The following is a 110,568-nucleotide window of genomic DNA, read 5'->3' as shown; positions in this document are numbered from 1 at the left end:
GCTTTTTGTTTCCCCCCAAATCTAAAGACCTATTTTTTTTACTCTTTTTTTCTTGCCTTAGCCTTCAGATTCTTGCCCTGCACCGTTGGCTCCCGCTCGCTTCCCAATCGGGTTGCAATCCTACCCGACTCCTCCTACCTTTCCAAATACTTTAGCAATTATTTTTAGAATAAATTTTCGATACTGAACCTATCTCTTTATTAAAATACCTTAGGATATAAAAATTAGCGGCTTTGTAGAAAAGCGTTGAAACGCTTAGAAAAAATACCAAATAGTGCTTATTGCAATTTTACTCTCCTTATACAGCTTTAATATAATGCAATTTATGAATGAAAAGTTCCTGACTTTTATACTAGACTACCTACAGTAGTTTATTAAAAAAGTAAACTTTTCTACATTAGGTACCAACAGCTCTATCCATATGCGTGTAACCTCCATCTACAAATAAATGCTGTCCGGTTATATGCGAAGCTCTGTCGGATGCCAGAAAAAGCACAGCATCGGCTATCTCTTCAGATGTGGTAAACCGTTTTCCAAAAGGGATACGCCTAGTTATTTCTTGTAATTTCTCTTGTGGATTGGGAAAGGTATTTATCCACGACTCATACAAAGGAGTCCAGACTTCTGCTGGAATTACTTCATTAACCCGTATACCGTCTTCAAGTAAACTCACCGCCCATTCGCGGGTAAGAGCCTGAATCCCTCCTTTGGATGCTGCATAACCAGAGGTGCCTCCCTGACCAGTATTAGCCACTTTAGAACCAATATTGATAATAGTGCCTTTGGTGGCTTTCAAATGCAGTAAAGCATAATGAGCCATGGTATAATAATGAAACAAATTCTTCTGAATGGACTTCATAAATTCAGCAGGGGATTTATCTAATCCCACGCCATCGTTAACACCGGCATTATTTACTAAGCAGTCTATTTTGCCAAATTTGCTAATGGTTTGCTCAACTACCCTTTTACATGCATCCTCTGCTGTTAAATCAGCTTGAATAAAAAATGTTTGCGCTCCGGTAGCATTCAACTCAGCCTCTAAACTTCTGCCTTTTTCTTCATCTCTGCCTACCATAACAGGTATGGCTCCTTCTGACAGAAATGCTTTTACAATGGCTTCCCCAATGCCACTTGAACCGCCGGTTACAATGATTACTTTATGTGTTAAATGTAAATTCATAGATTCAGATCAGCGATTTTTTTGTTGAAAGAGTAAACTTATTTTAACCGATAAAAATCCACTGCATTCAGTCCTAATATACGGGCTTGTTCATTCGTAGACAGATCAGATACGTAATCTTCTACAATTTGCATAACTTCCTCATAATTTGCTGCCAAGGTACATACTGGCCAATCTGACCCTACCATCAGCCGGTTAGTTCCAAATGCATCTAAGGCTACTTCCAGATAAGGAATAAAATCTTCCGGAGCCCAATTATACCAGTCGGCCTCTGTAACCAAGCCAGAAAGTTTACAATATACATTATCATAGGTAGCCAGTGCATGCAGGTGGCTAGACCAAGGCTCTAGTAAATTATCTTTTATATAAGGCTTAGCCAGATGATCCAGTACAAACCGCTGATTTGGATTTTTCTTGACGAACTGAACCGCTACCGGTAAGTGCTTAGGGTGAATTAAAATGTCGTAGGCTAGGTTATATTTTTCCAGAAGCTTGATTCCATTGAGAAAGGTTGGCCGCAGCATAAACTGGTCATCCGGCTCAGACTGTACGACATGCCGGACGCCTACCAGTCTTCCACTGCTGGCAAACACCGCTAATCTGTCGTCTACTTGAATAGATTGCAAATCTACCCAGCCAACAACTCCTTTAACAAACGGATGTGCTTCCGCTTCGCTTAATAAAAACCGGGTTTCGTCTTCTGACTGGGCTGCTTGTATAGCTACACATCCATGATAATTGGCTTTTTCAAGTTCAGGCAATAAATCTTGGGGTAAAAAATTCCGCCTGATCATAGACATATCTTCTGTAATCCAGGTAAAATCTTGAGGCGAGTAATGCCAGAAATGTTGATGTGCGTCAATCTTCATGTGATAACTGGTTTTTCGGTGATACTACGAATGGTGATCTAAGTTTGATAGCAGTTGATGCTGAATGTATCTTCTTAGACTCCCATAACTTGTTAGGCTTTATAAGCAATATTTACAAATAGGTTGCACAATTAGCTGTTCATTTGAAAAATAAGATCCATTGCTGCCCAATGTTCATGGGGCTTTGCTTCCGGAGCCTTTTCCTGAAAAGTAGCCATTAGCTCTTCCCATTCTTTGTTTTTTGGATGCAGGTGAATATACTTATCAAAATCTGTATCCGGGTTAAACGCATCTGTCGTAGTCATAAGCATAAATAGCCGTCTGCCTACTATCCATATCTGAATATTATCCACTCCTACTTGTTTGAACGAAGCTACTACTTCAGGCCATATATGGTTATGGTAGTGGTGGTATTGGGCTATCAGTTTAGGATCATCCTTCAGCAGGATAGTTTTGGCTAGTTGTTTCATGACTCTGCGCCACTATACGCTTTAGCTACTTGTTTGGAAGAGCCCAGGCCATCAATACCCAATTCTACTACATCGCCAGGCTTTAGATAGATGGGAGGATTAAATCCCAAGCCAACACCTGCCGGTGTGCCTGTAGAAATAACATCTCCAGGAAGTAAAGACATAAACTGGCTCAGGTAGCTTACCAGGAAAGGTATATTAAATATCAGGTTGGAAGAGTTGCCATCCTGCAGCATTTTTCCATTCAATTTCAGCCACAAACGCAAATTATGCGGATCAACAATCTCCTCTTTTGTTGCCAGAAAAGGCCCAAGTGGGGCAAAGGTATCGCAGCTTTTGCCTTTTACCCATTGGCCGCCCCGCTCCAGTTGAAACTCCCGCTCACTGTAATCATTATGCAACACATATCCCGCTACATAGTCCATGGCTTGGGCTTCGCTTATGTAAGAAGCTTTTTTGCCAATTACTACAGCTAATTCTACTTCCCAATCGGTTTTTTTGCTGTTTTTAGGAATAACTAAATCATCATTTGGCCCACATAACGAAGAAGTGGCTTTAAAAAATACAATAGGTTCAGTAGGTGTAGCCATTTTACTTTCTGCTGCATGATCTTTATAATTCAACCCAATACAGATAATTTTGCTTGGACGGGCAATGGCAGGGCCCAGGCGGACATCGTCTTTTACAGTGGGGGCAGTATTTGCATTGGTTATAGACCAGGCTTGTAAACGGCTAAGTCCGTCAGTAGCAAAAAAATTTTCGGTATAGTCTTCCCCAAAAGCACTTGCATCAATTTTACGTCCATCAGCTAAAAGAAGGCCGGGTTTTTCCTGCCCAGGTGCACCGAAACGGAATAGTTTCATAAAGTTTAGGCGTATAAGTTTAATTTATGGTTATGTTCGGGGCTCAATATTGTAAATAATTCATGCAAAAGAAAGATGGAATAGTTAAATTTTGATTTATTTGTGAGCTATATACAAAAACACGTTTAAATCTAAGCTTTACACCTGCCTTATGAAAGCATACAACTTGCGCAATGGTATTCTCATTGAAAATAATCAAGCCTATTTTTTACTTCCGCAAACAGATTGGGATAGTTTTATTAACAGAGATGACTTATATGATGCTGTCTCAGCAAGTATCCAATCTGCCAAACCAGTCCCTGATGCAAGTAGCTATCTGCAAAAAGAATTACTGCCTCCTATCGGCAATCAGGAAGTTTGGGCTTCAGGAGTAACGTATTTGCGAAGCAAAATTGCCCGACAGGAAGAATCAGAAGAGGCTGGCGGAGGCGATTTTTATGACCGGGTATATAGCGCCGACCGGCCAGAATTATTCTTTAAAGCTACCCCAAACAGAGTAGTAGGGTCCGGACAAGGGGTAAATATCCGCAAAGATTCTACCTGGAATGTGCCTGAACCAGAATTAGCGTTAGTTATTACGTCAAATGGCAAAATTGTAGGGTATACCGTTGGCAACGATATGAGTTCCAGAAGTATTGAAGGCGAAAACCCATTGTATTTGCCGCAAGCTAAAACTTATGACAAGAGCTGTGGTTTGGGACCCTGCGTATATATTACTCAACAGCCGATTTCCAGGGATAGTAAAATAGAGATGATTATTCAGAGAAACGACAAAAGGGTATTTAATGGAGAGATTACCTTGCAAAGCCTGAAACGCAAAGAAGAAGAACTGGTAGGCTACCTATACAAGGAATGTTCTTTTCCGCAAGGAAGCATTTTGCTGACAGGTACTGGCATTGTACCAGACAATGATTTTACCTTGCAAAGTGGCGACATAATTCGTATTACCATTGAACATATTGGTACGTTGGTAAATACTGTGAATTAATCTATAATACCAGATCCAGAGGTGCCAGATTTAGAAACAACAGTGAATATAGTTGATATAGACTGGTTTCTCAGTAAAGATCCGCCTGAGGGTTCTGTATTATTCAGAGGGAAAAATGGAGGGCTTATTACAGCTTTCTCTTATGGACAAAGCTTTGCAAAGGGAGAAACAGCTGTTGTTTATATAACTTCTCTGAATGCTTCTTTATCTTGGGAAGTCCATTTTTCGGAAAACAGAACGAAGAAAAAAGAACTGTTTCATAGTAAAGATTGGGAATATGAAGGATATGGGCAAATAAAATCAATTAACCCAGTAGTGATTGACTTTGGAGATATTGACTTAGAAACAGGATACTGGACAAACGATATACGAATTATAGGAGAATATATTTATTGGAAAATTGAACGTCTCAGTATTATCAAAAAAATTTAATAAAGAATAACTCGATCAAATTTGAGTGAAGGGCAAGGTTTATGAAAACAAATTACCTATGGTAGTATAGTCGTACCATTAGGCTACTCGTACTTTCCTTAGTAAAACTAAAACAACAAATTCCACTTAACTACCATGACATTAACCGGACAACACATTATAGGAAACTCTTTTTCTAACCAGGGTACACAAACATTTACCGGCATTAACCCTGCAACCAATAATAAATTAGAAACTACATTTTATGAAGCTACACAGGCCGAAGTAGACCAAGCCGTACAACTGGCAGCTAAAGCCTTCTTTGCCTACCGCAAAACCAGCCCAGAACAAAAAGCTACTTTTCTGGAAAGAATAGCTGAAGAAATTATGGCTTTAGGTGATCTCTTAATTAAACAGTGCATGGCAGAAACCGCTTTGCCGGAAGCCCGCCTAACCGGCGAAAGAGGCCGGACAACTACCCAGTTAAAATTATTTGCTACCGTACTTCGCGAAGGCTCCTGGCTAGATGCCCGCATAGATACAGCCCTCCCCGACCGCCAGCCTTTGCCCCGGCCAGATATCCGGCAAATACATATTCCGTTGGGTGTAGTGGGCATTTTTGGAGCTAGTAATTTTCCTTTTGCTTTCTCAGTAGCAGGCGGTGACACTGCTTCTGCTTTGGCTGCAGGATGTACAGTAGTAGTCAAAGGACACCCGGCGCATCCGGGTACGTCTGAAATGGTAGGCCGGGCTATTCAAAAAGCTGCACAAGATACAGGTATGCCAGAAGGAGTCTTTTCTATGCTACATGGTACTTCACATGAAGTAGGTATGGCTATGGTAAATCATCCGCTGGTAAAAGCTATCGGATTCACCGGATCATACAGAGGGGGAAAAGCATTATTCGATGCGGCTGCCAAACGCGAAGAACCCATTCCAGTATATGCAGAAATGGGCAGCACTAATCCAGTGTTCGTTTTACCCCAAGCCTTAAAAGAAAGAAGTGCAACCATAGCGGATGGGCTTAGCAAATCGGTTACGTTAGGTGTAGGGCAATTCTGCACCAATCCGGGGTTAGTAGTTACCTTGCAATCCGAAGCTACCAAAGCTTTTATAACAAAAACAGGGGAATATTTAAGAGCAACAGCCCCAGCTACCATGCTTACGCCTGTTATGAGCCAATCGTTTAACAAAGGAATAGCCCATTTAAAATCGGTTGCCGGTGTGGAAGTTGTAGCAGAAGTGGAAGGCAAACCGGCAAGCAATGCCGCCGGAGCTGTATTGTTACAATCTACTGGCAAAGCTTTGCAGCAAAATCCGCAACTAGCAGAAGAGGTATTCGGCCCCTCTACCGTGTATATTACCTGCGATACTAAAGAGGAAATACTGGAAACAGCCAGAAATCTGAAAGGACATTTAACGGCCACGTTGCATGCTACGCCACAGGATTTGGAAGAATATAAGGAGTTAATAGACATTCTGGAAAATAAAGTAGGCCGCTTGTTAATTAATGGGTACCCAACAGGAGTAGAGGTAGGCTATGCCATGGTACATGGTGGACCTTATCCGGCTACTACCGATTCCCGGTCTACTTCTGTAGGAACGGCTGCCATCAAACGATTTGCCCGGCCTGTATGCTACCAGGACTTTCCGGCAGTATTATTACCGGATGCCTTAAAAAATGAAAATCCTTTAAATATTTGGCGGCTGGTAAATGGAGCATGGAGCAAAGAATCCATTGCATAAGCCGGCTACGGAGTAGTAATTTATACTGGCTTGATATAATAAGTATAGTCACTTCTATTTTACTACTTCAGCAATAAAATTGAGTGTATTTGTCCTGATTTGGGTGGCTAGATTAAATGCTTTTTGCATGCACAAGATGCAGTGCATGTAGGTATCCAACAGATAAATCAGTATTTGACAGGCCGCAATTTGGCATGGGTATAAATTATACAAGAGTTGCTAGCAAAACTATTAATGTGGGAACCTGAGGAGTGCATTCGACCAGAGGCAAGCTCCAAAGATAGTGGGAAGCCAGAGGTAGAAATTTCAAACAAATACGTACGTAATAGTTGTTACATGGAGAGTAAATTAAACACACCACTTTCCTTAGTTAAAAGAGTATGAGAAGTATAAAGAAAATTCATAAAGCAGCTTATGCACCCATTGCTGACTTGATTACGTATTCACCGCTGCCTTCCCGGTCCTTGCAGCAAATTGACCCTTTTCTGTTTTTAAACCATCACGGGCCACAGCACTACAAACCGCGTAATAATGGCCTGCCTTTTGGCCCGCATCCACATAGAGGAATGGAAACAGTAACATTTATTCTGGATGGAGACATTATGCATAAAGATTCTGCCGGGCATGAGAGTGTAATAACAGCCGGAGGCGTACAATATATGACAGCAGGTAGAGGATTAATACATGCAGAAGTCTCTTCGCCAGCTTTCAAAGAAAAAGGGGGCGGTATGGAAATATTGCAACTCTGGCTAAACCTGCCTTCCAGGCTAAAGATGACCGAACCTAACTACATAGGCTTGCAAAAAGAAGCTATACCAACTATTACAACTGATAACGGAAACGTGCAAATCAACCTGATTTCCGGAGAATGGGAGGGAAAAAGTGGGGCTTTTACCTCACAAATTGGTGTGCATTTAAACACCATATACTTTAAACCGGGAGGCAGGCTTACTTTTACAGTGCCAGTGAGCCACAATATTTTCTTTTATGTAATTCGGGGCAAACTCCTGGTGAACGGGCAAACCATAGAAGCTTTACATCTTACGGAGTTCAATAATGATGATGAACTTATGCAACTGGAAGCACAATCAGAAAGTATTGTATTATTTGGTCATGCCGAACCTTTAAATGAACCTGTAGTGGCCCAGGGGCCTTTTGTTATGAATACTGAAGAAGAAATTCACCAGGCGTATGAAGATTACCGGCGTGGAAAATTCGGTTCATGGACAAATTAACTTGTTTTTAAAAAGAGATGCTTTTCAAGAAAAAAGACATCTTTTCTTAAAAACACCTCCAAAATTTTACTATTTACTGAACATTTTAATGAAAAAATAATAAAAATACTGGTATTTTTTAGATGTTTTGCAAAAGCCTTGTATAATTTACAAGGCTTTTCTATTTTTGATTACCCTTGTAAACGTATGCAGAATAAGATAAGCCACTGTTTATTTGGAACCATATAAAATTTTGCTTTTTTAAACTTCACGCCTTAAAATAGTTACGAGTGGTTTTTGTGGATAAGCTTGCATCTGCCTCTTTTACTTTTATAGTACATGTCATTTTTCTACATCCTATACATTCACAATTCGCCAAAGGTTTACGATCTATAGAGTTATTGACCGAGAAGGCAAAAAATTGGCATTTCACAAAAAATATATAGTTTTACCAAAAAATTATTAAAAATTTTAAGTCATTTGCTTGTAATTCATATAAAATTTGTAGCTTTAACCCTGATTTTAACCCCTTATTATAAAAATTACAAAATATGGCAGTACTTCGATTTAAGGCTTTGGAACTTGCACAGAGCAGGCCTTCAATACCAGTAACCCCTCCCTCTAACAAAGTATCCGATTATTACGGAATGAATGTTTTCGGTGTAGACGCCATGCGTTCTACCCTAAGCTCAGATGTTTTCAAGAAAGTAACTAACGCCATTGAGCAAGGCGATAAAATTGATGAGGATGTAGCGGATGCAGTAGCTGCAGCCATGAAAAGCTGGGCTCTTTCCAAAGGCGCAACCCATTATACCCACTGGTTTCAGCCGCTAACCGGTGCTACCGCAGAAAAACATGATGCATTCTTTGATCTGATGCCTAATGGAAAAGCTTTAGAGAAATTCAAGGGAACTGCTCTAGTACAACAAGAACCTGATGCTTCTTCCTTCCCTAGTGGCGGTATCCGGAATACATTCGAAGCCAGAGGCTATACTGCCTGGGACCCCTCCTCTCCTGCTTTCGTTCTGGAAAGTCCATCAGGCTGTACATTATGTATTCCTACTATATTTGTTTCCTATACAGGAGAAGCACTGGATTATAAAGCTCCATTATTAAAAGCTCTCTCTTTGGTAGATAAAGCAGCCACGGCTGTATGCGATTATTTTGATAAAAGTGTAACCAAAGTCATCGCTACTTTGGGTGCTGAGCAGGAATATTTCCTGGTAGACAGAGCCCTGTATGCTGCCCGCCCTGATCTGGTTATGACAGGACGTACTGTATTTGGCCATTCTCCGGCAAAAGGACAGCAGCTGGAAGACCACTATTTTGGTTCTATTCCACAGCGGGTGCTTACCTTTATGCTCGACTTCGAAACAGAAGCCTTAAAATTAGGTATTCCTATCCGTACACGCCACAACGAAGTAGCTCCCAGCCAGTTCGAGTGTGCGCCTACATTCGAAGAGGTGAATCTGGCTGTAGACCACAACCTGCTGCTGATGGATCTGATGGAAAAAGTAGCTGAACGGCATAACTTTAAAGTACTTTTCCACGAAAAGCCCTTCGCTAGTATCAATGGTAGCGGAAAACATAACAACTGGTCCTTAGGTACAAACACAGGAAAAAACCTGCTTTCTCCTAGTTCTAAACCTAAAGAGAATCTGCAGTTCCTGACCTTCTTTATCAATATTATCAAAGCTGTACACGATAATGCTGATCTACTACGGGCCAGTATTGCTTCTGCCGGAAATGAGCACCGCCTGGGTGCTAACGAAGCGCCGCCAGCTATTATGTCGGTATTTATTGGCTCACAGCTGACTAGCGTACTGGATGAACTGGAGAAAAATGCTACAATCAAGATTGATAAAGGCGACAACATGTACATGAAGCTGGGTATCGACAAAATACCACCTATCTTACTTGATAACACTGACCGTAACCGTACCTCTCCTTTTGCCTTTACTGGTAATAAGTTTGAGTTCCGTGCTGTAGGTGGAGCAGCCAACAGCTCTTCCAGCATGATTGTACTAAACACCATCGTAGCTAATCAATTATTCCAGTTCCGCAAAGAGGTAGATGTGTTAATAGACAAAGGGGAGAAAAAAGAGGTAGCTATTGTAAATGTCCTGCGCAGATACATTAAAGACTCTAAAAACATCTTATTTGAAGGAAATGGCTATTCTGAAGAGTGGGTACAGGAAGCTGCCAAGAGAGGCTTATCCAATATGAAATCTACTCCTGAAGCACTAGGTGTGTATGTATCTAAGAAAAGTGTAGAACTATTTGAAAAACATGGCATATTCTCTCACCGCGAACTGGATGCACGTTACGAAATTATGCTGGAAAACTATATCAAGAAAATCCAGATTGAATCTCGTGTGATGGGCGACCTGGTGCTGAACCATGTTATTCCAACAGCCATTAAGTATCAAAGTGTACTGGTGAAAAACCTGGAAGGTTTAAGGGGCGTGGGTATAGAAGCAAAGCACACCAAAAACACCATAGATGCGATCAAGAAAATTTCTGAGTATGTAGATACGTTGCTGGCTTCTGTAGAAGACATGACCGAAACCCGTAAAAAAGCCAACAACACAGAAAATATCCAGAAACGTGCTACCATTTATGGCAATGAAGTAAAAGGCTATTTCGACCGGATTCGTTATGCAGTAGACAAACTAGAACTACTGGTAGATGATGAAGATTGGCCTTTAGTTAAATACAGAGAGTTGCTGATGGTTAGATAAAAATATCTGCTATACGTAATAAGAGGAGTTGAAAAACAACTATTCCTATCAGAAAGGAGTAGTTGTTTTTGGCTCCTTTTTTATTTTTAACACTTTTATGAGAAATACGTAACAGTTTTTATAGATTTACTTTTTACAATAAACCTACTACTTGTTATGTCTGAACAAAATCCGGGCTTGGATCCCAAGGAAATTCAAAAAGTAAAGGATGCATGCCGAAAAGAGAACAAACCGTACATTTTAAATGAAAATGAACCTCAGGGTGAGGAGTTTGCCCATTTTTTGTTTGTAGGAGATTATGAAGGCAAGGAAGTAATTTATGATGCCGTGTTATATACGCTTCGCCTGCACCACAGCAGTGTACTATACGAAGCAGCAGAAGACAAAACAGCCCAGCAATTCCCCAACTATAAACGATGGGATTTTGAAGAAGATGCCAATGGAGAACTCCTCCTCCCGGAAGACCTGGATGAAGAAGCAGAAAACTTTAAGGCAGAAGTAATGGCAGAATTAGAAGATACCGATGCCATAAAAGTACAGGAACATGTAAACGTAGATCCGGATTTCGATTATGGTGTTGCGCTGGAAGCCTGCCTGAATATAGAAGAAGTTACAGAAGATGTAATCAAGAAATTTGTCAATGACTTTAATTCAAATAAATTAGTCCTGGATAATACACTTTATTCATTCAAACACGAAGATGAAGAGGAGGATTGAGCGTACTAAAGCTTTAGGCAAAATCGTTACTAAAAGTAGTATATAACGCTATTAGCTGTAGTGCTTCAAGAATAATTATATACTTAACCCTGTTCTACGTTTAATTCAACCCAGAATCCTTACTTCCTCAAATGATTAATTCTGAACGAATGTGTACTAACTTTTGTAACAACCCTACAGCTTTTATTAATTTTCAAAATCTTTTAACTTCCTCGCGACAAATAGAGTTTATACTTCATGTGCCTTTATTCTCTACATGTAGAGCATAAGGATATATGATAAGTCTGTTTGGTGTGCATTGTTTTGTTAAATTTATTTTATTCATTATCTTATTATGTCCAATAAAGTCCGGTTTATAGATACTCAAAAGTCTGAATTTTTTGCAACTGTTAAAAAACGTGTAGATACCTATTTCAAAGAAAATAATCTCTCTAAAAATGCAAACGCTGCAATGTGGGGAAAAGCTATCTTCTTTCTGGGAGGTACAGTAATCCTATACAGTTTAATTATTTCTAATATATTCAGTCCGGGAGTTATGCTTATCCTGGCTATCCTATTAGGAATGTTTGCAGCTTTTTCAGCTTTCAATATCGGCCACGATGCTATTCATGGTGCCTTTACTTCTAATCCCAAGACAAATAAATTACTTGGACATACCTTTGATATTCTTGGAGCTAATGCCTATGTATGGAGTATTACTCATAATGTGGTGCATCATACTTTTACTAACATTCCAGGACATGATGAAGATATAGAAGTAGCACCAGGGTTGATACGCCTTTCACCCGAGGATAAAATAAATAAGATTCAGCAGTATCAGCATTTATATGCTTTTCTATTGTACGGCCTTGCTTCTATTTCATGGGTATTCAGAAAAGACTACAAAAAGTTCTTTCAGAAAAAAATTGGCAACTATGATAACAGCAAGCATCCTAAGAAAGAAATATTTAACCTGTTTTTCTATAAAGCTGTATACTATACCTTATTCATTATCATCCCTTTAGTTGTACTGGATATTACCTGGTGGCAATTTCTGATCGGTTTTGTAGCTATGCATCTGGCAGAAGGCTTAGTACTTGGCCTAGTTTTTCAACTGGCTCATGTGGTAGAAGGTACCGATTTTCCTATGCCTAATGAAAGTGGCAATATAGAAGAAGCCTGGGCCATACACCAGATGCGGACTACAGCTAATTTTGCCCGTAAAAGCAGTTTAGCTAATTTTCTTTGCGGAGGATTAAACTTTCAGATAGAGCATCATTTGTTCCCACGTGTTTGCCATATTCATTACCGGACTATATCGGATATTGTTAAAGCGACTGCAGAGGAATTTAATTTACCATATATTGAAAATGAAACCTTTGGTGGAGCACTTGTTTCCCATTACAAGATGCTAAAGAAGTTTGGTAAAGAGGCTATTGAACAAACATCTGCTAACAAAAATGTAGCTACTGCTTAGATAGGTTTACGATACTTACGTTAAAAAAGGATAGGCGTTGCCTATCCTTTTTTAATAAATAGCATTAGATTACAAGCAAGGTTATCGGGCAATCTCTCTTGATTTCTTATGAAAGTATATATCCGCCGCAAGTATTTTTTATCAGATGTACCTTCTGCTTCCGGCGTAGAAGTAATAGACAAGTCCATTTATATTATAGGTGACGACTCTTCCTGGCTATATGTATTGAATGAACAAGCACAGCTATTAAACAAGATTGCCTTATTCAACTCGCCAGCTACACTAAAGGGAAGAATAGCTAAACAAAATAAACCAGACTTTGAAGCATTAACCTGTATAGAAGTAGATGGAAAGAAAAGGTTGCTGGCGGTAGGTTCGGGTTCTAAAAGTCCAGAAAGAGACAACGGATATTTACTAGATTTATCAACCAATACCGTTCTGCATCTTCCTTTAACAGGTATGTACAACCAGCTTAGGGAGTTGCCAGAAGTAGTAAGCACAGGTAAGCTAAATATAGAGGGAATAGCTGCTAATCCAGAACATATTGTATTCATTCAGCGGGGAAACATTACCGGAAAAAATGTACTCATCAGTTATCCTGCTGAAGGTTTATATGAATACCTGCTGCAGAAGTCAGCTTATTTGCCGGCTCCAGTTATTCAATCATTTGCTCTACCCAGGTTAACAGGCGTACAGGCTGGTTTCTCAGGTATAACGTTTATTCCCGGTACATCTACCTTATTTTTTACAGCCTCTGTAGAAAACACCTTAAATGAAATTGATGACGGAGAGATTGCAGGAAGTTATATTGGTTTGATAGATCTGAGCAACCATACCTTAAAAAGCAGCTTAGTGGAGTATGAAGGTGCCACCTACCTTGGTAAAATAGAATCAATTGCCGTTCTTGGGCAGGTAAATTCCGGGCAAATAGATGTAGTAGCCGTAACAGATAGTGACCAGGGCGGCTCTGAATTGCTATTCTTACAGATTGACTTGTAATTTTTACTTGAGTGAGTACATAACTGGCTTTTGCCGGTCGTGTAACAGCAAGATGCCACTTACACAGAGTTCTTTTAGTATTTTACCTGCCCTGCCCTCCGAGATATTAATAAGCTTGGCATATTTTTTTGCTGTTACATATTCATTAGTCCGCAGGAAAGTAAGCAAAGCTTTTACGTGCCTGGAATGCAATAGCTGCACATTTTGAATGCTATCTTCTATATGTAACAAGTTGAGCATGCCTTTGCCAGCCGGTACACTCTTATCTTTTGCCCGGACATAGGCTGTTTGTTTTCCTAGCGCTTCTTTCACAAAATGCGGCTTATGCTTGCTTTCTTCAATTGAGATAAGCAATACTTTTTTAGATGCCACAGAAATAGTTTGATAACTAAGTTCAATAGGTGGGTCGCACAGAAACTGGGCTGCCTGCTCTATTTTCTGCATTTCCTGCAATTCGGAAGATATACCAGTAATATTACCATTATCGGATACTCCCACAAGCAGGGTACCTCCTTTGGTATTAGTAAAAGCCACCAGCGTTTTAGCAATTCTAGCGGCACTTTCAATGGTACTCTTAAATTCTACTGTGGTATTTTCCCCTTGTGCTATCAGTTGTTCAAGCATACACACGTTGTGCAAATTTGAAAATCAGTCAGTGGCTACGTATTTGAATGAATACAGCTACGTAAATATCCTTTCAAATCTGCACAACATGGAGCAAATTATTTACAAAGGTATTTGTTCAAACCGAATGCTGCCTTCTCCTTTAAACGATTGGCGAGGCTTTAAGTTTAAAGTCTGAAACAACTGTTTATCGGCATCTATTTCCGGATTAGGCGTAGTTAACAGCTTGTCGCCGGCAAATATAGAGTTGGCTCCAGCCAGAAAGCATAAGGCTTGTTCTTCGGTATTCATCCGTACTCTGCCTGCTGATAAGCGTACCATCGCTTTGGGCATCAGGATACGGGCAGTAGCAATCATCCGCACCATTTCCCATACCGATACTCTTTCCTGCTCTTCTAAAGGTGTGCCTTCTACAGGAACCAGGGCATTTACTGGTACAGATTCCGGGTGTTCCGGCAGATTTACTAAGGTATGCAGCATTCCTATTCTATCTTCTACACCTTCGCCCAATCCGATAATGCCTCCTGAGCATACAGAAATTCCACTTTTCCGAACATGATCGATTGTTTCCAGGCGGTCATTATAAGTCCGGGTAGTGATTATTTTATCATAATGCTCTTCACTGGTGTCCAGGTTATGATTATAGGCATACAGGCCGGCATCTTTTAATTTCACGGCTTGTTCTTCGGTAAGCATACCCAAGGTGCAGCATACTTCCATACCCATCTGGTTTACACCTTTTACCATATCCAGTACCCGGTCAAAATCTTTGTTATCTCTTACCTCACGCCAGGCAGCACCCATGCAAAAACGGGTACTTCCCGATTCCTTCGCCCGGAGAGCTGCCGCTAAGACCTCTTCCGTAGGCAATAGCTTGTGTGCTTTTACCTGCGTATGATAACGAGCTGCTTGTGGACAATAGGCACAATCTTCGGGGCACCCGCCTGTTTTTACAGAAAGCAAGGTACATACCTGCACTTCCTGTGGATCGTGGTGCTGTCTGTGAACGGTGGCAGCTTTATAGATTAGGTCTAAAACCGGTAAATGATATAGTTCAGCTATTTCTTCTCTGGTCCAATTGTTTCTGATTTCCATAACCCATTTTGTATTGAATGCTCAAAATATTTAATGGCTAAATTGATGAAAAATTATCAATTTAGCCATTAAGGCAACTACATTAAAAATTATATTATTTAAAAACTACGTCAAAAGGCAATCTGGCTTGAATACCTTCCCATCGTTGTATTTTCTGGAATGACTTTACATAAGGAGCCATGGCACCAAACTGGCTTTCTAACAATTTAGCTTCTGCTTCATCATTCATACCTGTGAATAATTCTTCCAGAAAAGTTTTCTGTGCCGGATAATACCGAACCCGGTAATCTTTGTCAATTTTAGCTGATTTTGCCGCAATTTTTATGGCGTCGTCCAGACCGCCTAAAATATCAACTAATCCGTTTTCTTTAGCCTCTAATCCTGACCATACCCGTCCGGAAGCAATTTTACGAAGTTGTTCTACAGGCATATCGCGGCCCTGAGCTGCTTTGGTAGTAAATATGTCGTATCCTCTCTCTACACTCGTCTGAATAACTTTCCGCTCAAACTCCGAAACCGGATGGGTTGGATATCCCAGGTCAGCGTATGGACTCGTTTCAGCATTGTCTGTGGTAATGCCTAGCTTATTTTTTAGAAAGTTTTCTACATTAAACAATACCGCAAAAATACCAATGGAACCAGTAATAGTATTGGGGTTAGCTACTATGGTGTCGCAGCCCATCGCCATATAATAGCCTCCGGAAGCGGCCAGGTCAGACATAGAAGCAATTACTGGCTTTACCTTCCTGGTTTCTATTACTTCACGCCACATAACATCAGAAGCTAAGGCACTTCCACCAGGTGAATTTATTCGTAATACTACCGCTTTTACTTTTTTATCCAGGCGGACCTTTCTCAGTTCTTCGGCAATATCTTCAGAGCCTATTACCTCATCCTGATTTTTACCAGACTGAATATCACCGGAGGCAACAATAACAGCAATACGGTTATCTGCACTACCTAAGGTCAACTTCTTTTCTGCTTTGGAATACCGCGACAGTCCAATAAAATTAATTTTTTTATCTTCTTCTATCTTCAATTTACGGCGGATGCCAGAGGCTACCTGATCGTAATAAGCCACGTGGGTAATTAGCTTGTATTTTAAGGCATCTTCGGGTTCACGTATCAGCAGCGAATCTTCTATCTTTTTTAACTCTGACACTGGGATATTTCTGGTTTTGGAAATATTCTGCAAGGAGAAATTATTAATAGAATTCAGATAAGACATGGTTTGCTCCCGGCTGGGTTCGCTCATTTTCTCAAGCAGGAAAGGTTCAACTGCACTTTTATATTCGCCTACTTTAAATACTTCTGGCTTAATTTCCAGTTTATCCAACGTTCCTTTCAAAAAAAGCATTTCTGCACTAATGCCATTAAACTCCAGGCCACCTACCGGATGTACATAAATACTGTCGGCTACTGATGCCAGGTAATATCCTTTCTCTGTATAATACTCTCCGAACGCCACAATGAATTTTCCTGACTCTTTAAAATCTAGCAGGGCATTACGAATTTCTTCAATGGTTGCATAGCCACCACTCATGGACATATCCATTTCCAGGAAAATTCCTTTAATGTTATCGTCTAACTTAGCATTGGCTATGGCTTCACGTAGCTGGATCAGGCCTATGTTATTTTGCTGCCCAAAAGGAAGATTCAGTTCACTCAGCGGATCATTTTTGCTGCGTTCAACAATAGGTTTGTCGAATTTTAGTTTGAGTACAGAATTAGCCTCCACTTTTACCGGATCGCCGGAAGAAGCTGCAGAACCGATTCCTATAAAAATAACCAGCATCAGCAGCATAAAGAAGAACAAACCTACGATGGTGGCTAAAACAAATTTAAAGAATTGTAGCATGGATTAATATAATAATAAGAATGAATATTTACGTATAAAATATAGCAAATGTATATAAACAGTTGTATAAATTTGAGTACTTATACATGAATGGCAAATTTAGCATACCTGCTGCTCGGCACAAACTTAGGTAACAAACACCAGAACCTGCTTGAAGTAATGGTACATCTTTCTGAACAGGCAGGCCGGATTATAAAAACATCTTCTATTTATGAAACTATGCCCTGGGGGGTTACCGACCAGCCTGCTTACTGGAACCAGGTTTTGCTTCTTCAAACAACTCTGCTTCCGCAAGAATTGTTACAGGTAATTAATTCAATTGAAAAAGAGCTTGGGCGGGAAAGAAGAATCCGGTGGGAAGCCCGCATAATTGATATTGATATACTGTATTTTAATGATCAAATTATTGAAACAGAAACATTAAGTATTCCACATCCCAGAATTGCCAGCCGCAGATTTACACTTGTTCCGCTGGCAGAAATAGCCCCGCAGTTTGTACATCCGGTGCTTGGCAAAACTAATCAGGAATTATTAGAGCATTGTTCCGATAAGCTGGCTGTTAGTCCAATAGAAGACAATTAATCTTCTCCCTCTACCGGCACATTGTCTATACTTTCTCCTTCAAACAAAGTTTCTGCTTCATAGGCTTCTATTCCTCTTTCATTCAAATACCTGGCAAAAGCCGATTTATAACCATGCGTTACATATACCCGTTGTGCTCCGGTGGCATCAATGGCTGAAGTTAAGCCATTCCAGTCGGCATGGTCAGATAAGACAAAGCCGCGGTCCAAAGCTTTACGCCGCTTGGCTCCCCGTAACGTCATCCAGCCGGAAGCGGCAGCAGTGGCATATGGCTGGAATTTTTTGAGCCAGGGAGTCGCTAGGGCTGACGGAGGAGCTATAACTATTCCACCCCTGTATTCATCTTTAGCCAGCTCTCTATTGACACGAATGGTTGCAGGAATGTGTAGGCCATCTTTTTTTAGTGCTTCATTAGTATTCCAGATGGCCCCGTGCACAAATATTTTTCCTAGTTCGTGATTCAGGTTACATAAAATACGCTGTGCTTTACCTAAAGAATAGGCAAATACCACACTTACTTTATCCTGATTCTGATTATCTTCCCACCATTGGTTAATTTCATTCATTATCTGAGGCTGAGGTTTCCACTGATAAACAGGCAACCCAAAAGTTGATTCGGTAATAAAGGTATGGCATTTTACTGGCTCAAAAGGTTGGCTAATAAAGTCTGGTTCTGTTTTATAGTCGCCGGATGCAACCCATACTTCCCCTTCATATTCCAGCCTGATCTGGGCAGAGCCCACAATATGCCCTGCCGGGTGCAAGGTTACTTTTACGCCATGTATGTATATGGGCTCATTATAGGCTATGGTTTCCAGGTTAATATCTTCACCCAACCGTAATCTGAGCACATGTGCAGAAGTATGGTGTGCCAGGTAATAGTTGCTGCCTCTGCGGGCATGGTCGCCATGGGCGTGAGTGAGAATTGCTTTATTTACTGGTTGCCAGGGATCAATATATATATCGGCTTGCTGACAATAGATTCCTTTGGGTGTAAACTCAAGTAAATTTTTGCGGGCCATACATCTAAGTTAGTAGTAAGAGTCAAGTTTCTCTCTGCTACACTGTATACTCCGAAAAGGATGATTCTGTTTAAACTAAAAAGGCTTTCAACTGAGTTGAAAGCCTTTTTAGTTTAATGAGTCAGCTAACTTATTTGCTGATTGCCTCTTCTATAGAAGTACAGTAGCGTATATCGAATTTCTCAAATATAAAATCCGGATTATCTCTGGCAATTTTTTTTCTACCGGTAATCACACTCTGCTCAAACAATTTATCATTAGGCAATAGCTTTCTGTGCGATGCAAGGCCAACCTTATACATTTCTTCTTTCCAGATCAGATGATACCACTCCATAGAAGGCTGATGAAAAATAGTCATTTTCCGTTTATCGAAAATAAACTTAGTAATCTTTTCTTTTTTTATCAGCTCACCAATTTTAGAGAATGTTTCTTTAAAATCGGTAATAGGAATATAAGAGGTATTAACTGTACAAATAGCAATTCTTGAAGCTGGGATGAAGGAAATGGAGGCGTATTTAGTGGTCAGATACTCTTTGGACTGGAGTGTTGTTAACGTAACTTCGTTTAGCATATCAGTATACTTTTATTGATTAATAAACTGTTTGATAGGCTTAATACTGTAGCCAGTACACTATGTTTTCCACAGAAAACTACCCGGAACAAAGTGTATGTAGCGAATAAAACAAGTATGTTATAAATCCCCTATTTCAGGAGAGAAATGATCTATTTCTCCATAGCTGCACCGGGCTTAAAGCTGAATGGAGTGCTAGAGTTATGTTACCTGCAGAAAAAATATTTCAAAATTTCAGCCACTAGAAAGAGGTATAAGCAAATTTTATTAGAATAGCTACCGGTTATAGTTTTCTTCTTATCTAAGATACTGTTGGAATATGTAATACTATATTACACAAGAGATAAATACAACCATTACCAACGTATTGTAGAGCAAAAAAGCAGGCAGCAACCTTTTTAGATTGCTGCCTGCTTTTTGAAAAAACTGGTGTTGTGTTACTTCTTCCCAGCCACAAATTGAGCGGTCACTTCTGTTACACGTTTGCCCTGAAAACGGGCAGCGGCCTTCGCAGTTTCATCTGGGTTAAGTTCGCCATTATTGCTGGTAAACGAAGCCCCATACGGATTTCCCGATTGAAACATAATAGGATCAGCATAACTGGGCGCAACAATAATAGACCCCCAATGGTAAAATACGTTGTTCATGGCAGTAATAGTGGTTTCCTGCCCACCATGCTGAGTGGCCGTTGTAGCAAACGACGAAGCTATTTTATTTATTAATTTACCTTGCCCCCATAAGGGACCAGTCATGTCCATAAACTGCTTTACCTGGGCAGCAGGTAATCCGTAACGGGTAGGTGATCCTATAATTATAGCATCTGCCCATTCCAGATCTTCCAGGGTAGCCTCGTTAATATTTTGTGTTTCTTTCCGGTGTGCTGCCCACCCTTTGTTGGAATTAATAGCTTCTTCCGGAGCTAATTCTTTTACTTTTCTGAAACGGACTTCGGCGCCTGCGTTTTTAGCTCCTTCTTCTACAGCTTTGGCTAGTTCGTAAGTGGTACCGGTAGCACTGTAATAAATAATTGCAACTTTAACTGCCATAATAGGTATACATTTAAGTGTTTGTTATATCTTTTCCCAAATTTGAGAATCTATTATATGTATATACATACAACAGAGTGCTTTTGTTATACTTTTTTAGCTGATATATTCGTGGGCATAAAAAAGCTACCTATAACAGCTATTAATTTCCGGCGTCGGCCACCTGTTCAAATGATTTACACTAGGTAAAGGATTTATTTCTTCCGGTAATCAGCATTTATAACCTAACTTACTCTATGCAGTTATTGAATATTTCGTTTGAATTGCCTTTTAAGGAACCTGTTCTTGTATTTACACTTGTACTGCTTATCATTCTCTTTGCCCCGTTACTGGCCAGTAAATTACGCCTACCGGGGATTATAGGCCTTATATTATCAGGGATACTTATTGGCCCCAACGGGTTTCACTTATTAAATAGAGATATCAGCATTGTTTTATTTGGCACGGTTGGCTTACTATACATTATGTTTATTGCCGGTCTGGAGATAGACATGAATGACTTTAAAAAGAACCGGAATAAAAGCATCATTTTTGGGGTGTTATCTTTCCTGGTTTCTCAGATTTTTGGGTTTGTTGCCGGATATTATTTTCTGAAGTTCAGCATACCCGCTTCAATTTTATTTGGAAGCATGCTGGGTTCGCACACCTTGCTAGCATATCCCATAGCCAGCAAACTGGGTATTACTAAAAGCCGTTCGGCTACCATTACAGTGGGCGGCACTATTGTAGCTGACCTGCTCTCTTTGCTTGTCCTGGCAGTTATTGCAGACTCTGCCCGTGGACAGCTCAATTCTGCTTTCTGGATCAGGTTAGTTGTTTCTATGGCTATTTATGTGTTTGTAATAGTATGGGGATTGCCGCGGCTGGGAAAGTGGTTTTTCCGGAATGTGCAAAGTGAAGGAGTATCTCAATATATTTTCGTATTAGCTGCCGTGTTTGCTACAGCGTTTTTAGCTGAAGTAGCCGGACTTGAGCCCATCATTGGGGCTTTTTTAGCAGGACTGGTTCTCAACAGACTTATTCCTCACAGCTCTCCCCTGATGAACCGGATAGAATTTGTAGGAAATGCACTTTTTATACCGTTTTTCCTTATTTCAGTGGGGATGCTGGTTGATCTGAGAGTATTGGTAAATGGACTAGAAGCCTGGATAGTAGCCATTACGATGATCATTATTGCCAATGCAGGCAAATGGCTGGCAGCATTTTTTACCCAAAAGTTATTTAACTACTCTGTAGCCGAACGGAATGTAATTTTTGGGTTAAGCAATGCCAGAGCCGCAGCAACCCTTACTGCCGTATTGATAGGCTATGATTTAGGTATTTTGAATGAAAATGTATTGAATGGAACAATACTTATGATCCTGGTAACATGTGTGGTCAGTTCACTGGTGGTGGAAAAAGCCGGCAGAAAGTTAGCTATTATTGAAAGCCAGCAAATGCCCGACCTGAGCAGTTCGCCTAACCGGATTCTAGTGCCTATTTCCAACCCGGCAACCATTGAGCATTTGATAGATTTTGCCATTCTGATTAAAGAACCTCATTCGCATGAGCCAATTTATCCTCTGGCCGTAGTAAAAGATGCCGAAGACACTGATGCACAGCTGATGGCAAGCAACAAAATGCTGCAAAAAGCTATTTTACATGCCTCAGCTACAGAAAATGCCGTACAATTAGTGTCCCGGATAGATATTAACATTGCCAGTGGAATTTTACGTGCCATGCGTGAGCTCATGATTACAGAAGTAGTGATCGGCTGGAATGGCAAAGTAACGGCCCGAGAGCGAATGTTTGGCAGTATATTGGATAATCTACTGGAGGAAAGTCACCAGATGATTATGGTATGTAAAATACTGCATCCGCTCAACACTATGGAACGGTTGATAGTTGCCGTAGCCCCTAATGCTGAAAAAGAAAAAGGATTTTTTGGCTGGGTAAATAATATCAGAGTTATCGCCCGGCAGATTGGCACCAAAGTACAATTCTATTCGACCGTTAAAACAGCCGGAGCTTTGCAATCCGTTTTAAATGCCTCTAAACCAACGATTGAAGCTAGTTTTAAAACATTTGATGATTGGGAACACTTCTCTGATCTGGGAAAAGAAATTACAACGAGTGATCTGTTTATGGTAGTGAGTGCCCGGCAGGAAACAGTTTCCTATACGACTGTACTGGATAGAATTCCTAAGAAACTGGCCAGGGATTTTGATGATATCAGTTTTGTTATTGTTTATCCGCAACAAAGTGTTTCCACCAATCTAAATACAGCAATGCCCATAACTGTAGATAGTACTAAAGAAGAAGATTCAGATTCTTCCATCTACAAATAATTACTTCTGCACCATAATTTTCCGGATGATGGTACGGTTGTTCAGCCTGATATGTAATACATACATTCCATTAACCAGGTCTGAAACGTCTAACGTAAGTTGAGCATCGGGTGTATACACCCGTCTTGTTACTTGTCTTCCCAGTATATCAAAAACCTGTATTTGCGAAACTCCAGGAAACTCCCAGGATATTCTGTCACTGGCAGGGTTAGGATAGAGCACAAAAGCTTTGGCTAGTTGCTCCTCTTCTTGCTCATCAATACCTACTGTAGTCACCTGCCCAAATACCGGACGAATCATGGCACTACCTTGCACTGTGGTATTCTGTATCCATTCATCGGCTGTATTATAGAACAACTGGCTACCTGAATCGGTGTTTTTATCCAGGCCCACAGCCAATATATCATTTGTATTCTGCTGCCACCCTACATAAAAAGTGTCCGATACGATAATTGCCGGCAACAACTTGTATTCTATAAATTTATTCAATGTATCAGCAAATCGTACAGGTTCACTTTTTTCATATAATACAGAACTTTGTAAGTTATCCAGCTGGCTCCATACCCGGAGTACAAATGTTTGTCCCCGCTGATTAGTCTCCAGTTGGGTAAAATAGATGCGCACCGCCGAAATAGTATCAGGCGTATTTACATAAAACTTACTGGCTACCCGTCCTTGCCTTTGCCTTACGCCTACGCCATATTCTGCCGTGCCATCATCATAGGCATAATAATCTTTTAACACAGTAATTCCCGAGATGGTATCATTCCGCCGTAAGTCAATTGGGGGAATGGCCGTGGCATCGTCTCCAGCATTGATCTGGAAAGTATATTGGAGCCTTAAGGAATCTCCTGAAAAACGGCTGATAAGGTCAGCAGGTATAGGAGCTGCAATTTCCTGCGTTTGACGGGACTCTACCGGAATATCGGCCACTGGTCTGGAAAATATATAGGGCGCCTCATTGCCTAGCAAGTTTCGGACAGAAAAGGTATAAGGAGCAAATATACCTCTGAACTGCAAGTTATAAATAGATGTACGCATTTCTGGCACTAATAGACCTGCAGGATTAGCCCGGTACTGTACTAGGGGCATGGCTGTATACGTGTTCAGTAGTGAACTTAATGGATTGGTAAGGGCCACATCCCGCACATAGATATCATTGGCATTTCTGCCCCGGTTTAGGTACACATAATCTATATGCCAGGTATCGTAAGCCCCCGATGGGCGGCCAAAAGCCCTGAAACGGAACTGGAACCCACTATGAAAATACCCAGGAGATGCTACCCCAACTATCTCTTGTTGAAAACTGACTGTAGTTATTCCTTTAAAACTGCGTACTACCTGCCATACACTATTTACGTCTTTAAACTCCAGTACCAGTGAATCTGTGGCATCCGGAACTTCTCCCAATCCGGTGGCTTGCCAGAAAAAGCTTAAAAATACGCCTGCATTCTCCAGCCCGGCCAAGTTGATGGACTTTGAAGTAAGAGTATCAGCGGAAATCTGGGCAAGCCGTTGATCAAAATTATAAGGTCTGCCCAGAAAGTTTAGTCCATCTAGCGTAGCTACTCCTTTGCTGGGTGGGTTTACTGCATAGTTAGTATTTACTACCGCACCACCTTTACTATGCCATAGATTTATATCCGGAAAACTTCCATTCGCAGCATAGGTAGAAAAATCATCAAAAAAGGGCAAGCCGATGGTATCTGCTTGTACTCTGGCATTTCGAAGGGAAGCACTTGCTTTTTGGGTAACCGGATGTTGAAGGGGAAATACTTCCAACTGCGCAAAGGCAGGGAAGCATATACTTACCCAGCAACAAATAAAAAGTATACTTTTGCTAAGAATTACCTTCATAGGAACAGAAATAGCGCAAGCTTTCTGTCTTGCGCTATCTGGTACATATACGTTAGGGTACTGGTACGTAGTCATGAGGAGGAATTACGGAGAGATAACGAAAAAAACACTATTTCCTTATCCGCTACATCTTTTCATTTGCAGATCAACCTAATTAGCGGGCGGAGTACCGGAAGTCTCCAGCCATATATCCATTACTTCGCCTTCACGGATGGTATTGCCTTGCACCGCTGCCGGATTCTGCCTTACTACTTTACTATCTGGCGCAGGTTCGGTACCAGGAGGCAATATGCTACCAATTACCAGGTTTGATCCTTCAATAATTAATTTTGCTTCTTCATAGGTTTTACCTACCACATCCGGAATCTGGAAATCTGTGTTACCCCGGCCATCAGCAACGGTTAAGTCAATGGTAGAGCCTTTTGGAATACGGTCACCAACTTTTATTTCTTTGCCTTTAAATTCTTGTTTTAATACTAAGTTTTGAGCAAGATGTGGGACATATTTAATTTTTCCTACTTGTAACTCATAACTCTGCAACAACATCTCGGCACTTTTCAGCGAAATATCCACCACTTTGGGCATTTCCACATTCGGCGGATTATTGGTGGTAACAGTGATATAGATTTTGCGGTTCTCTTTCACCTTCTCCCCTGACTTGGGATATTGCGTAAGCACAATAGATGGCGGCTTATTCAGCAAAAAGGTAGAATCGTTAATTTCATACCGCAGATCATGATCTTCCAGAAAAGCTTCTACATCTGCCACCTTCATCCCGGTAAGATCAGGTACGGTAATAGATTCCAGATGATTGGTAGTATTAGGCAGGTACACGAAAAAGAATCCTAATACAATAATGGCTAGTATGCTAAGCATAATACCCACATGTATCAGTACATCTTTAAAAGAATTTGTTTTAATATAAATCATTTTAGATTGACGAATGATTAGTAATTAATGATTAGTAAAAATAACGATTGCTGACAAACAATTAATATAACGACCACACAATGATTAATTAATCACTGGTCATTACGCGTTATCCATTACTTAAAGCTCTTTTCTTCATACCAAAATCCAGAATCGCATCTATGAAATGATACGGCTTATAGCCATTTAATGCAGTCTGGTGGAAGATACAAGTTGCTGGTGTCATACCAGGTAAAGAGTTTACTTCGATAATAATAGTCTCTGCCCGGTTATTCTCATAAATCCGCACAAAAGCATCTATACGGGCATACCCTTCTACCTGCAATATTTGTGCAGCTTTCTTTAAGGTTTCCCGTACCTGCGCCGAGATAATTTTACTAGCTTCTTTATCTTTAGCGTACCGGGCCGGAGTAATGTTCTGTCCTTCGCCTGCCAGGAATTTTTCTTCCAGAGACAGTACTTCGCCTACAGCTAAGGTTTCGGAAGGCTCAAATACTTCATACACCAGATTTCCTTGGTCATCCAGTTTGGTAAGCAAACCACCGGTAACTTCCAGAAAATGCTTAGCTCCATTGGCAGTGATTAAATCTTCGATCAGGAAGTAACTCTTTTGCGGGAACTCTTCATTCCGCTTAAGGGAAAGCACTTGTACCGGACCAGATAGGAACTCTGGTGTTTCGCGGAACATCATCTGTGCAAAAGCAATTAACTCTTGCCGGTTCTTAATCTTCTTTACAGCTGAACTACACCCATCATCGGCAGGCTTGGCAATAATCGGATAATTAAATTCCGATTCAATTTTTTTAATCAGCCCTTCTTGATTTGCCTGCCATTCATTTTTATAAACTAAGGTATGGTTAGCTACTGAAATGCCATGCTGACGAAGCAAACGGTTGGTTTCGTATTTGTTAATAGTAATGCGTGAGCTTTCTACACCAGATCCATTGTAGGGAAGTCCTACTCTTTCCAGTTCGGTTTGTACAGCACCGTCTTCTCCTGGTCTTCCGTGCAAAGCAATAAATACGACATCAACCATCTCTGCTAATTCTTCATACCCGATAGCTTGCGGATACTCAATGGCATTGCCTACATATTTGCTGGTAATCCCTTTGGCTTCTGCTACAATGCGTTTAATTACCGGATGCTTCTCATTCGGTGCATGCACTTTCTCCCGGATATCATCAGCATTATCTTTCAGCATAATATTGATAGGCATCACATATAACTCATGTTGCTGCTCATTACCAGTGAGGAAAACAGGAATTGGTTGGTATTTAACAGAAGAACTTAGCTTTTCATAGATGTTGCGGCCGCTTTCTACGGAGATATGTCTTTCTGATGAAAAACCTCCCATAATCACAGCTGCCCGGATCTTTTCGGTAGAAGCAGTTTGCAGGGCCAGTATGTTGGCATCTAAGGCATCTAAACTTTTTTGTAAGCGGATATTGGCTTTCCCGGTTTTAATCCGTTCAGCAATAGATGTACGGATAATATAGGTTAAGAACTGGGATGGATTTAAGCCTATTTCTGCTGCCTGATGGAAGAAGAAAGAAGAAGGAAGCATACCAGATGTGGTATTTGGATCGTTCAAAAATACTTCTCCCAGGCTATTAACGAAGCCATCTATCCGGGCATATACATTAAACTGCAATTGCTCAAACAAACGGCAGCATTCTGTTCTGATTTTTTCAATATGTGCATCGGGAATGTTGATAGGGGTTACCTTGCGGCTCATACCTGGCAGGTATTTGGAACGGTAATCAAACAGGTCGGTACCTTTAATGATCTCGGTAGGCGGCAGAGCAATAGGTTTGCCATTTTCATCCTGCACCACAATACACGAAAACTCTTTGCCGGGGATAAACGATTCCAGCAACACAGACTCTTCGCCATTTACGTTCATCAATACTGTTTTCTCAGCCTTGGTCGTATTCAGGTAATTGAATAGATCTTCCGGGTGATAGATTAACTGGTCATTGGCATATATTGGCAGACCAATACCTTCCCGGATATCTGCCAATGTAGTGATAAATTTCACTTTTTGTGTTTCCGAGTACTCATTCCATGTACTGGCATACACTTCTTGAATAAATAAACTCCGGTTTACGGCTGCTACAAAACGTTCATTATCTTTTTCAGAAAGGACAGACACGCCTATAGAAGATCCCTGGTTAGGGGCTTTAATTACAAACGGAAGCCCTATTTTGTGAACAAGCTTCTCCAATAGATCACCCTTATATTCTGTACTGAGCCACTCTTTGCGGGTAAAGGTAGCTGTTTTAGGAGAAGCAAAACCGGCATTCCGCATAAGGTCTTTCTGTACTTGCTTGTTTATACCAATAGCCGAAGAAAGAATACCTGAACCAGAATACGGAATATTATACCATTCTAATAAGCCTTGTATATTACCATCTTCCCCAAAAGGTCCATGCAAGGTAAGGAAGGCAAAATCAAAATAGTGTTTGAACTCATCCGGACTGATTTTTTTGCCTACCTGATTAATGATTGACTCATATTCCTCATGGCTCAACTCTCCTAACGACTCAATATATATCTGGAATTGATGAGTAGAAGCTGGTAGTGCACCTACAGGCGGATAAAAATCGCGGATAGTACCTTTATAAATATACTCCCAGTTTAATAATATAAAGTTGCCTAAACTGTCTACAAATACAGGTATGGCTTCAAATAAACTTTTATTCAGGTTGTCGTATACGGTTCTGCCACCGGCGAAGGAGATCTCACGTTCCCGGGACTGACCTCCGAAAAATATTCCTATTTTCATCAATGCAAATGTACTAAGTATTTAAATGAAATTTATTACGAAAAAATTGATTATCATACAGGTATTGCAGGACCTATGATGCTATAAATTAGTGCATGCCTGTAATTAGTTTGTTTAGTATCTACTACCAGGAGAGATACTTATTCACTTACAAAGAGAATGAATTGCAGAAAAGCAATGCCGGTTTTGGCAAGTGTTTTATTAAAAACAAAGCTAATCTACGCAGCTTCTTAGCAATAATTATGTCTGCTTTCAAAAGCTTATGATAGGAGAATACGATGGTATTTTTCATACGATACTTTCTCTTACCTATCTGTTACTTCTAAGCTGCTATACTTTTTTCTTCCCGGCGGGTTTTTCGTAAAAAAGAAATATCAAAATAGGTTTTTACCTGATCAGTCTGTTCTACATTTTCTAATAATATATGCAGCAAGTTTTTATATAGCTGAAGTGCTAATGCTTTTTTACGCGCTTTGCTTTCGCCAGACATGCCTTTTACACTTCCGATGGCTTGTAATTGCTGCGTGCGGCTGGCTGTATAAATATCTAATAAACTTTGTGCTTCTTTCGCTATTTCTTTGCCTACGGTAGCACTATGTAGCTGTGCCGCTTTTATAAAACGTTCGGCCAGTAATTGAATATTCTTTTTAGAAGCTAAGCGGTACTCACTCAACCCCAGCGGAAAAAACTCCTGGTAAACAGATGTTTTTTTAGGAAATTTATCAGCAATTACGCCTTCTTTCCGGGATATATAGGTTTTTAAATTGGCGATAGCCTCGTTTGTGCTTACTGTTTTACTTTCTTTGGTAGAACTTGTGCCGCTGCTAGTAGTTATTGTACTAATATAGGCCTGATACAGGGGTTCTGTCTGTAAGATTAAACTTTCAAACCTGTTGCCGGTATTATTCGCTTTTAAACGTTCCAGATGTGTGGCTGCCAGTTTATTGAAATTTGCCTCACTGGTCTGTAAGTTGATAAACGGATTTCTTAAATGATTGAGAAACATATGTTTTTGCCTGATAATATTCTGATTGAATTTACCAGGTAGAGCCATAGCATCCAAAAAAACAGTAGCGAAGGAAATATAAGTATAACCTGTAGGAGTGAGAAAGCATGTAAAACTAGCTGTATAGCAATACCTATGTACATAAGCGCCTAAAAACTTACTTTCCAGTTCCTCCGGCTTTATTTGATATATAGAAAATGTCTTTTTCTATGCTTGCTTCTTATCTGGGTAGCATGAATACAGGTTGTCGCTACTTACCAAGAATTAATAGTTGAATTAAACTATTTTTTTGCCTGATCCTAACTACTCTTTACAGGCTAAATTGTTGTTGGCATATATACTTTAACAGGTAGGATCAGTTAAAAATATATTATCTATGTTATTGTAGCGATTAGTAGGTGACATAAAGCAATAATGGGTCTTATGTATATACTTAGCATTGTCAACAATTATTTATATACGCATGTTCATTGTCAAGTTCAGGCATTGTATCTATACTTTATAACTGGTGAGAGTTTATATGCCGTAGCTAGCAGAAGTTTTTTATAGATCTTACACTCCGATGAAAAGAAAAGAATATATTGAAAGCAGATATCTAGTGTACCAGATTCCCACTTTTAATTGATGCAGCCAATTTCTAAAATAGTTATTATCGGAGCAACAGGCATGTTAGGAAAGCCAGTTACCCAGGAATTACTTACGGCAGGTTTCAAGGTTACCATTGTAGCCCGGGATATAGAAAAAGCGAAACTCCTTTTCCCGGCTGCATCTGTTATAGAAGGAGATTTGCATAACAAAAGCAGCTTAATTAAAGCCTTCACCGGACAAGAAGCTGTTTATTGTAATCTAAATATACCACAATCGGCTAAGCCTCATGTGTGGTTACCGGAGAGAGAAGGCCTGAATAATTTACTAGAAGCAGCTCATCAGACTGGCATTCGGTGTATTAGCCTGATTTCTTCGGTGGTTATGAATTACCAGGGAATGAATGGGTTTCAATGGTGGGTATTTGATGTAAAGCAGCAAGCTGTACGTAAAATAAAACAGTCTGGTATACCTTACCTGATTTTTTATCCTTCCACGTTTATGGATAATTTTTTATATACCTACCGGCGTGGAAACAATATATTACTTGCCGGAACATCGCATGCGCCGATGTATTATATAGCAGCGGAAGATTATGGAAAACAAGTGGCCAGCGCTTTTAAAAATTACCAGGGAGAAAGCAAAGAGTATGTAGTGCAAGGCTTGGAACCTTACACGGCTGACCAGGCAGCAAAAGTATTTATATCCAATTATACCAAGGCTAACCTACATGTACTAAAGGCTCCTTTAGGTTTACTGAAGATTCTGGGCAATTTCAGTCTGCAAATCCATTATGGTGTACATATTATAGAGGCATTAAATAATTATCCGGAGAAATTTACAGCAAAGGTTACCTGGGAGGAATTAGGCAGACCTACAGTAACGCTGAAGGAGTTTGCAGAAAAGCATAGCCACTAGCCATCAGACAGGCATGCATACGTTTGCTTTGGTTATTTTACGCGGTTGTAAGGCATTTCTTCAATACCTAGCGTAGTTAGGGCCGGATTAAGCTCTTTGGTGACAATTTGTACCCGGAAAACCTTATTACCTCCCACTTCAAAGTCCCGGGTATACTTGTCTCTTAATTGCAGGCTTCTGTACACCGATGAATATGTTACGCGTATGGGCCATCCGTTTAATGCCAGCACGCTTGTCAGGCACTCGATGGTTTTTCGCAAATTTGAGAAATACGCATAATGGGTTTCTTTTTTGCGGATTGTGTTAAGGGAGCCAATAGGAATTACGGCCATTTCGTATACGTGCTTTGTCTTCATAGTAGGAGCGATAGTTATATTTACAGAATTACCGGTTAGTATATATGGCGATCTACAAAACCGTGACTTTATAGCATGGATAAACTCTATGATTTGAATATATATTATTTTGAAAAATAATGCAACTATTTTTCAAGCATGCAATAAATGGGATCGTTTTGTTGTTATAGAGTCATAATATAAAAAAGAAAAAACAAAAAAGCCACTCCATACCCTGGAGTGGCTTTTTTTATGGCTTACTTAAGGTTTAATTTTTATTGTCTGCCGGTTTGGTGGTGTCTCCTTCGGCAGCGTTTTCTTTAGGCTCTATATCTTTATCATCGGCATCATTTGCATTGCTACCAGATAATACAAAATTCAGCACGTCTTTTTTAGTCTCATATTCTTGCTGCAATGCTTGTTTTAAGCCGGCGCTATTAGCCATAAAATCATTTACGCCTTTCCGTACAGCCATTAAGGTAGTATCGCTTATACTTCCTACTACTACTTTCTGCTCACCCTGCACCTGGCTGGCACCTTTCATAAAATCATCTTTCATGCCGGCAGATTTGTTGTAGTTGGTCAATATGGTAGCATAGCTGAAGGCTTCTGCAATAGGATGAGGAGTTCCCTGAAGTTGAGCCATATTATCAATGCCTGCACCAATTTTCCATTTGATATTACCATCTGCGCCTACAGCATCTGCATGGAAAAATTTAGCGGCAATAGTTGCCAGCTCATCCACACTCATTGTATCCTTGGTGAAGGTTTCTCCTTTGATTTCACTGTCTTTAGAAGCCAAGAAATGGCCCGCCATTTCTATGAAAGCTTTATTAAAGGTAGAATCTGCTTGTAAAGAGGCAATATAGGCTTTGTCTAAAGCAGCCGGATCACCTGTTAAGGAATTCATTTTTGTTGTATCCAAGGTAGTATAATTATCTACCAGATAGTCTATCATGCGAGGATTGTTATTTACCATGTCTGCGAGAAAATGACTGGCAGGCAATTTTTTTATGCCCTTTGTAATCTTCTTCTGGTCACCGGCAGCAGTTACTTTTGCGGTGAAGATTTTTCCATAATCTTTAATAATTGCCTCTTTGGTATACACAGCCAGGCTTCCTACAAAAAACAATCCTGCTAAAAAGGACAATAGCGCAATTTTCATAAGTTGTAAAGGTGTTAAGGGTTATAGACTAATTTATATGTGTTTAAACTTCAAAATATACTATTTTATTGTTGTAATTTATTAAACAAGAGCACATTATTTTTTTTAACTCCTCTAACGTTTACTTACTGAAAATGTTAAATGACTATAGTGATTCCGTGTTTTTATACCGGACGAATGCTAAAAGAACTGCGGCCGCTAAGGTGGTAAAACCAATACTTAGCAGTACTTTTTCAGTCTGGCTCATAATAGGCGGAGGCACCGAAACTATACCATATTCATCTGTTACAGCAGGTTTTGGCACATATCTTCCTCTATCCGGAACAGCTAGCTTGCCGAAATGTTTTGATAGATTTTCTAATTCTTCCAGTAATATTTGTCCACGCATGGGCATCCCATGGCCGGTAGCTGCTGTGTTTGGATGCAGATTGGCTAAATCCTGCACCGACCATTGAGCAGCACGCCAATCACTGGTGAAATAGGCAGGTGGTCCATGTACTTCCTTCTTCTGAGTAATTACTGCTAGAGCAGATTCTGCATGTCTGGTAACAAAAGCATCTCCGGCTATTAAGGTACGGTCCGACTCCCGGAAAAAAGAAACGTGCCCTGCGGTATGTCCCGGCGTGTGAATCCAACGCCAATCGGATAAACCTGGCACAGAGCCATCTAATGGCAAGGGGCGTATATATTTGCTGACATCTATCGGGCCTCTGGGATATGCCCAGGCTAGATATGCCATAGCTCCTCCTCCTACTGTAGGATCTGGTGGCGGATATTTGGAACGGCCAGTAACGTAGGGCATCTCTAAGGGATGTGCATAAATAGGTACGTTCCACTCCTGGGCAAGGTCTACTAATGATCCTACATGGTCGAAGTGCCCGTGGGTTAATAAGATAGCTTCAGGCCGGTTTCCTTCACCAAAATACTGCTCAGCTACCTTTTTTATTTTACCCGAATATCCCTTCAACCCTGCATCTACTAACACCCATGCATTGGAATACTCATTGGCTCTTACCAAATAAGCATTCACAAATATCATTTTTATTCCAATAATTCCAGGGCTTACCGTGAATACACTGCGTTGACCGGCTCTGGTAAATTTGCTTTTCGTTTGCATACTATGATCTCCTGTATCAATACCTATACTGGTTTGTAAATCGTTAACTCGGCAGTATATGGGTTAAACATTTTGGATGTACGGCTAAATGCGTATGTTCGTTTAATTTTTTAGACAAAGAATTTTGTTTAACTCAAACTTCCATATACTATTCTTGACATGAAGGTAGATTATCTTATAGTTGGCCAAGGTATAGCGGGTACTGTACTATCGTATATGCTGATCCGGCAAGGATACCAGGTAATGGTACTTGATAGTGGCTCAACATATACTTCCTCTCAGGTAGCAGCTGGCATTTTTAATCCGGTTACGGGCAAACGTTTGGTAAAAACCTGGGAAGCCGATAAGATATTCCCATTTCTGGAGGCATTTTATACCGGCATGGAAAAAGTACTGGGTGCCAAACTTTTCTATCCGATGCCTATTTACCGGCCGTATAAAACCATAGAAGAGCAAAATTCCTGGACAGCCAAAACATCTTCACCAGATCTTGTTCCTTATACAGATACACAGGTAAACAATAGTGCTTATTCAAAGTTTATACATAATCCGTACGGAGGCATGCTTATTAAGCATTCTGGCTATATTGATATACCGGTTATGCTACAGGCACACCAGAAATATTTGATAGACCAGAAATCTTACCTGCAAAAAGTTTTCACGTATACAGATGTAGAAGTGCTTGATGGACAAGTAGTCTGGCAGGGCATACAGGCAAAAAAAATATTGTTTTGTGAAGGCACTTATAACACAAAAAATCCGTATTTCCATTGGCTGCCTTTCGAGCAGGTAAAGGGTGAATTATTGATCGTACATATCCCGGGTATACAGCTGGATCATATAATTAACCGGGGAATTTTCATCTTGCCTTTACAGGATGACTTATACAAAGTAGGAGCTACGTATGAGTGGGATAATTTAACCTGGGAAACTACCAAAGAAGCTGAACAAGAACTTACAGATAAACTAAAAGAGTTGATAAAAGTACCGTTTACCATAATAGATCATCAGGCAGGTATACGACCTGCCAGCGCTGACCGCCGACCGTTTATAGGTCTTCATCCGGAGTATCCGGTTTTTGGAATTTTCAATGGTTTGGGTACCAAAGGAGTTTCCCTGGCTCCCTATCTGGCACATCTTTTTATGGAGCACCTGAACAAGAACAAAGAATTGGATAAAGAAGTACACATAAACCGGTACTTTTCGTTATATTACAAATCTAAGTAATACTAGTACTATCTAAACCATATACCGTAAATATGATTACGAAGTTTATTAAGTGTAAGCAACTATGTAGTCTGATAGTTGGCTTATGCTTATTCGCATTTCATACCCAGGCACAGAACACCTGGGAAACCTTTGGTAAAAACCGGGTTCAATACAAGAATTTTGAATGGAAGCTGCTTACGACCACCAACTTTGAAATATATTATTATCAGGGAGGGAATGAAATAGCTAATTTTGCAGCCCGCTATGCCGAATCCGATTTCGACCGTATTGCCGACATATTAGGATATACCCCATATTCTAAGACTAAAATCTTTATCTATAACTCCATTACTGACCTGCAACAAAGCAATGCCGGTCTGGAGGATGACACGTATGTAATCGGCGGACAGACTAATTTTATAAAATCACGTGTTGAAATACCATACCCTGGCGATCAGGCAGGATTCAAAAAAGAACTCAGTTTAGGCATTGCCCGCATGTTTATTATGGAAATGATGTTTGGAGGCAGCCTGCGGGATATGGTACAAAGTTCTTATTTACTTACCCTTCCTGATTGGTTTATGTCTGGGGCAGCGGCTTATGTAGCAGAAGGCTGGAGTGTGGAGATGGATGATTATATACGTGATGCAGCCCTTAACAAAAATTTGCGTCGGCCATCTACGCTTTCTGGGGACAGAGCTGTACTTATTGGCCAATCTATCTGGAATTTTATTGCCGAAAGGTACGGCAAATCCAATATATCCAATATTCTGAATTTAACACGGATTATCCGGAATGAAGAAAGCAGCATTACTAGCACCCTGGGTATACCTTCGTATAATCAGTTTCTGGGTGAATGGCGCAACTATTACACGTCAATGGCCACTACCGTAGCTAGTAGCTACAAATTACCCGAACCTGACTTAATTATTAAGCGGAACAAACGCAATAAATTTCTTTATAACCAGCTTGCAACAAGCCCTGACGGAAAAAAGATAGCTTATTCGCAAAATTATGAGGGTAGATACAAAGTAATTGTACGGAATACAGACAGCAAAAAAAGCCGTTGGGTAATGTCTGGCGGCTCCAAAGTTATTAACCAACGCATCGATGAAGAATTGCCTTTGTTAGAATGGAGAAATAACAATGCATTGGCTGTTGTTACAGTAAATAAAGGGGAATACTACTTGTATCTTCTGGATCTTTCTAAGTCCAATACCAAAAAAACCAGAAAATCACTGGAAAGCTTTACTCAGGTTAAATCCATTGATATTTCAGACGATGGCACAGCCGTAGTAATGAGTGCTGTGCGCAACGGACGTAACGATGTATATATTTTTGATTTGAACAGGAATAGTATCCGGCAAATCACAAATGACATTTACGATGATAAAGAGCCTAAATTCCTTTCCAATTCTACAACAGCTTTTGTATTTAGTTCTAACCGTAATACCGATTCTTTAAGTACAGGTAAAACCGGTTTTCAGATCTTGGATAATAATTTTGATCTGTATGTATTCAATCCCGATCAATCAACTACCCTTTTACGGCGGCTTACCAATTCTGCCGGAAATGAATCGCAGCCAGTAGTGGCCGGCGACAGCGCAGTATTTTTCCTGAGTAATGAAAATGGGATAGACCAATTGCACAGATTTAACTTAACAACCAACTCCGTATCGCAGGTTACGGGTTTCCAGCAGGGGTTACAAGCCTATGCGGTTAATTTACCAACCAATAGTCTAGCATATATGTTAACCCGGAATGGCAGAAACTACATTGGCTTGGATAAAGACTTTAACTTTAATGAGCAGGTTAGCGCCATACGGACCAGACGCAGTGAGATTCAGGAAGAAACAGCCGGAGGAACTCCAGGAAGATTGTCTACTATACAGCCATCATCGAATGCACCCCGGAGAGATTCTACAGCAGCTCCGGTTAACAGCTCCGATAGCCGGTTAGCTTTGGAAGAAGGCGAAGTAGATACAGACAATTATCAGTTTGATATTGATGTAAAGAAACAGCGGGAAGAAAGCGAAAACCGTTCACGCCGGACTTTACTGAACCCACCAATAGCTGCCAATGCCAGAAGACAGAATGTAAGTGTGCAAGGCCCGTTCCCTTACAAAAGCCGCTTTAGTGCAGATAATATTATATCCTCTGTATTAATAGATCCTCTCAGAGGCCTTGGTGTGTTATTTACGATAAACATGAATGACATCCTGGAAGATCATAAAATATATGGGGGCGTATTGGCCATCACTGATTTACGAAGCAGTAATTTCTTTGGAGAATATCAATATTTGAAGCACCAGATTGATTTTGGTGTACGCTTTGATAAAAAAACAATTTTTGTTAATAGTTCCAGTATATTCCAACGCTACAACCTAAACAAACTCCAGTTCCCGGTTTCATATCCATTTTCTGTATCCAGCCGTGTTACAGTGGCACCGTTCTTAGCAAATGCCAGATTTACTAATACCATAGGCAATCCTTTATATATTGGTGGCTCGGGCGTACTTCCCGATGCCAACACGTTATATGGCGGTGTACGGGCAGAATATGTATTCGACAACACCACAATCAATGGTTTGAACATGATAGAAGGCACCCGGATGAAAATCAGGTATGAAAATTATATGGCAGCCAATACGCCTAATGAAAGTTTCGACAATTTGAGTATTGACCTGCGGAACTATCAGAAAATTCACCGTGATATTATTTTTGCTACCCGTCTGGCATATGGGGTATTTGGTGGCAAAGCCCGGCGAAATTATGTAATGGGTGGTATGGACAACTGGATATTTAATCAGCGGGATAATCAAGGAAGAGGTGATTTATTAGCCTATTATGATTATGCAGCAGACAGACGCGACCAGCTTTTTATGGAATTTGTAACCCCTCTGCGTGGTTTTAATTACAATAAGTTATTTGGTAACAACTTTGGATTGTTTAATGCCGAGTTCAGGTTTCCTATCGTTAAATATTTTTACAGAGGGCCTATTACCTCTAATTTCTTCAAGAACCTACAGCTTGTTGCCTTTACCGACATAGGAGCCGCCTGGACAGGAAAAGGGCCTTTTAGCCGCCAGAACAGTTTGAATACCCGGATTGAAGGAGGTGACAACAATCCATTCCGGGCTACAGTAACTAATTTTAAAAATCCATTCTTATCTGGCCACGGGGCTGGTATTCGTACATTGTTATTGGGATATTATCTTAAGTTTGATGTAGCCTGGGGTGTTGAAGATTTTGTAGTAAGTGGCCCCAAGTATTATCTAACCTTTGGATATGACTTTTAATACTTGTTTATACAAGACTGCAATAAAAAACCTCCGGATTGCGGAGGTTTTTTATTGTAGCAGATTATTATAAAAATCTATGCTTCGTCTTCAAAATTCTCTACAGGAGATTTAGCACCTGCCGGCACTTTTTCTTCAGGAATAGTAGCTTCCCCATTTTTAATCTTTGCCCGGATTTTTGCCTCAATCTCATTCATCAACTCCGGATTATCTTGTAGAATATTTTTGACACCATCTCTACCTTGCCCTAATTTATTTCCATCATAAGAGAACCAGGAACCTGACTTTTTAATTATTTCTAATTCTACACCAAGATCCAGAATTTCACCTACTTTAGAAATACCTTCTCCATACATAATGTCGAACTCAATTACTTTGAATGGAGGAGCTACTTTATTTTTTACTACTTTCACCTTTGTACGGTTACCTATAATATTGTCGGCCCCTTCTTTAATTTGCCCAATCCGGCGGATATCTAAGCGAACAGAAGCATAAAACTTCAAAGCATTACCCCCGGTAGTGGTTTCAGGGTTTCCGAACATTACCCCAATCTTCTCACGCAACTGGTTAATAAATATACAGCAACAACCTGTTTTGTTAATTACACCGGTTAATTTTCTCAAAGCCTGAGACATCAAACGGGCTTGTAAACCCATTTTGCTATCTCCCATCTCTCCTTCCAATTCTCCACGAGGTACCAAAGCAGCTACTGAGTCAATAACAATGATATCAATTGCCCCAGAACTAATCAGGTGTTCAGCAATTTCAAGCGCTTGCTCACCATTATCAGGTTGGGAAATGAGCAGGTTTTCTGTGTCAATACCCAATTTTTCTGCATAGGTTTTATCAAAAGCATGTTCTGCATCAATAAAAGCCGCTATACCTCCACTTTTTTGTGCTTCTGCAATACAGTGCATCGTAAGTGTAGTTTTACCGGAAGATTCAGGACCATATATTTCAACTACCCTTCCGCGAGGCAAACCACCAATACCTAAAGCAATATCCAGTCCCAGAGAACCAGTAGAAATAGCAGGAATATCGACTATCTTTTCGTCGCTAAGCTTCATTACGGTGCCTTTTCCATACGTTTTATCTAGTTTTTCGATGGTAGTTTGTAAGGCTTTTAACTTTGCTGAATTATCAGTCATTCTATAAAATGTTTGTGTTGATAGTTAATTATCTGTAATTGGAATTGAGTAACAAGTTACACATTTTTTCTTAAATCAAAGAAAAATATACAAGAAATGTTGAAAAATATTATCCAACGAATGTAAAATAATGCTTGCTAAGGAAAGTAAACAATACCATAAGTATATTAAATTCAATTTAACTTTTTATCAGGGATGAATCAGAAAATGGTTAACTAATTAAATGAATATTTATAAAGTTGTTACTTATACGCCTGAAGAAATAACAACTTCATACATGGTATCGTTTCCAATGGTATACTTTTAATTTAAAGAATTGTGAAAAGGTATTACCGGATAGTTGACTTTAATAAAATTAAAAAAATATACTGGCAGATAGGTTAGTTATAAAATACACAATGCTTTAAAAAAATATAAAGTATTGTTTACAAGCCGCTTATATATAAATAAGTTATTATTTTCCAGCGGCCAGCGAACGATTGAAGTATCAGTCAGGTTTAGTTTACAAAGTTTAAATTTATACTGAATCAGAAGTGGTAAAGAAAGTTTTCTATAGTATTTTACTTGGTGTAGCGCTTCTAGCTGTATGGCAATATCAGCTTATTTGGTATGGATTAGGCCAGGCATATGGCCAGTTCCGTATTATTTATAATGCACGTCCATTGAAAGAGTATCTGACAGATCATGCTTTTCCAGATTCACTCAAACAGAAACTACTTCTTATACAAGAGATAAGGAAATTTGCCATAGATTCATTAGGTATAAACGATTCTAAAAACTATACTACCGTATTTGATCAGAAAGGAAAACCTATATTATGGGTGGTTACCGCAAGCGAGCCATATGCTCTGGAGGCAAAAGAATGGAAGTTTCCTCTGTTAGGTAGTGTGTCGTATAAAGGTTTTTTCGACCATGAAAAAGCAGTGAAAGAAGAAAATCAACTTAAAGCACAGGGTTATGATACCGAAATAGATGAAGTAGCTGGATGGTCAACACTAGGTTGGTTTCGCGATCCTATCCTTAGTAGTATGCTTGAAAAGAAAGAAGGCCAACTGGCTAATTTAATTATTCATGAACTGACCCATGCTACTTTGTATATAAAGAGTAATGTTGATTATAACGAAAACTTAGCCAGCTTTGTAGGTGACCATGGTGCACGTGAGTTTTTGCGATATAAGTATGGCGAAGAATCTGCCGAGTACAAAACATATACTAACTCACGAAATAACCAGGCCAAATATATACAACATATTTTGCATGGAGCAGACCTACTTGACAGTTTATACAAAAGCTTCACTCCTAAGATGGATAAAGTCACAAAAGATAACTTGAAAAATGGGCTCATTCAAAAGATAATGGATACTACTGATACCCTGACTTATTCTGGTACAACTAAAAAGGCGCTTGTAACCCGTAACAATACAAAAGAAGAACCTTTACCTAATAATGCTTTCTTTATGAGTTACATACGATACCGATCTAAACAAAACCAGTTTGAAGAAGAATTTGCAACAAAATTTAATTCAAATTTCAAAAAATATTTAACGTATCTAAAAAAAACATATCCTTCAATTTAGGAGCATAGTCCTTTTAGCTACTAATTTTTTAGTATGAATGGGTACTATATTACATAATAATCACATAAAGAGGAAGTTTTAGTAATGAGAGGTATTGATTGAAATATGTATTTTTACATAGCATCCCAGGTCTGAGAGTACTGGTTAACTGGTATAACTTTTGTTTCAGAGAAAAAAGTGAAATTTATTTCGTACATGCAGAGATTATTAACCTATGCGATCCTTGTTGCGGTAATCTGTGGATTCATCAGGAAAGATTCTTACAGGCATATTTCCAATGAGAGTTTTACTGCAGGTGAAGTTCTGGAGTATAGGGTACATTATGGTTTTTTAAATATAGGCGAAGGCATTGTAGAGGTGAGCCCTACCTTGTATAAAGTAAATAACCGGATTTGTTATAAAGTTAATGTTTTCGGAAGAACATCAGGCACCTTTGAACTTGGCTATAAAGTTCGAGACACTTGGCGGTCTTATATTGATACCAGTGCGTTGGTTCCACAAAAGTTCTACACCAATATTCAGGAGAATAAATACCGCAAAGAGGAAACGGTTTTTTTTGACCACTTAAAAAGAACGGTCCGTTCGGAAGAAAAAAATCAGGAAACAAAGGAATTCAGCATTCCTAATAATGTTCAGGATTTAATCAGTGGCTACTATTTTTTACGGACGTTAAACTTCAACAAATTTTCGGATGGTGATACAATTGCTGTAAAAGCATTCTTCGATGATGAATTTTATGACTTTAAAGTACGTTTTCGAGGGAGAGAAGAAGTTAAAACAAGGTTTGGAAAAATTAAGTGTATACGGGTAACTCCAGTTATGCCTCCTAACCAGTTGTTTAAAGACGAAAACTCAATAAGTGTCTATATTTCTGACGATAAGAACAAAATTCCGATTAAAGTTGAAGCTGATTTCTTCCTGGGAGCTATTGTGCTTGAACTGAAGAAACACAAAGGCCTTAAAAACGACATTCATTTCTATTAATTCATTCTTTATGTATAAATTATCTTTGTTACTTATATGTACTTTAGCACTAGCTGTTTCTTCCTTCACCGGAAAAACCAATCTACCTAAAGTAGGTACACCAACCAAAGTATTAGCCACTATCCCAAAAATTGGTCAGCTGGCACCCGACATCTCCTTGCCCGATGTGGATGGCAAACTTATACAATTATCCTCGCTGAAAGGAAAAGTAGTGGTATTGGATTTCTGGGCTTCCTGGTGTGGACCCTGCCGCAAAGAAAATCCTTTCAATGTAGAAATGTATGATGCCTACCAAAATAAAGGATTTACATTTTTTAGTATCTCGCTTGACCGCAACAAAGAGGCCTGGAAAAAAGCGATTGTCAAAGATGAATTAACCTGGCCTTACCATGGATTAGATGCGCAGGGGGAAACAGCCACCCAGTATGGTGTAGAGGCAATACCCGCTACCTTTGTAGTAGACCGTGATGGCAAAATAGCCGCCATAGGCCTGAGAGGTCCGCAACTGGATGCCTTCTTAAAAAAACTTCTAAAAAGCTAAAACCGCATATAAACAACCATATCGGACATTTCGTCTAACATAGGCCGCTGTAGAAAGCTAAAATTTCTACAGCGGCCTATGTTTTTAATAAATAACCTTTTAACTTGCGTACCTAATCCCATCTACTCTTTATATGAGCACCACTCAATCTCACAAAGTACTTGTCGTGGATGATGAGCCTGATATTTTAGAACTACTACAATATAATTTAATTAAAGAGGGGTACGAGGTTAAAACTGCGCCAGATGGCAAGAAAGCTTTAGAAGTTGCTAAAGATTTTGTTCCAAATCTGATCCTTATGGACATTATGATGCCCAATATAGATGGCGTAGAAACTGGCCGGCGGATGCGGGAAATGCCTGAACTAAGCAGTACCTACATTATTTTTCTGACAGCCAGGGCAGAGGAATATTCAGAAGTAGCGGCTTTTGATATTGGTGCTGATGATTATATTACCAAACCTATCAAGCCGAGAGCACTGATGAGCCGTATTGGCGCTCTATTCCGCCGGGAATCTAAAAAGACTAAATCTGACGATAAGGTTACTATTGGCGATTTAATGATTGACCGGAAAAGTTATACGGTGTTTAATAAAGGGGTGCCTATTACTCTTCCAAAAAAAGAATTTGAATTATTATTCTTCCTAGCTCAAAACCCCAACAAAGTATTCAGCCGGGATGACTTATTACAAAATATCTGGGGAACAGACGTATATGTGCTTGCCCGAACGGTAGATGTACATATACGGAAAGTACGGGAAAAAATTGGGGAGGGATATATTAAAACCGTAAAAGGTGTTGGGTATAAATTTGATCTTAACGATTAATTTTAGTTTTATAAGTATTCTATTCACAAAAGCTAATGCTATTTAGTCCGAAAGGTATTGCCTTTGTATTAGCTGGGTCTGTTGCCATTATTACTACTGCATTTCTGTCTCTAATAAAAGACACGCCTGGCTCTGCCCTTTTTGTAGCTTTTAGTATTGCTTTTGCTTCTTCCTTCCTCCTCTTTTACTTTTCGCTGGAGTTTCTGGTGTTCCGCGAAATCAACAAAATATTCACGGTAATTGACAAAGTCAAAAAGAAGGATTTTAAACTACCCCGCAAACAGATAGTCATTGATACTAATCCGCTAAAAAGGCTGAACGAAGAGATTTTTGCCTATGCTACCCGGAAACAACAGGAGATTGATGAGCTAAAAAAGCTGGAAAATTTTCGCAAAGAGTTTCTGGCTAATGTCTCGCATGAATTAAAAACTCCCATTTTTGCTGCACAAGGCTTTATTCACACATTAATTGATGGAGCCATTGACGATAAAAGTGTACGTGATAAATTTTTAGATAAGGCTGCCAAAAGCCTTGATGGCCTTGATGCACTGGTAAAAGACCTGTTGACCTTGTCGCAGATGGAAACCGGAGATATTAAGATGCATTACGAAAAATTTGATATTGGCCACCTGACCTCTGATATTTTTGAGCAATTAGAGGAAAAAGCAGAGGCTAAACGTGTACAGTTAAAGTTCGACAAAAAAATGAGTGTGCCTGTGTGGGCCTACGCAGACCGGCATAGAATTACTCAGGTAATGACCAATCTGATAGACAATGCTATAAAATATGGGAGGGAAGAAGGGAAAGTGCTTGTATCATTTGATTCTGATAAGGAACATTTGATTGTATCTGTAAAAGATGATGGCCCTGGTATTGAACCCGAACATTTAAAGAGGATATTTGAAAGATTTTACCGTATAGAAAAAAGCCGGTCTAAAGAACAAGGTGGAACTGGGCTTGGCCTGGCTATAGTAAAGCACATTATAGAAGCCCACAGGTCTAAAGTGAGTGTCACAAGTAAGATGGGCAAAGGAACAACATTTAGTTTTAAACTTGAAAAAGGAGATAATAAGTAAGCTAGCCTACTGAAAGCAAATTAAAAAGGGAATACAAGTATTTTGTATTCCCTTTTTAATTTATGATCTGTCGTTTTCTATAATATACTTATTGTGCCATTTGAGCAATCTTTGCTAGGGGAATATCATTTGCCAGACGTAGTACGTCTGCTTCTGCAGCCTCATCCATGGTAAAGGTAAGCAGCGTATTGTTCATTGGAACCTGTAAATCGTAGCCTGTTTTGCCAGTATCAGTGTTCTCATTTTTGGTAAGTATCGCTTTGTACCCCTGCACTTTCACAATTTTCTGATTTGCATCCTTTGCAGCGCCTACAAATGGCATGGAAAGTAAAGCTGTTAATGAGTTAATCATCGGGGAGTTGTTAACAATATCTATAGTAGCCTTTTTCTGTGCCGCGCCATACGTACGGTGTACAAATAAGCCGGTAGCATTGCCACTGCCAGTTACGTTATCTTCTTTTGTAATGGCAGCTAAAGCGTCCATTTTTTCTGGCAGCATTTTTAAAATCTCTTTGCCAATTGCCACATCCAAATCCCGGAGCATTTGCTCCATAGCAAATCTGGCATCACTTAAGTTATTAGACGTGTACGATGTACGGGCAGCGGTTAGGTTTTTGGAAAATTCCTGTGAGAAAGCAGAAGCTGAAATGGTTAAGGTTACTAACAGAAAGAATATCTTTTTCATAATACTATGTTCGTTTAGAAGCAGTTAAGTTGATATACCTGATATTGGGTGATAGAATGAAAGTATACTAAGGAATGGTGTTGAGCAATGTGCATTATTGTTCACCAAGTTTCTTTTTTATTCCATCTATATCCAGAGAATTAGCGGCAGCCATTACCTCCTGTTCTGTGGCAAAATTTACTCCTTCATATACAAGTAAAGAGGACTGCCCCAGAGGTACACTCAATTTATAACCACTATCTTCACTAAATTCAATAATAGCCTTATATCCTTTTACTTTGGTATGTTTCCAATTCTGTTCACTATTACTTGTCTGGCTGTAAGTTCCGTTAGCCATGTACATATTAACAGCTGACATCCAAGCAGAATTATTGGCCACGGTTACAGTGAGTTCTTTATCATTATCTCCTGTGTATACCCGCTGAATAGTTAATCCTGCCCATCCCCAACCAGTACTGGCAACCTGGTCGGCACTTGCATCTTTTTTCAATCCACTAATCGTTTCCGGCAACGATTTAAGAATACTTTGGCCTATTTCCATTTCTACCCCCATCATAGCTTGTTGTACAGCAGACCGTGCTTCCCCATAGCTTCCAGCCTTATAAGAAGTCTCTGCATCGGCCAGGTTTTGTTTTACATCTGGTGGAGTGGTAACCAACCCACCACCCTTATTCTGAGCTTTTGTTCGGGTGGTACTTGTGGAGGAATTACCGGTAGCAGAGCCAACTTTTTCTTCAGCCTTGTTACTAACGGCTTTGTCTAAAGCTTTATCAGCCTTTTCTTCTACTTTTCTCATTAACTTATTCAGCCCCTGAGCTGAAACAGAATTTACCGCTAGAAATAATGCGGCAAAAATGACGAAGCAACTAATTTTCATAAATAATATGGTTAGAAGGTTACAAAAAATCAATACTTATCTATTGCTTCAAATAAGCACATAAGTATAGTTTGTATTTTTTATGATGAATCTTATGAAATGTAACCCGGATGGCTGGATGATTTTCCTTAGAAAAATCTACTACACAGCATGCAACTATGACTAATAATAATTTAAACCGAAATTCTTTCAGTAGACAGAACCTGAACTAATAAGAACTTTGTAAATCCTTCTTATCTATGCTAATGCGTGTTAACAAAAAGTAGATGATTCCCTATTTGGATAGATGCAGCTACCAAACCTGATAATTTATCTTCTGTAGCCTTTCGGTTTCTTAGTATTACTCATCCCACCATGCTGTTTGGGCTGCCAGGGCTGTGGTCTTGACCGGTATCCACTACAGGAATAGATGAAAGCCAAAAGAATGAATATTGCCAGATATCTTCTCATTGATCTGTTCTTATTTCTACAAAGCTACTATTATTTCTTTAGTACCGTGTACTATCTATGGCAAACTTATTGCTATTTTATTACAAAGCATACTCCTACCTTTCTTTACTTACAGACTTGGTTCATTTTTATAAAACATTGTAAATGTGGTTATTATAAATATGATACTGGTTATGTGGTTACTTTAACCAGTACCTTGGAAATTAATAATTGATTTTATTAAAAAGTATATCTAATGTAATATTTAGAATATTTTCTAACAACCTGAACTAAACTTTCTATGAAGAACTTCTTTCATTTTACTATATCTGTAATTTTAGGTTCATTGCTAGGATACTCGTTGTACTATAAAATTCTTAAGAGAGGCACACCTGCCGAAGCAAATACTATTGCTGTGGATCAACTGTTTTTTGCAGACAATATAGCCTTTGAAAAGAAACAACAAGAAGCTATCACCCTTAGAAATACGCCTCGTCTGGATACACTCCAGGTAAGTGTTCAGCTGTTTGAGACAGTTCAAAGTAAGCAGCAAACTACCTTATCTACCAAGAGCACACAAGTAAAACTTATTACTATTATAGAAGCTGTACAGCCGATAGAGGTGGCACAATTACAAAAAAACAAAACAATTTCTATACCTGTCACTCAACTATCTACCCCGGCTGTAGCAGAACCTGCGGCTGTGTTACCTGCACCTACCACACAAGTAGTGTCTGCCTCTGCTGAAACAACCGATGCGCCCGTTGAATCTCAGGAGCAGGCTGATAAGAAAAAGTTCTTATTCTTCAGTAAAAAGGCTAGAAATAATTAAAAATAATCAGCTGGAGGTAATTCTAAGCAAAAGTTAAAACTCACAGTCTGCCTTCCAGCTCCAATACTTTCATGGCAGCATTATGGCCCGGAATACCGCTAACGGCACCTCCTCTTTTGGCTCCTGAACCACAAATATAGAGGCGCTCGATGTCTGTTTCTACACCCCAGGTACCTTCCTCTTGTTTATGTTCACTAAAAAACCAGCTTAAGGCATTGTGAAAAATATTTCCCTGGGGCATACTTAATTCAAGGCTAATATCAAGCGGGTTCTTGGCTTCTAAACACAAGTTGCCTAAGGAATCTAGCGCTATACACGCCTCTATAGGTTCATCCAGGAATTCATTCAAACCCGCTAAAAAACGCTTTAATGCTTCATGTGAAATAACTTTTTCATCTGGGCCAGCAAATAAAGAATAAGGTGTATCTAATCCAAATAGAGTTAATGTATGGTAGCCTTGTGCAACCAAATTAGGCGAAAGAATGGAGGTATCTGTAAGGGTATGGCAGTAGATCTCTGCAGGCAGGATAGCCGGCAACTTACCGGATTTAGCTTCTTCATACGATTGCTTCATTTGTTGGTAGCCCTCATTTATATGAAATGTGCCAGTGAAAGCATCTGTAGAACTAACTGTTGTATTTTTTAAGTTGGGTAATTTCTTTAAAAGCATATTTATTTTGAATACCGCTCCCTCATCTTCATCTTTGCTTTCCTGCTTTCTTCCTGTTAATTTATCCAATACTTGTGGAGCTGCATTCAGTAATACATATTTAGCTTGCACTTCATATATTTTTCCCGCATACTCAATTGATAGTGTATGTTGTTTGCCTCCTGTATTCAGTTGATTTACCAAGGCATTGGTTACCAGGGTGGCTCCATATAAGGTAGCTGCACGGGTTAACTCATTCAGTAACGTTTGCATTCCTCCTTGCGGCACCTTCCACTCACCAGTCCTGTTGCCAATAATGTGGTAAAGGAATGTTCGGTTCTGCAACAAACTTTCATCGTACGGGTGAGTAAATACCCCTATTTTAGCATCTGTAAACACAGCTCCACATAATATGTCATGATGTAAATGAGCTTCAATAGTTTTACCTAGCGGCTCTTCTACAAAAGACTGCCAGATAGCTTTCTCCTGTGCTGTAACGAACTGTTTTTCAAAGTATTTTTTACTTTGTAAGGGCTGAAGAAAACTGTCCCAGATAGTATCAGCCAATATCTGCTCCATTGCCAACAATTTTCTGTAACCTCTGTATTCTTTTGCACCGGCAAGAGCTTCTATAGAATGTCTGGTAACTTCTTCCGATGTATTGCTGATAAGTAGCCCTTTGTGGGATTGATTTTCAGTAAATGGCGTAAAAGAACTGATTGATCTACTTCTTAATGGCAAACTTAATTGCAGATCTTGTATGATTTTCTGCGGAAACAGGCTGATGAGGTAGGAGTATACAGAAAGATAGGCCTCATAGTCGGGAAATACTTTTTTGGATACCGTAGCTCCTCCTAAATATGCATTCTTTTCAGCCACTAACACACGCAGGCCGGCTTTGCTCAGGTAAGATGCCGACACTAATCCATTGTGCCCTCCGCCAACAATTACTACATCATAAGAAGAGTGGATGATTTCTTTCATTTAGTATAGTCTGATCAATTAGTATCAGCTGGTATATAACTCTTTAACAGATGTTACCAGCCACTAGCTAACACATCAGCAATATGCATCACCTTTATAGCCATGTTATTTTTATTGATATAGCCATTCAGGTGCATGAGGCAGGAATAATCTGTGGATATGATATAATCTGCTTTGGTTTCCACTGCATGCAACACTTTTTGCTCAGCCATTCCTACGGATATAGCTTCAAACTTTACGGCAAAAGTACCCCCAAATCCACAACAGGTTTCATTGTCTACCATTTCCCGTAGTTCGAGGCCTTCTACCCCGGCTAACAGTTGACGAGGCCCTTCTTTTATCTGGCATTCCCGCAAGGCGCTGCAAGAATCATGGTAGGTAGCTACACCAGAAAGTTTAGCTCCTTCTATTTGATTGATGCCTAAGACATCTGTCAAAAACTCTGTAAACTCATAGGTATTTTTTTGAACCCGCTGGCAATCATCAAACTGCGGAGAATTTTTATCGAATAAGTCTTCGTAGGCATTGCGGATCATACCACCGCAAGAGGCTGACGGGGTAACTATGTAGCGGTCGGCATGCGGAAAATCTTTCAGAAATTTTTTGGCTACCTCTTTTGATTCATCAAAGTAGCCGGCATTAAAAGCCGGTTGCCCACAGCAGGTTTGATCAGGATTGTAATTAACGATACAGCCTACTTTTTCTAGTACTTTTACCATATTAAACCCAATTTCCGGCGCTAACTGGTCTACAAAACAAGGAATAAATATATCTACAATAATAGGTTTTTGCATGAAAATAAAGAGATGAAATACGGCTTCTAATTTCCAAAAATTTTATGTGCATATTGATATGCCTCATTAAATATAGTTTTGTTCAGAGACAAATCAATTGATAAGCTTTCAAAATAGGCAATCATTTTTTCTGTCGCAATGTTTCCGGTTAAGTCATCTGTAGCCATAGGACAGCCGCCAAAACCTTTTATAGCTCCATCAAAACGCCGGCAACCAGCTTTGTAGGCAGCATCCAGTTTTTCGGTAACCGTATCCGGTGTAGAATGCAAATGTGCACCAAATTCTGTATCTGGGAAAGCTTTCACCAGCGCCGTAAATAAGGCATAAATAGATTCCGGAGTAGCACAACCAATGGTATCGGATGGCGCAATAATTTGAATACCTAGTTGTACTAATTGCTGAGCCAGATCTTGTACAATAACCGGATTATATTCCTCTCCATACGGATTACCAAACCCCATAGAAAGATATACCACTAGTTGTTTGTTGGTTTGCTTGCACAACTGTTGAATTTGCTCTACTTCCCTTAATGCCTGGGCAATGGATTTGTTAGTATTTCTTTGCTGAAAGGTTTCTGAGACAGAGAGTGGATACCCCAGATAGGTTATTTGAGGATAAGAAATAGCCTGCTCTGCACCTTTTAGGTTGGCTACAATGGCTAATAGTTTAGTATTTGTTTGAGTTAGATCTAGTTTTGCCACTACCTCGGCTGTGTCACGCATTTGTGGAACAGCTTTTGGCGAAACAAAGCTGCCAAAATCAATTGTATCGAAGCCTACCCTTAACAGTTTATTGATATAAGCCACTTTAGTATCTGTATCAATAAACTCTGGCAATCCCTGCATGGCATCCCGTGGACACTCTACAATCTTCATAAATTTAAAAAATTGGAAATGTAAGAATGTGAAAATGAAAACTATTTACAAATTTCCACATTCTCAAATTTTCAAATTAAAACAGGGCCGAAGCTATTTTTTTAACGGTGTCGGATTTACCCATGGAATAATAATGCAATACCGGTACACCAAACTTCATAAGATCTTTTGATTGCTGAATGCACCATTCTACACCTACTTGTTTAGCTTCTGCATCGGTTTTGCAACTTTCTACAGCTTCTGCCAGCTCATCCGGAATATCAATATGGAATATGCGGGGCAATACCGTAATTTGTTTTTTGGTAGTAATGGGTTTCAAGCCTGGAATAATTGGTATGGTTATTCCTTCTTCACGGCATTTGTTTACCCAGTCACAATATTTTTTATTATCGAAAAACATCTGAGTTACAATATAATCAGCTCCCAGATCTTGCTTCATTTTCAGGTATTTAATATCTGTTTTCAGGTTAGGAGCCTCAAAATGTTTTTCCGGGTAACCTGCCACCCCTATGCAAAAATCAGTAGCAATCGGTGTTTTCATTTCTTCATCCAGATACATGCCTTTGTTCATATTCACTACTTGCTTTAAGAGCTCCGTAGCATAATGGTGGCCGTCTGGTTCCGGGCTAAATGCAGGTTCCGTCTTAATAGGGTCGCCACGAAGCACCAGTACATTTTCTATTCCCAAGAAACTCAGGTCTATTAACGCATTTTCGGTTTCTTCTTTTGTAAAACCACCACAAATTATATGGGGTACTGCATCTACATGAAACCGGTTCATGATAGCCGCACAAATACCCACTGTGCCTGGACGTTTACGTGTAGAAATTTTTTCTAACAGTCCATTTTCCCGCTTCTTATAAATATATTCCTCCCGATGGTAAGTTACATCAATAAATGGCGGCTTAAACTCCATTAATGGATCAATGGCCTCGAATAAACTTTGAATACTTTCTCCTTTCAAGGGAGGCAGAATTTCAAACGAAAAAAGTGTTTTGGTATTAGCGTCTTTAATGTATTGAGTTATTTTAGTCATCTTCTGTTGCTAGAAAAACTTCTGTAATGTACGAATGAAGATATTTGTTTATTTGAATTAGTCATAATTAAGGTTCGGAGCCAGCCATCTTTCCACTTCTTCTACTGACATACCTTTCCGTTTGGCATACTCTTGTACCTGATCTTTAGCAATTTTGCCAAGACCGAAATATTTAGATTGCGGATGGGAGAAATACCACCCACTTACGGAAGATGCCGGATACATAGCAAAACTTTCGGTTAGCTGAATATTTACTTTGCTTTCAGCCTCTAATAAGTCGAACAGAATGCGTTTTTCCGTATGGTCAGGACAGGCCGGATAGCCTGGTGCCGGGCGGATACCCTGGTATTTTTCGTCAATCAGGTCTTCGTTGCTTAGCTTTTCCTTGCGATCATAGCCCCAGAACTCTTTCCGTACCCGTTCATGCATTAATTCAGCAAATGCTTCGGCCAACCGGTCGGCAATGGCTTTAATCATAATGCTGTTGTAATCGTCATGGTCTTTCTCAAATTTCTCAATCAGTTTCTCTATACCAATCCCGGCTGTTACGGCGAAGGCACCTATATAATCTGCTTTGCCTGTCTCGATAGGAGCTACAAAATCAGCCAGAGAAATATTAGGTACATTAGAAGCTTTTTGACCTTGCTGACGTAGGAAATGAATTTTATTGCCAATTTCGAATTTGGAATGTTTAGTAATCTCTGGGGCATATCTGGCAGCAGAACCATTCATTGCCTTTAACTGGTAATTCACTGATTTGTGTACGCCATGTTTATCGCAAGGGGTTTCAATTTCTACCGGTTCAAAATCATACAGAATTACATCATCGTCTACGGCATTAGCTGGGTAAAACCCAATAACGGCTTTGGCAGTTAATAATTTATGATCTATTACTTCCTTCAATAGCTTAGTGGCATCTTCATATAGTTTTTTAGCTTCAGCACCTACCGTCGGATTATCGAATATCTTTGGATACTTGCCTTGCAACTGCCAGGTCTGGAAGAATGGAGTCCAGTCTATGTACTTAGCTATTTCGGCCAGGTCGTAGTCATGGAAATATTTATTTCCTAAAAATGAAGGTTTTGTAACCGTCGTAGTTTCCCAGTCTATTTTAGTCTTATTCTCACGGGCTTTTTCTATGGAAACATAATTCTTATCCTTTTGCCGGGAGGCATGGTCCGTACGAAGTTTCTCATATTCTGCCTTAATCTCTACTGCGAATTCATCCATGGTTTTCATGTTGGCCAGTTTACCAGCTACCGGTACGCTTCGGCTGGCATCCAGTACATGCACGACGGCTCCGGAATAGTTAGGTGCAATTTTTACAGCCGTATGGATACGGGAAGTAGTAGCCCCGCCAATAAGTAAAGGGATTTTAAACCCTTGCCGCTCCATTTCTTTGGCTACGTGCACCATTTCATCTAAAGAAGGGGTAATTAGTCCGCTCAGGCCAATTATATCTACTTTATGCTCTCTGGCCGCCTGCAGAATTTTTTCAGCAGGAACCATTACGCCCAAATCAATTACTTCATAGTTATTGCACCCGAGTACTACGCCTACAATGTTTTTACCAATATCATGCACATCGCCTTTAACGGTAGCCATTAATATTTTACCTGCTGTATCTCCCCGGCCATCTGCCTTTTCGTTAGGATTTGCAGCCGCATGTCTGACTTTTTCTGCTTCAATAAACGGCAATAGGTAAGCCACCGCTTTTTTCATTACCCTGGCACTTTTTACTACCTGGGGCAAAAACATTTTCCCTTCGCCAAACAAATCGCCTACAACGTTCATTCCATCCATTAATGGACCTTCAATAACCTGTAGGGGTTTTTCGTATTGCTGACGGGCTTCTTCTATGTCCTGATCAATGTAATCTACTACTCCTTTTACCAGGGAGTGGGTTAAGCGATCCTGTACGCTTCCTTGGCGCCAGCTTTCGTCTTTTACCTGCTCTTTACCCTTAGATTTAATATTTTCAGCAAAAGACACAAGCCGTTCTGTCGCATCCGGACGGCGGTTCCATAAAACATCCTCTACCAGCTCCAGCAAATCTTTGGGAATATCTTCATATACGGCAATCATTCCGGCATTGACAATACCCATATCCATACCGGCTTTGATCGCCCTGTACAGAAAAGCTGAGTGCATAGCTTCCCGGACTACATCATTCCCACGGAAACTAAAGGATATATTGCTGACACCCCCGCTTACTTTGGCATATGGCAAATTTTTCTTAATCCACTCCGTAGCTTTTATGAAGTCTACTGCATAGTTGTTGTGTTCTTCAATACCAGTAGCTACAGTTAATATATTGGGATCAAAAATGATATCTTCGGGCGGGAAGTTGAGTTCTTTGGTAAGAATGTTATAAGCACGTTCACATATTTCAATCCGTCGTTCGTAGGAATCTGCCTGACCTTGTTCATCAAAGGCCATAATTACTGCCGCGGCTCCATACCGTTTTACTTTGGTAGCATATTCTTTAAACTTCTCTTCTCCTTCTTTTAAGGAAATAGAGTTGACGATGGCCTTGCCTTGCACACATTTCAATCCTGCCTCTATCACTGACCATTTAGAGGAATCAATCATAATGGGCAACTTGGCAATATCTGGTTCAGAAGCAATCAGGTTGAGAAAAGTAACCATAGCAGCTTCTGAATCAAGCATGCCTTCATCCATATTCACATCAATTACCTGGGCACCACCTTCAACCTGGTTGCGGGCTACTGATAAAGCTTCTTCAAAATTGCCAGCTTTAATTAACCGGGCAAAAGCTTTGGAACCGGTTACGTTGGTGCGTTCGCCTATATTGACAAAATTAGCTCCAGGGAATATTTTAAGTGGCTCTAGACCACTGAATTTAGGTAAATGATCGTTGGTGGGAACCTGGCGGGGCGAATAGTTGGCGGCTACATCGGCAATAGCTTTAATATGGTCTGGCGTGGTGCCACAACAACCCCCAATGACATTTATAAAATTATGCTGCAAAAAATCTTCAATGATGGTAGCCATGTGTTCGGGCGTTTCATCATACTCGCCAAACTCATTAGGCAGCCCGGCATTGGGGTGTGCAGACGTGTAGAACGGAGCTTTTTGTGCCAGTTCTTCTACATACGGCCGAAGCAAATCTGCTCCTAAGGCACAGTTAAAGCCTACACTCAGTAAGGGAATATGGGAAACAGAATATAAGAAAGCTTCTACGGTTTGCCCGGAAAGTGTACGTCCGCTGGCATCCGTAATGGTACCCGACACCATCACCGGAATACGCTCGCCTATTGTTTCAAAAAATTGCTCTATGGCAAATAGAGCAGCTTTCGCATTTAAAGTATCAAATATTGTTTCAACCAAAAGCAAATCGGCTCCGCCATCTATCAACCCTTTTACTTGCTCCGTATAAGCAGCCACCAGTTCGTCAAAAGAAACTGCCCGGAACCCCGGATTATTGACATCTGGCGAAATAGAAGCTGTCCGGTTGGTAGGGCCTATTGAACCTGCTACAAAACGGGGTTTATTTGGGTTGGCTTTCGTAAACTCCTCAGCAACTTCTTTAGCAATTCTGGCCGACTCATAATTGAGCTCATATACCAGATCTTCCATATGGTAATCAGCCATGGCAATGGAAGTGCCGCTAAATGTATTTGTTTCAGCAATATCAGCTCCGGCTTCAAAGTATTGGCGGTGAATTTCCCTAATAATCTGCGGCTGTGTAAGCGAAAGCAAGTCATTGTTTCCCTTCAGATCGTATGGAAAATCTTTAAAGCGTTCTCCCCGGTAATCGGCCTCTTCGAGTTTATACCGCTGGATCATGGTTCCCATGGCTCCATCGAGCACCAGGATACGCTTGCCTAAAAGCTCTGTAATATTCATTATCGTAACGATGAAAGATGAAAGATTAAATGATTACTGATTACTGATTACTGACTGAGTATTTGACTACTCATACATCAGTAATTATACTAAACAGCTTATTCAGAAGGGGAAGGTTATAGTGAAGCACCGACCTTATCTTTCTTAAGAGTTATGGCTCTTAAGTGGAAAGCAGCACCGTAAATCAGTGAAAACTGGTAAATGATTAATGATTGATTTTAATGAGAAGGTAGTCTACAGTCATTAATCATTCGTCACTAATAAGGTTGCTAAGACATCATGGGGTCCATTCCCTCCGTCTTTCTGGATAAGTTTATTTAGGCAAAAATATGTAAAGTATTTATCAAATAAAAATATACAACCAGTCTAATTTAAATAGAGCTTAACTTGCTGACTGTAAGGCGATTTTTTTGAATAGATACGGCTTATACGGATTAGCTCTACTGGCCGGTAGCCATACGAATTGAACCTTTGGCTAGAACTGGTTTACCCATTTATTTTTTTCAGATCGGGTAACATAATTTTTATTTCTGTACCCTGATTTACCTGGCTGCTAAGTGTAATTTCTCCGGATAGTTTTTCCACACAATTTCTGGAAATATATAGTCCCAAGCCTGACCCTTTGGATTGAAGATTGTGGCGGTAAAACATATCGAATACTTTGGATTGTACTTCTTTATCTATACCCTGGCCATTATCGTTTACACAGATTTCGACACCTCCAGTGGTATCTGTTATTTCAACAGCAATAAACGGATCGCCATAGCCTTTTTTATAATGTATGGCGTTGTCGAGTAAATGCTGTAGGATAGTTGCGATCAGATACGGATCACTCATAAATACTTGTTTCTGGCTTATTTTTATATCTAGCTGAATTTTTTCATCTTCTAATCTGGAAGTAAAGTCAGCTACAATCCCTCTTAATAAATCAGTAAAATCGACTACTTTTATTTCCGGATCAATGTATTTTATTTTGGTAACTTCCAGTAAATTGGCAAGAATAAAATTGAGTTTCTGCGCACTTTCATTGATCATTTCCAGGTACTTAACAGCCATCGGCTGCGTCAGGTCAAGCCTGGCAATATTAGTCACGCCGATTAGTGAAGCCAGAGGGCCTTTCAGATCATGAGAAGCTTTATACACAAATGTATCCAACTCTTTGTTGCGGGAGGTTAACTGCTCTTCTATACGCTTGCGCAACATCATTTCTTCCACCAGCTGCTCATAGGATTCTTTTAATTCAGCTGTTCTGCTCATCATACGGAGCTCTAAATACTTTTTATATTCGCCCAGCTCTCTGTTCTTCTCCAGTAACGTTTTCCGTTGCTCTTTTAACTTTTCTATCAGGCGGTTGTTTTTTACAACTTTTACAATACTATTGATCAGTGATCCTGCGGTTAATTCATCGGTTAGTAAAATATCTTGCACGCCTAATTTAAATGCACTCGTATGCTTTTTGCCATCTTTTACCTGCGTAAGCCAGATTACCGGATACTTCCGGAAAGATTTACTGTGTTTTAACTCTTGCAAAAATAACCCGGTACCTTCTTCCAATATACCTTTCTCCAGCAGTACGGCATCAGGCAGATAATCTACCAGTTGGGAGTAGGCTTCATTTATATTATATACAGGCCGGGCAGCAATATTATATTTGCTTTGCCCGGCTAATAATTTAGTATAACGTGTATAAGTTTGTTCATCCGTTGTTACAATCAATACTTTATAACTACTTGGTTTTTTCATAGGTGAACCCGGATCACCGGTATTGGAGACAAAACTATTATCAACTACTTATCCATAAAGGTTACTACAGATACCTAAAATAGAAAAATTCACAGAAAGCTAAATAGAATTAACTCGTGAGTAAAAATGGCGACTTGTAAGAAATTACCCTGTTTCTTACAAGTTTGCCTATTTACAGATTTTCTATGGGGCCATTATATTGCACCTGTGTAAGAAACAAGCCCTGTGGGGGTACGGCCCGGCCGGCTTTTCTGCGGTCTTTACTTTGGATAATTTCCTCGAATTCTTGTATGGATAGTTTTCCCAAGCCTACATCCATTAGGGTGCCAACGATAGCTCTTACCATACCTCTCAGAAAACGGTTAGCCTGAATGTAAAAAATTACCTTCTCTCCCGACACTTCCCACCAGGCTTTATAGATCTGGCATTTGAAATGGCTAACATCTGTTTTTACCAAACTGAAACTTTCAAAATCAGTATGCCGCAACAGAATTGAGGCTGCCTCATTCATTTGAGAAACATCCAATGATTTGGTATACAAGTAACACATATCCGTTAAAAAAGGATTTTTGCAGGTGCTGATGCGGTATTCATAACTTCTGGCTATGGCATCAAACCGGGCGTGTGCTTTGCCGGATACGCTAAAAAGTTGCTTTACTACAATATCTGGTGGCAAAAGGGCATTGAGCTGATAAATATGCGGATGAGGAAGCAGTACTTTTTCTGTATCGAAATGTACGTATTGTTGCAAGGCATGTACGCCAGTATCGGTACGGCCACTGCCAATAGTAGTCACTTCTTCTTTGAGCAGTGTGCTAAGACCTTTGTTAAAAGCTTCCTGCACGGAAAGGGCATTGGCTTGTATCTGCCATCCATGATAACGCGTGCCCCGGTAAGCAAGTTCAATAAAATACCTCAAGGTGTATAGCTCTAGTCAGGAAAGAATAACCTTCCCTTATTTGAACAAATTTTCTGTGGAAAGTTAGCTTTTTTTCAGCAATACGCTGATTTTACTAATTATTTTCTTCCTTCCGCTCTTCACGTCTGGCTTGTCTTTCTTCCCTCTTCTCCTCACGTCTTTCTATCCGCTCTTTTCTTCGTTCTTCTTTGCGTTGCTTTCTTAGATTTTTTTCATTTTCAACCAGCTTCCCCATATCCACCGTACCATCTAATTCAGGATTAATAGCTTCAATAAAAGCATTGCGCAATGCATTCATGATGGTGCGCCAGATATTTACTTTTGGATCATCGAAACTACCAGAAACTGGTATTTTGGTGGCCACCTGATCTACAGAGTAATTTTTGAAGATCATGCTTACCAAACCTATGCCTGCTTCTTTTAACAAAGAAAGGGGCTTAGCTTTATCTTCCTTTACGTCCAGGATTTTAACATCCATAAACAAAGGCTTAATATATCCTTTAAACTGATTGTTTTCGCCGGTCATTTCAGTAAATAAAGAAAATGTGCCTTTTTCTGCATCAATATCTGCATAGGCCCGCAAAAAATCATTTAACTCCACTAGCGGGACTTCTTTTAAAGAAAAATCCAGATTAAAAGGTGGCTGTGTCTCCAAGGGATTTAACTCCAAGTTCAAGTTTACTTGTCCTTTGTCTAACATCTTGGCTTCTCCACGGATGGAGGCTATTTCATTGCCAGATAATTTTTGCGTATTGGTGAAATTACGGGCTACCAGATGTATCTGATTTATAGCAATATCTACTTTTGGCGTGGTAGTAAAATTTTGAAAATGCACTTCCCCATTGTTAACAGTCAGGGTGTTTATTTGTAAGGGAAACAAAGATTTTACTGTTTCTTGCCAGTTTCCCTCCTCCCCTGTCTGACTTTGTTCTTCGCTGGGTCCGTCTACAAAGTTAATTTTTGGGTTAAACGTTTTTATGGTAGCTACAAAGGCACCTTTGAATAAAGAATGCCATTCAATGGCAAAATCCACTTTATCTACTGCTACAAAGGCACAGGCAGCTTTCCTACTTTTTTATCTATGCGTAGTCCATGTATGGCATATGCGCCACGGTACAAGTGAATATCTATCTCTTGTATGCTTCCAGTATAGCCTTTTAAGTCGTTCTGTAGCGTCTGGTTAGCATAATATTTTACGATAGAAGGCAAACACAATCTAACTACTATTAGTACAGCAACAAGTGTGATAAGGAGAATACCTGCTTTACTTAGCCGTCTCATACCAAATATTTTCTTTTTTTAACAGCTTTGGTATACTTGCCGAGGCGGGGGAAGGTTACATTACAGGCTAATTTTCAGGCAAATAGACTTTCTTGCAACCCATAAAAGGTTTAAATCCTATTTATTAAGCGTATGCAATCAGTATTGCAGTAAATCCGGGCGGCGTTTCTTGGTACGTTCTAAAGATTGTTCCGAGCGCCACTTTTCAATATTGGCTTCATGGCCAGAAAGCAATACTTCCGGCACTTTCATGCCTTCAAATTCGGCTGGCCTGGTATATACCGGAGGAGCTAAGAGGTTATCCTGGAATGAGTCTGTTAACGCTGAAGTTTCATCGGAAAGCACACCCGGAATAAGCCGGATGACAGCATCTGCCACTACTGCTGCCGCCAGTTCACCTCCGGAAAGCACATAATCGCCTATGCTTATTTCTCTTGTTACAAAATGCTGGCGCACCCGGTCGTCTACCCCTTTATAATGTCCACAGAGAATAATCAGGTTTTTTTTTAACGAGAGGCTATTTGCTTGTTTCTGCGTAAACAACTCTCCGTCTGGTGTCATGTAGATAATTTCATCATATGCCTGCTTTTCTTGAAGCGCCCGGATACATTTAGCTATAGGCTCTATCATTAATACCATGCCGGCTCCACCGCCAAAAGCATAATCATCTACTTGCCGGTGTTTGTTAATGGCATATGCCCGCAGGTCGTGCAATTGTACGGTTACTAATTGTTTGTCTTGGGCTCTTTTCAGAATAGAGGCAGCAAAAAAACTTTCCAGCAAGGAAGGCAAACAAGTAATGATATCTATTCTCATGCTTCCTCCTCGCCTTCTGCATCGTCTGGCTTTTCTGTTTCGTCTGACAGGTATATTTCCAACAAGCCATCGGGTAAGTCTACTTCCAGTTCTTTTTTCTTATGATCTACTTTGGTAACAATATCATCAGTAATCGGAATCAGTACTTCTTTATTCTGATACGTCATAGCAATAAGATCCTGGTGGGGCAACTCGTAAATGGTAGCTATTGTCCCTAATGGGCCTTTTGTTACATCTATTACTTGGTACCCGATAATGTCATGGTAATAAAACTGATCTTCTTCTAGCTGGGGCAACTCGGTAAGGGGCAAATATAAGGCATGGCCTACCAGTTTATCTGCACTGTCGAATGAGTTTACATCTTCTAATTTTACTATGGCTTTTTCGCGTTGTAACTGAAAATGTGTAATAAAAAAAGGAACCAGTTTGCCATTAATTTCTATAAAAACCGATTCTAGCTGATCGTACTCTTCCGGATTGTCTACATCCAGTACAAACGTAACCTCCCCTTGCACACCATGTGTTTTGGTAATGTATCCGAGCTGAAAGCAATTGTCTATATTCATATATTAGTAGTCTAGTGATCTGATAAAAGCCTTATCTCTTATAAACGTTTGAATAAAGCTACTTTGTTTATTGGCTGATGCTTTGGGTGTAATGTAAAAAGAGGTAAGAAGAGCTTACGCTTTCTTACCTCTTTAGATTCATGTGCATGTTAAGTCTTATTCGGTAGGAGCTTCGGTTGCTGCAGCATCTTCAGCAGGTGCTTCTTCAGCAGGTACTACCTTCTTTTTGTTGATTGCTTCGGCTCTAGCTTCTTTTACTTTAGCTTCTGCTGCTAATCTGGCTTTTGCATCTTCTGCTTTTTTCTGAGCCAAGGTATCTACTTTACCAGTAATCCTGCTTTCTTTGGCCTGTTTCCAGTCGTTAAACTTCTGGTCAGCTTGCTCTTGTGTAATGGCGCCTTTGTTTACACCAATTTGCAGGTGTTTTCTTAAAAGAATGCCTCTGTAAGAAAGCATCGCCTTTACGGTATCCGTAGGCTGAGCCCCATTCATTACCCACTGTAAGGCCTTCTCCTCATTCAAATTAATAGTAGCAGGATTGGTGTTTGGGTTATACGTACCTATTTTTTCAATAAAGCGTCCATCGCGTGGAGCTCTAGCATCGGCAACTACTACATCATATAGTGCCAGTTTTTTGCGGCCTCTGCGGGCCAATCTGATTTTTACTGCCATTTTAACTTTACAAATTAGTTGAACAACGGAACCCGTCCGTCTCTTTTGGAGTGCAAAGATACTATAAAATAATCAATCTTGTACCCGTATTCCCGATAAACCTATGACAAAACCGGAAATAATTTTATGAGCATATCAAATAAATAAGCTTCCCGGGTAGAAATAACGATATCTGCTTAAAGAGATCAAGCAAAAATCACAAACGCCAGGTTGTTGCCTGGCGTTTGTGGTTGACTATACTGCATGCAATAGGTAAACAGTATCAAAGGTATTTTTCGATATAGAATTTATGTCTTGTATGAATACGACTGTACCTTTAATCTAAGCCTGCTTATCCCAATATACAGGTATCTTATAAGTTCTTTCTCAAGTATGATTCCACTTCTTGTGGCTTGAAAACTTTCTTACTTGGGTTTCTTTCCATCAGAATAGAAATAGCTCTGCGATGGGTTTCTGATACTCTGGAATCGTCTACCATTTGCTTTAAGCTGGCTCTGGAAACAGTAACTACCGTCCAGCGGTTATCATTCTTCTCATACAATTGCTTGTCTGATAAGTCATTCAATTGTTTCACTACTTCTTGCTCGTTCCATATTAAAATTGGCGCTGGCCTCAGATTTTTTATACCCAGGTCGTACTTTAAATGTAACTGTTGCTTACTTAAATTATTGGTAAGCATTTCATGAATAGTCGTTTTCAGCGCCGGGCTTGCAAAACGGTTATCCATTAAACTCCGTAAAGCGGTTCTGCTGATAAACCCATTTCTCGACAGGTTTTCAACTCTTGCAATAAACTGAGTTTCGTCCCACTGGTGTATATATTCTGCCATAACTGTAACGTTTTTAATGATTGGAGTAAAGTTTGAAATGATTGCCACCTGCCAGACAGGTAACTGAACTATATGGATGTTTACTTTTTGTGAATGATAGGTATTGTGCGGGTATAATCTGCCAGGTAGCAGCTGGTAACGGAAAAAACTAAAATATTTTGCCTGTTATCACTCTTCGTCCTCTAATTCTTCGTCTTCATCTTCATCAAAATAATCTTCCTCTTCTTCTTCTTGGTAAGAGAACTCTTTCTGATTATCTAATTCCAGATCGGTGAAGTCTACATCCAGTAATGGATTGATTCCCAGGTCTTCATCTTCGTCCTCATCAAAGTCAAAATCTGAAAAGGAATGTTTAGAAGCTTTCACTGAAGCAGTTGTTCCGGTCTGAGATTTTTTTGTGGAAGTAACAGGGTGTTTATGTGGTAAATGATATGCCATACAGTATAATTATAAGATTTTGAGAGATATATTGATTTGAATTACTTCATCAAAATTCGATAAATAACCTTTTGAAGGAAAGTACAAATTAGAATGCTTTATTACGTACATTAGCTTTATAAATGAAAGAGATGCTTTTCCCTCAATCTGGGGAAAAATGTTTATGAATTATGTGCAAAGCTTTCATTAAATATTACACCTTACAAAATAACACATACGCTCACAGGCGTTACGTATTCTATGCTGTTTGAAGGAAAATGGGAAAAAAGATGGCATCCCTTACGTCAGGAATGGGTAATCTATGCCGCTCACCGCAATAACCGGCCTTGGACTACAGGTAAGTCAATAATAGCAGAAAAGCCAATTCCGGCATACGATCCTGCCTGCTATTTGTGTCCAGGGAATCAAAGAATACATGGAGGACAGAATCCTGCCTATACAGGTGTTTATATTTTCGACAACGATCATCCGGTAGTAGGCCTTCAGGCACCAGAAATTTCAGTAAGCGAGGCTGTTAAAGGCAACGGATTATATAGGAAAGAAAAAGCCCTCGGAATTGCCAGAGTGGTATGTTATGACCCGCGCCATAATGTTACCCTGGCTGAAATGGAAATTACCCAGATAGCCCAGGTATTTTCTGCCTGGAGAAGTCAGATGCAGGAATTTATTAGGAACTCTTATATAAAGTATGCCTTACTTTTTGAGAATAAAGGAGAACTGTGCGGTGTTTCTAATCCGCATCCGCACTGCCAGATATATGCTACTGATTTTGTATTTAAACATACTGAACAACAACTTCAGGCGGCAAACGAATATTATAAAGATACCAACCGTAACCTGTTCGGCCAAATCATAGAAAATGAAACAGAAGAAGGCGTACGGATAGTAGCAGAAAACACAGGAGCTGTGGCCTTCATTCCATTTTTTGCCAGATATGCATATGAAGTGATGATTTTTCCAAAAAAACGCCATGCTACGTTAGCTACTATGTCGGATACAGAACTATACGATTTAGCCGCGGTGTTCCGGGAAGTAATCCGGCGGTACAATCTCAACTTTGAAATGAGTTTTCCTTATGTGATGAGTGTGCAGCAAGCCCCGGTAGACGGAAAAGAGTATCCACTTTATCATCTGCATATGTCAATTCTGCCTCCCTTGCGTCAACCTGGCTTAGTTAAATTTTTAGCAGGGCCAGAGATTGGCGGGGGCAATTTTATGGCAGATACGATACCGGAAGAAAAAGCAGCAGAACTTAAAAACGTAAATGTAGATGCGTACAAGATACGCTAACGTTAGATAATCGGATCATAGGAATCCCTCATGGCTTCTATGGAGCTATGCGTCATATCAGCCAGGCTGGTATTATCCAGAATTTGTGCGGTTGCATCCCGTACTTTGCGCATCACTATCCGGATCGAGCAACTAGCCACATCTTTACATTCTTCACAGGGTAAATAAGCCGTCTGGCTGGCACAGGGAATTTGAGCCAGAGGCCCGTCAATGATGCGGATTATTTGTCCGAGTGTAATTTTATCCGGGCTTCTCCGCAATAAGTATCCGCCTGTTTTGCCCCGTTTGCTGTACAAGATCCCATGGTTTTTCAGATCAAGCAAGATAGCTTCCAGAAACTTTTTTGGGATATTTTCTTTATCCGCTATTTCTCCAATCATCATGGATTTGTTTTCTTTGCTTTCTGAAAGCACAAATAAGGCTTTTAAGGCGTACTTAGCTTTTTTGGATAACATTCACAAGGGTAAATTTAATAAACAATATTACGTGCTAATTTTGATAAGAAAAAATTTAACAGGCTTTACCTCTTATCTTTACCAGTAGCTTTTTTCTCATACCAACTATGTTATCAAAATCATTTGGAAGTGCTGTATATGGAGTAAATGCATATATAATTACTGTAGAAGTAAACGTAAGTCAAGGCACTAAATTTTTTATGGTAGGCCTGCCAGATAGTGCCGTGAAGGAAAGTGAACAACGGGTAGAGTCTGCCATCAAGCACTTTGGATACCGCATGCCCCGGCAAAAAGTGGTGGTAAATCTAGCTCCTGCCGACATCCGCAAAGAAGGTTCAGCCTATGATCTGCCTATAGCTTTGGGAATCCTCGCCGCTTCTGAGCAAATTGTTACTGATAAACTGGAAAGATACATCATCATGGGCGAACTTGCGTTGGATGGTAAATTGAGGCCTATCAAAGGAGCATTGCCTATAGCGATTGAAGCCCGCAAACAGCATTATAAAGGTTTTGTATTACCTAAAGAAAATGCTAATGAAGCAGCTATTGTGAATAATCTTGATGTAATTGGTGTGGAAAACATACAAGAAGCCATTGAGTTCTTTGAAGGTAAACTCCATATTGAGCCCCTGCAGACTGACACCAGAGACATGTTTTATAATACGTTGAATGATTATGAAGCCGATTTCTCTAATGTACAAGGACAGGAAAATATAAAACGGGCTTTGGAAATAGCTGCAGCCGGTGGCCATAATGTGATTATGATTGGCCCTCCGGGAGCCGGAAAAACTATGTTGGCTAAGCGGCTGCCTTCTATATTGCCACCACTGACGTTGCATGAGGCGCTGGAAACCACAAAAATACATTCCGTAGCCGGGAAGCTAGGCAAAGCGTCTTCTCTGATTTCCACCCGTCCTTACCGCACCCCTCACCACACCATAAGTGATGTGGCTTTAGTAGGAGGTGGTGGTATTCCTCAACCCGGAGAAATCTCTCTGGCACATAACGGCGTGCTATTCTTAGATGAGTTACCTGAGTTCAAACGCACAGCTCTTGAGGTTATGCGTCAGCCATTAGAAGACCGGAAAGTAATCATTTCCAGGGCTAAAATATCCGTTGAATTTCCGGCCAATTTTATGTTAATCGCCAGTATGAATCCTTGCCCTTGTGGCTACTATAATCATCCGGAAAAAGAATGCATTTGCGGGGCTGGCGTTGTACAAAAGTATCTCAATAAAATAAGCGGTCCTCTACTGGACCGGATTGATTTGCATGTAGAGGTTACGCCTGTTTCTTTTGACCAAATGACTTCCAACCGTAAAGCTGAAAGTAGTGCCCAGATTAGGGAACGGGTTATTAAAGCCCGGGATATACAAACAGCCCGTTTTAAAGACACACCTCATATTTACTCCAATGCCTTGATGCCGCCCCAGATGGTAAAACAACTTTGCCAGATAAATGAAGCAGGGAAAACGCTGCTAAAAACAGCCATGGAGCGGCTCGGGTTATCAGCCAGAGCCTACGACCGCATCCTAAAAGTTTCCCGCACTATTGCTGATCTTGCCGGCAGTGAACAGATTAAAATAGAACACCTGGCAGAAGCCATTCAATACCGTAGTCTGGATAGGGAAGGATGGGCCGGATGATAGCCATTGAAAACAGGTTGATATACTACATCCAATCATCAGCACTCTGAAACAGAGCTAACTTTTAGGAGCTTGTCTACCTGTGCAAAAAGTTGTAACTTGAACGATGGATTTTAAAGACCTGCTGCTTACACCAATCTACCTGCCTTTTATTTTTCTGGTAGCACTTATGTTCCGCAGAAGGCTATGCGATAAGCATACAAAGGCGTATTTTATGCCTGCCCTCACCTTGAAAATAGTAGGCGCTATTTCACTTGGAATTATTTATCAATTCTATTATAATGGAGGCGATACCTATAACTTTTTCAACGACAGTAAGGTAATCTGGGAGGCTTTTACCAATTCGCCCCTTACCGCTTTACGAATTGTATTGGCAGATGGTGAATATCACTATGATTTGTATGAATACACCCGCCGTATTTATTTTTATGTAGATTCTTATTCATTTCATGTTATCCGTCTGGCAGGTTTTTTTGGTTTTTTCACTTTTCATACCTACTCACTAATAGCTGTTTTCTTTGCCATCGCCAGTTTTACCGGAGTCTGGGCTATGTACAAGGTTTTCTACCATTTATATCCGCACTTGCATAAGAAGATGGCCATAGCGGTTTTTTTTATTCCATCGGTATTTTTCTGGGGATCTGGTTTAATGAAAGATACAATTACACTCGGTGCTATGGGATGGGCATTTTATGGGTTTTATTTCGGCCTGATCAGCAGAAAAAACATTATCAGCAATATATTGATTCTAGTTGTAAGCTTGCTGATTATCAAAGCCATTAAAGTATATATTCTGCTTTGTTTTTTACCAGCGGCTTTTTTCTGGGTTTTCCTGGAATACCGGGCAAAAATCAAATCCAGAGCATTACAGTTTTTAGCCTTGCCTTTTACGATTGTAGCTTCCGTACCTTTAGGGTATCTGGCTATAGAGAAAGTAACAGAGGATAATGCCCGTTATCAGCTGGAAAATATAGCCACTACTACTCAAGTAACGGCTGAATGGTTAACGCAAATGGGCACGTTACAGAAAGGGTCTGTTTATTCACTGGGAGAATTTGATGGTACATTTACAAGTATGTTATCCAAATTTCCACAAGCGGTAGTTGTTACGTTATACAGGCCATTTATCTGGGAGGTGCGTAACCCGGTTATGTTATTATCCGCTTTGGAGGCTTTGTTTTTTCTATATTTAACGATACAAATGTTCCGGAATTTTAAGATCAAAGTACTGTTCAAAATGTTGAACGATCAGCCTGTTTTGCTATTTTGCTTTGTCTTCTCTGTTACTTTTGCCTTTGCCGTAGGAATTTCCAGTTATAATTTTGGCACACTGGTCCGGTATAAAATTCCGATGATGCCCTTTTTTCTGGCAGCGTTGTATATCATACAGAGTCAGGCCGTGAAAAAGTCTAAGAAGTTACAGCAATTCGCCTGAACAGAATAGTGCTTTTCTACTTTTGCTCTGGCAGCTTGTCCCATTTGTATACGTAAAGAACTATTCTGTAACAGCAAACCGATGTGTTCTTTCCAGTCCTGATTTGTGGTACAGATAAACCCATTGATCCCACTATCTACAATTTCTGTATTTACACCTACTGGCGATACTAATGCAGGAATACCCAAAGCCATATATTGCAAGGCTTTAAATCCGCATTTTCCTTTTGCCCATTTGTCGTCTGTGAGTGGCATAATACCTATATTCATCCTAAGCAAATCGGCTATTTCAGTTTCTTTATTCCAGGGCAGATAGTGTAAACAGGCTAGCTGTACGTCTGGCGCCTTATCTGAAATTACCAGAAAAGTAAAATCGTATTCTTTCTCTAGTTCTTGTAACACAGGTATAATGCCATATAAATACCCGATTGTAGAATGAGTACCGGTCCAGCCGATAACTAGTTTCCCGGCCTGCTGATCTTTTACCTGGTTGTGCAGATGGACTGTATCAATGGTAGTAGGATTTACAAATACTTTTGTAGAAAACTGCTTTGCGTAGGATGCTAAATAAGTATTGCCTGCACTTACTTTATATGCCCATTGGCAAATAGCCGCTGTTTTCTGATGCCATTTGAAACCGGCGGCCAGCTTGTTATTGGCAGATGTATTCGGCAGCCAGATAGCATCGTCAAAATCAAAAATAATTCTTTTGTTAACTATTTTGGCCATGAACCATTCAAAAATCGGCGGACCTACCGGGCTTGCCTCCCGGTGAATAAATACAAAATCATACTGCCGAATGGTAACCAGCAGATGTAGTCTCCGCAAAAAACCCTTTATAATACCCATTGCCTTTTGCAGGGTATATCCCTTTTTATACAGAATATCCCAGGTTGGCTTATCCAAAAAGGGAGCTAATGTGTAGCTTATTCCTTTTCCGGGTAGCCATGACAGGTATTGCTCAAAACGGAACCGTTGCGAGGCAGCTGTACCTGATGGATATGGAAAGATAAACAGAACTTTCACTGCAATATTGTCTGATAAATCTGATGATATGCTTCTACTCCTTTTTCTAAGGCAAAATAATCTAAGGCAATATTTCGTAAGTTTTGCGCAGGAATTTGGCAGGCCTCTTCAAGCCGGGAAATAGCTTTATCGTAGCCCTCATCCGTTAAATTTTCGATCAATAAACCAGGGGTATAGGCTGAAAATAAATAATCTGTATCTCCCACTCCTGCATTACAAATAACAGGAATACCCATACTTAATATCTCACCCATTTTAGTTGGAGATGAAGCTTTTTTAGAATAGGATGGCTTAATAAAGAAAATAGACAAATGACTGGCTGCTAAAAGCTCAGGCACTTCACTTCTTTCTGCTTTTCTGATTACTAATTTCTCGGCTGGAATACTATATAACGCTGCTTTTTGCACTATTAGCTTTGGATCGTCCGGTGTAATAAATAAGAAAACAGCCTCAGGTTTTGTCAGTAGCAGGCGTTTAAAAAACTGTAGCATTTCATCCAATAAATACCAGGTACCTAAAGAGCCAAGATAGGAAATAACAAAGGAAGAATCTGCAAGCTGTGGTTCTATATGCTTAGCTGGCAAGCTTTTGGCAGTGTTATTTTCAGATTCATACGGAGTATTTGACGGATGGGTAAATAATGTAGTATCTACGCAGCAAGGAATTACTTGAATTGGAATATTTTCTAGCTCCGGCCTTGTTAGAATATCCTCTTTTGCTCCATACGTGAGGCTAACTGTATAATCGGCTTGCTGTAAAAATTCCTTTTCTTTGGATTTAAAATAGTGATAGATAGCTTTATATAGCCGGTTATTCAGGTTCCATAGCCCTCCTTCCACTCGTTCATCTGCCCAGAATCCTCGCATATCAAATATAAACTTGATGCCTTTATTCTTCTTTAAATACAAACCGACGAGAGCCGTAATATAGCTACGGCAATGCACTATCCGGAACTGTTGGATTTTATGCAGTTGAAGCGCTTTCTGCTTCATCTTATAGATATCCCACAAGGTAGAGAAAACAGGCGGTTTTTTAGAATAGATGATAGGCTCCCAGGAGAGATGATTCTGCTGTATGCTAACATCTATTAATGCTTTACGTTTGGTAAAATTTTCTTTTTTCTCAGCACTGATAATCGTAATACGATAGCCGTATTTACTTAATCCGATTAAATAAGGCAATATTTGAGATTGGCCCAATGGGTCAGTAAGGCCATCATAAGAAAGGTAGAGAATATTTGTAGTTTTCGGTTTGATAGTGATAGTATTTTCTAAAATGGCTCTTCTTATGGTCTATTTATTATAAAAATCCGGCTAAATCCAGGGTAGAAAGCCCAGGTAAACCAAATTGTTGTAGCGACATGTTGATATGCAAACCAAGTACAGCCAAAGCAGAAATAGCCCGCAGACCATTTAACCCTTTAAAATATATAGTGGTTGCTTGAGGCTTGAGTAAAGTAGCAGGTTGTCTCATATGGTAACAATACTTTCTGCTAGCTAATTGACATTCTTTACCAGCCAACGGTGCAACACAATTAATAGCCATAAGCGATTATAAACAAAATCATTCCCTTCCAGAAATTGCAGCTTGATCTGCTGAACCATCGCATTATCTACTATCGCATACTGTTTTACTACTTTTTCATCCAGATAGTCATGAATTAGGTATTGAAGGTCTTGGCGCAACCATTCATGCAACGGTATAGAAAAACCCTGCTTGGGTCTGTTAAACATTTCCGCAGGCAAGTATTCGTACAGAATTTCTTTCAGAATATATTTAGATACGCCATTTTTATACTTAAGATGGGGCGAGAGATTTAAGGCAAATTCAACCACCCGGTGGTCCAGAAACGGAACTCTAGCTTCCAGCCCATATTGCATAGAAGCCCTGTCTACTTTAACCAGTAAATCATCAGGCAAATAAAAATTCAAATCAAACAAAGACTGAACCTCCATGGCGGTGAGTGACCGGGAACCAGATTTAGCTGCTATATTTTTTGTACAAAACGGCTGTACATCCACATTTAATAATTCCTTTACTTCTTTCTGTGTAAAAAAACCTTGTTCCTGTGAAAAAATATGATGAGCTAAATGCTGCTTATCCTCAAAATCTAACATGCGGGAAGCTTTCTGGTATTTAGATTTACTCCGCTGTTTCAGTACTATAGACAGTGGATCTTTCAGGATTCCTATACCTGGTGTAGCCAAACGGCTTGCCCATTTATACATCCCATACCCAAAGAACAACTCATCGGCTCCATCTCCCCCCAAAGCCACTGTAACATGTTTGCGGGCTAATGCCGAAACGATCATGGTAGGAATAGCGGATGAGTCTGCATAAGGTTCATCGTATACATCTAGCATGGTTTCCACCAGGTCTCTGGCTTCCTTTACAGAGACAATAAACTCATGATGTTGGGTACCCAGGTGTTTAGCAACACCACCTGAAAATTGTGTTTCATTAAACTTTTGTTCTTTAAAACCGATAGAAAACGTATTAACACGTGTGGCTGATTGAGATACTGCCAGTGCAGTAACTAAGCTAGAATCAATTCCTCCGCTGAGAAATACACCCAAAGGCACATCGCTAATAAGCTGATACTTTACTGCACTTTTCAATAGTTCATGCAATTCAGTTTTTGCTTGTTGCTCATTCTCCAGAACACTCCCTTGAGCAGAGGGGGTCATAGTCCAATAGGGTGTTTGCTCCAGGCCTCTTTGTGTAAGCTTACACATACTTGCAGCTGGCATTTTAAATATATTCTCATAAATCGTCTGAGGAGCTGGAATATAGCCCACACTGAGAAAATGACCTATGGCATGAACATCTATTTTTTTATGGATCTGAGGAAAGTTCACCAGCGATTTAAGCTCTGAGGCAAAAGCAAAGTTTTGTCCGTCCCAGTAATAAAACAGGGGCTTAATACCTACCCGGTCACGAAAAATAAAGAGTTCCTGCTGGAAGATATCATAAATGACAAATACAAACATCCCATTCAACTCATGAACAATGGCTGCTCCTAGTTTTACAAAACCTTCAAGAATAACTTCGGAATCGGATGTAGTAGATAAAACGAGGTCATATTTACGGGCAATATCCTGGTAGTTATACACTTCCCCATTAAACACCATCACATACCGCTTATTATGCGAGTACATAGGTTGATTGGCATTTTCTGAAAGATCAAGAATACTTAACCGGCGGTGCCCCAGGCCACAAACTTCATCTGTAAACCACCCTTCTGCATCCGGCCCCCGGTGACTCAATGTTTGAGTCATCGCCTGCAAGTCTTGTTTGTTAAAAATTGAACTGGAATAATAGCCGGCTATACCGCACATGGATTTTTTTATGAAATAGAATTTAAAATATAATGTTTTACAATAGCAGCAAACCGTCTCTCAAACAAAAAACTGGGGGTGCGGAAAAAAGCACTTTTTATATATTTTAAGCCTTGCTTATGTTTTTTAGACAAAATCAAATGAAGAGCAATATATGAATCACAATAAGCAATCATTTTATTCATATATGGCCCAAATTTCTCTTGAACAGCTTTATCCTCAAAAGCATATTTTAAAGCAAGTTCTTTTCTTTTGATCAATTTATCTTCTTCATAATTTAGCACACTCCGGCCTTCATGATCTATCAAAGCGGCAGAGATCCGGTTATCGGTTTTAATACCACAATTGGCTACCACCCTCAACCACAATTCCCAATCCTCGGAACCGGCAAGATCACGGTCTTCTGTAAATTTATATTGGCTGATAATACTTTTGTGAAGAAAGACACCTAAACAACTTAATGGATTGCCTTTTACAAATATAGCAATGTCATCAGATTTGAGGTAATCTATTTTAATTTTACTTTTAAGATTTTCATCTGTAACCTCGTAGCCGAGATGAAAAAACAAAGGAATATCGTATTTTTTAATAGATTCTAAAGCATTCATCAGATAATTTTCATAGAACAGATCATCGGAATCTAAAAATGTTATATAATCTCCTTTTGACTTATGCATTCCAAAATTTCTGGCGGCTCCCCGTTCCTCATTCTCTTTCTTATAATACGTAATTCTTCTATCATGTATAGAATGTACCACTGTTTCCGTATCATCTGTGCTCCCATCATCAACTATGATAACCTCAAACTGTGTATAAGTCTGCCTTAACACAGACTTTACAGTATTTTCTATAAAATCGGCCCTGTTGTATGTGGGAATAATAATGGAGAAGAGAAGCATATTCAATTACATACTAAATTATATAAGTCTTTATTTATACTTATTTTTTTATCCACAATTTTATTATGTAAAAAAATATAATTCCTGTTTTTATGAGGAAAGTTAAATGAGGTTAGATAATTCAGACTATTATCGTCAATTTCATATATATGATACTGCAGTTCGATCAATAGACACTGCAACATATATACATTAGGATGATTTATTTTAAATGACTCTTCGCTCTCACAGGGTGAAGAAAATACTTCGCAAAGTATAATAGGCTTCTGTTGTTTAATAGTGTTATATGCGCCCAAAATAACTTCGTATTCATATCCCTCTACATCAATTTTGATTACATCTACTTTTTGCTCTTGTCTTAACTCTAAAAATTCATCCACAGTAACTAAATCAACAGCTATTTTCTTGAAATTCATGCGATAAATACTTTCAGAGAACTCTTTTGAAACAGACGATATATCCGTTATACTGTCATCTGCAGGGATGTAAAAATCTATTGTTCCTGTACTGTTCCCCACAGCACTTTGAACCGGCACAACAGAATTAGGTTGATTTAGCGATACATTTTTTTGCAATCTTACATAGTTTTGAGGATGCGGCTCGAAAGCAAAAATCTTTAACGAAGGATTATTGAGAGAAGCAACTATTGAATAAATACCTGTATTTGCTCCAATATCTAGAATTACTTTGCAACTTTTACTTAAAATTGAAATAATTTTAAGCTCTCTCTGCTCATAAGTAGATTCATAAAATAGATTGTTTATAATATGATCATCACAGGCTGCATACGCTTTGAAAGAAGTCCCCTCGAATCGCAAAGTTACTATACCTGATACTGGCCATCTTTTTTTAAGCCTTGTAAGTATAGGTATAACTTCTGAGATTTTTTTTAACCCTGTACGTACCAATTTATTAATGAATGCATTTTGCCTTATTGCTTTTAATAATTCACTCATACATTTGTTCTAACTTCATAATCATCTGTTGCAGTTCAAAAAACTTATTCACATCTTTCTTTCCTTCTGCTATCAATCTATTTTTTAAATCCCTATTCTCTAATATTTTTAATATACTTTCATAAATAGCCTCAGAATCTTTAAAAGGAACTACTAAGGCATTCTTCTCATGTTGTACAAACTCACCTGAAACGCCAGATAATGTAAAAACAGAAGGTATTCCGGCGGCTAATGCCTCAACATACGTCTGACCAAATGCCTCTAGGGTAGGATCTATTGGTACATGAATAAAAATGTCAAATAATTGATAGAGTGCAAAGATTTCTGGTTCAAAAGTAATCTCTACATAATTTATTTGTGGAAGTTGTTTTAGAAGGTGTTTTATGTCAGAAGCATAATTACCCGTAGCATTTGCCAGAATGAGTAATGACTCGGGATAAGAGTTTAATAATTTTTGAAAGGCCGGAATAACATATTGTATTCCTTTTAACTCAAAATACCTTGATATAACTCCTATTATAGGGTATTTACCCTGAGTGTTATATTTCTGCTTGAGAATTTGAATTTGATTGCTACTTGTATTTTGAAAATCTATTAATTTAAATCCATGATGAATAGTATGTATTTTTTCGGCTTTCACCCCTTCATTTATTAAAGTCTGTCTTACATTTTCACTAATGGCTACTATATCTGTCGCCATAGCACTAATAAATTTATCATACCATACAGCCCTAGGAAAATACACTTGATGGAATGTAGCATGATGGCGGGTATAGATCCGTTTTTTTATACCTGCTAGCTTAGCTGCTGTTAAACCTGCTATACAGGCATCGAATAAATGACAGTGAACAAGCTGTGTGTTTTCTTGCTTAAGTATCTGGTAAATTTTAGTAATAGCTTTGGGCAAATTTTTTTTTCCACGATAGGGAATTCTCCAGATCCTGACATTTTTGGTTTGTAAATACCTTTCTAAAAAGGACTCTCCGGAATTTAGCAGAATAAAAGATAGTTCAAATTTATTTTTATCCAAATAGTCTGTAATCCATTCAAATGCTAACGCTTTATTGATGTTAGAGAGTATATATGTTATTCTGGTCCGCAATTTCGATAGGTTTTTCTATAATTGTCTATCAGGAAAAACTTTAGCCATTCCCCAAACTACTAGATCGTATAATTTGTAGCGAACTTTTTGAGGCATAACAAACCGATAAAAGTTAAAATGATCAATGGTATGAACAAAAAACTTATTAGCAAAAAGACAAAATACAACTTTCTTCAGCGGAGATGGCTTATAAATACTCGCATTACTATAGTTCCCAACAATTTCCGGCCGTATTTTATGTAGCTTTATGTGTGCTTTTGTATATTCCCGTTGACGACGAATATACGAACGACAAGTCACCGGATCATCATGAAATGCCCGTGCCTGAGAATTATAATAAATTGAAAAACCTTTCTCGTGCGCCCTTGTACCTAACTCAAAATCTTCTGCATCAGTCAATCGTTCATCGAAGCCACCCAATTGTAGAAATGACATTTTGTTTATAGAGCAGTTAGCTGCTGCCAAAAGCAGATTATGGCTATTCATTGGTATAGGATAAACAGGCAGATTTTTGCTCCATGTGTTGTTAATATATATTCGAAAGGCATGAAAATCAGTTTTTACAAAATTTCTATCATCCATGGCGCTTCCTACACAAATAGAATTTATGTATTTCTGGTGATGAGTCACATGTTGCTCCACACAATCAGGCATAGGACGCATATCGTCATCAAAAAATATTAATAAGTCTCCTTTAGCTTCTCGAGCACCTGTATTTCGGGCTACAGCTCGGCCACCATTCTGTCTATAAAAAATTTTTAAATCTAATCCTGTTTTAAAATTTTCTAAAGTTTCTTTAGTATTATCTGAAGAGCCATCTATAACAACAATCACTTCAAAATTTCGAAAGGTTTGTTTCTCTAAAGCTTTCAGTATATTTAGCACTTTACTTGCGCCATTGTAAGTAGGAATAATAAGTGAAACTTTCACTGTTTTTTTAAAAGCTTAATTAAAACAAAAGGAACGTATTTGATTTTAAAACCTAGTCTCTGCCATAACTGTCTATCTTCCATTGCAAGTATATCTGCCTTTATATTATTAAAAAATTTCTTCGTTAGACTTTTATTATATACAATATATGCTTCTATGGCTTTCAACAGCATATAATAATTTAATGCTGCTTCAACTAATTTAATATCACAATTTTGCAGGTTCTTTAAGGTAACTTGATCGTCTTTGAATACAGCATGATTTAGCGATCTTGTGAAATGATGAAGATTGAAAGCATTAGCTAAAGTACAGTAATAGGCATCATTTTCTACCACGAAGCTTTCTTTCAGTGAAACTGTTTTGGAATTATCGTGAAGCCGGAAATTAACAAGTACATCAGGTATCTGGACAATTTTGTCAAGGCCAAAATGAAATAAATACTGTATCAACCAATCTTTATCCATTATATAATGAAGATTATTATTTAATAGACCTATTTTCTGAATAGCTGAAGAATGAAAAAAAGTAGCAGGTTGATCGATTTTTGCCCATCCAATAGTCTTGGCCAGATTTCCGGGATAAATACATGTACCACTGGAATATTCCACAGTTTCATTTTTATTCTTAAACAAACGGCTTTTTCCGCTTACCATCAAAGCATTTGTATGATTGAAAACTTTAGCAACTTTCAACAAAGCGGTTGGCTCATAATAATCATCTGCATTTAGCCAATTAATGATGTCTCCGGTAGCTTTTTGCAAGCCTTTATTGATAGCATCACTCTGTCCTTTATCTTTTTCGCTTATCCAATAAGTTAAAAATCTCTCATATTTCTTAATTATTTTCACTGACTCATCAGTACTTCCTCCGTCAATAACTATATATTCTAAATTAGGATAATTCTGATTTAAAACAGATTGTATAGTCTGCTCAATATATTGTCCTTGATTATATGAGGGGGTAATAATAGAGATCCGTGGAAAATTATTTTTTAGCAAAACCGTGAAGTATTAATTAGGCAAAAGGTAAATTATATTATAAGCCGTTTGGATGTTATGTCTGGGGAAATTCTCTTGTGCAAATTTTTTCAAAGCCTCTAGAGTCGGATAATCGTTTGTTCCATCAAAGCAATGTAAGTCGTCAATCAATATAATATGATTTTTAATGATATGATTTTTAATATGTATAAGTTCTTGAAGTACGGGCGTATTTAAAGCACCTTTAGCTGTAACTCCGCCAGAATAATGCCCATCCAGCCAGAATAAACATCTTTCTTTAATTACGTTTGTAAGAAGATTACCTATCACTTCACTACTATCTCCTTTCAGTATTCTGATGTGATTGTAAGCAGAAAATTTCTTCTTCGCTTTCTCTTGCAGATCTTCATCTAGTTCTATAGAAAATATTGCATCAAAATTATTTTTCATTGCTTCCACCATATTTCCTTGATAAGTACCTGTTTCTACTAAAGTTTTAATATTGTATATACCAGTATATTTCTTGATCTCCCGCTGCTTGACAATATGTATTGGAGGTACAGGACTACCTGCATTTTTCCATTGACTTATCTGTTTTTCTTCTTGAAATGCTCGGATGTATCTTCCGGCTACAGGATAAAGTATTTTTTTGAGTATAGTTTTCATACTTATTAGATCTATTGCTTTACGAAATGAAATAAGCCACAGGCATATTCAGCATTCTTCAAGGTTTCTATATCTATATTTTGCACAAAATTTCCTTTATCATCTACACCAGATAATTCTTTTAATTTCAATCCTCTAAAATAATCTATGATTTGCTCTGGCGAATGTACTCTATGCGCATTAAAGCAAATTTTATATTTTCCTACTGGTAAAGAAAAATACAGGTTACCTTCTTTTTTTAGAACTCTCATTAATTCTTTACAAGCTTTTATAGTGCCGGCAGGATCTATGGGATCTCCATATCTGCCTAGACCTATATGCTCAGCTACATGTAAACAAGAGATTGATGTCAAAGAATTATCCTTATATGGTATGTTCAATATACTTCCTTGCTTACCTTCATAATTTTCCAGATTGGCATACATTGGCCTGATGTCAATATATGTAATTTTAGTAATTGCAGTCAGAAAACCAACAAAATCCAATTTTGAGCCAATATCCACATGATTGGCAGTGTTAGATTGCATGATTTTTTTGAACGCCCATATATCTTGATAAAAGTAATGACTATCGAAAGGCTGGATACTCGTCTTTTCTAATAAAATGGGTTTTAAATCCGCAATTTTTATCTTTTCATCTCTATTCATCTGCTTATATTTTTTTAAATCAGAAAAATAGGACAGGTACTTCGTAATAGTTGGTATAATACGTACAGGGCTTCCAAAGGGATGAAGGAATTTCCTGTACAGATTTAAGCCTGTGCTGAATTTATTGCTTAAAAACTTCATTCTAATTTATAGATTATGCTTTTAGCTCTGCTAAAAAGTTAGAAGTCAGAAAAATCTCAAGACTTTCCGTATACCTATCTATAAGATATAATCCATCCTTTAATATCCTGTAGATGTTATAACTTGGCGAAAGCAAAAGAAAAAAATCTCTAAAAAAGGTTCTTGAATCAATTTGTGTACCTCCAAATTCAAATTGTATACGGTCTATTTTTCTATTAGCTATCATACTTTTACTTCCCTTCAATACCTCAAATTCAAAACCCTCTACATCTAATTTAAGGAAATCTATGTTATAGATTTTATTATTATTACAAAAAGAATCCAGTTCCTCGAGTGTAACTATTTCTTGCTTGTCAAGCGTTACATTATATTTAGATAAGTCACGCTCATACATAGAAGCTAAAATAGAACCTTTATCATTGTAAAATAATAATTTATCAGTATTGGTGCTTCCTAATCCTATATTAAAAAGCTTAACCTTCGGGCAACTACCTATATTTTTAGACAGAATTTTAAAAGTATATGCCGATGGCTCAAAACAATAAACCTGAGCTTTTTCGCCTAGTGTAGCAAGCACTTCCCTCGTAAAGGTCCCAATGTTTGCGCCTACATCGAAAACAGTTATACATTGTTTTTGACTTAATGTTTTCTGTAAGTATTCCAGTACAAACTTTTCTCCACTCAACATTATATCTCCTCCCCCCCCATAATTCATTCCAGGCAAAGAAAGATTATGCATAATTTCAAATAATTTATGAAACCTTTTTTTCCCTTGCATTTTATAAATCTTTTTTAGAACAGGCTTGCTCAGTGATATCATTTTAGAATGTTTTAATGTTATACCCTGGATTTTACAAAATCCATTATGTGTTGAATAAAAACTGGAGACTTAGGATAATAAACTCTGTAAAATTCATCCATACTACTTTCTACTGGCCTATATTCTAAATCTAACTTGATACCTTCCTTAGTGCAATGTTCTACAGCACCACGCATCCATTTACCTTTAAATACAGCTGTGCAAAAGTAAGGGTAAGGATAATCACTTGGTTTAAAGATCCTGCTATTTTTCTCCTGTAAGCCTAAAAAGATCTTTTCTATTTGTGTAGTTCTTTTAGAGCCTTCTATTTCAAACTTCCAAACTGTTTCTGTAGGTACAAGTATACTTTTTAGTATTTCTTTGTCCCAGATAGTGGCTTGAGTAGTTACATTATAGGGGCTATGTTTAAGAATTAGCCCAATATCTTTATATTCTTTATAATTTATATCTGGTGCAGGACAAGGAAAAATACGCATGTAACCTGCTTCTTCTGCTTTGATAACGTTTACTAAATCTATAATTCTTTTAGTGTCTACATAATCTATCAACAAATAATCTTCCAGTAGGAATAGCACATATCTTTCTGGAATTTTAGCTAAAGCCCAAGCTAATCTTTCACTCCACTCTGTTCCTGCACCTGCAACCAACGAAACTACTTTAGGATGATTCAGCTTTTTTGTTTCTGATATATGATATACCTTAAGAGGACAGTCAGACCAGTATTTATCAAATAAGGTGTAAAATGATTGCCATATATCAGAATACTTATCACATGACATCACCACAACACATAACTCACTCATAGCTAATATTAATTATAATGTTTTACTCTTTCCTGTAACTCCCTACGTTGCTGAGGAGTAGCCCAATTATGATTATTCCGAAGTTGTCCTTTTTCTTTCACGAAGACTAAGTCTACCTGTGCCAAAGCATCATCTAAAGGACGATTATGCCCTTCTACCATATCATACACAACAAACCCCTTTTGTTTCATATAATGAATTATTTCATAAAAGTCTACACCCTCTTTCATGAATTTAAACAAGGATGATTCCAAAACAACAACCTCTGCTTGCTGCATCACTAAGCTCCCTCCCTCCAATACTTGTATTTCATATCCCTGCACATCTACCTTCAATATAATTGGAGCAACTAGAGCATTTTCCTTATAAATATCATCTAAAGTAGTAACCTCTATTGTACGTGCTATTCCATCGTATAAGTTTCCATCTGTTTCCTGAAGTAATGAGGTACCATATAAATCAGGATGTACATTTATTTTTAATTCTCCTTTTTGAGCGCCGACCGCTTTAGGAATATAAATTATGCTGTATTCTTTATTTAGAGCAGTAAGCCGTTCCTTGAATTCTTTTAACGGTTCAATCAATATATGCTTCGAATCTGGAAAAACATTAAAAAGCGCATCGGTTCCATGAGCTGCTCCCACATCGATTATTGTTTGCGGGTTAAATCCCAAAGATTTTATGTGCTGTAGAGAGGCCTGCATGGAAGTACGCTGAGGTGTTATAAGTTGTTTCTTCTGCAACTGCTTCCTCCTTATTTCAAGGCCAAATACGGTAAATATTTTTTTTATGGTATTGCTGATCACTTATGTAGGATTAATATTTTAACATCTGCTCAACTGTCTGTTGCAGTAAAGGTACATCTATTAGGATATCGGCATTATGGATATTTTTAAGATTATTAGGTAGGCCAAACTGATAGAAATAGAAGATATTTAATGCAGAAGCTAAAGAAAAATAGCATAAATTAGATTCATCTCCTTCTGGTCTAAATTCTAAAACGCAGGTATTAGTAGGCATAAATAACATATTTGTTAACCCTGCACCATGCATAGATATTAGATATTTGCATTGACGCATTATAGCAATTTGCTCCTCAAAAGAGAAGTCCTCCATTATTATTGAATAAAAACCTGCATCTGAGAGTAACTTTTCTACATGCTCCTCATTAATAATTTTTCTGCGTGATGCTTTTCTGCGTGATATATATATTTTCTCCGCTAAAATAGAAGTTTCAGTAAAAGAGAAGTAGTCATTAAAATAACTCCGCATATGTTTTATGAGCTGTATATTATAACTGCCAGTTTCAGCAAGCTGTGTAATAATATCCAAGTTAGGAATGGCTAAGTATTCGTTTGTAGAAAAATACAGAATCTCTTTAAATTGAAAAGCTTTTAGGCTCGATCGATGAAATGATGATATATTATCTGGCAAGAGTAACGTGTATTGATGCAAAAAATCCTTAATCAGATACAATTTAGGTAAACACTCAGTCAACCAATGAAAATATCCTTGATACCATACGTTGAATACGAATAGATAATTACCATCTTGCAAAACCACTTTCTTTCTACGAAGTACTACTGAAATAATATACCTTAGATTAAAAGTAGTTCCATGCTCAGGCATTAAGAGAGATTCTTTAATAAGTGTTAAGTTCTTAAATATAATTCCTTCACTAGTAAGCAATACATTCTTATGCATTTTAAGGTATACCGAAGGAAGTGTTTTATTGTATTCTTTTTCGAAGTATCTCTGATGCTCCGGCCGAAGATTTACCGGGTGATTTCTTGTAATATTTTCACTATCAAGCAAAAGCATAAAATATAATCTTTCCCACTATCATTATTATCTATTTAGTAAATGGTGTTGTAATTGATATATTTGTTCCAGATTTTTATCAAATGTGTAATTTTTTATTAATAACATTTTACAATAAGAGGCTTGGTAAATCAAATCAGCCATTAAAGCTTTTCGATCTTTACTAAAAGGAGTAAAAATGAATGTCTGTATCAAATAATAAAGGCTATACCAGAACTCTATTAGCCATACTATATTCTTTCCCACATAATTTTTTGTTCCTCCTTTTAATATTATTCGATAGGGTTCCAGATAAAAACGTGCTTCTCCAAAACCTTGTATTAACTTCTTATAGTACTCCCACCTTAACCTTTCTTTTGGGATAAAATGTTTGAAAGTGAGCCTCTCGTCATACCAGATTAGATATCCAGCCAATCTTGTCAAATAACATAATTCAGAGTCTCCACCTGCACTTAATTTATTTTCTCTCCTATCGGTTAAAGAACTAGAGTAGTTAATAGAAGCTAACTTTTGTAAAATCTCTCTTTTCAAGACAAAACCTGCACCATATACATAACCCCGCTTTTCAGAAATATCACCCGATACATTAGATTGCTTGCCTACAGCATAATTTTCTTTCACGGAAGTAAACCATTCAGGAGAATTAATTTCACACTCAGCCACCCCTACTCCTCCTAATACTCCAATACAAGGATTGGCTGTCATAATTTCATATACTATTGCTAAATAATCTTTATTTAACCAGTTATCATCATCTACAAAACATATTAAATCAAAACTAGCTTCAGTCATACCTCTTGTCCGTGCATGAGATAAGCCTGCTCGGTTCTCATTTACAACCCTAAGCCTAATAGTTTCACTGATTTTATAGCCGCTCCATAAACTTCTTACAATTTTTGCTGTATTATCAGTCGAATTATTATCTACAACAATTACTTCCCACATAATATAATCAGGCACATTTTGTTCAGCTAAATGTTTGATGGTTGGAGACAGTCTTTTCTCACTATTATAACAGCATATAACCACACTTACACCTTTCATTCTTTTACAGCCTCAACTACTAGACTTTCTAATTGATTGAACTTCTCTGAAATATACAAGCCATGACGTTCTATATTTTTGAATATAGGGTCATCACTTTCGCCAGGCTGATATTGATGAATTTGCTTGAAGTTTGCTTTATTCAACAAAAAGCTTAATGTATGAAGGTTATGAATAAACTTATGGCCAAAATTATAAAACATATTATTGACTACCCATGCCGGATTATCTGTGTATTCTACACCTACATAATTTTTTAGACTGTAGCTGATATACTCTTGCTGAACTACCTTAACTGGCTCTTTTAGATCTACTATTTCATCCATATTAGGTGTTGAAATCCTTATCTTACCCCCTTTTTTTAATATTCTGTAACATTCACAAAGCATATTCTCTGCTTCCGACAATGTTATATGCTCAATCATATGTTCCGTGAAAATATAATCAAAGGATGCGTCTGGAAAGGGGAATGGTTGTGTAGCATCTAAAAAAGCAACACTGTCTGAAGGAGGGTTAATATCTACATTTAACCAACCATCATAAATATTTTTATAGGATCCTATTTGTAACTTTTTAATTGTATTATTTGCAAAATAGGCCTCAATTATGGGCTTCCTTTTTTGTATATAATAACTTGTATTTAACTGCTCTGGTGTAACTCCCCTCAAACTTCTAAGGAACCATACAGCATTGAATAAGAACTTATTATTTTTTAGCGTATTAATCATTGATTCTTTGTGAGATAAATAAATAATTTTTCATATTGTTGAACACAACTATCAATTTCAAATTTTTTAAAAGCTTTCTTAGCTATAACAGAGTGTTTTTTAATTAAATTGGTAGAGGTAACGTACTTCAACATAGCATCTGCTAATTGCTTTATACATGGTTTTCCATCTTTATCTAAATCAATTAAGACACCAGCTACCTCTCCATTATTACAGACTACCTCTGGAACGCCACCAGTATTACTAACTATTGCTGGCTTTTCCATAAATATGTATTCAATTACCGTGTTGCTTAAAGTCTCAAAATAAGTAGGTAGTAATCCTACATCAAAGCTTTCAATCCAGAAAGCCGGCTTGTTAGAATATCCAACAAAGTGAATAGAGCTAGTATATTGAGTATATATCTGTTTTAACTTATCTAAAAATTCACCTGCTCCCACTAATACTAAATGTAACTCTTTTCCTGTGTTGGACTGTACCCATAGAAATGCCTCTATAGCCTCGCGCCAACCCTTCTCTTCTATTCCACGGGCGACTAACCCATATACAATGGCTTTCTCAGAAATCCCTAATTTGCGTCTCGCTTCGCCATAATATTGTTGTTTGACAATAGTTATTCCATTATAAATTGTTTGTACAGGCTTAGTATCAGTATTCATAAACTCTATTATATTTTTTTTGCAGTAATCTGATACAGTTACTATAAAATTAGCTCTGCTAAATATACCCTGCATTTGTGGCTCAAGATACTCTACTCCTAATTTTTTATGAACTACATAATCACCATGCTCGGTAATAACTATTGGTATTGCAGACTTCTTTAATATTCTGGTGCAGAACAAATCTGAACCTATCAAATGGCTGCTTATCAAATTTATTTTATATCTTTTAATGCAAAATTTAAAATACCACTCTTTAGCTTTTTCTCTGAAGTTGTAGCTGATACCAGCTAGTTTCAAAATTCCATTTACCTTCCATAATAAAAAATTTATTATGGGATAATTATAGATGGAAAGAAATTTAACTTGCGAAGTTAATATAGCTTCTACCATTTCTGACTCAATCTTTTCTGAAGCCACATTATAAAAATATACATTATAATTTTGCTTTGCGGCAAACTCCGAAGCCAATCTTAAAGCGATAGTTTGTGCTCCTCCTACATCAAGTGTGCCAATAGAAAAAAGGATATTCACTAGATAATTATATTTTTTATCAATCTTTCTTTTAAATGGTATATGCCATGATGTAAATAATAAAGCTTTCTATACCCCCACAGAATATTTAAATATAAATAATATAAGCCCTTCTTAATATCTCCTGCAGATATTTCATTTAATGCTTTATTACCGAATATCTCACTTACAACCTTTGAATCTAATTTTTTTAGTAATTCAAGACTACTATAAGTTTCATATATTGACTCCAGCATAGCTTCTGTAGAAGGCCTTGTCTTTAGTAATTTTTTACTATCTGGCATACTTACACTTTCACTATGTGCTCTTACCAGAGCACACGTATCGGGAATATCAAGATAAAAAAATTTTAATTTATAGATAGCTGCTGTTAACCAGAAATTCCAGTCTTCTGCAGCTATAGTAAGCTTCTCATCCATGTATCCGATCTTATTTAAGATACTCTTTCTGAATAAAGCAGTATTTATTTTTATTGTTCCTCTCAAAAATGCCTTTACTATCGTTGCACCTCTTCCTGATATACGAGGCATAGGAATGATACCGTCCATACCAGGATAATTTAGCAACAATGTATTTTTATCTTTATCAGTAAAAAAACGAACATCGCTATATACTATATCAACATCAGGATTATTATGCAAAAAATTTACCTGAACATTGAGCTTATCAAACTCAAGCAAATCATCAGCATCAAGCAGTTGTATATATGAACCCTTTGCCATTTTAAAAGCGGTATTTCTTGCTCCTGACATTCCTTTATTTGGTTGATAGATATACCTAAATCTTTCATCCTTCTCTACAAATTTTACTACCACATCTCGTGTATTATCTGTTGAACCATCATCCACAATAATGCATTCCCAATGAGGAAAACTTTGCTCTAAAACGGAGGTCAAAGTTTCAAGTATATAATGGCCATAGTTAAAACAAGGAACAACAATAGACACTAATGGAGAGACATACATTAATTATGAAGATTAATTTAGAATATACTGTAAAAAAGTTTTGTGGCTATAGAGATCGAGATTATTTAAAGACCAATAATGTGCTTCAAGTCCAATGTTTCTCCATTCTTCTTTACTTGCCCATGCTCTTTCAATCGCCTTACTGAAGCAATTCACATGATAAGTTCCAGCAACAAAACCTGTTAATCCTTCTGTGATCACCTCAGCATTGCCACCAACATCAGATACTACAGATGGCCTTCCTATTATCATTGCTTCCATTAATGCAATAGGAGTGCCTTCAATAATTGAGGGCATCAAAAGACAATGATTAATCGTCCAAATTTCTCTGATATTACGATATCCACAAAAATTTACTCTATCGCTGATATTGTAAAATTTAGATAAATCTCTTAAATATCGTTCATCGTCTCCTTCACCGTAGAGGTTTAACCTCCAATTTCTAGTTCTCCAATGAGGTTGGTTAAATATTGATAAAAGTATATCTTGACCTTTATCACCAATACTTAACCTACCAACAGATGCAAAACTTACCCTGTCTTCCGATGGCCAATCAACAACAGAAAGGTCATCAATTGATAACGTTTCTCTAATTATCTTATAGTTTTCGATTTTACAAGCTAGTTCTCTCTCCGCATTTAAATGGTTTCTTTTAGAAGCAAATATTATTAGGCTTGCATTTTCAAAAATTTTTCTAGCTTTTTTTATTAAATCATAAGGGAGAACGTCATGTTCTGAGCTGCCATGGCAAATCAAATAATATTTTATTGAGAAATTATCTAATAAATAAGTTAACGAATTAGCCCATAATACTCCATAAGTCCCTGTTTGATTAAAAATAACGACATCAGGTTCGAAATCGATAATATCTTTAATCTCTTCGAAGTAAGGGTTTGAGTTAAATATAGTGCGATCTATTTTATTTTTTATGCGCGAGAGTAAATTGCTAGGATATTCTCTGAATCGAGGTCGTAGATGAATTAAAGCACCATTATTTTGTAGCACTTGAAGTTTTTTATGAATGCCATTCCAATCAATAACCGATGCTAATATAGTATGGCCTTGATTGAGGGCCTCAAGAGCAGTTTTTACCCATAGCTCTTCACTCCCTCCCCAAGGAGTGCCAGACATGGTTGAAACAAAAGCAATTCTCATATATTTAACTAACACTATTATATGCTCTAAACAAAAGTTTATATATAATGCAAATTAAAATGGTTTAGAATACACCGCAAGTACAGTAGTACCCTCTAAATTCACCGTCTTTTTAAATCTATAGATAATACTTTTAAATATTTTTCTAATTAAATAGTTGTTAAAGCCCATATATTTTTTCGCAAAAATTTCACTCACTAAATCTATTCTATGCTCAGGAAATGGTTCTTTATAGATTTTCTCAACATTTAAATTAAATACTAAGTCTAACTTGCTTAATGAAGATGAATTCCATAAACCCATGTGGTGAGGTGGCATATTCATTAATAATATACGTTGTTGAAAAGCAAGTTCTAATTCGATTTCTTTATGAAAACTAAAATAAATTGCATCATTATTAGGTACTGAAATAATTAATTTTCCTCCTGGTTTAAGTGCTTTCAATGATGCTTCAATAAAGGATTTAACAAAGGCTATATGCTCAACAACCTGAAATGTAACAATCCAATCATATGTAGAAGGATTTAAATTGGCATGATCTTCTATATTTTCGTTCAGTATTGTTATATTATTTAATTCTCCAATTGCTACTGTATCATCATTAAGTTCTAACCCTAAACATTCTATACCTCTTTTGGTAAGCCTTTCTAAAAATACACCTTTGCCGCAGCCTATCTCTAAAACTTTATCAGTTGGATTGATCAAGTTGTTAGCTATTTCATTTTCCCAGCGCCAGTCACTATAATACCAATCGATCTTTTGCAAATCTTTGTAAAAGTTTGGATCTCCATCAATATCAAAGGGATAATAAAACCTAAAACCTGTATCATTACATCTGTATATACTAACTTTATTCTGAGTTTCAAAAAATCTTGTTACATCTATATTTAAGTATTTTTTGTAGCCTTCTATAATATATTTACTATTTATATAACGTTCTAAAGTTGTGTTCAAAGAACCTGTTAATGGGCTTTTTATTTTGTTCATTTATAATATCTCTGCTGAAATGCTCTGTAAAAAACATTAAATCGTATTAGGAAATTAATTAGTATTAGGAATTAGAATAGTAGAGCTTTCGGCTATATACCAATTATATTCTTCTGTATAAATTGTAGTATATGGTTGCCATTCCCAATCGCCTCTTGTAGCACCATACATTACTACTTCAAAGGGACAAACATTCTCTATCTGCTGGAAAAACTCTCCGCCAGGAGGTTCAGCAAAATAAGCTGTTATTGTATATCTACCCATATATAATCTAAATGAAGGGAAAACACACTCAAGCTGGTACGTACCAGCATCACTACATACTAACTTTGTATCAAAATAGGAGAAGTCCAAGCAAGCTATTCCCCTGTTATCTTTTACTTGTAGAGTAATGCAAGTCTTTTTAATTCTATATGGGATAGAAATATTAACCCATACTTTTAAACAATCAGCATTAACATGAAAATTACCTGGCTTTGATGTTTCTAATTTGATAGCAGTTATTTTGGGCTTGTTCTCAAGTATTGGATCAACATAGGCTAACTCATTCTTTCCAGGGTTAATATCCTCTAAATATTTATTAATCATCTTATTTTTTTCCCCTTTTGCTACTATTACCCCTTGCTTTAAGTACACACAGCTACTAACTAATCTGGATACAGCCTGCATATCATGACTAACGAATATTACTGTTCTTCCCTGCCCTGCCACTTCACTCATTTTACCTAAGCATTTCTTCTGAAACTCTGCATCACCTACGGCTAATACTTCATCGATAATTAATATTTCAGGCTCGAGATGCGCCGCTACAGCAAAAGCCAGGCGGACATACATACCACTGCTATAGAATTTCACAGGTGTATCTATAAACTTCTCTACACCAGAGAAATCCACTATTTCATCAAATTTGGCCTTTATTTCCCGGCGGGTCATACCCAGGATCGTTCCATTCAGGAATACATTCTCCCGTCCGCTTAATTCCGGATGAAAGCCGGTACCTACTTCCAAAAGAGAAGCTACCCGGCCATTGATTTCTATCCGGCCTTTGGTTGGTTCCGTAATTCGGGACAATATTTTGAGCAATGTACTTTTGCCTGCCCCATTCTTGCCTATAATGCCTACTGCTTCTCCTCTTTTAATTTCAAAGGATACATCTTGCAAAGCCCAATAATCTGTACTACTAGCTTCTTCTTTGTCTCGTGATAGAAACGAGAATTTCCGTGCAATACTCTCCCTTAAAGAACTGCTTTTGGGTGCACCTATTTTATATAACTTTGCTAAACCTTCAACTTTAATTGCTGTATCAGACATCTTCTCTACACTGAATTTTAAACAATATCAGCCATTACTCTTTCCACTTTTCTAAAATAGAACAAGCTTGATATAAATAAAACGATAGCTACTCCAAAGGAGACATAAGCAACTGCTTCAAGGGAACTTCCTCCTGTTATACTCCACCGGAAACCTTCTACCACCCCTGCCATGGGATTAATATGGTATAGCAACTGGTATTCACTTGGAACAATAGATGCCGGATATGCAATAGGGGTGGCATACAATCCTATCTGTACCATAAAAGGAACAATATGCTGAAAATCCCGGTAGCGGATGGTGAGGGCACTCAGCCAGATACCTATACCTAAGGCTGCGATAATGGTAAGTAGGATAAATAAGGGCAGAAAAAAAAGATTGTGTGATGGCGCAAACTGATACCATAGCATAAGACCTGCCATAAATAGCAAAGTCACTATAAAATCTACCAGTCCCACAACTGCCTTTGATAATGGAATGATCAGCCGCGGAAAGTATATTTTTTGAATCATGTTTTGGGCTCCAACAATGGAATTTCCTGCCTGATTCATCACAAATGCAAAATACGTCCAGGCACTTAAACCGGAAAGGGCAAAAATAGGATAGGGTACGCCACCCGTATCTATTTTAATGGCTTTACCAAATACCAATACAAAAATGAGTAGAGTAAACAAAGGTTGTATTACCGCCCACAGCAGGCCAAGGAATGTTTGTGCATACCGTACGCGCAGATCGCGGTAGGCCAGGATTACAAATAAATCCTTATAAGTAAACAGTTCTTTTGTATTAATGCTTATGCTCTTTTTGCTTGCATCAATAATTAACTTTTGCATTTAATCTAGCTGAGTAACACCTAACAGATTTCAAAAATAACAAAAAAATACTCAACAATGTGAGTATCTTCTATATAGATGCAAGCTAATACTAGCTATTAGTACATTTTCCAGCTATCTACTGTACAATAAATTTCTTAAAAAGGCTATTTCCTGCATAATTGAGCTGTATCAGATACATACCGGGTTTCAACGGCGCTAAACCAAGGGAAATTTCATTAAATCCGGTATGTAATAAATCTGATGTAATGGAATAAACCTTTCTTCCTGTAACATCTCTCACTGATATTTGAACGGTACTTTGTGCAGGCATTAGTACAGGCAGGGTTACCATTCTGTTTGCCGGATTTGGATAGGGATCTAATAACGAAAACTGATTTTTCAAACTAATACATTGCCGGTTGCTGGTGTATTGCCTTACTGCATCTTCAGCAAATATACAGATAGATGAAATGTTGCTTTGAGCAATTGTATAAGTATATTTAAGTCCCTTCCCAGGTTGTAGACTTCCCTGCCAGTTTTCCTGGTTTTCATCTTGCCCATTCAAAATTGTCACAAAGTCCAATTCTTGAATGGTATATGGACTGTTATTATGAATATACGCTGTTAGTTGAAGCATACCATTTACCGGAATAGCTTCTATATATTCCAGCTTCAGTTCGAATGAATCAGCAACTGTACTCAATGTGATTTCTTTCTCCAATGCAACCTGGCAACCTTGTGCATTTTCTACTCTCAGCGACACCAAATAAGTTCCGCTCTGCTTATACGTATGAACCGGATTTTTTTCTTCACTGATTTCTCCATCACCAAACTCCCAGAAATACTTGGCCATTTCGCCATCTGCGCTGCTTGAAAATTGCAACTGCAAAGGCGTAAATGTTGAAACAGCCTTATAAACAAAAGCAACTACAGGAGGTGCCTGAAGTAAAATATTGTTGGTAAGCATGGCCTGACAACCAGCGGCGGTAGTGATTTTCAAAGTCACCGGTATAGAGATTGATTTTTCAGAAGCGAAGTGAATGGAAGGGCTTCTTTGTGTAGAAGTTCCGAAACTACCAAAATCCCATTCCCAATTAATAATATAATCATTGGTAGCAGCCCGAGATTGGTCTGTGAACAATAACGTAGTATTTATGCATACGAACTCTGGCAAAATAAAATCTGCAATGGGAGCATCGTTTACTTGTATGGCCTGACTAAAACTATTCGTGCAACGTGAAGCAGCAGTGGTAATCAGGCTTACTGTATATGTTCCCGGATTGCTATAGATATGTGCCGGATTTTGTTCAGTCGAACTGCTGTTATCGCCAAAATCCCAATACCAGCTGGTTATTGCTTCAGCAGCAAAAGTTTGGTCTGAAAAGTTTACCTGTTTATTGGTACAGTCTAATTGATAAGCAAATCTACTTTGAGGTGATTGTATTACTTGTATCGTTCTGGAAATAGAATCCACACATCCATAGATCGTCTGTACTTTTAACGTAACTGCATAGCTACCAGAAGCAGAAAAAATATGAGAAGGATTTTGACTTTCTGCTAGGTTGCTTACGCCACTCGATGGATCTCCAAAATTCCACAACCAGGATGTGATCTCACCTTGAGGCACTGTGCTTTCATCAAAAAACAGCGTAGGCTCGCCATTGCATGCCAGAGAATAAGAGAAAGACGGTTGAGGCGGCTGGCTGATAGTTATTATTTTGCTGTGTGTGACAGTACAACCTCTATCATTCTGTACAGATAAGGTTACTGTATAACTGCCTTCATTCTGATACTGGTGAACAGGATTTAGCAGATCAGAAGTGTATCCATCCCCAAAGTTCCACGTTTTGGCTACAAAATTCGTTTCATTGCCAAATTCCGTTAAATCTCTAAAAGCGGTTTGGTTACCGAAACAAGCGTTCTCTACAGAGAAGTTAACGTTAGCTCCAGGATTAACTACGATAGATTTAGTAACACTTACTGTACAACCACTGATCCCTGTAATCGTTAATGTTATCGCATAATTCCCAGGTTGCTTATAGGTATATATTGGATTTTTAATTTTCAATGTATCACCATTCCCAAAGTCCCATTTCCAAGCAACAATGGTATCATCTATTATTGTAGAGGCATCCTGAAAGCTGACCTCTTCGTAAGAACACACCTCTACAGGAGCTACAAAACTGGCTGTAGAAGTTTTATAAATACCTATATCTTTAGTAAAGGCTACACTATTGTTACATACATCTGTTATAATAAGTTTTACTGGTTTTGTGCCAGCTGTAGCAAATGAGTGAATAGGATTTTCGGCGTTACTAGTGGTGCCATCACCAAAATCCCAGAGCCAGGATTTAATTTGATTGCCTACTGGAGAAGCCGGACTAAAAAATTGTGTATGGCTGCCCTCACATAAATTTGTGGCTGTAAAATCTGCTGTTATTGCCTGTCTTACAAATACTGAATCTACATATATGCTTGAATTTCCTGTAGAGTTATAGGCAACTAAGGTGATTTTTTGTATGCCGCCTGTGTTGTAGGAGATGTTTGTTGGGCTTGCTGAAGTAGAATTTATATTGTTAGCCGAACAATCCTGTGGAAAAGGCAGTTTATAAACATACTTTGCTTGCCAGTCGACTGTATAAAGATAATATTTATTTGTTGCTGTTTTTGTAAGCTCCATCCCTACCATATCACCTACTATACTGGCTATTTCTTTTACTTGAGGCGTGTCTGTCACCATATCTGATCCAAAATCAAGTCGCAGCAACTTTCCATTACTATGCATAACAAAACCATAATATTTCCCGGAATCAGTAGTTAAAGATACTTTTACCGGAGATAGATTTAAAGATTCTGCAACTGTAATAGGAGTTATAGAAGGTGCTGAGAATAATTGATTACCAAACTGTAATTTATACATCTTATTGCTGTAAGAAACAGCTAATCCAACCCACTGATCACATACTTTCAATACGGAGATTCCCATAATGTTATGGCCGGTGGTGGTGTTAGGTAAAGGTACAGACTTTATGTCTAATGCAGCTAACTCTTTATCGAATGAGTTTCCGAAGTTAACTATCGTTAATACATTCGACTGGGTATTGGCAATCAAAGCTATAAGATTACCATTATCATTTATAAGTTCAATTCCTCTAGGGAATTGAACATAATCTTTTAAAGGATTTACGACTATAGCGACAGGAACATTAGTGAGGCTATTTCCAAAGTTAAGTTTGGTTACACTGAAGCCATTGACAAAATTGTTTAAGTTAACCACCATACCTATCCATTCAGAACCTACTTTAATTATTTTCATTTGCTCTGGCCGGGATAGCAAACCTGAAGGATTACCTAAATCGACAATAGCAGGAGTATTATCTAAGCTACTGCCATAATCTAACCGGAAGAGTTTGTGGTTATCTCTACTGCTTACAAAGCCATACCAATTCAATCCATCAAATACATGCGTTATATCAGTAGGAGTAACAGCAGTCGTAAGGGTAGTTACTGTCTGTAATGTCGGTTTTTTTTCTAAATCGCCACTGCAAAAGTCCCATTCATAACGGACTGCATTTGTACTATTGTTGATAATATTAAAAGGCTCATTGATACAAACTGTATCTGGCAGCGTAAAAGCAGGTTGTGGACACTGACTATGAGATGGTATTCGTATCACCAAAAACAGTAAAATGCATAGCAGTACTATTTTTTGCATGTCTTTGAAAATAAAAGCGGATATACTTATATCAAAAATAAGTACATCCGCCTGGTATTACAATTCTTAGAATTCAATTATTACTTTAACTCTATAGCTGCAAGTGGGATTGCATAGCTATTCATGAGGAATACCTTATGCTATTCCAAATAGGCAATCTTTCATACATCAGATACTTTCTGCCATATTTTCAGCAAATTCTTTATAGGTCCGCTCAATACCTTCTCTCAAGCCAATGCTGTATTGCCAGCCGGCAGCTTTTAGCTTGGAAACATCCATTAATTTGCGGGGAGTACCATCTGGTTTGCTGGTATTCCAGGTGAGTTCGCCTTCGTAGCCTACAATATCTTTAATCAATAAGGCTAGTTCTTTAATAGTTACATCTTCTCCGGTACCGATGTTCACTAACTGCGGCTCGTTATAGTTGAGCATCAGATAATAGCAGGCATCTGCCAGGTCGTCGGCATGTAGAAATTCTCTTTTAGGAGAACCTGTTCCCCAGATCTCAACTGATGGCTGATTGTTTATTTTTGCTTCGTGGAACTTGCGGATCAAGGCAGGCAATACATGCGAATTGTTCAGGTCATAATTATCATTAGGCCCATATAAGTTAGTAGGCATGACAGAAATAAAATTACACCCATACTGGCTTCTGTAGGCTTCACACATTTTGATACCAGTAATCTTAGCAATGGCGTAGGGCTCATTGGTTGGCTCCAGCAATCCGGTAAGCAGGTAATCTTCTTTTAGCGGTTGCGGGGCAAGCTTTGGATAAATACACGATGAGCCCAGGAACAGCAATTTTTTTACGCCATATACATAAGACTGGTGAATAACATTGTTCTGAATCATCAGGTTGTCGTACAGGAACTCAGCCCGGTAAATATTATTTGCCAGGATACCGCCTACTTTAGCAGCAGCCAGAAATACATAGTCGGGTTTTTCTGTCTCGAAAAATGTTTGTACTGCTTCCTGGTTCCGTAAGTCCAGTTCAGCAGATTTTCTGAACACAAAATTATGATACCCTTCAGCTTGTAACTTTCTGACAATAGCCGAACCCACCATGCCACGATGGCCAGCTACATATATTTTCGCGTGTTTTTCCAAAGTATTATAAATTTATTAATATAAGTAGTAAATATTGCTTGCCTGATATGCAATTAAAAATAAATACATATGTTATTACGTTCAAAGATAGTACTTTTGCATGTATAATCCATGCTGCTGTGTACTGGCCAGGTGTTACCGGTAATGTCACACATCTCTTGAAGTTATGAAGATCAACCTACTCTCCTTACTCCTTATTTCCTTCCTCTGGCATAACGCAGCACATGCGCAGATTACAGAAGACAGCCTAACTAACTCTATACTGCCAGAGCTTGATTTGGTAACCAGTACAAAGAAGGAAGAAAAGAAAAAAACACCGGCAAAGAAGAAAAATAAGAAAGAATACCTGGGTGTAAAAATGAAAAAGCAGTTTACCAAAGTGGGTAGCGGGCCCCGGCAGGTAATCGAGTTGTTTTATTATATGCACACCTATGAAGATCCTAATTTGTATGCCCAGGATGTGTATTGGTATGATATGAAGAAAAAAGCTATCAGCCGGTCAAAAAATATTGACAAAACATTTATGCGCCCGTTACATGGGCCATATAAGAAATTTGTAGGTGGAAAGATTATAGAAGAAGGATACTATTATAAAGGCACAAAGCATGGCCGTTGGGAACAATATAATGGTAATTATGCACTGACCGATAAAACAAGGTACCACCGTGGATGGCCGGAAGAATCACAGATTAATTATTATGATGCAGCCAAAACTAAAATTAAGGAAGTGATTCCTATTGAATTTGGGGTGAAAAGTGGTAAATATTATGCCTTTTATGAAGGTGGCCAGGTAGAAGTAGAAGGGCAATATGAGAACAACATAAAAGTTGGGAAGTGGAGTGAATATTATCAATTCAGGCGACGCAAAAAGAAGGAGATCCAGTTTGCGCCGGATGCCTTCACTAAAAACTTTGAACCGTTTACCTTAAAAGAATGGGATGAAAAAGGCAATCTGATATTTGATAAAGAAGCAAACGCGAAAGATAACCTAAGTAAATTTTAAATACCTTCAACTTATTACTCCTTTTTAAAACGTCTGTGGTTACCTCCACAGACGTTTTTTATTGATCATAGCCCTCTGCTTTACCTAATAGCCTATTGGCAACTGCTGCTACTCCGCGCAAAAAATTACATATGCCTGAATCCGGGCGAAAACACATATTGGTTTTATCAGACTTTGCCTTGTTTTGTGAATGAAATCGCAATAGCCTAAACGCACCTAGTGATTATGGCTTTAGACATTTTAAGCAGTTTACAATCAGTCAATCGTAATTCATTAACCCATTTAACAATTAAACAATAACCAATCACTATGAGAAAACTCTCTTTGCATTTACTGAGCTTATTTGCTGCAGTAAGTATGTTCACCATGACTTCTTGTTCTAGCGAAGAAGATACAGTAGATCCGGCTCCAACGGCTACTATTGCTTCTACTACTCCTGCTACTGCCAAAGTTGGTGATGAAATTACCCTAAGTGCTGCTGTAGTAGCTCAATCTAAAATTAAAAGTATCGTAACCCGTTTAGATAACGCTGACCTGGATACAAAAACCAGTAATTTCACTAATTCTACTTCAGATAATTATTCTTTCAAATATGCTATTCCGTCAACTGCCGGTGGTAAAGAATTGAAATTTACTATTGTTGTAACTGATAGCAAAGACCGTGTAGTAAATGCTACTCATACTGTTAAAGTAGATGCTACTGGAAGTGTTAGAACACAGAGTGCTAAATTGATCTACGGACAAGATAACACTACTAATGGAAGCTTTTATACTACTGAAGCTACTGGTACTGTTTACAAGCAAGCTGATGCTAAAACAAACGCAGCTAAAGTAGACTTCTTATATTTTTATGGAGCTACTAACCTTGCAACTTTAGCTACCCCTTCAGATGCTGATGCAAAAACGATGTATAACAACAGCACTACAGGCTTACAGACTTGGTCTAAGTTAAATACTACTAAATTCAAAGAATTAACTATGACCAAAGCTGAATTTGAGGCTTCTACTTTTGCTTCTATTGAAACTGCTGCTACAGGTGCAACTGCTACTAAAATCAACAACTTAACTGCTAATAAAGTAATTGGTTTTATTACTGAAGGTGGTAAAAAAGGAATTATTTTTGTTAACTCAGTTACAGGAACTTCTGCAGGTAATATAGATATCACTGTAAAAATTGCAGATGCTACTGCTCAATAACATTTAAAGAAAATATCTTTAAGCCCTTCAGATATATCTGAAGGGCTTTTTATTTTGTTACAACCTAGCTCTTTAAGATTTCTTGCAAAGCAAGACTGATACATTATTACGGTGATGCTAATGATACAAATCATTGGCTTTAACTGTCATCGTATTTAGCTTGAAGTGGCCTAGAGAACAAGCATACACTTTTCTATTCTTTCTAAATACCCTAAATTTTGGTCAGACGAGAATGGCCCCTTCCACTTCATTGCCAAATACCTCATGCTGCTTGTTCATAAACCGGAGGCCGGCCAGTAAGGCAAGTAACGCATCCACCTGATGCCAGGTAGTAAGCGGATTGTTTGGCAGGATAAAAGGTGTCATATGATTCTCCAATAGTCTAACAATAGCAGGTATGGCTACCGAACTTTTCTTATAGCCAGTTTCTACCAAACCTAATCGGATAGCTTGTGCAGCCGGGTATGTTTCGTATACCGGTATAGAAAGAGCTTCTAGCTCCCTTTTTAACTTTATAGCTCTTGCCGTTAACCCACCCAGAAACATAGGCGACATAGTTTGTAGTTGTTTATCCGCCTCCCGGAAAAAATAATCATGACAGTTGGCTAAATGGGTATAAACTCCAGGCAATGATAAGGGAGCATCCATAAATACAGTGGCTGGTTTAAGCTTTAGTAAAGTAGTATGAATAAATAAATCAGCATCTTCCTTCTTTTGGGAACTAGTCAAGTGTATAAACTTTGCTAGTGTATCTACCCAGGCAACTACCGTAGTTCCCGCCAGTTTGCTCCCGTAATCAATACCATAAATAATCATCAATCATTTTTTTTTCAATAAAACTTACATATACATAAAAAGAGGAAAATTATGTAAATTGTTCTGTATGCCTTCCTCCATAAAATATATGAAACCATCTGTATTACTTTTAAAACACAAGTATGCTTATATATGGAAAGAAGCTGGTTCGCTTAGCTATTTGGTTAGCTTACTGCCCGCATTACTAGTTATTGCTGGTAATGTATTGGGAGGCCATTTCACCATGATGAATAGTATTTTATCAGGGATGTTACTGCCTTTAGCCGATTGGGTGCTGCCCACCAATACACAGAAGCCAAAATCTGTTGCTGGTACCATTCCCGATTGTATTCTGCTCCTGGCTGTGCTTAGCCATGCCTTAGCGGTGATTTCGTTAATTTTTGGAATTTATACAGAAAGTATCACCGGGGAGTGGATTTGGGCAGCCGCTATTTCTACCGGATTTAGTTCTGGCATCTTAGGAATAAACTCCGCACATGAGTTAATTCACCGGAAGAAAAAGTGGCTGCAAAACCTAGGCATTTGGAATTTATTTCTGGCTAATTATACGCACTTTTATATAGAACATCGGCTAGGGCACCATGTACGGGTTGGCACCATGGAAGATCCGGCAACGGCAAGGTATAATGAAAGCTTTTATCACTTCTTTATCCGTACGGTTCCGGCACAGTGGAAAAGTGGCTTGCAGATTGAAGTAAAACGTTTATCAAAGCAGCAGAAACGCAGGTATGGCTTACAGAATTTTGTTATCCGGTCTATGCTCTGCCAGATAACACGTATGGTTTTATTAGCTGTATGGCTTGGGACAAATGTATTTTGGGCCTATGCAATTCAAAGTATATTTGCCTTCTTTTTATTGGAGTTTGTCAACTACATAGAGCATTACGGCCTGGCCCGGCAAAAAGGCGAACTGGTGAATATACATCATTCCTGGCAATCGGATGCTATATCCAGCCGGTTTACCCTATTCGAGCTTTCCCGCCATTCCGACCACCATGTAAAAGCCTATAAGCCCTATTATTTACTGGAATCGCACGAAGATAGTTATGTGCTACCAAGCGGATATTTTGGAATGTTTTATATTGGGATGATTCCTCCTTTGTGGTTCAGGTTAATTAATCCACTTATTCATCATCCGCAAGCAAACTAGAAAAAAAGCACCACTGCCCAGAACAAAAGTATCCCTGTTATGCTTGCCATCCGTATTTGGTTTTGCAATTGGGTTAACTTTTCTACTTTGCTATCATCATGGCTATGTTTTATAAGATAACCCGCCCCTTCATACCACCTCAAGTGGGCAGGCACCTCTTCTGTTCCCATTGTCCGGATAATCTTTCTTTTAAAAAGATAGAGTACCGGAAAATAAATAATCAGAATGCTTACCAGCAAGATAATCTTCATCGGCTTAATTTTCCTATGTATGGCTGCTTTCCTATACCATTTCTTGTTTTGTTAAAGCAGCTTTATATACCTTTAGCATACGGTCACGGGCAAATTCGTGTTCAACCATAGGTTTGGGGTAGGTAGCTGTACCTAATTCGGGCACCCATTTTCTAACATATTCTTGGGCTTTATCGAATTTAGCTGCCTGGGCATTGGGGTTGAAAACCCTGAAATAAGGTGCCGCATCGCAGCCGCTGCCAGCAATCCATTGCCAGCTGCCATTATTGGAAGCCATTTCATAATCCAGAAGTTTGCGGGCAAAATAGGCATCTCCCCACCGCCAGTCGATCAATAAATGTTTTACTAAAAAACTGGCGGCTATCATGCGCACGCGGTTATGCATATACCCAGTCTGGTTTAGCTGGCGCATGCCGGCATCTACTATAGGATAACCCGTTTTTCCCTGGCACCACCGTTCAAACTCTTGTTCATTGTTTCGCCACTCAATACGGTCATAGCCTGGTTTACATGCCGAATGTTCCAACTGTGGATGATTGGCCAGCAGCATGCTGTAAAAATCCCTCCAGATGAGTTCATTCAGCCATATAGCACTATGTTGTTGGGCTTTCTTAACTGTTTCCCGGATGCTGATGGTGCCAAAACGGAGATGAATCCCAATACGGGTAGCGGCTTCCCTGGCCGGGTAATCTCTTTCTTTGGCATATTTCTCCAACACATCTTGATGTATCTTACTAGCCGGAATCTCAATAGATGACCTTATAAACCCCATTTCTTGCAGTGAAGGAACAGGTTCTGTTTTTGTTTTATATAAGCCATACAAATGCTTTTGGGAAGGCTGCTCTTTTATATGCTCTTCTGAAAGTGTAGTCAGCCATTTCTTGCTGTAGGGAGTAAATACTTTATACGGTTGCCCTTGTCCATTCACAATTTCCCGGTATTCAAACAAAACTTGATCCTTGAAAGTATGGAAAGCAGTTCCAGATTCTGCCAGCAAAGCCTTCACTTCTGCATCCCGCCTGGTAGCATACGGCTCATAATCATGGTTAATATAAACTGCCGGTATATTATATTCAAAAAGAAGTTGCCTGAATATATCTATAGGTTTACCATACTGCACAAGCAAATCACTTCCCTGAGCTGCAAATGTATCTTGCAGTGCAAGTATCGTATCATGAATAAAGGTAACTCTGGCATCATCCCGGTCTTCTAATCTATCTAGTATGTCTTTGTCAAAAATAAACAAGGGCAATACAGGCAAACCACTGGTTAGGGCACGATAAAATGCTGTATTATCATGGATGCGTAAATCTCTGCGGAACCAGAAAATAGCTACCGGTTGCTTGTTACTATGCATAGCTTATCTTTTTCATTAGTTGAAATAATAAGTTGGCAAAGACCAGGAATGTTTTGCGTGGCTGCCTTTTTTTTCGCAATTTCGGAGTGTAAAACCTACCCATACCTAAAACCTATCCCTATGTGGAAAGAAGAAGATAATAAGCTAAAAAAGTCATTTGAGTTTAAAAACTTTGTGGAAGCTTTTGCCTTTATGACCAAGGTAGCCCTGATTGCTGAGAAAATGAACCATCATCCCTGGTGGGCTAACGTGTACAATAAAGTTGAGATAGAACTAAACACGCATGATGCAGGCAACGTTGTAACAGAGAAAGATCATAAGCTGGCAAAAGCCATAGATAAGGTATATACCCCTGTGTAAGCCTGCTATTCTACCTTTATACATTATCGTTTCTTACTGAGCCTATGCCAAGCCTGAACCAACTGATAGAGAATATTTTATTTACCAAAAAAATACATACCCGTGTACCTACCGAAATGGTAGACCTGGATAGTAAAGTACAGGAATTATTTGCAGCGTATAGAATTAAGCAAAGCACTAAACGAGAGCTTTTTTCCTGGTTGCATAAACCTGTTATCGACTTACCTAAATTTACCTTTCCTATTGAAGTGAATTCGGTAGTTTATAGTATTTCAGGGAGAATAGACAAAGGCCGGAACTTCGACAAGATTGCTATAAAATTAAAGGCAAACCGGTTGCTTATGGGCTTTTACTGGTTTGCTTTTCTGTTTACGCTGGTTTGCACCTTTCTGCTAATCCAAAAGTCAGGCGATGCTTTTATTATTGGGTTAAATGTTATTTTGTTGCTGCGGATAGTGTTATTTTTTATCTCCTGCAATCAGGAACTTACCAAGATTCAAAACCGGATGACAGGCTTTCTGATGAAAAGTAATGTGCAGCAACCAGCTGTTTTACTAAAGAAGCGGGCTTGATTCTCCAGAACAACTAAGAAACATGTGCCGGATTAATAATCCGGCATGTTTATACTAAAAGCTTAATACGCTGTAGATTATATTTTTTCTGTAAACTATTCGCTTACTACTTTTACCAGAACTTTTACCTTTTGCACTTTTTCTTTTAATGCCTGTAGTTCGGTATCCATAATAGTGATATGGCCCATTTTTCGGTACGGCTTGGTGGTTTTTTTTCCGTATAGATGAATATATACGCCTCCTAAAGCCAGGGCTTCTTCCATACCCTGATATACTGCATCGCCAGTATAGCCCTCTTCGCCCAGCAGATTTACCATAGCTGCATAACTTTGCGTATCAGTAGCTCCTAGGGGCAAGCCCAGTATAGCCCGCAGGTGTTGTTCGAACTGGGACGTGTAATTTGCTTTAATAGTATGATGGCCACTGTTGTGCGGACGCGGAGCCGATTCGTTCACTAGTACTTCACCCGAACGGGTCACAAACATTTCCACAGCCAGTAAACCTACAATACCTAATTTAGCAGCCACACCTGTCGCAATCTCGTTGGCCTGGGCAATAATTCGTTCATCTAGCTGAGCAGGAGCAAATAAATATTCTACCAGATGATATTCCGGATGAAAAACTAACTCCACCGGTGGAAAAACCGATACTTCCCCCCTTGCATTCCTGGCAACTATAATAGAAATTTCTTTTTCAAAATCTACTGCTTTCTCCAGCAAACTGGGCTCTGCAAAGGCTTTAGCCAGATCATCTGTTGTTTTTAACCGTTGTACGCCTCTGCCATCGTAGCCAGATTTACCTAGTTTTTGAAAGGCAGGTAGAAAGTGGCTATGCTGATGTACTTCCTCTTTATTTTCCAGTAAAATAAAATCAGCGGTAGGTATTAAGTGGGTTTTATAAAATTGCTTCTGTACCCGCTTGTCTTGAATGGTGCGGATAACGGCCGGTTGTGGATATACTTTGATCCCTTCACTTTCCAGTTTCTCCAGTGCTTCTACATTTACATGTTCTATTTCAATGGTAAGTACATCTACTGTTTTGCCGAAAGCATACACGGTATCAAAATCAATTAGAGAGCCCTGCACAAATTCATGGGCAAACGGACGGCACGGTGCATTGGCATCTCCATCCAGAATTTTAATATAGATATTAAAATCTATAGCCGATTGAATTAGCATCCGGCCCAGCTGGCCTCCGCCTAAAATTCCCAGTTTAAAATTGCTGCTAAACGCATTCATATATTTTTATTAAATATCTTTTGAATTATGTGCACTTCTTTAATTAACAAAAAGACGGTTACTCCATCTCTATCCCAATTTGCTGCATGAGCTTACTTGCATTAAAGCTCTGGCAGACCCCTTGCCGGAGTTTGTAATCAAAATATAGTTTATCATTAACGATTTCACTGTTGAAGCTGTAATTGAATACCGAACCAGGAAGTTCTTCAGCCATTTCTCCCAACGCCAGATCATGTGTAGAGATAAATCCTGACGCATTGTGTTTATGTAATTGCCGGATTAACGCCTGTGCACCCAAATGCCTGTCATGGGAGTTAGTGCCCTTCAGAATTTCGTCGAGTAAATATAAAATTGGTTTATTGGAAGGCAAGCTATCTATTAATTGTTTCAGCCGTTTTAGTTCTGCATAAAACGAGGACGTACTTTCCTCCAGAGAGTCTTGTGTGCGCATAGATGTAAAGACCTGGCACAAAGAAATAGCAAAGTAACTTGCCCGGACCGGTGCACCGGCCATCGCCAGCACCGCATTGATACCAACGGTACGCAGAAACGTACTTTTTCCTGACATGTTAGAACCCGTTACCACAATAGTTTTTCCTTTTCCCTGCAAACTAACAGAATTACTTACTGCCTCTCCTTTAACTATCAGCGGATGTGCCATATTTTGTGCTTCCAGGTATAGATCGTCCGGAGAAATTACCGGCATGACGTAGGTCGGATTCGCATGAGAATAGGCAGCCAGGCTGCTTAACACTTCTGCTTCACTTACTGTATCCAGCCACTTTTGTATATCTGCCGTTACTTGTTCTTTCCAGGTTTCCAGCCGTAACAGAAAAAACAAATCCCACAGGGTAGTACTACTGACTACCATATAAAAATAGGCATTCTGCCTGGCTTCCAGGCTATAAAGCAGGGACGATAGTTGTTTGATTTTAGCAGAAGCTGTACTGTGGGGGTATTTCAGCTGCTCTTTCAGCCGCTGCAAAGCCGCTGAGGTAAACGTACTGTTCTCAATAATCTTCAACAGGTTTGCATAGATTTTGAGAATATGGGCACTTTTGGAAGTTTGCTCAGAGGCGTCTTTTACTTCTCTGAAAGTGAAGCCTAAAATTGCCCAGTTAATCAGAATACATAATGCCGGAAGGTGATAGGTAATATCTGTAAAAATGGCCAGACCAATAGCAGTTAACGTGAGCACCGGCATTACGTAAATCAGGGCTACCAGTAGTTTCTGTGGTTTAATACGTGACTTTGTGTTAATCCACTGCAGCAATAGTTCTAAATCCTCAGAAGCTGTTTTGGCATGCATACCGGTTGCCTGAAACTCTTGCTGCCAGCCCAGCTGTGAGGCCAACTCTTGTACGGCTTGCTGCCGCTGATGAATCTGCTCAACTGGTGCTTTGTATTTCAGCCAGTTTGCTAGCAGCAGGTTTCCGCCCCAGGTGGTAGTCCGGTTGAGTAAAGTAAATAAAGAGCTGCGTCCGAAAATGTCCAGATCGGTAGCATAGGGATGAGCCGCATCTGCATGTAGTTGCCCGGTTTCTGGTGGATAATGCTTTCCTTGTAAACGGTTAATTTCATCTTGGTTAATAGTGACCAGGTTGCGGAACTGGTTTCTGGTATAGGCTATCTGGTTGTGCTTTTTCATAAAAAACAGAAACAGACCCAGACACACAAAAGCATACCCGGCAATAAGATAGGTAGCAATACCCATCTGATACAAGATAATTGTACCAGCCACACCTGCCAGGAAAACAAATACCCTGATCCAGGATACGGCATTGTACTGCTTGTGCCATGCGGCGGTTTCTTGTTCAAATTGCTGTAAGCGTTGCTGGTATATTTGTAAAGGCTGCATGGTAACTGGTAAAATGAAGGCCGAATTTAGCAAGTTTACCTATGACTATCCCTAACAAATTATATAATCTGCCGGAAATGATGGAAGAATGGCAGAAACTATTCTAAAATTCAGCACTGGCAATAGGTGGGCTAAGCGTTGCAAGTACCAGATAAGTTGAGCAAAAATGATTAGTTTTACTTTAGGCTCACTACATTTTAATCAGAAGCTGTAAATTTATAGGTTCGTTTTGCTTAAATTTCTGATGAATACCTGGCGATTACTGGCTTATTTATTTTTGTTGAACTTCTCCTTTCAATCCTGCAACCAGGAAAATGCGTTTGATTGTGTAAAAAGCACAGGCAGTATAGTACAGGAAGAACGAAAGCTTGCCCCCTTTCACACCATTATTCTGGAAGACAATATCAACTTACAGTTAAAACCAGCTACTTCCGGACTAGCTACCATTGAAGCAGGAAAAAATCTGATACCAAAGATAGAGCTTCGGCAGAAAGATGATACCTTATTTATCTCTAATAAAAATACCTGTGAATGGGTAAGAAGCTATAAATATCCGGTTTCTGTAACCCTAACTATTACGCCTGAAAGTTTTACACTATTTCACCGGGGATATGGGAAAGTTACCAGTTCGGAGGGTTTATCCGTACCGGATGCATACATTCTTTCTTTAGATGCCGGAGGAAATATTAATCTTAAGCTACAGACCAACTCATTAATTCTCTACAGTAACAGCCATGCACTTATTGAATTATCCGGACAAGCCACTACGGCTTCTATATGGCTTAACAAATCCATTGGCCGGGTACATGCAGAAAATTTATCTGTACAGCAATGTTCAGTCGAACATGGGGGAAGCAATGAAATACGGGTACTTCCTATGAAAGAGTTATCAGTAGCCATTTTGCAAAATGGAAACGTGGCTTACTACCATGAACCGGAAAAATTAACTAGTACCATTAAAGGCACGGGTAAATTAATTAAAAGATAATACAGAGCATTAAACACTATCTTTTAATAAGTCTTTCTCAATAGTCATACTTATCCCCCCACCAGTTTTTTAAGCTTCTACGGAGTTCATGCTCCCGGGCATTGTGGCCTGGTTCGTAAAGTTTAGTATTTTCCAACCCTTGCGGAAAATATTCCTGAGGGGTGAAATTACCTTCAAAATCATGGGCATATTTGTAGCCTTTGCCGTAGCCCTGGTTTTTCATAAACTTGGTAGGGGCATTCCGTAAGTGCAGCGGCACTGGCATACTACCTTTTTCTCTCACTAATGCCTGTGCCTCCCGGATGGCCATATAGGAAGCATTGCTCTTAGGAGAAGAAGCCAGATATACCACCGTCTGAGATAAAATAATGTCAGATTCTGGATATCCTATCATAGTTACTGCCTGAAAGCAATTGGTAGCCATTAGCAAAGCATTAGGGTTAGCATTGCCAATATCTTCAGAAGCCAGGATCAGCAAGCGCCGGGCAATAAATTTTACATCTTCACCGCCTTCTATCATCCGGGCAAGCCAATATACGGCAGCATTCGGATCGCTGCCCCGGATAGACTTAATAAAGGCTGAAATAACATCGTAATGCTGCTCCCCACTCTTATCATATATCACAACTTTCCGCTGGGCCACATCCATCACCAAAGCATCTGTTACCCTCATTTCCTCTCCAGGAGCAAAAGAGTTAACCACTAGTTCAAACAAATTCAGCAATTTACGGGCATCGCCGCCAGATAAGTTAAGCAACGCTGCTGTCTCTTTCAGTTGGATCGTTCTCTGTTTTATATACGTATCTTCCTGCATAGCCCGCTGCAACAACCGGATTAGTTCATCTTCTTGCAAAGACTTCAACGTATATACCTGACAGCGGGAAAGCAATGCTCCATTTACCTCAAAAGAAGGATTCTCCGTAGTAGCACCAATCAGCGTTATAATTCCTTTTTCTACAGCATTCAGTAAGGCATCCTGCTGCGATTTGTTGAAGCGGTGAATTTCATCTATGAACAGAATGGCTTTACCAGCTACTTTTGCTTTTTCAATAGCCTCGCGTACTTCTTTTACACCCGCACTAATGGCACTCAAGGTAAAAAATGGCAAATGTGTATGGTTAGCAACTATAGAGGCGAGTGTGGTTTTTCCGACGCCCGGAGGCCCCCACAAAATCATGGAAGGTACATTGCCTGCAGTTAGGGATTTGCGTAAAGCAGAGGTATTACCCGTTAAGTGTGCTTGCCCTAATAACTCATCTATATTCCGCGGACGCATCCGCTCGGCTAAGGGTGGTATGGCTGGTGTATGAAACATGAGCAAAGGTAAGGCGAAAATATGAAAAGTTGAACAACCAGAAAGGCAATATAGATTCAGGATAGTAGCCAGCAAGTTCACTTTTAGGCAGGGTATAGTATATGTTTTTGATTTATTTTTCGATAAATTTATCTTTTTCCATTTTATACTAATTTTTACCTATGAACCGCAACATCTTAATTGTTACTGGCGATGGTGGCGAAAGCTACGAAGCGTTATATGCCTATCACCGTTTTCTGGAAGAGGGCGACAAACCTGTAATTGCTGCTCCAAGTAAACGCGCACTTAATCTGGTTATTCATGATTTTGAGCCAGGTTGGGATACCTATATCGAACGGAAAGGCTATGGCCTGGAAGCTAATCTCACTTTTGAAGAAGTAGCTGTAGAAGACTATGAAGCCATTGTATTGCTTGGCGGACGGGCTCCAGAATATTTACGCAACAACCGGAAGCTATTAAACATAGTCCGGGAATTTCACAACAGCGGTAAATGGGTATTTGCTATTTGCCACGGCGTGCAGATACTCGTAACAGCCGGACTTGCCCAGGGAAACTGTATGACTGCCTATGAACACGTACGGGCAGAAATAGAAATGGGTGGAGGGAAATATGATACAGCACAGGCCGTACGGGATAAAAATATAGTTACTGCCCAAACCTGGCAATCGCATCCGGAATTTTACCGGGAAGTATTCGCTTGCCTGAAAGAAAAAGAAAAACAATCTCAGGAAGCAGTAGCCGGAGCAAATTATTAACAGACCAACAAATAGCAGGCACAGATCACGTTCTGTACCTGCTATTTATTGTATGCCTTTGACAAATCTATTTTTACCAAACATATCTTGCAAAACCACAGCCGTCGAGAAGCCATTTCCTAAAAATAACTGTTTTACTTCTTCCCCATATTGCTCATTAATTTCTACATAACACATCCCTTCTTTTTTTAAGTGTCTTTTGCAAAACCAAGCTATATGTCTGTAAAACAGCAACGGATCATTGTTCTCTACAAATAAGGCCAAACGAGGTTCATGCTCAGTTACATTTTTTCGCATGAGCGGCTCTTCGGCATAGGTTACATAGGGAGGATTACTCACTACTATATCTAATTCCATAGCATCCATATCTGCTTGCCATTGCGTGTCCAGAATGCTTGCCTGCATAAATCGTACATTCTGCACATATTTTTCTGCGTTCTTTTTTGCTACTTGCAAGGCCTCTGGAGATACATCTACTGCTAGTATTTCTGCTTTTGGCCATGCCGCAGCCAGGCTAACAGCAATGCAGCCGCTGCCAGTACCAATATCTACTAGTTTAGACGGAAACATGTGTCTGTTCTCTTCAATAATGAGGTTTACCAGCTCTTCTGTCTCCGGCCGGGGAATTAATACATGGCGGTTCACTTCAAACACTCTACCCATAAACTCAGTTGAACCGATAATATACTGTATAGGCTCATGTTTTTTCAACCGCTCCAGGGCATTTTCTAGTTGAAAGGTTTCCGGAAGTTCCAGTATTTTATCTGTTAGAACAGCTGAACGGGTAAGCCCATAGAAATGTTCCAGTAACAAAAATGCCATGCTTCTGGCTTCTTCTGTGTCATAGATGGGTTGAAGTTCAAGCGTAATCCGGTGTAGCAGTTGTCTGGAAGAGTAATTCATACAGATTTTTTCGTAAGATTACGAATGTACAGGTAAATTATTTATCATAACAGTAATGGGTAATTCTTCATCAGAGATACTTTTTATGCGCAGAGCTCTGGAACTGGCAGCTTTGGGCAGCGGACAGGTAAGCCCCAATCCTATGGTGGGTTGTGTGCTTGTGCATCAGAACAAAATTATTGGTGAAGGCTGGCACAAAAAATACGGAGACTGGCATGCGGAAGTAAATGCTGTAAATGCAGTAGATGATAAAGCTTTATTAAGAGAAAGCACCGCTTATGTAACCTTAGAACCCTGCTCCCATTTTGGCAAAACACCTCCCTGCGCCGATTTGTTAATTAAGCATCAGCTAAAAAAGGCAGTAATCTGTAATGTGGATTCTAACCCGTTGGTAGGCGGCAAAGGCATACAGAAGCTACAGCAGGCAGGTATAGATATTCAAACGGGTGTACTCGAAAAAGAAGGAAGGGAACTGAATAAACGGTTTTTTACCTATATGGAGCAAAAGCGGCCTTATATCATTCTTAAATGGGCACAAACGGCAGATGGGCTAGTTGCCCGGGAAGACTATTCTTCTAAGTGGATAAGCAATAGTATTTCCCGCACCCTCGTTCATAGTTGGCGGGCTTCGGAAGATGCCATAATGGTAGGTACCCAAACAGCTTTGTATGATAATCCGCAACTAACTGTGCGTGATTGGTCGGGAACTGACCCGGTGCGAATTGTCATAGATAAGTCTTTACGGTTACCCTCTTCCTTGCATATGTTTGACAAAAAAGTGCTTACCCTTTGCTATAACACCCTAAAAACAGAAAGGCAGGACAATTTAGAGTTTATCAAACTTGCTGATTCGCCCCTTTTCTTGGAAGAAATTATCCAGGATTTATACGCACGTAAGATACAATCGGTAATTATAGAAGGAGGAAGCAAGTTATTAAATAGTTTTATAGAACTGCGTTTATGGGATGAAGCAAGAGTCTTCAAGAGTAGCCAGGTTTTTAGCAAAGGAATAGCCGCACCCTTATTACAGAGCCAATTGCACTATATACAAGCCATACAAGACGATACGCTTTTCATTTATAAAAACCCTCTGTTGTAGGTATAAAACAAGTAGCAGGAGTAACTCGTTAGTAGCTAAGCTTTTTAGTTAAAAAAGAGGTATCTTTGCAGCCCTTTGGAAAGAAATAAATTTGTATTGAATAAATAATAGAATAAGATTTAGTTAATAGACTATGCAAAAAGTTAAACAGGAGAATATCAGCCCGGAAGAACACCGCATCAGACAGGCATTCAAAGACAGAGATTGGAATGAAATTAAAATAGCAGACTCCTGGGCTATATTTAAAGTAATGGCTGAGTTTGTAACCGGCTTTGAAAAGCTAGGCAAAATAGGTCCATGTGTATCCATATTTGGCTCTGCCCGTACCAAGCCCGACAATCCTTACTACAAAATGGCGGAAGAAATAGCTGCCAAATTGGTACGGCATGGCTATGGAGTTATTACTGGCGGTGGCCCAGGCATTATGGAAGCTGGCAATAAAGGCGCTTTTGAGCAGGGAGGTAAGTCAGTAGGTTTGAACATTCATTTGCCTTTTGAGCAGTTTCACAATGTATATATAGATCCGGATAAAATTATCACCTTCGATTATTTCTTCGTTAGAAAAGTAATGTTTGTGAAGTATGCCCAAGGTTTTATTGTCATGCCTGGTGGTATGGGTACATTAGATGAACTTTTTGAAGCTATTACCTTAATTCAGACACAAAAGATTGGCCGGTTCCCTATTGTTCTGGTGGGCAGGGATTACTGGCAGGGCTTAATGGATTGGATAGAACAAGTAATGCTGGGCCGGGAAAAGAATATTAGTGAAGAAGACCTAAAGTTGATAAATATCGTAGATACGCCTACCGATGCAGTAAAAGTCATAGATGACTTCTACTCTAAATATTTATTGCAACCAAATTTTTAATGTTTGAAGAAGTTTCAGCTCATATTAATATTCGGATTTATTATTTCGCTCGTCACCTACGGAATATACTCCCGTTTATCGGAAGAGTATGATTTTTTTTATGAGTATGATTCTCGCTACCAGGTATATTCTGTAGAAGACCCACCGGAAAAAATTTATTTTGCCGGAGAGGAAATGCCGCTGGAAGACAAAGTAGTGGCTAAAAAATTTGAAAATGAGCTGCAAGTACAAACCTTCTGGAACTACAGCAAAATATCCCTGATTAAACGCGCCAGACACTGGTTGCCTCAGCTGGAACCTATTCTGAAGCAACATGGCATACCGAAAGATTTCAAGTATCTGGCAGTGGTGGAAAGCATGCTCAACAATGTAGAGTCTCCCAAATCGGCAGCGGGCTTCTGGCAAATAATGGCCAGTACCGGAGCAGAATATGGG

99 protein-coding genes and 1 riboswitch (1 of these 100 cut by a window edge) are annotated in these 110,568 nt (G+C 38.9%); of the genes, 32 read left to right on the top strand and 67 right to left on the bottom strand.

All coding sequences use genetic code 11. The features are described 5' to 3' along the window. Nucleotides 1–397 precede the first annotated feature (397 nt). From Q0590_RS21725 to Q0590_RS21710, 4 genes are all read right to left on the bottom strand, one after another. Nucleotides 398–1,180, bottom strand: a complete 783-nt coding sequence (locus Q0590_RS21725; protein WP_302039712.1) for an L-fucose dehydrogenase — start codon at nt 1,178–1,180, stop codon at nt 398–400. Between the two features lie 38 nt (nt 1,181–1,218). Next, nucleotides 1,219–2,049, bottom strand: coding sequence for an amidohydrolase family protein (locus Q0590_RS21720; RefSeq protein ID WP_302039711.1), 831 nt, complete (start codon nt 2,047–2,049; stop codon nt 1,219–1,221). Between the two features lie 131 nt (nt 2,050–2,180). Further along, nucleotides 2,181–2,519, bottom strand: coding sequence for an L-rhamnose mutarotase (locus Q0590_RS21715; protein WP_302039710.1), 339 nt, complete (start codon nt 2,517–2,519; stop codon nt 2,181–2,183). Further along, nucleotides 2,516–3,382 (bottom strand): fumarylacetoacetate hydrolase family protein, encoded by an 867-nt coding sequence (locus tag Q0590_RS21710; RefSeq protein ID WP_302039709.1) that lies wholly within the window; start codon nt 3,380–3,382, stop codon nt 2,516–2,518. The genes Q0590_RS21715 and Q0590_RS21710 overlap by 4 nt, the downstream gene beginning before the upstream one ends. 151 nt (nt 3,383–3,533) lie before the next feature. Here Q0590_RS21710 and Q0590_RS21705 point away from each other — a divergent pair, with 151 nt between their 5' ends. From Q0590_RS21705 to Q0590_RS21670, 8 genes are all read left to right on the top strand, one after another. Next, complete coding sequence (locus Q0590_RS21705) at nt 3,534–4,370, top strand: fumarylacetoacetate hydrolase family protein (protein WP_302039708.1); 837 nt, start codon at nt 3,534–3,536, stop codon at nt 4,368–4,370. Nucleotides 4,371–4,391: 21 nt separating this feature from the next. Continuing rightward, entirely contained in the window at nt 4,392–4,802 is a 411-nt protein-coding gene (locus tag Q0590_RS21700; protein ID WP_302039707.1) for a hypothetical protein, read from the top strand. Nucleotides 4,803–4,937: 135 nt separating this feature from the next. Further along, on the top strand, nt 4,938–6,527 hold the full coding sequence (locus tag Q0590_RS21695; RefSeq protein ID WP_302039706.1) for an aldehyde dehydrogenase (NADP(+)): 1,590 nt from the start codon (nt 4,938–4,940) through the stop codon (nt 6,525–6,527). Between the two features lie 380 nt (nt 6,528–6,907). Next, nucleotides 6,908–7,762 carry a pirin family protein gene (locus Q0590_RS21690; RefSeq protein WP_302039705.1) on the top strand — a complete coding sequence of 285 codons (855 nt, stop codon included), beginning with the start codon at nt 6,908–6,910 and terminating at the stop codon, nt 7,760–7,762. Between the two features lie 530 nt (nt 7,763–8,292). Then, nucleotides 8,293–10,482 carry a glutamine synthetase III family protein gene (locus tag Q0590_RS21685; protein WP_302039704.1) on the top strand — a complete coding sequence of 730 codons (2,190 nt, stop codon included), beginning with the start codon at nt 8,293–8,295 and terminating at the stop codon, nt 10,480–10,482. A gap of 156 nt (nt 10,483–10,638) precedes the next feature. Next, nucleotides 10,639–11,199 carry a hypothetical protein gene (locus Q0590_RS21680; RefSeq protein ID WP_302039703.1) on the top strand — a complete coding sequence of 187 codons (561 nt, stop codon included), beginning with the start codon at nt 10,639–10,641 and terminating at the stop codon, nt 11,197–11,199. 334 nt (nt 11,200–11,533) lie between these two features. Beyond that, nucleotides 11,534–12,655: a fatty acid desaturase family protein gene (locus Q0590_RS21675; RefSeq protein ID WP_302039702.1), complete on the top strand. Its 1,122-nt coding sequence runs from the start codon at nt 11,534–11,536 to the stop codon at nt 12,653–12,655. 108 nt (nt 12,656–12,763) lie between these two features. Then, nucleotides 12,764–13,654: a DUF6929 family protein gene (locus tag Q0590_RS21670; RefSeq protein WP_302039701.1), complete on the top strand. Its 891-nt coding sequence runs from the start codon at nt 12,764–12,766 to the stop codon at nt 13,652–13,654. 3 nt (nt 13,655–13,657) lie between these two features. Here the strand turns inward: Q0590_RS21670 and Q0590_RS21665 are convergent, their stop codons facing one another. The 3 genes from Q0590_RS21665 to sppA all read right to left on the bottom strand — a co-directional run bounded on the left by Q0590_RS21665 (nt 13,658) and on the right by sppA (nt 17,231). Beyond that, the gene (locus tag Q0590_RS21665) at nt 13,658–14,278 is read right to left on the bottom strand and encodes an AlbA family DNA-binding domain-containing protein (RefSeq protein ID WP_302039700.1); all 621 of its coding nucleotides are present in this window, start codon (nt 14,276–14,278) and stop codon (nt 13,658–13,660) included. Between the two features lie 102 nt (nt 14,279–14,380). Beyond that, on the bottom strand, nt 14,381–15,373 hold the full coding sequence (gene bioB, locus Q0590_RS21660; protein ID WP_302039699.1) for a biotin synthase BioB: 993 nt from the start codon (nt 15,371–15,373) through the stop codon (nt 14,381–14,383). Nucleotides 15,374–15,467: 94 nt separating this feature from the next. Next, entirely contained in the window at nt 15,468–17,231 is a 1,764-nt protein-coding gene (gene sppA / locus Q0590_RS21655) for a signal peptide peptidase SppA (protein WP_302039698.1), read from the bottom strand. Nucleotides 17,232–17,321: 90 nt separating this feature from the next. Between sppA and folK the strand changes: the two genes are divergently transcribed. Further along, on the top strand, nt 17,322–17,813 hold the full coding sequence (gene folK / locus Q0590_RS21650; protein ID WP_302039697.1) for a 2-amino-4-hydroxy-6-hydroxymethyldihydropteridine diphosphokinase: 492 nt from the start codon (nt 17,322–17,324) through the stop codon (nt 17,811–17,813). Here folK and Q0590_RS21645 read toward each other — a convergent pair. The 3 genes from Q0590_RS21645 to wrbA all read right to left on the bottom strand — a co-directional run bounded on the left by Q0590_RS21645 (nt 17,810) and on the right by wrbA (nt 20,452). Further along, entirely contained in the window at nt 17,810–18,835 is a 1,026-nt protein-coding gene (locus Q0590_RS21645; RefSeq protein ID WP_302039696.1) for a ligase-associated DNA damage response exonuclease, read from the bottom strand. The genes folK and Q0590_RS21645 overlap by 4 nt on opposite strands. 130 nt (nt 18,836–18,965) lie before the next feature. Then, complete coding sequence (locus tag Q0590_RS21640) at nt 18,966–19,406, bottom strand: hypothetical protein (protein ID WP_302039695.1); 441 nt, start codon at nt 19,404–19,406, stop codon at nt 18,966–18,968. Nucleotides 19,407–19,843: 437 nt separating this feature from the next. Beyond that, nucleotides 19,844–20,452: an NAD(P)H:quinone oxidoreductase gene (wrbA, locus tag Q0590_RS21635; RefSeq protein WP_302039694.1), complete on the bottom strand. Its 609-nt coding sequence runs from the start codon at nt 20,450–20,452 to the stop codon at nt 19,844–19,846. A 236-nt stretch (nt 20,453–20,688) separates the two neighbouring features. Here wrbA and Q0590_RS21630 point away from each other — a divergent pair, with 236 nt between their 5' ends. Beyond that, the gene (locus Q0590_RS21630) at nt 20,689–22,779 is read left to right on the top strand and encodes a cation:proton antiporter (RefSeq protein ID WP_302039693.1); all 2,091 of its coding nucleotides are present in this window, start codon (nt 20,689–20,691) and stop codon (nt 22,777–22,779) included. Here the strand turns inward: Q0590_RS21630 and Q0590_RS21625 are convergent, their stop codons facing one another. The 4 genes from Q0590_RS21625 to Q0590_RS21610 all read right to left on the bottom strand — a co-directional run bounded on the left by Q0590_RS21625 (nt 22,780) and on the right by Q0590_RS21610 (nt 29,357). After that, entirely contained in the window at nt 22,780–24,636 is a 1,857-nt protein-coding gene (locus Q0590_RS21625) for a T9SS type A sorting domain-containing protein (RefSeq protein ID WP_302039692.1), read from the bottom strand. Between the two features lie 150 nt (nt 24,637–24,786). After that, on the bottom strand, nt 24,787–25,566 hold the full coding sequence (locus Q0590_RS21620; RefSeq protein ID WP_302039691.1) for a PASTA domain-containing protein: 780 nt from the start codon (nt 25,564–25,566) through the stop codon (nt 24,787–24,789). A 109-nt stretch (nt 25,567–25,675) separates the two neighbouring features. After that, nucleotides 25,676–28,351, bottom strand: coding sequence for a D-alanine--D-alanine ligase family protein (locus Q0590_RS21615; RefSeq protein ID WP_302039690.1), 2,676 nt, complete (start codon nt 28,349–28,351; stop codon nt 25,676–25,678). A 322-nt stretch (nt 28,352–28,673) separates the two neighbouring features. Further along, nucleotides 28,674–29,357, bottom strand: coding sequence for a hypothetical protein (locus Q0590_RS21610; RefSeq protein WP_302039689.1), 684 nt, complete (start codon nt 29,355–29,357; stop codon nt 28,674–28,676). 624 nt (nt 29,358–29,981) lie between these two features. On the opposite strand from Q0590_RS21610, the gene Q0590_RS21605 reads away from it, so the two are divergent. Further along, the gene (locus tag Q0590_RS21605) at nt 29,982–30,860 is read left to right on the top strand and encodes an SDR family oxidoreductase (protein ID WP_302039688.1); all 879 of its coding nucleotides are present in this window, start codon (nt 29,982–29,984) and stop codon (nt 30,858–30,860) included. 32 nt (nt 30,861–30,892) lie between these two features. Here Q0590_RS21605 and Q0590_RS21600 read toward each other — a convergent pair whose 3' ends face one another. From Q0590_RS21600 to Q0590_RS21590, 3 genes are all read right to left on the bottom strand, one after another. Further along, the gene (locus Q0590_RS21600) at nt 30,893–31,216 is read right to left on the bottom strand and encodes a hypothetical protein (RefSeq protein ID WP_302039687.1); all 324 of its coding nucleotides are present in this window, start codon (nt 31,214–31,216) and stop codon (nt 30,893–30,895) included. Between the two features lie 247 nt (nt 31,217–31,463). After that, nucleotides 31,464–32,360, bottom strand: coding sequence for a hypothetical protein (locus Q0590_RS21595; RefSeq protein ID WP_302039686.1), 897 nt, complete (start codon nt 32,358–32,360; stop codon nt 31,464–31,466). Nucleotides 32,361–32,505: 145 nt separating this feature from the next. Next, complete coding sequence (locus Q0590_RS21590; protein WP_302039685.1) at nt 32,506–33,477, bottom strand: MBL fold metallo-hydrolase; 972 nt, start codon at nt 33,475–33,477, stop codon at nt 32,506–32,508. Between the two features lie 159 nt (nt 33,478–33,636). On the opposite strand from Q0590_RS21590, the gene Q0590_RS21585 reads away from it, so the two are divergent. Both Q0590_RS21585 and Q0590_RS21580 read left to right on the top strand, forming a co-directional pair. Next, complete coding sequence (locus Q0590_RS21585; RefSeq protein WP_302039684.1) at nt 33,637–34,704, top strand: NAD(P)/FAD-dependent oxidoreductase; 1,068 nt, start codon at nt 33,637–33,639, stop codon at nt 34,702–34,704. A gap of 32 nt (nt 34,705–34,736) precedes the next feature. After that, nucleotides 34,737–37,985 (top strand): hypothetical protein, encoded by a 3,249-nt coding sequence (locus tag Q0590_RS21580; RefSeq protein ID WP_302039683.1) that lies wholly within the window; start codon nt 34,737–34,739, stop codon nt 37,983–37,985. A gap of 77 nt (nt 37,986–38,062) precedes the next feature. Here Q0590_RS21580 and recA read toward each other — a convergent pair whose 3' ends face one another. Beyond that, nucleotides 38,063–39,133: a recombinase RecA gene (recA, locus tag Q0590_RS21575; protein WP_302039682.1), complete on the bottom strand. Its 1,071-nt coding sequence runs from the start codon at nt 39,131–39,133 to the stop codon at nt 38,063–38,065. A gap of 533 nt (nt 39,134–39,666) precedes the next feature. On the opposite strand from recA, the gene Q0590_RS21570 reads away from it, so the two are divergent. From Q0590_RS21570 to Q0590_RS21550, 5 genes are all read left to right on the top strand, one after another. Further along, nucleotides 39,667–40,710 (top strand): aminopeptidase, encoded by a 1,044-nt coding sequence (locus Q0590_RS21570; protein ID WP_302039681.1) that lies wholly within the window; start codon nt 39,667–39,669, stop codon nt 40,708–40,710. Between the two features lie 195 nt (nt 40,711–40,905). Continuing rightward, nucleotides 40,906–41,694, top strand: a complete 789-nt coding sequence (locus Q0590_RS21565) for a DUF3108 domain-containing protein (protein ID WP_302039680.1) — start codon at nt 40,906–40,908, stop codon at nt 41,692–41,694. A 10-nt stretch (nt 41,695–41,704) separates the two neighbouring features. Continuing rightward, nucleotides 41,705–42,235, top strand: a complete 531-nt coding sequence (locus Q0590_RS21560; RefSeq protein WP_302039679.1) for a peroxiredoxin family protein — start codon at nt 41,705–41,707, stop codon at nt 42,233–42,235. 133 nt (nt 42,236–42,368) lie between these two features. Then, a complete protein-coding gene (locus Q0590_RS21555; RefSeq protein WP_302039678.1) occupies nt 42,369–43,061 on the top strand; it encodes a response regulator transcription factor in 693 nt (230 codons plus the stop codon). 35 nt (nt 43,062–43,096) lie between these two features. Then, a complete protein-coding gene (locus tag Q0590_RS21550) occupies nt 43,097–44,137 on the top strand; it encodes a sensor histidine kinase (RefSeq protein ID WP_302039677.1) in 1,041 nt (346 codons plus the stop codon). Between the two features lie 88 nt (nt 44,138–44,225). Here Q0590_RS21550 and Q0590_RS21545 read toward each other — a convergent pair whose 3' ends face one another. Next, nucleotides 44,226–44,822 (bottom strand): hypothetical protein, encoded by a 597-nt coding sequence (locus Q0590_RS21545; RefSeq protein WP_302039676.1) that lies wholly within the window; start codon nt 44,820–44,822, stop codon nt 44,226–44,228. Nucleotides 44,823–44,916: 94 nt separating this feature from the next. Continuing rightward, nucleotides 44,917–45,699 (bottom strand): hypothetical protein, encoded by a 783-nt coding sequence (locus tag Q0590_RS21540; RefSeq protein WP_302039675.1) that lies wholly within the window; start codon nt 45,697–45,699, stop codon nt 44,917–44,919. Nucleotides 45,700–46,429: 730 nt separating this feature from the next. Between Q0590_RS21540 and Q0590_RS21535 the strand changes: the two genes are divergently transcribed. Beyond that, on the top strand, nt 46,430–46,960 hold the full coding sequence (locus Q0590_RS21535; protein WP_302039674.1) for a hypothetical protein: 531 nt from the start codon (nt 46,430–46,432) through the stop codon (nt 46,958–46,960). 40 nt (nt 46,961–47,000) lie between these two features. On the opposite strand, the gene Q0590_RS21530 is transcribed toward Q0590_RS21535, so the two are convergent. From Q0590_RS21530 to Q0590_RS21465, 14 genes are all read right to left on the bottom strand, one after another. Continuing rightward, nucleotides 47,001–48,593, bottom strand: coding sequence for a phytoene desaturase family protein (locus Q0590_RS21530; protein ID WP_302039673.1), 1,593 nt, complete (start codon nt 48,591–48,593; stop codon nt 47,001–47,003). A 53-nt stretch (nt 48,594–48,646) separates the two neighbouring features. Beyond that, nucleotides 48,647–49,387, bottom strand: coding sequence for a (Fe-S)-binding protein (locus Q0590_RS21525; RefSeq protein WP_302039672.1), 741 nt, complete (start codon nt 49,385–49,387; stop codon nt 48,647–48,649). A 26-nt stretch (nt 49,388–49,413) separates the two neighbouring features. Next, the gene (locus Q0590_RS21520; protein ID WP_302039671.1) at nt 49,414–50,262 is read right to left on the bottom strand and encodes a hydroxymethylglutaryl-CoA lyase; all 849 of its coding nucleotides are present in this window, start codon (nt 50,260–50,262) and stop codon (nt 49,414–49,416) included. A gap of 76 nt (nt 50,263–50,338) precedes the next feature. Then, nucleotides 50,339–51,298, bottom strand: a complete 960-nt coding sequence (gene metF, locus Q0590_RS21515; protein WP_302039670.1) for a methylenetetrahydrofolate reductase [NAD(P)H] — start codon at nt 51,296–51,298, stop codon at nt 50,339–50,341. A gap of 57 nt (nt 51,299–51,355) precedes the next feature. Further along, complete coding sequence (metH, locus tag Q0590_RS21510; RefSeq protein ID WP_378410516.1) at nt 51,356–55,168, bottom strand: methionine synthase; 3,813 nt, start codon at nt 55,166–55,168, stop codon at nt 51,356–51,358. Nucleotides 55,169–55,300: 132 nt separating this feature from the next. Beyond that, nucleotides 55,301–55,482: riboswitch (SAM riboswitch) on the bottom strand. A 172-nt stretch (nt 55,483–55,654) separates the two neighbouring features. After that, nucleotides 55,655–56,911, bottom strand: a complete 1,257-nt coding sequence (locus Q0590_RS21505; protein ID WP_302039669.1) for an ATP-binding response regulator — start codon at nt 56,909–56,911, stop codon at nt 55,655–55,657. A 172-nt stretch (nt 56,912–57,083) separates the two neighbouring features. Continuing rightward, complete coding sequence (gene truA, locus Q0590_RS21500) at nt 57,084–57,830, bottom strand: tRNA pseudouridine(38-40) synthase TruA (RefSeq protein ID WP_302039668.1); 747 nt, start codon at nt 57,828–57,830, stop codon at nt 57,084–57,086. 94 nt (nt 57,831–57,924) lie between these two features. Continuing rightward, nucleotides 57,925–58,863, bottom strand: a complete 939-nt coding sequence (locus Q0590_RS21495) for a DUF748 domain-containing protein (protein ID WP_302039667.1) — start codon at nt 58,861–58,863, stop codon at nt 57,925–57,927. An 11-nt stretch (nt 58,864–58,874) separates the two neighbouring features. Further along, on the bottom strand, nt 58,875–59,111 hold the full coding sequence (locus Q0590_RS21490; protein WP_302039666.1) for a hypothetical protein: 237 nt from the start codon (nt 59,109–59,111) through the stop codon (nt 58,875–58,877). 138 nt (nt 59,112–59,249) lie between these two features. Next, nucleotides 59,250–59,927: a tRNA (guanosine(37)-N1)-methyltransferase TrmD gene (gene trmD, locus Q0590_RS21485; protein WP_302039665.1), complete on the bottom strand. Its 678-nt coding sequence runs from the start codon at nt 59,925–59,927 to the stop codon at nt 59,250–59,252. Then, the gene (gene rimM / locus Q0590_RS21480; RefSeq protein ID WP_302039664.1) at nt 59,924–60,493 is read right to left on the bottom strand and encodes a ribosome maturation factor RimM; all 570 of its coding nucleotides are present in this window, start codon (nt 60,491–60,493) and stop codon (nt 59,924–59,926) included. The genes trmD and rimM overlap by 4 nt, the downstream gene beginning before the upstream one ends. Nucleotides 60,494–60,649: 156 nt before the next feature. Next, nucleotides 60,650–61,165 (bottom strand): 30S ribosomal protein S16, encoded by a 516-nt coding sequence (locus tag Q0590_RS21475; RefSeq protein ID WP_302039663.1) that lies wholly within the window; start codon nt 61,163–61,165, stop codon nt 60,650–60,652. Between the two features lie 352 nt (nt 61,166–61,517). Continuing rightward, a complete protein-coding gene (locus Q0590_RS21470) occupies nt 61,518–61,994 on the bottom strand; it encodes a hypothetical protein (RefSeq protein WP_302039662.1) in 477 nt (158 codons plus the stop codon). Between the two features lie 168 nt (nt 61,995–62,162). Further along, entirely contained in the window at nt 62,163–62,432 is a 270-nt protein-coding gene (locus tag Q0590_RS21465; RefSeq protein WP_302039661.1) for a hypothetical protein, read from the bottom strand. Between the two features lie 240 nt (nt 62,433–62,672). On the opposite strand from Q0590_RS21465, the gene galT reads away from it, so the two are divergent. Beyond that, nucleotides 62,673–63,722, top strand: coding sequence for a galactose-1-phosphate uridylyltransferase (gene galT / locus Q0590_RS21460; RefSeq protein WP_302039660.1), 1,050 nt, complete (start codon nt 62,673–62,675; stop codon nt 63,720–63,722). Between the two features lie 2 nt (nt 63,723–63,724). On the opposite strand, the gene Q0590_RS21455 is transcribed toward galT, so the two are convergent. Further along, a complete protein-coding gene (locus Q0590_RS21455) occupies nt 63,725–64,177 on the bottom strand; it encodes an RrF2 family transcriptional regulator (protein ID WP_302039659.1) in 453 nt (150 codons plus the stop codon). Between the two features lie 107 nt (nt 64,178–64,284). Between Q0590_RS21455 and Q0590_RS21450 the strand changes: the two genes are divergently transcribed. Both Q0590_RS21450 and Q0590_RS21445 read left to right on the top strand, forming a co-directional pair. Beyond that, on the top strand, nt 64,285–65,823 hold the full coding sequence (locus Q0590_RS21450; RefSeq protein ID WP_302039658.1) for a YifB family Mg chelatase-like AAA ATPase: 1,539 nt from the start codon (nt 64,285–64,287) through the stop codon (nt 65,821–65,823). Between the two features lie 106 nt (nt 65,824–65,929). Beyond that, on the top strand, nt 65,930–67,258 hold the full coding sequence (locus Q0590_RS21445; protein ID WP_302039657.1) for a hypothetical protein: 1,329 nt from the start codon (nt 65,930–65,932) through the stop codon (nt 67,256–67,258). Here the strand turns inward: Q0590_RS21445 and Q0590_RS21440 are convergent. From Q0590_RS21440 to fcl, 25 genes are all read right to left on the bottom strand, one after another. Continuing rightward, nucleotides 67,216–68,283: a glycosyltransferase family 4 protein gene (locus Q0590_RS21440; RefSeq protein WP_302039656.1), complete on the bottom strand. Its 1,068-nt coding sequence runs from the start codon at nt 68,281–68,283 to the stop codon at nt 67,216–67,218. The two genes, Q0590_RS21445 and Q0590_RS21440, sit on opposite strands and share 43 nt — an antisense overlap. Continuing rightward, nucleotides 68,280–69,464, bottom strand: coding sequence for a glycosyltransferase (locus tag Q0590_RS21435; RefSeq protein WP_302039655.1), 1,185 nt, complete (start codon nt 69,462–69,464; stop codon nt 68,280–68,282). Before Q0590_RS21435 ends, Q0590_RS21440 begins: the two co-directional genes overlap by 4 nt. Before the next feature lie 118 nt (nt 69,465–69,582). Next, the gene (locus Q0590_RS21430; protein ID WP_302039654.1) at nt 69,583–69,756 is read right to left on the bottom strand and encodes a hypothetical protein; all 174 of its coding nucleotides are present in this window, start codon (nt 69,754–69,756) and stop codon (nt 69,583–69,585) included. A gap of 23 nt (nt 69,757–69,779) precedes the next feature. Then, nucleotides 69,780–71,621, bottom strand: coding sequence for an asparagine synthase (glutamine-hydrolyzing) (asnB, locus tag Q0590_RS21425; protein ID WP_302039653.1), 1,842 nt, complete (start codon nt 71,619–71,621; stop codon nt 69,780–69,782). An 8-nt stretch (nt 71,622–71,629) separates the two neighbouring features. Next, the gene (locus Q0590_RS21420; protein WP_302039714.1) at nt 71,630–72,520 is read right to left on the bottom strand and encodes a glycosyltransferase family 2 protein; all 891 of its coding nucleotides are present in this window, start codon (nt 72,518–72,520) and stop codon (nt 71,630–71,632) included. Between the two features lie 2 nt (nt 72,521–72,522). Further along, complete coding sequence (locus Q0590_RS21415) at nt 72,523–73,476, bottom strand: FkbM family methyltransferase (RefSeq protein ID WP_302039652.1); 954 nt, start codon at nt 73,474–73,476, stop codon at nt 72,523–72,525. After that, entirely contained in the window at nt 73,469–74,578 is a 1,110-nt protein-coding gene (locus Q0590_RS21410; RefSeq protein WP_302039651.1) for a glycosyltransferase family 4 protein, read from the bottom strand. Before Q0590_RS21410 ends, Q0590_RS21415 begins: the two co-directional genes overlap by 8 nt. 15 nt (nt 74,579–74,593) lie before the next feature. Further along, complete coding sequence (locus Q0590_RS21405) at nt 74,594–75,508, bottom strand: glycosyltransferase family 2 protein (protein ID WP_302039650.1); 915 nt, start codon at nt 75,506–75,508, stop codon at nt 74,594–74,596. Beyond that, nucleotides 75,505–76,506: a glycosyltransferase family 2 protein gene (locus tag Q0590_RS21400; RefSeq protein ID WP_302039649.1), complete on the bottom strand. Its 1,002-nt coding sequence runs from the start codon at nt 76,504–76,506 to the stop codon at nt 75,505–75,507. Before Q0590_RS21400 ends, Q0590_RS21405 begins: the two co-directional genes overlap by 4 nt. A gap of 12 nt (nt 76,507–76,518) precedes the next feature. Further along, nucleotides 76,519–77,151, bottom strand: coding sequence for a class I SAM-dependent methyltransferase (locus tag Q0590_RS21395; protein ID WP_302039648.1), 633 nt, complete (start codon nt 77,149–77,151; stop codon nt 76,519–76,521). Between the two features lie 11 nt (nt 77,152–77,162). Then, entirely contained in the window at nt 77,163–77,798 is a 636-nt protein-coding gene (locus Q0590_RS21390; protein WP_302039647.1) for a DUF268 domain-containing protein, read from the bottom strand. Between the two features lie 154 nt (nt 77,799–77,952). Then, complete coding sequence (locus Q0590_RS21385) at nt 77,953–78,759, bottom strand: FkbM family methyltransferase (protein ID WP_302039646.1); 807 nt, start codon at nt 78,757–78,759, stop codon at nt 77,953–77,955. Nucleotides 78,760–78,776: 17 nt separating this feature from the next. Further along, nucleotides 78,777–79,562 carry a hypothetical protein gene (locus Q0590_RS21380; protein ID WP_302039645.1) on the bottom strand — a complete coding sequence of 262 codons (786 nt, stop codon included), beginning with the start codon at nt 79,560–79,562 and terminating at the stop codon, nt 78,777–78,779. Between the two features lie 8 nt (nt 79,563–79,570). Continuing rightward, nucleotides 79,571–80,368: an FkbM family methyltransferase gene (locus Q0590_RS21375; protein ID WP_302039644.1), complete on the bottom strand. Its 798-nt coding sequence runs from the start codon at nt 80,366–80,368 to the stop codon at nt 79,571–79,573. 10 nt (nt 80,369–80,378) lie between these two features. Beyond that, nucleotides 80,379–81,383 (bottom strand): glycosyltransferase family 61 protein, encoded by a 1,005-nt coding sequence (locus Q0590_RS21370; RefSeq protein ID WP_302039643.1) that lies wholly within the window; start codon nt 81,381–81,383, stop codon nt 80,379–80,381. Between the two features lie 27 nt (nt 81,384–81,410). Further along, the gene (locus tag Q0590_RS21365; protein ID WP_302039642.1) at nt 81,411–82,427 is read right to left on the bottom strand and encodes a glycosyltransferase; all 1,017 of its coding nucleotides are present in this window, start codon (nt 82,425–82,427) and stop codon (nt 81,411–81,413) included. Next, nucleotides 82,424–83,155 (bottom strand): class I SAM-dependent methyltransferase, encoded by a 732-nt coding sequence (locus tag Q0590_RS21360; RefSeq protein ID WP_302039641.1) that lies wholly within the window; start codon nt 83,153–83,155, stop codon nt 82,424–82,426. The genes Q0590_RS21365 and Q0590_RS21360 overlap by 4 nt, the downstream gene beginning before the upstream one ends. Next, complete coding sequence (locus Q0590_RS21355) at nt 83,152–84,348, bottom strand: glycosyltransferase family 4 protein (RefSeq protein WP_302039640.1); 1,197 nt, start codon at nt 84,346–84,348, stop codon at nt 83,152–83,154. The genes Q0590_RS21360 and Q0590_RS21355 overlap by 4 nt, the downstream gene beginning before the upstream one ends. Beyond that, a complete protein-coding gene (locus Q0590_RS21350) occupies nt 84,348–85,313 on the bottom strand; it encodes a glycosyltransferase family 2 protein (RefSeq protein WP_302039639.1) in 966 nt (321 codons plus the stop codon). The genes Q0590_RS21355 and Q0590_RS21350 overlap by 1 nt, the downstream gene beginning before the upstream one ends. Before the next feature lie 12 nt (nt 85,314–85,325). Next, nucleotides 85,326–86,468, bottom strand: a complete 1,143-nt coding sequence (locus Q0590_RS21345) for a glycosyltransferase family 4 protein (RefSeq protein ID WP_302039638.1) — start codon at nt 86,466–86,468, stop codon at nt 85,326–85,328. A 54-nt stretch (nt 86,469–86,522) separates the two neighbouring features. Next, complete coding sequence (locus tag Q0590_RS21340; RefSeq protein WP_302039637.1) at nt 86,523–87,455, bottom strand: class I SAM-dependent methyltransferase; 933 nt, start codon at nt 87,453–87,455, stop codon at nt 86,523–86,525. 54 nt (nt 87,456–87,509) lie between these two features. Further along, on the bottom strand, nt 87,510–88,766 hold the full coding sequence (locus tag Q0590_RS21335; RefSeq protein ID WP_302039636.1) for an ABC transporter ATP-binding protein: 1,257 nt from the start codon (nt 88,764–88,766) through the stop codon (nt 87,510–87,512). A gap of 17 nt (nt 88,767–88,783) precedes the next feature. Then, nucleotides 88,784–89,599 (bottom strand): ABC transporter permease, encoded by an 816-nt coding sequence (locus tag Q0590_RS21330; protein WP_302039635.1) that lies wholly within the window; start codon nt 89,597–89,599, stop codon nt 88,784–88,786. Between the two features lie 118 nt (nt 89,600–89,717). Further along, entirely contained in the window at nt 89,718–93,296 is a 3,579-nt protein-coding gene (locus tag Q0590_RS21325; protein ID WP_302039634.1) for a T9SS type A sorting domain-containing protein, read from the bottom strand. A gap of 168 nt (nt 93,297–93,464) precedes the next feature. Then, nucleotides 93,465–94,403, bottom strand: coding sequence for a GDP-L-fucose synthase (fcl, locus tag Q0590_RS21320; RefSeq protein WP_302039633.1), 939 nt, complete (start codon nt 94,401–94,403; stop codon nt 93,465–93,467). A 166-nt stretch (nt 94,404–94,569) separates the two neighbouring features. Here fcl and Q0590_RS21315 point away from each other — a divergent pair, with 166 nt between their 5' ends. Beyond that, the gene (locus tag Q0590_RS21315; RefSeq protein ID WP_302039632.1) at nt 94,570–95,406 is read left to right on the top strand and encodes a toxin-antitoxin system YwqK family antitoxin; all 837 of its coding nucleotides are present in this window, start codon (nt 94,570–94,572) and stop codon (nt 95,404–95,406) included. Nucleotides 95,407–95,715: 309 nt separating this feature from the next. Then, complete coding sequence (locus Q0590_RS21310) at nt 95,716–96,603, top strand: hypothetical protein (protein WP_302039631.1); 888 nt, start codon at nt 95,716–95,718, stop codon at nt 96,601–96,603. 222 nt (nt 96,604–96,825) lie between these two features. Here the strand turns inward: Q0590_RS21310 and Q0590_RS21305 are convergent, their stop codons facing one another. After that, nucleotides 96,826–97,419, bottom strand: a complete 594-nt coding sequence (locus Q0590_RS21305; RefSeq protein WP_302039630.1) for a DUF429 domain-containing protein — start codon at nt 97,417–97,419, stop codon at nt 96,826–96,828. Between the two features lie 88 nt (nt 97,420–97,507). Here Q0590_RS21305 and Q0590_RS21300 point away from each other — a divergent pair, with 88 nt between their 5' ends. After that, nucleotides 97,508–98,569, top strand: a complete 1,062-nt coding sequence (locus Q0590_RS21300; RefSeq protein ID WP_302039629.1) for an alkane 1-monooxygenase — start codon at nt 97,508–97,510, stop codon at nt 98,567–98,569. On the opposite strand, the gene Q0590_RS21295 is transcribed toward Q0590_RS21300, so the two are convergent. After that, the gene (locus Q0590_RS21295) at nt 98,566–98,820 is read right to left on the bottom strand and encodes a hypothetical protein (RefSeq protein ID WP_302039628.1); all 255 of its coding nucleotides are present in this window, start codon (nt 98,818–98,820) and stop codon (nt 98,566–98,568) included. The two genes, Q0590_RS21300 and Q0590_RS21295, sit on opposite strands and share 4 nt — an antisense overlap. Before the next feature lie 31 nt (nt 98,821–98,851). Continuing rightward, nucleotides 98,852–100,177 (bottom strand): cryptochrome/photolyase family protein, encoded by a 1,326-nt coding sequence (locus Q0590_RS21290; RefSeq protein ID WP_302039627.1) that lies wholly within the window; start codon nt 100,175–100,177, stop codon nt 98,852–98,854. Between Q0590_RS21290 and Q0590_RS21285 the strand changes: the two genes are divergently transcribed. Both Q0590_RS21285 and Q0590_RS21280 read left to right on the top strand, forming a co-directional pair. Further along, on the top strand, nt 100,172–100,537 hold the full coding sequence (locus tag Q0590_RS21285; protein WP_366970483.1) for a 4a-hydroxytetrahydrobiopterin dehydratase: 366 nt from the start codon (nt 100,172–100,174) through the stop codon (nt 100,535–100,537). The two genes, Q0590_RS21290 and Q0590_RS21285, sit on opposite strands and share 6 nt — an antisense overlap. 44 nt (nt 100,538–100,581) lie before the next feature. Further along, nucleotides 100,582–101,109 (top strand): hypothetical protein, encoded by a 528-nt coding sequence (locus Q0590_RS21280; protein ID WP_302039626.1) that lies wholly within the window; start codon nt 100,582–100,584, stop codon nt 101,107–101,109. Between the two features lie 95 nt (nt 101,110–101,204). Here the strand turns inward: Q0590_RS21280 and Q0590_RS21275 are convergent, their stop codons facing one another. Then, a complete protein-coding gene (locus Q0590_RS21275; protein ID WP_302039625.1) occupies nt 101,205–102,347 on the bottom strand; it encodes a 5-(carboxyamino)imidazole ribonucleotide synthase in 1,143 nt (380 codons plus the stop codon). 58 nt (nt 102,348–102,405) lie between these two features. After that, a complete protein-coding gene (locus Q0590_RS21270; RefSeq protein ID WP_302039624.1) occupies nt 102,406–104,205 on the bottom strand; it encodes a MutS family DNA mismatch repair protein in 1,800 nt (599 codons plus the stop codon). A gap of 244 nt (nt 104,206–104,449) precedes the next feature. Here Q0590_RS21270 and Q0590_RS21265 point away from each other — a divergent pair, with 244 nt between their 5' ends. Continuing rightward, nucleotides 104,450–105,193 (top strand): GIN domain-containing protein, encoded by a 744-nt coding sequence (locus Q0590_RS21265; RefSeq protein WP_302039623.1) that lies wholly within the window; start codon nt 104,450–104,452, stop codon nt 105,191–105,193. Nucleotides 105,194–105,230: 37 nt separating this feature from the next. Here Q0590_RS21265 and Q0590_RS21260 read toward each other — a convergent pair whose 3' ends face one another. Further along, a complete protein-coding gene (locus tag Q0590_RS21260; RefSeq protein ID WP_302039622.1) occupies nt 105,231–106,508 on the bottom strand; it encodes a replication-associated recombination protein A in 1,278 nt (425 codons plus the stop codon). 161 nt (nt 106,509–106,669) lie between these two features. Between Q0590_RS21260 and Q0590_RS21255 the strand changes: the two genes are divergently transcribed. Further along, entirely contained in the window at nt 106,670–107,263 is a 594-nt protein-coding gene (locus Q0590_RS21255) for a DJ-1/PfpI family protein (protein WP_302039621.1), read from the top strand. 45 nt (nt 107,264–107,308) lie between these two features. Here the strand turns inward: Q0590_RS21255 and prmC are convergent, their stop codons facing one another. Continuing rightward, entirely contained in the window at nt 107,309–108,166 is an 858-nt protein-coding gene (gene prmC / locus Q0590_RS21250) for a peptide chain release factor N(5)-glutamine methyltransferase (RefSeq protein WP_302039620.1), read from the bottom strand. Nucleotides 108,167–108,251: 85 nt separating this feature from the next. On the opposite strand from prmC, the gene ribD reads away from it, so the two are divergent. The 3 genes from ribD to Q0590_RS21235 all read left to right on the top strand — a co-directional run. Further along, nucleotides 108,252–109,265, top strand: coding sequence for a bifunctional diaminohydroxyphosphoribosylaminopyrimidine deaminase/5-amino-6-(5-phosphoribosylamino)uracil reductase RibD (gene ribD, locus Q0590_RS21245; protein WP_302039619.1), 1,014 nt, complete (start codon nt 108,252–108,254; stop codon nt 109,263–109,265). A 133-nt stretch (nt 109,266–109,398) separates the two neighbouring features. Further along, nucleotides 109,399–110,133: an LOG family protein gene (locus tag Q0590_RS21240; RefSeq protein ID WP_302039618.1), complete on the top strand. Its 735-nt coding sequence runs from the start codon at nt 109,399–109,401 to the stop codon at nt 110,131–110,133. A gap of 3 nt (nt 110,134–110,136) precedes the next feature. Beyond that, on the top strand, nt 110,137–110,568 hold the start of the coding sequence (locus Q0590_RS21235; protein WP_302039617.1) for a lytic transglycosylase domain-containing protein. It continues 576 nt past the right edge of the window; only the first 432 of its 1,008 coding nucleotides appear in the window; its start codon is at nt 110,137–110,139; its stop codon lies off the right edge, out of view.

Origin of the sequence: Rhodocytophaga aerolata, from assembly GCF_030503435.1 — a bacterium.
Taxonomy (GTDB): Bacteria; Bacteroidota; Bacteroidia; order Cytophagales; family 172606-1; genus Rhodocytophaga; species Rhodocytophaga aerolata.
The sequence above is the reverse complement of the archived record's forward strand: the minus strand, read 5'-3'. Positions and strand labels throughout refer to the sequence as shown.

Bases quoted from the DNA above. Each gene is read 5' to 3' on its own strand.
- Q0590_RS21725 (WP_302039712.1), bottom strand. From the start codon at position 1,180: ATGAATTTACATTTAACACATAAAGTAATCATTGTAACCGGCGGTTCA.
- Q0590_RS21720 (WP_302039711.1), bottom strand. From the start codon at position 2,049: ATGAAGATTGACGCACATCAACATTTCTGGCATTACTCGCCTCAAGAT.
- Q0590_RS21715 (WP_302039710.1), bottom strand. From the start codon at position 2,519: ATGAAACAACTAGCCAAAACTATCCTGCTGAAGGATGATCCTAAACTG.
- Q0590_RS21710 (WP_302039709.1), bottom strand. From the start codon at position 3,382: ATGAAACTATTCCGTTTCGGTGCACCTGGGCAGGAAAAACCCGGCCTT.
- Q0590_RS21705 (WP_302039708.1), top strand. From the start codon at position 3,534: ATGAAAGCATACAACTTGCGCAATGGTATTCTCATTGAAAATAATCAA.
- Q0590_RS21695 (WP_302039706.1), top strand. From the start codon at position 4,938: ATGACATTAACCGGACAACACATTATAGGAAACTCTTTTTCTAACCAG.
- Q0590_RS21690 (WP_302039705.1), top strand. From the start codon at position 6,908: ATGAGAAGTATAAAGAAAATTCATAAAGCAGCTTATGCACCCATTGCT.
- Q0590_RS21685 (WP_302039704.1), top strand. From the start codon at position 8,293: ATGGCAGTACTTCGATTTAAGGCTTTGGAACTTGCACAGAGCAGGCCT.
- Q0590_RS21680 (WP_302039703.1), top strand. From the start codon at position 10,639: ATGTCTGAACAAAATCCGGGCTTGGATCCCAAGGAAATTCAAAAAGTA.
- Q0590_RS21675 (WP_302039702.1), top strand. From the start codon at position 11,534: ATGTCCAATAAAGTCCGGTTTATAGATACTCAAAAGTCTGAATTTTTT.
- Q0590_RS21670 (WP_302039701.1), top strand. From the start codon at position 12,764: ATGAAAGTATATATCCGCCGCAAGTATTTTTTATCAGATGTACCTTCT.
- Q0590_RS21665 (WP_302039700.1), bottom strand. From the start codon at position 14,278: ATGCTTGAACAACTGATAGCACAAGGGGAAAATACCACAGTAGAATTT.
- bioB (WP_302039699.1), bottom strand. From the start codon at position 15,373: ATGGAAATCAGAAACAATTGGACCAGAGAAGAAATAGCTGAACTATAT.
- sppA (WP_302039698.1), bottom strand. From the start codon at position 17,231: ATGCTACAATTCTTTAAATTTGTTTTAGCCACCATCGTAGGTTTGTTC.
- folK (WP_302039697.1), top strand. From the start codon at position 17,322: ATGGCAAATTTAGCATACCTGCTGCTCGGCACAAACTTAGGTAACAAA.
- Q0590_RS21645 (WP_302039696.1), bottom strand. From the start codon at position 18,835: ATGGCCCGCAAAAATTTACTTGAGTTTACACCCAAAGGAATCTATTGT.
- Q0590_RS21640 (WP_302039695.1), bottom strand. From the start codon at position 19,406: ATGCTAAACGAAGTTACGTTAACAACACTCCAGTCCAAAGAGTATCTG.
- wrbA (WP_302039694.1), bottom strand. From the start codon at position 20,452: ATGGCAGTTAAAGTTGCAATTATTTATTACAGTGCTACCGGTACCACT.
- Q0590_RS21630 (WP_302039693.1), top strand. From the start codon at position 20,689: ATGCAGTTATTGAATATTTCGTTTGAATTGCCTTTTAAGGAACCTGTT.
- Q0590_RS21625 (WP_302039692.1), bottom strand. From the start codon at position 24,636: ATGAAGGTAATTCTTAGCAAAAGTATACTTTTTATTTGTTGCTGGGTA.
- Q0590_RS21620 (WP_302039691.1), bottom strand. From the start codon at position 25,566: ATGATTTATATTAAAACAAATTCTTTTAAAGATGTACTGATACATGTG.
- Q0590_RS21615 (WP_302039690.1), bottom strand. From the start codon at position 28,351: ATGAAAATAGGAATATTTTTCGGAGGTCAGTCCCGGGAACGTGAGATC.
- Q0590_RS21610 (WP_302039689.1), bottom strand. From the start codon at position 29,357: ATGTTTCTCAATCATTTAAGAAATCCGTTTATCAACTTACAGACCAGT.
- Q0590_RS21605 (WP_302039688.1), top strand. From the start codon at position 29,982: ATGCAGCCAATTTCTAAAATAGTTATTATCGGAGCAACAGGCATGTTA.
- Q0590_RS21600 (WP_302039687.1), bottom strand. From the start codon at position 31,216: ATGAAGACAAAGCACGTATACGAAATGGCCGTAATTCCTATTGGCTCC.
- Q0590_RS21595 (WP_302039686.1), bottom strand. From the start codon at position 32,360: ATGAAAATTGCGCTATTGTCCTTTTTAGCAGGATTGTTTTTTGTAGGA.
- Q0590_RS21590 (WP_302039685.1), bottom strand. From the start codon at position 33,477: ATGCAAACGAAAAGCAAATTTACCAGAGCCGGTCAACGCAGTGTATTC.
- Q0590_RS21585 (WP_302039684.1), top strand. From the start codon at position 33,637: ATGAAGGTAGATTATCTTATAGTTGGCCAAGGTATAGCGGGTACTGTA.
- Q0590_RS21580 (WP_302039683.1), top strand. From the start codon at position 34,737: ATGATTACGAAGTTTATTAAGTGTAAGCAACTATGTAGTCTGATAGTT.
- recA (WP_302039682.1), bottom strand. From the start codon at position 39,133: ATGACTGATAATTCAGCAAAGTTAAAAGCCTTACAAACTACCATCGAA.
- Q0590_RS21565 (WP_302039680.1), top strand. From the start codon at position 40,906: ATGCAGAGATTATTAACCTATGCGATCCTTGTTGCGGTAATCTGTGGA.
- Q0590_RS21560 (WP_302039679.1), top strand. From the start codon at position 41,705: ATGTATAAATTATCTTTGTTACTTATATGTACTTTAGCACTAGCTGTT.
- Q0590_RS21555 (WP_302039678.1), top strand. From the start codon at position 42,369: ATGAGCACCACTCAATCTCACAAAGTACTTGTCGTGGATGATGAGCCT.
- Q0590_RS21550 (WP_302039677.1), top strand. From the start codon at position 43,097: ATGCTATTTAGTCCGAAAGGTATTGCCTTTGTATTAGCTGGGTCTGTT.
- Q0590_RS21545 (WP_302039676.1), bottom strand. From the start codon at position 44,822: ATGAAAAAGATATTCTTTCTGTTAGTAACCTTAACCATTTCAGCTTCT.
- Q0590_RS21540 (WP_302039675.1), bottom strand. From the start codon at position 45,699: ATGAAAATTAGTTGCTTCGTCATTTTTGCCGCATTATTTCTAGCGGTA.
- Q0590_RS21535 (WP_302039674.1), top strand. From the start codon at position 46,430: ATGAAGAACTTCTTTCATTTTACTATATCTGTAATTTTAGGTTCATTG.
- Q0590_RS21530 (WP_302039673.1), bottom strand. From the start codon at position 48,593: ATGAAAGAAATCATCCACTCTTCTTATGATGTAGTAATTGTTGGCGGA.
- Q0590_RS21525 (WP_302039672.1), bottom strand. From the start codon at position 49,387: ATGCAAAAACCTATTATTGTAGATATATTTATTCCTTGTTTTGTAGAC.
- Q0590_RS21520 (WP_302039671.1), bottom strand. From the start codon at position 50,262: ATGAAGATTGTAGAGTGTCCACGGGATGCCATGCAGGGATTGCCAGAG.
- metF (WP_302039670.1), bottom strand. From the start codon at position 51,298: ATGACTAAAATAACTCAATACATTAAAGACGCTAATACCAAAACACTT.
- metH (WP_378410516.1), bottom strand. From the start codon at position 55,168: ATGAATATTACAGAGCTTTTAGGCAAGCGTATCCTGGTGCTCGATGGA.
- Q0590_RS21505 (WP_302039669.1), bottom strand. From the start codon at position 56,911: ATGAAAAAACCAAGTAGTTATAAAGTATTGATTGTAACAACGGATGAA.
- Q0590_RS21490 (WP_302039666.1), bottom strand. From the start codon at position 59,111: ATGAGACGGCTAAGTAAAGCAGGTATTCTCCTTATCACACTTGTTGCT.
- trmD (WP_302039665.1), bottom strand. From the start codon at position 59,927: ATGAGAATAGATATCATTACTTGTTTGCCTTCCTTGCTGGAAAGTTTT.
- rimM (WP_302039664.1), bottom strand. From the start codon at position 60,493: ATGAATATAGACAATTGCTTTCAGCTCGGATACATTACCAAAACACAT.
- Q0590_RS21475 (WP_302039663.1), bottom strand. From the start codon at position 61,165: ATGGCAGTAAAAATCAGATTGGCCCGCAGAGGCCGCAAAAAACTGGCA.
- Q0590_RS21470 (WP_302039662.1), bottom strand. From the start codon at position 61,994: ATGGCAGAATATATACACCAGTGGGACGAAACTCAGTTTATTGCAAGA.
- Q0590_RS21465 (WP_302039661.1), bottom strand. From the start codon at position 62,432: ATGGCATATCATTTACCACATAAACACCCTGTTACTTCCACAAAAAAA.
- galT (WP_302039660.1), top strand. From the start codon at position 62,673: ATGCTGTTTGAAGGAAAATGGGAAAAAAGATGGCATCCCTTACGTCAG.
- Q0590_RS21455 (WP_302039659.1), bottom strand. From the start codon at position 64,177: ATGTTATCCAAAAAAGCTAAGTACGCCTTAAAAGCCTTATTTGTGCTT.
- Q0590_RS21450 (WP_302039658.1), top strand. From the start codon at position 64,285: ATGTTATCAAAATCATTTGGAAGTGCTGTATATGGAGTAAATGCATAT.
- Q0590_RS21445 (WP_302039657.1), top strand. From the start codon at position 65,930: ATGGATTTTAAAGACCTGCTGCTTACACCAATCTACCTGCCTTTTATT.
- Q0590_RS21430 (WP_302039654.1), bottom strand. From the start codon at position 69,756: ATGAGACAACCTGCTACTTTACTCAAGCCTCAAGCAACCACTATATAT.
- asnB (WP_302039653.1), bottom strand. From the start codon at position 71,621: ATGTGCGGTATAGCCGGCTATTATTCCAGTTCAATTTTTAACAAACAA.
- Q0590_RS21420 (WP_302039714.1), bottom strand. From the start codon at position 72,520: ATGCTTCTCTTCTCCATTATTATTCCCACATACAACAGGGCCGATTTT.
- Q0590_RS21415 (WP_302039652.1), bottom strand. From the start codon at position 73,476: ATGAGTGAATTATTAAAAGCAATAAGGCAAAATGCATTCATTAATAAA.
- Q0590_RS21395 (WP_302039648.1), bottom strand. From the start codon at position 77,151: ATGAAAACTATACTCAAAAAAATACTTTATCCTGTAGCCGGAAGATAC.
- Q0590_RS21390 (WP_302039647.1), bottom strand. From the start codon at position 77,798: ATGAATAGAGATGAAAAGATAAAAATTGCGGATTTAAAACCCATTTTA.
- Q0590_RS21385 (WP_302039646.1), bottom strand. From the start codon at position 78,759: ATGATATCACTGAGCAAGCCTGTTCTAAAAAAGATTTATAAAATGCAA.
- Q0590_RS21380 (WP_302039645.1), bottom strand. From the start codon at position 79,562: ATGAGTGAGTTATGTGTTGTGGTGATGTCATGTGATAAGTATTCTGAT.
- Q0590_RS21370 (WP_302039643.1), bottom strand. From the start codon at position 81,383: ATGCTTTTGCTTGATAGTGAAAATATTACAAGAAATCACCCGGTAAAT.
- Q0590_RS21365 (WP_302039642.1), bottom strand. From the start codon at position 82,427: ATGAAAGGTGTAAGTGTGGTTATATGCTGTTATAATAGTGAGAAAAGA.
- Q0590_RS21360 (WP_302039641.1), bottom strand. From the start codon at position 83,155: ATGATTAATACGCTAAAAAATAATAAGTTCTTATTCAATGCTGTATGG.
- Q0590_RS21350 (WP_302039639.1), bottom strand. From the start codon at position 85,313: ATGTATGTCTCTCCATTAGTGTCTATTGTTGTTCCTTGTTTTAACTAT.
- Q0590_RS21345 (WP_302039638.1), bottom strand. From the start codon at position 86,468: ATGAGAATTGCTTTTGTTTCAACCATGTCTGGCACTCCTTGGGGAGGG.
- Q0590_RS21340 (WP_302039637.1), bottom strand. From the start codon at position 87,455: ATGAACAAAATAAAAAGCCCATTAACAGGTTCTTTGAACACAACTTTA.
- Q0590_RS21335 (WP_302039636.1), bottom strand. From the start codon at position 88,766: ATGTCTGATACAGCAATTAAAGTTGAAGGTTTAGCAAAGTTATATAAA.
- Q0590_RS21330 (WP_302039635.1), bottom strand. From the start codon at position 89,599: ATGCAAAAGTTAATTATTGATGCAAGCAAAAAGAGCATAAGCATTAAT.
- Q0590_RS21325 (WP_302039634.1), bottom strand. From the start codon at position 93,296: ATGCAAAAAATAGTACTGCTATGCATTTTACTGTTTTTGGTGATACGA.
- Q0590_RS21315 (WP_302039632.1), top strand. From the start codon at position 94,570: ATGAAGATCAACCTACTCTCCTTACTCCTTATTTCCTTCCTCTGGCAT.
- Q0590_RS21310 (WP_302039631.1), top strand. From the start codon at position 95,716: ATGAGAAAACTCTCTTTGCATTTACTGAGCTTATTTGCTGCAGTAAGT.
- Q0590_RS21305 (WP_302039630.1), bottom strand. From the start codon at position 97,419: ATGATTATTTATGGTATTGATTACGGGAGCAAACTGGCGGGAACTACG.
- Q0590_RS21300 (WP_302039629.1), top strand. From the start codon at position 97,508: ATGAAACCATCTGTATTACTTTTAAAACACAAGTATGCTTATATATGG.
- Q0590_RS21295 (WP_302039628.1), bottom strand. From the start codon at position 98,820: ATGAAGATTATCTTGCTGGTAAGCATTCTGATTATTTATTTTCCGGTA.
- Q0590_RS21285 (WP_366970483.1), top strand. From the start codon at position 100,172: ATGCATAGCTTATCTTTTTCATTAGTTGAAATAATAAGTTGGCAAAGA.
- Q0590_RS21290 (WP_302039627.1), bottom strand. From the start codon at position 100,177: ATGCATAGTAACAAGCAACCGGTAGCTATTTTCTGGTTCCGCAGAGAT.
- Q0590_RS21280 (WP_302039626.1), top strand. From the start codon at position 100,582: ATGCCAAGCCTGAACCAACTGATAGAGAATATTTTATTTACCAAAAAA.
- Q0590_RS21275 (WP_302039625.1), bottom strand. From the start codon at position 102,347: ATGAATGCGTTTAGCAGCAATTTTAAACTGGGAATTTTAGGCGGAGGC.
- Q0590_RS21270 (WP_302039624.1), bottom strand. From the start codon at position 104,205: ATGCAGCCTTTACAAATATACCAGCAACGCTTACAGCAATTTGAACAA.
- Q0590_RS21265 (WP_302039623.1), top strand. From the start codon at position 104,450: ATGAATACCTGGCGATTACTGGCTTATTTATTTTTGTTGAACTTCTCC.
- Q0590_RS21260 (WP_302039622.1), bottom strand. From the start codon at position 106,508: ATGTTTCATACACCAGCCATACCACCCTTAGCCGAGCGGATGCGTCCG.
- Q0590_RS21255 (WP_302039621.1), top strand. From the start codon at position 106,670: ATGAACCGCAACATCTTAATTGTTACTGGCGATGGTGGCGAAAGCTAC.
- prmC (WP_302039620.1), bottom strand. From the start codon at position 108,166: ATGAATTACTCTTCCAGACAACTGCTACACCGGATTACGCTTGAACTT.
- ribD (WP_302039619.1), top strand. From the start codon at position 108,252: ATGCGCAGAGCTCTGGAACTGGCAGCTTTGGGCAGCGGACAGGTAAGC.
- Q0590_RS21240 (WP_302039618.1), top strand. From the start codon at position 109,399: ATGCAAAAAGTTAAACAGGAGAATATCAGCCCGGAAGAACACCGCATC.